This is a genomic window from Salmonella sp. 741265050_HSA, from assembly GCF_046569445.1.
GTDB lineage: Bacteria > Pseudomonadota > Gammaproteobacteria > Enterobacterales > Enterobacteriaceae > Salmonella > Salmonella enterica.
On the sequence record NZ_JBKFSV010000014.1, the window covers coordinates 1 to 95,744 of the forward strand.

Sequence of the window (95,744 nt, forward strand, 5' to 3'; positions counted from 1 at the left end):
GCAAATGTCAGATCGTATGCGCCTGTTAGGGCGCGGCTGGTAAGAGAGCCTTACAGGCGCATCTGAAAAACCTCCGGCTATGCCGGAGGATATTTATTCGGTTTACTGCGGGTAAGGCACCCAGTCGCCGCCATTCAGACGAACGTAGGGCTTACCCTGATACTGAATCACCACCGCATTAGCGTTTTCTGAAACCGGCGCGGTTTGCGGCAGATTGCTGGTCAGCTTGTTCCAGTTCACACTGTCTTCGGTAAAGAGCTTACCGTCCACGGCGCGTACGACCAGTTCGGAAATCGCCAGGTAGCTGCTCGGCTGATTAATATCAATCGGCGCGCCCTCATGCGGGGCTTTCATGCCAAAAAATTTCACGCCCGCCGGGACGTTGGTGATGGAGGGGCTGGGAATATCGCGCAGGCCTGAGATCTGCATTCTGTCGCCCTTCAGCGCGCCGCCGTGCTCCGGTACGACCACCACCATCACCTTACGCCCGGATTTCTCCAGTTCGGTAAAGAAAGCGTCCAGTTCATCGAACAGTTTCTGCGCGCGGATTTTATAATCCGCCGTTTTGCTGACGCCGGGAAAATGGTTGCCATCGTGCAGCGGCAGCAAGTTAAAGAAAGTCGCGGAGCGGGAATTGGCTTCACGTTCTTCCCCTGTCAACCAGCGGTTCAGGACCGCCAGATCGTCATATACCGGCGAGCCGTCGAATGACAGCAGGGCGGTTGGCAGGCCGGACTGGTTCATCAGTTCGCTCTGCATACCGCCGTTTTCGCGAACTTCTTTCAGGAAGCCGCCAAATTCACCGTTATGATCCATCATCAGATGCTGAGTAAAGCCCAGCTTCGCAAGATTATCAAACAGATAACATTCGTTATCGGCTGGTTGATAAAGTCGGGTATGCGATGGTTGACCACAGCTGGCGCGCAGCAGACGAATGGCCGCCGGGCCGCTGTAAGACGTACCGGAATTAAAGTGTTTAAACAAAATGTCAAAGTGCGACCATAGCGGATGTGACATCAAGCCTGCCGCTTCGACATCCGACCAGGAGAGCGAACAAATATTGATGACCAATAGGTCGAACGGCTGCGCATCAGGCGGAAGTTGTGCCGGGAACGTCGTTTTCCGCTTTTCTTCCGCGGCATAGAAGGTGTTCAACCAGGCGTTCAGATTCGCGGTCGTCGGCGGCGCGGTTTGCGCAGGCATATCGCCGATGACCGGCTTATCGCCCGCTGTCGCGACGGTAGCGGCTGCATTACCGCCAGTCGTCGTCACCGTATCGGTTGGCTGACCTGCCGGCCACAGCGTAAAAACCGGGCCGGTTAATGTCAGGACATTCAGCCATACCATGATGGCGACCACAAACACCGTGACCCGAATCCACTGTGATAAAAATAGCCAGGCAACCAGCAGTACGAAGATGGCGCCGATCATTTGCCAGTTAATAAAACGGGCGATCAGATCGAGCAGATAACCGGAGCTGAATTCCGCCACCTGCGTCCCCTGGCTCATAATGCTTTGCGGGCCGGGCAGCCAGGTATCGTGCCAGAACAGCGCGAAGCCGACGGGAATGGCAATCCAGTGGCGCAACCGGTGAAGGCGATATTTTGGTATTGGCATGAGCAGAAACGCCATGAATACCAGATTCAGTAAAGGATGAAAATTCAGATAGCCTGCCCACAGCAGGCCAAACTTGACCAGAAAATAGAAGTTCCAGCCGGAAAGACCGCGCCAGTATTGCCAGAGCGGAGAAGGCATTGAAGGAGTTTGAGTATGCTGAGTCATTTTTTGTCTGCCTTGACTTTCGTAGCGCGGCGCAGAGTTCCGGCTGGTTTTACATAACGAGGTTTGGCAAATAGCAGCCGGGTCGTATCACTGATACGGCGTAGCGAATGACGCGCCAGATACCCCAGCGGAAAGAAAATCAGCGCGCAAAAAAGAATAATTTGCACGATATCGCTGATGGTCATCATGATGCACGCTCCGCGGTGTCGTCGAGCAATCGCAGGGGTTCAGGAATACGACGCCAGATGCGGCCATCGTGTTCGGCATTTATTACCGGGTCGGCGCGTTTTGCCAGCGGTAGCGGCGTTCCCCACAGTTCCGGCGACAATAAGCGCATCTGCACCAGCTCGGCGCTGATTTGTTTATCTTCGAACCAGACCATACGATTAGAGAAAATATCGCCCGTCGGCAAAGGGAAAATATGGTTTAACGCGGTATCCAGATCGTTGACCCGGCAGAATGATAAAAACAGCACCAGGCGGTTGCCGCCGATGGTCATAATATCGCCGGTTCGGTTTGGCCGACATAATGTTAACGCCTGCTCAACCCGAATGCCCGGCACCGGGCGCAGCGCGACCAGAACGCCTTTCCCGTCGGCGGGGAGCAGGGTGTTGCTCATCATCGTATGGATGGCATCGCAGAAGATATCCCACGGCTGAAAACCGCGCAGTTTCAACGGCTGCGTCATTGACAGTAGCGTGGTGATGTCTTCCGGTACGTAACGGCTGAACTGCTGTCCCTGCACGCTTTCAATAAGCGTCAGGCAGCGTGAAAGCGGGGCGTTCCAGGGAATGATCATATTCGCGCCGCAGCCCAGCAGCAGGCGCTCATCGGTGGCGCGCAAACTGGCGATATTTTCGCGCACGACAATTTTCAGCGCGCTTCCCCGCTGGCGCCGCAAAGTATGAATGCGACGAGCAAGCGGCTCGATTTGGTTGTTCTGTGTAAGCGAAAAAATAATTGTCGCGGCCTGCGCCGTGCGCGCGTCGTTGAATAGCGCTTCGTTATTGTCGAAAAGCGTCCAGTGTTCCGAGAGCGGCGGCGCGCCTTCAAGGACGGCGACGTGGCTAAGAATGCGTTTTTCGTCGCTACGCGGCTGAATTGCCGTCTCCTCCTGATGGGATAGCGTCCAGCGTTCGTCCTGCTGACACAGCAATAACTGCTGTCGGGCGCTGACGCCTTTTTCGTTACACCAGAAGGCAATATCGAACAAATGTTGGTCGCCCTGAAAACGTAAACTGGCGAGGCCGAAAAGTGAGCGATACTCGCCCATCAACAACGAGGACTGTTTATCGCTATTATTACAAGGGTTAATAACCAACAATGAACAGTGATGAAAACGAGTCCATTTATTCATTTTTTCCAGCCATTTATGCAGGCTTTCTGACGTTATATTCCGCCACGTGTTATTTGCACAAATAAGAATGAAAAAGTAATGCGTCGGGTTAACAGAACAAAGCAAATCGTGGGGCAAAGAGTATAGCCCTTTTTCTGAATCCGGCATGGTAAATAAGCGGATTTTCTCCGGACCGTGAGATTCATCTAATTTGATTACTTTGCCAGGATCGCCTTCCATGCCGATGACGGCGACATTTGCATTCTCCGTTTGTGACGCAATCGTTTGATTCACCAGGCTGATGGCATCTTGCTGGCGATCGGCGTTAACCCACCAGACGCCGCCGGTTGGCATATGGCGCAGTTCATCCCATAATGATGAGATGCCGAGAGAAAATACGGGGTCCACAGTGTCCCTCATGTCACTATTTTAACTGTTTATCAGTTTACTAGCGAAAGCACAGAAATAAACCTAACATTGAAATTAAAACGCATCAGATTTAGCATGTGAATCAATTTGTCCGGCAGGATGCCCTGTAACTCTGCGCTTTGCATTTTTACACATTATAAATGATGTCACGGAAAGATGAAAAATGCGCGTTCTCCCGTATTGACGACGGGGCGTAATGCTGCCAGTGAGAAATATTTAAAAAGGAGCAACCAGAATGTATAACAATGAACCTGGCGCTCAGTCCGATCCAACGTTGGGCTACACTTTTCAAAATGATTTTCTGGCATTAAGCCAGGCGTTTTCACTACCCGAAATAGATTATACCGATATTTCCCAACGCGAACAGTTGGCGGCGGCGATTAAAAGATGGCCACTCCTGGCTGAATTTGCGCAACCACATTCATTAAGGAAGCCATGAATGGCGATTCTGGGACTGCAGGGCGTGCGCGGCGGGGTGGGAACCACATCTCTCACCGCAGCACTCGCCTGGGCGTTACAAATCTTAGGGGAAAATGTCCTGGTGATTGACGCCAGCCCCGATAACCTGCTGCGCATGTCGTTTAACGTCGACTTTGTCCATCAGGGCGGCTGGGCGCGATCGTTGCTGGACGGCCAGGACTGGCGCGATGCCGGATTACGTTATACCTCACAGCTTGATCTACTGCCGTTTGGACAGCTCACCGCGCAAGAGCGGGAAAATCCGCAGGCCTGGCAGGAGACTCTGGGAGAGATCGGATCGGCTATCCAGGCGCTGAAAGCGAGCGGACGTTATAGCTGGATTTTACTGGACTTGCCCTACGGCGCGTCACCGCTGACACGGCAACTGGTGAGCCTCTGCGACCATACGCTGGCGGTAGCCCGGGTTGACGCTAACTGCCATATTCGCCTTCATCAGCAGGCGTTGCCTGCCGGAGCGCATATTCTGATCAATGACTTACGCATTGGCAGTCAGTTACAGGACGATCTGTACCAGGTCTGGCTGCAAAGCCAGCGCCGGTTGCTGCCCATTGTGATCCATCGCGATGAGGCGATGGCGGAGTGCATGGCGTCGAAACAGCCGTTAGGCGAATATCGCAGCGATTCGTTAGCCGCCGAAGAGGTGTTAACGCTGGCGAACTGGTGCCTGCTGCATGATGCGGGCGACAAAACGTCCGCCGGGAGCCTGCGATGAGCGCCCTTTCCCGGTGGCTGCTTATCCCGCCGGTTAGCGCGCGTTTGAGCGAGCGCTATCAGGGTTACCGCCGCCACGGCGCGTCGCCGTTTAGCGCAGCGCTCGGCTGCCTGTGGACGATTCTGGCGTGGATAGTGTTTCCGCTTGAGCATCCGCGCTGGCAGCGTATTCGCGACGGGCATAAAGCGCTTTATCCGCATATTAACGCCGCCCGCCCGCGCCCGCTGGACCCGGCCCGCTACCTCATTCAGACCCTCTGGCTGGTGATGATCTCGTCGGCTAAAGAACGTCATGAACCGCGCTGGCGGTCATTTGCGCGCCTGAAGGACGTTCGTGGACGTTACCATCAATGGATGGATACCTTACCGGAACGGGTGCGCCAAAAGACAACGCACTTGGAAAAGGAAAAAGAGCTGGGACATCTTAGCAACGGCGCCCGGCGTTTTATTCTGGGCGTTATCGTGACCTTTTCACTGATACTGGCGCTGATCTGTATTACGCAGCCATTTAACCCGCTATCGCAATTTATCTTTCTGCTGTTGCTGTGGGGCGTTGCGCTGTTGGTACGACGTATGCCGGGACGCTTTTCCGCGCTGATGCTCATCGTGCTGTCGCTAACGGTCTCCTGTCGTTATATCTGGTGGCGCTATACCTCGACGCTAAATTGGGACGACCCGGTCAGTCTGGTGTGCGGGCTGATTCTGCTGTTTGCGGAAACCTACGCCTGGATTGTGCTGGTGCTGGGGTACTTCCAGGTGGTGTGGCCGTTAAATCGTCAACCGGTGCCGTTGCCGAAAGAGATGTCGCAGTGGCCGACGGTGGATATTTTTGTACCGACCTATAACGAAGACCTTAATGTGGTCAAAAATACCATTTACGCTTCGCTTGGCATTGACTGGCCGAAGGACAAGCTGAATATCTGGATCCTTGATGACGGCGGGCGCGAATCATTTCGTCAGTTTGCCCGACATGTTGGCGTGCATTACATTGCCCGCGCCACGCACGAACATGCCAAAGCCGGCAACATCAACAATGCGCTAAAACACGCGAAAGGCGAGTTTGTGGCGATCTTCGATTGCGACCATGTGCCGACGCGCTCGTTTCTGCAAATGACAATGGGCTGGTTCCTGAAAGAAAAACAGCTGGCGATGATGCAGACGCCGCATCATTTCTTCTCCCCGGACCCGTTTGAGCGCAACCTGGGACGTTTTCGTAAAACGCCTAACGAAGGCACGCTGTTTTACGGACTGGTACAGGACGGTAACGATATGTGGGACGCCACTTTCTTTTGCGGATCGTGCGCGGTGATTCGCCGTAAGCCGCTGGATGAGATTGGCGGTATCGCCGTTGAGACGGTGACGGAAGATGCGCATACTTCGCTCCGGCTGCACCGGCGAGGTTATACCTCAGCGTATATGCGCATTCCGCAGGCGGCGGGGCTGGCGACGGAAAGCCTGTCGGCGCATATCGGGCAGCGTATTCGTTGGGCGCGGGGCATGGTGCAAATTTTCCGCCTCGATAACCCTCTGTTTGGTAAAGGCTTAAAACTGGCGCAGCGGCTGTGCTACCTCAACGCGATGTTCCATTTCTTGTCCGGCATTCCGCGCCTGATCTTTCTGACCGCGCCGCTGGCTTTTCTGCTGCTGCACGCCTATATCATTTATGCGCCTGCGTTGATGATTGCGCTATTTGTGATACCGCACATGGTCCACGCCAGCCTGACTAACTCGAAGATTCAGGGCAAGTATCGTCACTCTTTCTGGAGTGAAATCTATGAAACGGTACTGGCATGGTATATCGCACCGCCGACTCTGGTCGCGTTGATCAATCCGCACAAAGGGAAATTTAACGTCACGGCGAAAGGCGGGCTGGTGGAAGAGAAGTACGTCGACTGGGTAATCTCGCGTCCGTATATCTTCCTTGTCTTGCTTAACCTGCTCGGCGTGGCGGCGGGCGTATGGCGATACTATTACGGGCCGGAAAATGAAACGCTGACCGTCATCGTTAGCCTGGTGTGGGTCTTCTACAACCTGGTCATTCTCGGCGGCGCGGTTGCGGTTTCGGTAGAGAGTAAACAGGTCAGGCGCGCGCATCGGGTCGAGATTGCCATGCCGGGGGCCATCGCCCGCGAAGATGGACATTTGTTCTCCTGTACCGTACATGACTTCTCCGACGGCGGGTTAGGCATCAAGATCAACGGTCAGGCGCAGGTGCTGGAAGGGCAGAAAGTGAATCTGTTGCTTAAACGCGGGCAGCAGGAATATGTCTTTCCAACGCAGGTGGTGCGCGTAACGGGCAATGAGGTCGGACTACAACTGATGCCGCTCACCACCAAACAACATATTGATTTTGTGCAGTGTACCTTCGCGCGCGCCGATACGTGGGCGCTTTGGCAAGATAGCTTCCCGGAAGATAAACCGCTGGAAAGCTTGCTGGATATTCTGAAGCTGGGCTTCCGCGGATATCGCCACCTCGCGGAGTTCGCGCCGCCTTCAGTAAAAGTAATTTTCCGATCGTTGACGGCGTTAATTGCCTGGATTGTATCGTTTATTCCGCGTCGCCCGGAGCGGCAAGCGGCGATACAGCCGTCGGATCGGGTTATGGCTCAGGCTCAACAATGATGATAATGCGATGAAAAGAAAATTGTCCTGGATGTGTGCGGCGGTAATAGGATTAAGCGCGTTTCCTGCTTTCATGACGGCGGCGGCGCCTGCGATGCCGCCATTGATAAATGCTGAACCCATCGAGCCTGCGCCGTCGCCCGCAACTGAGGCGCCCGTCGTGGCGCAGACCGCGCCTTCGCGCGAGGTCAAGCTGACCTTTGCGCAAATCGCGCCGCCGCCGGGCAGTATGGCGCTGCGTGGCGTTAACCCTAACGGCGGCATTGAATTTGGTATGCGCAGCGATGAAGTGGCGTCGAAAGCGGTGCTGAATCTGGAATATACGCCCTCGCCGTCGCTCCTGCCGGTTCAGTCGCAGCTCAAGGTTTATCTCAATGACGAACTGATGGGCGTACTGCCGGTGACAAAAGAGCAGTTGGGGAAAAAGACGCTGGCGCAGGTACCTATCAATCCGCTATTTATCACCGATTTTAACCGGGTGCGGCTGGAGTTTGTCGGCCACTATCGCGACGTGTGTGAAAACCCGGCCAGCAGTACTCTGTGGTTAGACATCGGGCGAAATAGCGCCCTGGATCTGACCTATAACATGCTGGCGGTGAATAACGATCTGTCCCACTTCCCGGTGCCGTTTTTTGATCCGCGGGATAACCGTCCGGTGACGTTGCCGATAGTGTTTGCTGACATGCCGGATCTGGCGCAGCAGCAGGCGGCTTCTATTGTCGCGTCCTGGTTTGGATCGCGGGCGGGCTGGCGCGGTCAGCGTTTCCCGGTGTTGTATAATCACCTGCCGGATCGCAATGCGATCGTGTTCGCCACCAACGATCGACGCCCCGATTTCCTGCGCGATCATCCTGCGGTTAACGCGCCGGTTATCGAGATGATGAGCCATCCGGATAATCCGTATGTGAAGTTGCTGGTTGTGTTTGGTCGAGATGATAAAGATCTGTTGCAGGCGGCAAAAGGTATCGCGCAAGGGAATATTCTCTTCCGTGGTTCCAGCGTGGTGGTCAACGATGTAAAACCGCTGCTGGCGCGCAAACCGTATGATGCGCCGAACTGGGTGCGTACCGATCGCCCGGTCACTTTTGGCGAGCTGAAAACCTATGAAGAGCAGCTCCAGTCGAGTGGGCTGGAGCCGGCGCCCATCAACGTTTCTTTGAATCTGCCGCCGGACCTCTATTTGCTGCGTAGCAACGGTATTGATATGGATCTCAACTACCGTTATACCTCGCCGCCGACCAAAGACAGTTCACGGCTGGATATCAGTCTGAATAACCAGTTCCTGCAAGCCTTTAGCCTTAACAGCACGCAGGAAACTAATCGACTCCTGTTGCGCCTGCCGGTACTTCAGGGACTGCTGGATGGTAAAACGGATGTGTCTATTCCGGCGCTCAAACTGGGGGCGATGAACCAACTACGTTTTGACTTCCGCTACATGAACCCGATGCCGGGCGGGTCGGTGGACAACTGTATTACCTTCCAGCCGGTACCGAATCATGTGGTGATAGGGGATGACTCCACTATCGATTTTTCGAAATATTACCACTTTATCGCGATGCCGGATTTACGCGCGTTCGCCAATGCGGGTTTCCCGTTCAGCCGGATGGCCGATCTGTCTGACACGCTGGCGGTGATGCCGAAGACCCCAACCGAAGCGCAAATGGAAACGCTGCTGAATACGGTCGGCGCCATTGGCGGGCAGACCGGTTTCCCGGCAATTAATCTGACAATCACCGATGATAGCGCTCAGATAGCCGACAAAGACGCCGATCTGCTGATTATTGGCGCTATTCCGGGCAAGCTAAAAGACGATAAGCGTATCGATCTGTTGGTGCAGGCGACACAAAGCTGGGTAAAAACCCCGATGCGGCAGACCGCTTTTCCGTCGATTATGCCGGATGAGGCCGATCGCGCGGCGGATGCGCAGTCCACCGTCACCGCCAGCGGCCCGATGGCGGCGGTGGTGGGCTTCCAGTCGCCGTTTAATGATCAGCGCAGCGTGATTGCTCTGCTGGCTGACAGCCCGCGCGGTTACCAGCTACTGAACGACGCTGTGAACGACAGCGGTAAACGCGCCGCGATGTTTGGTTCCGTGGCGGTGATCCGCGAGTCCGGCGTTCACAGTCTGCGCGTTGGCGATATCTATTACGTCGGACATCTGCCGTGGTTTGAGCGGCTGTGGTATGCGCTGGCGAATCACCCGGTGCTGCTGGCGGTACTGGCGGCCCTCAGTGTGGTATTACTGGCGTGGGTATTGTGGCGTCTGCTACGTATTCTCAGTCGCCGTCGTCTCGACCCTGACCATGAGTAACGCATGATGACTATGCTGCGCGGATGGATAACGATGATCGTCATGCTGACGGCAATAAATGCGCAGGCGGCCTGTAGCTGGCCTGCGTGGGAACAGTTCAAGAAAGATTACATTAGCCAGCAGGGACGCGTTATCGATCCGGGCGATGCGCGAAAAATTACCACTTCCGAAGGGCAAAGCTACGCCATGTTCTTTGCCCTGGCGGCGAACGATCGACCGGCGTTCGCGCAACTGTTTAACTGGACGCAAAACAATCTGGCGCAGGGATCGCTGCGTGAACATCTGCCCGCCTGGCTGTGGGGGCAAAAAGATCCCGACACCTGGTCGGTGCTGGACAGCAATTCCGCGTCCGACGGCGATATCTGGATGGCATGGTCGCTGCTGGAGGCCGGTCGTCTGTGGAAAGAGACGCGTTATACCGAGGTGGGCACGGCGTTGCTAAAACGCATCGCCCGCGAAGAGGTCGTGAATGTGCCGGGGCTGGGCTCAATGCTGCTACCTGGCAAAATCGGCTTTGCCGAGGCGAATAGCTGGCGTTTTAACCCAAGCTATCTGCCGCCGCAGTTGGCGCAATACTTTAGCCGTTTTGGCGCGCCGTGGTCGACGTTACGGGAAACCAATTTGCGGCTTTTGCTGGAAACCGCGCCGAAAGGTTTCTCGCCGGACTGGGTGCGTTATGAAAGCAAGCAAGGCTGGCAGTTGAAAGCGGAAAAGACGCTGATCAGTAGCTACGATGCGATTCGCGTCTATTTATGGGCGGGAATGATGCATGATGGCGATCCGCAAAAAGCGCGTTTACTGGCGCGATTTAAACCGATGGCGACGTTAACGATGAAAAACGGCGTTCCACCGGAGAAAGTGGATGTCGTCAGCGGGAACGCGCAAGGGACGGGGCCGGTCGGGTTTTCCGCCGCCTTACTGCCTTTCCTGCAAAATCGCGACGCCCAGGCCGTGCAGCGACAGCGGGTCGCAGACCATTTTCCTGGCAGCGATGCCTATTACAACTATGTGCTGACTCTCTTTGGACAAGGCTGGGATCAGCACCGTTTTCGCTTCACCGTCAAAGGTGAATTATTACCTGACTGGGGCCAGGAATGCGTAAGTTCACGTTAAGTCTCATGCACGCTTTTTTGCCGGCTGGAGGTCGAAACGCCTTACCTGGCAAAAGGGGCGTTTCTCGGGCATTGTTGGGTTTATCGCTTGGTATGGCGCTAACACCGCTTGCCGGCGCAGCGACCTCCGCGCAGCAACAGTTGCTGGAGCAGGTTCGGCTGGGCGAGGCCACGCACCGTGAGGACTTAGTCCGTCAGTCGCTCTATCGCCTGGAGCTGATCGACCCCAATGATCCACAGGTTATCGCCGCCCGTTTCCGCTATCTGTTGCGCCAGGGGGATAGCGACGGGGCGCAGAAGCTACTTGACCGGCTGGCGCAACTGGCGCCGGAGTCGACGGCGTATCAATCTTCCCGCACCGCGATGCTGCTCTCCACGCCGCAAGGACGTCAGTCTTTGCAGGAGGCGCGTTTACTGGCGACGACCGGCCATACTGAACAAGCGATCGCCAGCTACGACAAGCTGTTTAAAGGTTATCCGCCGGAGGGCGAACTGGCGGTCGAATACTGGACGACCGTGGCGAAATTGCCCGCCCGCCGTCACGAAGCGATTAACCAGCTACAGAAAATCAATGCCGTCAGTCCGGGTAATAACGCTCTGCAAAATGCGCTGGCGCAACTGTTGTTCGCCAGCGGGCGGCGCGATGAGGGATTTGCGGTGCTAAAACAGATGGCGAAATCCAGTACGGGACGCAGCGCGGCCTCCGCCATCTGGTACCAGCAGATAAAAGATCTCCCGGTGAGCGACGCCAGCGTAAAAGCGTTGCAAGACTATCTGACGCAGTTTAGCGAAGGCGATAGCGTGTCTGCCGCCCGCGCCCAGCTTAGCGAGCAGCAAAAACAGTTAGCCGATCCGGCGTTCCGCGCGCGCTCGCAGGGCATCGCGGCGGTTAATGCCGGAGAAGGCGGTAAGGCCATTGCGCAATTGCAGCAGGCGGTGAGCGCCCGGCAGGACGACAGCGAGGCGGTCGGCGCGCTGGGGCAGGCATACTCACAGCGTGGCGATCGCGCCCGCGCCGTCGCGCAGTTTGAAAAGGCGCTGGCGATGGCGCCGCACAGCAGCAGCCGCGATAAGTGGGAGAGTCTGCTGAAGGTCAATCGCTACTGGCTGTTAATTCAGCAGGGCGACGCGGCCTTAAAAGCGAATAATCTAGCCCAGGCGGAGCGTTTCTATCAGCAGGCGCGAGCAGTGGATAACACCGACAGCTACGCGGTGCTGGGGCTGGGGGATGTGGCGATGGCGCGCAAAGATAATGCCGCCGCCGAACGTTATTATCAGCAGACGCTGCGTATGGATAGCGGTAATACAAATGCTGTACGCGGGCTGGCGAATCTTTATCGCCAGCAGTCGCCGCAAAAAGCCGCCGCGTTTATCGCTTCTCTTTCCGCCAGCCAGCGGCGCAGTATCGACGATATCGAACGCAGTCTGGAAAATGACCGTCTGGCGCAGCAGGCGGAAACGCTGGAAAGCGAGGGCAAATGGGCGCAGGCCGCAGAACTGCACCGTCGTCGGCTGGCATTAGATCCGGGGAGCGTGTGGGTGACGTACCGACTGTCACGCGATCTGTGGCAGGCCGGGCAGCACGCCCAGGCCGATGCGCAAATGCGCTCTCTGGCGCAGCAGAAGCCAAACGATCCGGAACAGGTCTATGCTTATGGGCTTTATCTTTCCGGCAGCGATCGGGACCGGGCGGCGCTGGCGCATCTCAATACCCTGCCGACCAGCCAGTGGAACAGCAATATTCAGGAACTGGCGGGCCGATTGCAAAGTAACCAGGTGCTGGAAAGCGCTAACCGCTTGCGCGATAGCGGCAAAGAACGCGAAGCGGAAGCGTTGTTACGTCAGCAGCCTCCCTCTACGCGCATTGAGTTAACGTTGGCGGACTGGGCGCAGCAGCGTGGCGATAATGAGGCGGCCCGCGCCGCTTATGACGCCGTTCTGGCGCGGGAGCCGGGTAATGTCGATGCCATGCTGGGGCGGGTGGAAATCGACATCGCACAGGGCGATAACGCTGCGGCGCGCGCTCAACTGGCGGCGCTGCCTGCGTCGCAAATCACCTCTCTTAACATGCAGCGCCGCGTCGCGCAGGCGCAGCTCCAGCTTGGCGATATCACGGCGGCGGCGCGGACCTTCAACCGCATTACGCCGCAGGCAAAAGCACAGCCGCCATCAATGGAAAGCGCGATGGTATTGCGTGACGCCGCCGCTTTTCAGGCGCAAACGGGCGAGCCGCAGCGGGCGCTGGAGACCTACAAAGACGCAATGGTCGCCGCGGCGATTACGCCGGTTCGTCCCCAGGATAACGATACCTTTACCCGCCTGACGCGCAATGATGAAAAAGATGACTGGCTAAAACGCGGCGTGCGTAGCGATGCGGCGGAGTTGTACCGTCAGCAGGATCTCAATGTCACGTTGGCGCACGATTATTGGGGGTCGAGCGGGACTGGCGGCTACTCCGATCTGAAGGCGCATACCACGATGCTTCAGGTGGATGCGCCCTGGTCGGACGGGCGGGCGTTCTTTCGTACTGATATGGTGAATATGGATGTTGGCCGTTTCTCTACGGATGCGGACGGAAAATACGATAATAACTGGGGTACCTGTACGCTGGAGAAATGCAGCGGACATCGTAGCCAGGCCGATACGGGCGCGAGCGTGGCGGTCGGCTGGCAGAATGAGACCTGGCGCTGGGATATCGGCACGACGCCGATGGGCTTTAATGTCGTTGATGTGGTCGGCGGCGTCAGCTATAGCGACGATATCGGGCCGTTGGGTTATACCCTGAATGCGCATCGTCGCCCGATCTCCAGTTCGCTGCTGGCGTTTGGCGGGCAAAAGGACGCCAGCAGCAATACCGGCACCAAATGGGGCGGCGTGCGGGCCAACGGCGGCGGCGTCAGTCTCAGCTATGATAAAGGCGAAGCAAACGGTGTCTGGGCGTCGCTCAGCGGCGACCAGTTGAGCGGTAAAAATGTGGAAGATAACTGGCGCGTGCGCTGGATGACCGGTTATTACTATAAGGTGATTAACGAGAATAACCGCCGCGTTACCGTCGGGCTGAATAACATGATCTGGCATTACGACAAGGATTTGAGCGGTTATTCACTGGGTCAGGGCGGTTATTATAGCCCGCAGGAATACCTGTCGTTTGCGGTGCCGGTGATGTGGCGGCAGCGTACGGAAAACTGGTCGTGGGAGCTAGGCGGCTCGGTATCCTGGTCGCACTCCCGCAACCGTACCATGCCGCGTTATCCGCTGATGAATTTGATCCCGGCGGATTATCAGGAGGATGCGCGTGACCAGACCAACGGCGGCGGTAGCAGCCAGGGATTTGGCTATACCGCACGGGCGCTCATTGAACGCCGGGTCACTGCCAACTGGTTTGTGGGTACGGCTGTCGATATTCAGCAGGCGAAAGACTATACCCCCAGTCATCTGCTGCTGTATGTCCGTTATTCCGCGGCGGGCTGGCAGGGGGATATGGATTTACCGCCGCAGCCTCTGGTGCCTTACGCTGACTGGTAATCATTGCGTCAGGCCTACGAATTGACAGGCATCGTAGGCCTGAGAAGCGCAGCGCCATCAGACGCTATCATTAACCGTTATTCAGAAAAGTCCTTTTCAGATACAGCCTCTCTTAATGCCGCAGCAATCGGGTATACTCAGGCGGCAGTCCGGGATATCCAGGGAGAGTCAATTTGCGCGTCAGCCGCTCGTTAACAATTAAACAGATGGCAATGGTTGCGGCCGTTGTCATGGTGTTTGTTTTTGTCTTTTGCACCGTTTTGTTGTTCCATCTGGTACAGCAGAACCGCTACAACACGGCTACGCAACTGGAAAGCATCGCGCGATCTGTTCGGGAACCTCTTTCTTCCGCGATTTTAAAAGCGGATCTCCCCGGCGCGGAAACCATTCTGGAAAGTATTAAACCTGCGGGCGTGGTGAGTCGCGCCGATGTGGTATTGCCGAATCAGTTCCAGGCGTTGCGTAAGCGCTTCATTCCTGAACGCCCCGTCCCGGTTATGGTGACGCGTCTCTTCGAACTGCCGGTACAAATTTCTTTACCGGTTTATTCGCTGGAGCGTCCCGCCAATCCGCAACCGCTGGCCTACCTTGTATTGCAGGCGGATTCGTACCGTATGTACAAGTTCGTCATGAGCGCGCTCTCTACGTTAGTGACCATTTACTTACTTTTATCGCTGATCCTGACGGTGGCCATCGCCTGGTGCGTAAACCGCCTGATTGTGCATCCGCTGCGCAAAATCGCCCGCGAGCTGAACGACATTCCGCAGCAGGAGCTGATCGGACATCAGCTGGCGTTGCCGCGTTTGCATCAGGATGATGAAATTGGAATGCTGGTGCGCAGCTATAACCTCAACCAGCAGCTTATGCAGCGTCAACGCGAGGAGCAAACGGACAACGCGATGCGTTTTCCGGTTTCCGAGCTGCCCAATAAAGCCTTTTTAATGGCATTGCTGGAACAGGTTATCGCCCGCCAACAGACCACCGCGCTTATCATCGTGACGTGCGAAACGTTGCGTGACACGGCAGGCGTGCTGCAAGAAACGCAGCGGGAGATTCTATTACTGACGCTGGTTGAGAAGCTGAAGTCGGTGCTGGCGCCGCGCATGGTGCTTACGCAGGTCAGCGGGTATGACTTTGCCATTATCGCCCACGGCGTTAAAGAGCCGTGGCACGCCATCACATTAGGTCAGCAAATACTCACTATCATTAATGAACGACTGCCCATCCAGGGTATTCAACTGCGCCCAAGCTGCAGTATTGGCATTGCGATGTATTATGGCGATCTGACCGCCGAAGAGCTCTATGGTCGCGCCGTCTCCGCCGCGTTTACCGCGCGCCGAAAAGGTAAAAATCAGATCCAGTTCTTTGACCCGGCACAGATGGAGGCCGCTCAACAGCGCCTTACCGAAGAGAGCGATATCCTTACCGCGCTGGATAACCATCAGTTTGCCATTTGGCTGCAGCCGCAGGTCGAGATGCGCAGCGGCAACGTATTAAGCGCCGAAGCCTTGTTACGTATGCAACAGCCGGACGGTAGCTGGGAATTACCAGATGGGCTGATTGAGCGCATTGAATCCTGCGGCCTGATGGTCACGGTGGGCCATTGGGTGCTGGAAGAGTCCTGTCGCCAGCTTGCCGCCTGGCAGGAGCGCGGCGTGACATTGCCGCTCTCCGTCAATCTTTCCGCGTTACAGCTCATGCACCCTGGCATGGTGTCGGAGCTGCTGGAATTGTTAAACCGCTATCGTATTCAACCAGGTACGCTGATTCTTGAGGTCACTGAAAGCCGCCGTATCGACGATCCGCACGCTGCCGTCGCTATCTTACGTCCGTTACGTAATGCTGGCGTGCGTATCGCACTGGATGATTTTGGCATGGGTTACGCGGGGCTGCGCCAGTTACAGCATATGAAGTCGCTACCGGTCGATATCCTTAAAATTGATAAAATGTTTGTCGATGGGTTACCGGATGATCACAGTATGGTGACGGCGATTATCCTGATGGCCCGCAGTCTTAATTTACAATTGATTGCCGAGGGCGTGGAGAACGAGGCGCAACGCGCGTGGCTGGAACAGGCTGGAGTCAACGTCGCGCAAGGCTTCCTGTTTGCTCGGCCCGTTCCCGCGGATATCTTTGAAGAACGGTATCTGTCGCACGAAAATCCTGATTACAAAAGTTAAAAAAGGTCGCGCTTGTGCGAGCCAGCTCAAACTTTTTAACATTTTTGTTTCAATTATGATCCTGGCGCATTTCTGTCATGTTGTGTGGGTGTTATTTTAAGGCCGCAGGTTACTCATAACCTTACAAGACCTGTGGTTTTTACTTCAAGGACACCCTATGAAAACCTCTCTGTTCAAAAGTCTTTATTTTCAGGTCCTGACAGCAATCGCCATTGGTATTCTCCTTGGCCATTACTATCCTGAACTGGGCGCACAAATGAAACCGCTTGGCGACGCGTTCGTTAAGCTCATTAAGATGATCATCGCTCCTGTCATTTTCTGTACTGTCGTGACGGGCATCGCAGGCATGGAAAGCATGAAGGCGGTGGGCCGTACCGGCGCGGTCGCGCTGCTTTACTTTGAAATTGTCAGTACGATTGCGCTGATTATCGGTCTTATCATCGTCAACGTTGTGCAACCTGGCGCCGGGATGAACGTCGATCCGGCAACGCTGGATGCGCAGGCGGTGGCCGTTTATGCCGCACAAGCCAAGGAGCAGGGCATTATTGCCTTCCTGATGGATGTCATACCGGGCAGCGTGATCGGCGCGTTTGCCAGCGGCAACATTCTGCAGGTCTTACTGTTTGCGGTGTTGTTTGGTTTTGCGCTGCACCGTTTGGGCAGCAAAGGCCAGCTCATTTTCAATGTGATTGAGAGTTTTTCGCAGGTCATTTTCGGCATCATCAATATGATCATGCGCCTGGCGCCGATTGGCGCATTCGGCGCGATGGCCTTCACCATCGGTAAATACGGCGTCGGTTCTCTGGTGCAACTGGGGCAGCTCATTATCTGCTTCTATATCACCTGTATTCTCTTCGTGGTGGTGGTGCTGGGGACGATTGCACGGGTAACGGGCTTTAGCATTTTTAAATTTATTCGCTATATCCGGGAAGAATTACTCATTGTGCTCGGCACCTCCTCTTCCGAGTCAGCGTTGCCGCGTATGCTCGATAAGATGGAAAAACTGGGGTGCCGTAAGTCGGTGGTAGGGCTGGTGATCCCGACGGGGTATTCGTTCAACCTCGATGGCACCTCTATCTACCTGACGATGGCGGCGGTGTTTATCGCCCAGGCGACCAACAGCCATATGGATATCTTCCACCAGATAACGCTGCTGGTCGTGCTGCTGCTCTCGTCAAAAGGCGCCGCGGGCGTGACCGGAAGCGGCTTTATCGTGCTGGCGGCCACTATCTCCGCCGTGGGCCATTTACCGGTTGCGGGACTGGCGTTAATCCTCGGTATCGACCGCTTTATGTCCGAAGCGCGCGCGCTGACTAACCTGGTGGGTAACGGCGTGGCGACGGTGGTGGTTGCCAAATGGGTGAAAGAGTTAGATCACCAAAAGCTGGACGATGTGCTTAATAATCGTGCGCCGGATGGCAAAACGCACGAAATTTCCTCCTAATCTCGCCACTTATGCCCGTAGTCCCTTCCAGGACTGCGGGTGTTTGCGCATAATTGACCCCTGCGCCCAAAGCATACAGCATGATGCTTAGGGATTATTTCACTTCTTCCGTGACATTTTTAGGTTCTCGCGGTCTAACACGAAGTGTTTTTACGTCATATTCAGACATCCCTGCCGGGGCTGTCTTTTTATTACCAGGATTGTTGATCAGGGGTTCACATGCAGGGCACAAAAATTCGACTCTTAGCGGGCAGTCTGTTGATGTTGGCCTCTGCCGGCTATGTGCAGGCAGATGCGCTCCAGCCCGATCCGGCATGGCAACAGGGGACGCTGGCTAATGGGTTACAGTGGCAAGTGTTGGCTACGCCTCAGCGCCCCAGCGATCGTATTGAAGTTCGTCTCCAGGTTAATACCGGTTCGCTCACCGAAAGTACGCAACAGAGCGGGTTCAGCCATGCGATTCCCCGTATCGCGCTGACGCAAAGCGGTGGTCTGGATGCCGCACAGGCACGTTCTTTATGGCAGCAAGGGTTTGATCCGAAACGTCCCATGCCGCCCGTTATTGTTTCTTATGATTCCACGCTCTATAACCTCAGTTTACCCAATAACCGTAACGATCTGCTGAAAGAAGCGCTGACCTATCTGGCTAACGTCTCCGGTAAATTAACCATTACGCCAGAGACGGTGAATCATGCGTTAAGCAGCGAAGATATGGTTGCGACGTGGCCAGCAGATACTAAAGAGGGCTGGTGGCGTTATCGGCTGAAAGGGTCGGCGTTATTGGGGCACGATCCCGCGGAACCGTTAAAGCAACCGGTAGACGCAGCCAAAATTCAGGCTTTCTATGAAAAATGGTACACCCCGGATGCCATGACGCTGATTGTTGTCGGCAACATTGATGCGCGCTCCGTCGCCGAGCAGATCAATAAAACGTTCGGTACGCTGAAAGGTAAACGCGAAACGCCCGCCCCGGTGCCGACGCTTTCGCCGCTGCGGGCGGAATCAGTGAGCATTATGACCGATGCGGTGCGCCAGGATCGTCTCTCCATTATGTGGGATACGCCGTGGCAACCGATTCGCGAGTCGGCGGCGCTGTTGCGCTACTGGCAGGCGGATCTGGCGCGCGAAGCGCTGTTCTGGCATATCCAGCAAGAGCTTACTAAAAATAACGCGAAAGATATTGGTCTGGGGTTTGACTGCCGGGTTCTGTTTCTGCGCGCGCAGTGCGCCATCAACATTGAATCACCTAATGATAAGCTCAATACCAATTTGAGCCTGGTGGCGAATGAACTGGCGAAAGTACGCGATAAAGGTCTGTCGGAAGAGGAGTTTACTGCGCTGGTGGCGCAGAAAAATCTCGAATTGCAAAAGCTGTTCGCGACCTACGCGCGTACCGATACTGACATTTTGACTGGACAGCGAATGCGCTCGCTGCAGAATCAAGTGGTGGATATCGCGCCGGAGCAGTATCAGAAGCTGCGTCAGAATTTCCTCAACAGCCTGACCGTCGATATGCTCAATCAGAATCTACGTCAGCAGCTATCGCAGGAGATGGCATTAATTTTGCTGCAACCGCAAGGCGAGCCGGAATTTAATATGAAGGCGTTAAAGGCGACGTGGGATGAAATCATGGTCCCGACAACTGCCGCCGCTGTTGAAGGAGATGAGGCGCATCCGGAAGTGACGGAGACACCGGCGGCACAGTAAGCTGCCGCCTGCCGGCCCGGTAAGCGCAGCGCCACCGGGCAAGAGCAAATGACTTACTGCGGCATCGCGTCGTGCGGAATAATGGCCCCACGGTACTGAATCACCGTGCTGGCCGTCAGGTGTCCGCGCTTCGCGGCATCCGTCGCGCTGCCGCCCGTCAAACGAACGGCCAGATAACCGGCGCTGAAGGAGTCGCCTGCGGCAGTGGTGTCTATCACTTTCTCTTTCGGCAGTTTCACTGCCGGAACGTCAATGAGCGCCTCGCCCTGAATCGAGACCAGGCAAGAGTCCGCCCCGCGTTTTACCACCACTTCCTGTACGCCTGCCGCATGGGTGCGGGCAATGACCTCTTCCACCGGTTGCTGGCCCCATAGCGCGTCTTCATCGTCCAGTGTCAGGAAGGCGATATCAGTACATTCCAGCATCTTTTGATAGACCTGCTGCGTTTCTTCGCGACTTGTCCATAAACGCGGGCGATAGTTATTATCAAAAATGACTTTCCCGCCGTTGGCCCGACATTCACGCAATAAAGACAGCAGCTTATCACGGCTGGTCGGGCTTAAAATTGCGAGGCTAATGCCGCTCAGGTAGAGATAATCGAAGGTCGCCAGCGCCTCGCAGATAGCCGCTGACTGCTCGCTCTCCAGCCAGAATTTCGCTGCCGCTTCGTTACGCCAGTAGTAGAAGGTACGCTCGCCAGTGTCATCGGTTTCGATGTAATAGAGGCCTGGCAGGCGATTTTCCATCCGCTGCGTTAGCGAGGTATCCACATTTTCATGCTGCCACGCCTCCAGCATCTGTTGGCTGAAACTGTCGGTACCCAGCGCCGTCACATAGTGAACGGCCAGAGCGGCAGAATCGACCTGACGGGCAATATAAACGGAGGTATTCAGCGTGTCGCCGCCGAAGCCGCGCTGAACATCAGCGCCTTTCTGCGACAGCTCAATCATGCATTCGCCAATCACGGCAATCTTTTTAGACATAGTCGTGAACCTGATCTGTAAAAATTAGCGTTAGTGTGCGCTGTGGATGTTTAGTGGTCAATAATATTAAAACATCGGTCCATTATTTTTTTGAGCAAGTGCGTATTTTTGACAAGTTTCGGGGGCTGTTTTTATTTTGCCAGGGACCGAGGGTAAAGTTCTCTGCCTGAACGCCGATAACCTTTGACGAGTCCGGACAGTCACACTCCCATTAACAGGACAACTGAGATGATAAAGCAGGTTATCCAGCAGCTACGCGTTCCTGATGCAGGTATAGAGAATTTGCAGGAACGGCGCTATTGGCTGCAATGCGAGCGTGCCTATACTTACCAGCCGATATACCAGACGGATGGCCGTCTGATGGCGGTTGAACTTCTCACTGTCGTCACCCATCCTGATAACCCTTCCAGACGTATTGCCCCGGATCGTTATTTCGCGGAGTTAGCGGTTCGACACCGCATTGACGTAGTGAAAGAACAACTTCATCAGCTTGAACAAAAAGCGGATTTTTTCACTCGCCATCACTTATTGGCATCAGTCAATGTTGACGGCCCTACGCTGATTGCCATGCGACGACAGCCGGACATTCTGGCAGCGATGGAGCGCTTACCCTGGCTGCGTTTCGAATTGGTGGAACATATTCGTTTGCCGAAAGACTCCTCTTTCGCCTCGATGTGTGAGTTCGGCCCGCTGTGGCTGGATGATTTTGGTACTGGTATGGCCAATTTTTCAGCGCTGAGCGAAGTGCGTTATGACTACATTAAAGTGGCGCGCGAGCTGTTCGTCATGCTGCGTCAGTCTCCGGAGGGACGCAACCTGTTCACTCTGCTGCTGCAACTGATGAACCGCTACTGCCGCGGCGTTATTGTCGAGGGCGTGGAGACGCTGGAAGAGTGGCGTGATGTGCAGCGTTCGCCCGCCTTTGCCGCCCAGGGCTATTTTCTTTCTCGACCCGTGCCGCTGATATCGCTTGAAGAGGTGATTCTGACCCTGTAACGCCAGACTGTTCCCGTAATACATGGTATTACGAGGCGCAGTCATCCTCCTTTTTCGTCTGGCTGAACTATCTTTAGGACAGGCAAGGGAAGAAGTGAGGAAATAACACATGACTAAAGCAGGCAAAATAACCGCCGCCATCACAGGGACTTTCTTGTTGTTGATCGCCATAGTGATTTTGTTGATCGCAACATTTGACTGGAACCGCCTCAAACCGACCATCAACCAGAAAGTCTCTACCGAATTGAACCGGCCTTTCGCTATTCGCGGCGATTTAGGCGTGGTGTGGGAACGCCAAAAACAGGAGACCGGCTGGCGAAGCTGGGTACCGTGGCCGCATGTTCACGCGGAAGACGTCATTCTCGGCAATCCGCCGGATATTCCGGAAGTTACGATGGTACATCTGCCACGCGTTGAGGCGACGCTTGCCCCGCTGGCGCTCCTGACCAAAACCGTCTGGCTGCCGTGGATCAAACTGGTGAAACCCGACGCGCGTCTTATTCGTCTGTCCGAGAAAACCAATAACTGGACCTTTAACCTCGCGCAAGACAAGAATACGGACCCCAATGCTAAACCTTCCGCCTGGTCCTTCCGGCTGGATAATATTCTCTTCGACCAGGGGCGAATCGCGATCGATGATAAGGTCAGTAAAGCTGATATCACTATTCTGGTCGATCCGTTAGGCAAACCGTTGCCGTTCAGCGAAGTGACGGGAACGAAAGGCAAAGCAGACAAATCCACCGTGGGCGACTATGTCTTCGGCCTGAAGGCGCAGGGGCGTTATAACGGGGAACCGTTGACCGGTACGGGGAAAATAGGCGGTATGCTGGCGCTACGCAGCGAAAGTACGCCTTTTCCTGTGCAGGCCGATTTCCGCTCTGGTAATACGCGGGTGGCTTTTAGCGGCGTGGTGAACGAACCGATGAAAATGGGCGGCGTCGATCTGCGGCTTAAATTCTCTGGCGATTCACTGGGTGATTTATATGATTTAACCGGCGTGCTGCTGCCGGATACGCCGCCGTTTGAGACCGATGGGCGATTGGTGGCGAAAATTGACGCCGAAAAGTCATCGGTATTTGATTATCGCGGTTTTAACGGGCGCATTGGCGACAGTGATATCCACGGCTCCCTCACTTATACCACCGGTAAACCGCGCCCTAAACTGGAAGGCGATGTCGAATCGCGCCAGTTACGACTGGCCGATCTTGGGCCGCTGATTGGCGTGGATTCCGGGAAAGACGCTGAGCAGTCGAAACGGTCTGAACAGCGCAAAGGCGAGAAGAATGTTCAGCCGGCGGATAAAGTGTTGCCTTACGATCGCTTTGAAACCGACAAATGGGACGTTATGGACGCCGATGTCCGGTTTAAAGGCCGGCGTATTGAGCATGGCGGCAGTCTACCGATTAGCGATCTTTCGACCCATATCATCCTGAAAAACGCCGACTTACGTCTACAGCCGCTGAAGTTTGGTCTGGCAGGCGGCAGTATTGTCTCCAACATCCATCTGGAAGGGGATAAAAAGCCAATGCAGGGGCGGGCGGATATACAGGCGCGTCGGCTGAAGCTTAAAGAACTGATGCCGGATGTGGAACTGATGCAGAAAACGCTGGGCGAGCTGAACGGCGATGCGGATGTTCGCGGGACGGGCAACTCGGTCGCCGCGCTGCTTGGCAACAGTAACGGCAATCTGAAATTATTGATGAATGATGGATTGATTAGCCGCAACCTGATGGAAATCGTGGGGCTGAACGTCGGCAACTATATTGTCGGGCAGATTTTTGGCGATGACGAAGTGCGGGTTAACTGCGCGGCGGCGAATCTCAATATTGCGAACGGCGTGGCGCGACCGCAAATTTTTGCTTTTGATACAGAAAATGCGTTGATTAACGTGACCGGTACGGCGAGCTTCGCCTCTGAACAGCTCGATTTAACCATTGATCCGGAAAGTAAGGGGATTCGTATTATTACGCTGCGATCGCCGCTGTACGTGCGTGGGACATTTAAAAATCCGCAGGCGGGCGTCAAGCCCGGCCCGCTGATTGCGCGCGGCGCGGTTGCGGCAGCGCTGGCGACGTTGGTAACGCCCGCCGCCGCGCTATTGGCGCTCATTTCGCCCTCTGAAGGCGAAGCCAATCAGTGCCGGACGATTTTAACGCAGATGAAGCAGTAACGTGAAACGTAGCGCCGGATGACGCCATCCGGCGCCCTATTACAACGCCTGATGACGCGTCTCATGGGTTAACAGCAGTGCAATCAGCGTCAGCGCCGCCATTGACGCCAGGTAAACCCCTACCGCCGCCAGCCCGTAGTGGCTTTGCAGCCATGCGGCAATATACGGCGCGACGGAAGCGCCCAGAATCGATGACACATTGTAGGAAAACGATGCGCCGGTATAGCGCACTTCCGTCGGAAATAGCTCCGGCAGCAGCGCCCCCATTGGGCCGAAGGTCAGCCCCATCAGGCTCAGGCCCAACAACAGGAATACGAATACCAGCGCTGGATTGCCTGAACCCAGCAGCGGGGTAAAGGCGAACAACGCGAAGAGAATGATGAGCGTGGTAATGATGACCATGCTTTTCCGACGGCCAAATGCGTCCGCCAGCAGGCCGGCGACGGGCACCATCACGCCGAAACCAATCACCGCCATCATCAGCATCCACAGTATTTCATTGCGCGGCAAGCCAAGCCCCACCGGCGCGGCGGCAGTGCTGTAAGTCATGGAATAGACGGTCATGATATAGAACAGCGTGTAGGTCGCCAGCATGATAAACGTGCCGAGAATGGTTACGCGGACATGCTTCGTCAGCAACGTGCCCAGCGGTATTTTTACCTGCTTTTTCGCTGCGGCGACTTTCGCAAACACCGGCGTTTCATGCAGCGACACGCGCACATACAGGCCGATAATCACCAGCACCGCCGAGAAGATAAACGGCACGCGCCAGCCCCAGCTCATAAACTGCTCGTCGGTCAGCAGCCAGGAGAGCAACAGGAAGGTGCCATTGGCAAAAAAGAAGCCGATCGGCGCGCCCAACTGCGGGAAGGAGCCATACAGCGCGCGTTTGCGCGGCGGCGCATTCTCCGTCGCTAATAACGCCGCGCCGCCCCATTCGCCGCCCAGCCCCAGTCCCTGACCGAAACGCGCCAGCGCCAGCAGCAGCGGCGCGAAAATACCTATCGTCGCGTAGCCCGGTAACAGACCGATAATAACCGTGGAGATCCCCATCGTCAGCAGCGAAGCCACCAGCGTGACTTTGCGGCCTACCCGGTCGCCGAAGTGGCCGAATAGCGCAGAGCCGATCGGACGCGCCACAAACGCGATAGCGAAGGTGGCGAGCGATTGTAGCGTTGCCGCAGTGGGATCGCCCTGGGGGAAGAAGATAAGGGGGAACACGATCACCGCAGCGGTGGCGTAAATATAGAAGTCGAAGAACTCAATCGCGGTGCCGATAAGCGAGGCAATAACGACTTTATTGCGTGAGTTTACCGGAACATGTTCCTGCTCATGGTCGAGTGTTGTGGCGGTTGCTTGCATACTATTTTCTTATTTTTAGCGAACGAATAGCCATATTACGCACAGCAAAAGTTATATTTCAATGTGTAACAAAAGCCAAAAATGGTCAAAAAAAGCGCAAAAAGGGGATAATGTTTAAGCCAGCCATTTTGCGTCTATGAAATGCTTCACATAATTTTAGAATTGGTGGATAAAACTGGTTTCTGGTTAAATAAAAGTTAATTACTGGATTTATATGCTGAAACAATGAGATGAGGCGGAAGGACGTGCCTGATTGTACCGCCGGGTACGCTTTACATACCCGGCCTGGGTCCACACAGCAGTAGGCCGAATGACGACGCCGTGCGTGCCATTCGGCAGCAAGCCGCAGACTAGCGTTGCGTTTTACCCGGCATTCGCGGGTCGTCCTTATATTCGGCGGTGGCTATCCAGGCCGCGCAGAATAACGTCAGGCGGGCAAAAAAGTAGAAGAATGCCATCAGACCGAGTACGGAGCCAAACGCCGCGCCGGAAGGCGATTTCACCAGTGACGGCAGCGTATAGGTCATAATGATTTTAATCACCTCAAAACCGATAGCGGCGATAAATGTCCCGCGAATCAACGCTTTTTTACGGGGACGATGGCGAGGCAGTCGCCAGAAAATCCAGAAAAAAAGCAGATAGTTGGCAAAAATAGAGATGGCCAGACCGATCAAATGCCAGGCCGGTTTTAACCATTCGATGCTGTCGAGGTACAAGGCGGAGATGATCATCTGCTGGGCGGAACCGGCAATGGAAGTAATGGACAGCGTAATGATTAAAGCGATTAATAATCCAATCAGCGAGATAAAATCGCGCAGATATTTGAGCCAGATTTTCTCCTGATCCTGCGGCTTGCGCTCCCAGACGTCCCGTGACTGGGCGCGAATCGCTTCCCGCAGGTTGCCCATCCAGTTAACGCCGGAATAGAGCGCGATACCCAGTCCGACCAGCCCTACCGTGGTACGCTGTTGAACCGCCGTATTAATCGTATTTTTAAGCGTGGACGCCAGCGTAGGATCGCTCACATTCATCAATATCTTGCTGAAAATATCTTCCAGTAGATTAGGGTGCGAGGCGAGGATAAAACCTGCCGCGGCAAAGGACACCATCATTATCGGGATCATCGACAGAAACGAAAAGTAGGTGATAGCCGCGCCAAACTGATTACCCAGTCGATCGTTAAAACGTTCGGTCGCGCGAATGAGGTGGGCCACCATTGGTTGACGCTGTATTTTTTGCATCAGGGTGGTGACGGAATGCAACGCCTGATTTGCCTTTTCGTTTTTTTCCGGGGCGTCATGCGGCTGCGTTTCTATTTTTTGTATCGGGTCGTGCTCCAGTTCCTGAATAGGGCGTTTTACGTCATTTTCCTGCGTCATCAGGTCGGTAGTCCTTCATCATTAATAGAATATGTCAGTATAGCTTCTCCCCGGTGGATGCTGAAAATGCGGCTACTCTGCGGCCTCTTTAATGGTTTCAGTCAGCCATACCATAAACAGGTGTACCCGGCGGGAAAGATTACGGCGATGGGGATAATGCAGCGTCACCGGCAGTGGAGCGGCGCGATATTGCGGTAAAATTTCAATGAGCGTTCCGGCGCGTAACGCCTCCCGTACAGCAATGCGCGGCGTCTGAATGATTCCTAATCCTGCCAGACAGGCTGTATGCCAGGTCTCCGTACTGTTTACCGTTAGCATTCCGCCGGTTTTTACCCACTGCATACCGTGGGGAGTTTCAAAGGCAAAACCCGGTGAAGAAACTCCCGGGGTCAATGAATAATGCACCACCGCATGTGAGGCGAGATCGTCAAGGTTTTCTGGATACCCAAAGCGCGCCAGGTATTGTGGGCTGGCGCAGTTCACTCTTCTCAGTTTGCCAAGCGGGCGCGTCAGTATCCCTGGCGCATGTAGCGGCTCTGTGCGCACCACGCAGTCGAAATCTTCCCGTAGTAAATCGACCTGTCGATCGCTACTACAAAGTTCCAGCGCAATGCCGGGATACTGATGCAAAAAAGTGGGCAGGCGCGGCATGATGAGGCTGTTTGCGAGACATGGCGGTATATCTACCCGTATTTTGCCGCTGATACTGGCGGGATCAGGCTGGAAAAGACCCTCCAGTTCATCCAGGTTACTCAACAAATCTTTTGCCCGTTCGTAGTAAACCATTCCGTCCTGAGTAAGCTGTACCCGCCGGGTGGTGCGGTGGAGCAGGCGGATGCCCAGTTGATGTTCTAACGCTTGTATTTGCCGTGAGACGCTGCCTTTGGGAAGGCCGATATCCTCTGCTGCGCGGGAAAAACTTTCCCGTTCCGCCACGCGTACAAACAATTTCATTGCATATATTTTATCCATCATCAGGCTCTATTATTGTTTTTATTGAAACAGTGACGCTGAAGCGGCTGGTTTTATTGATTTTCTAGCATCTAATAAGCCCTTTCGCAATCATTGCTCGCGTGACGAATACGTCTGATCACGTTGCGCGGCGGATTTATCGCCATCCGGCCAGGCTTTTTAGCGCCAACAAGCCGATAAACGGGACGAGAGCGGTAAAACACGCTGATAGCCGCGGGTGCAGTGGGAGAGAGAAATGCATGTACATACACGGTATTGTCATTGACCCATCGTCGCGGTTTTCAGGCGGATTGGCTATTTTTTAACAAAATGTGCTACTTTATTTTTTGTAACACATCAGGTGAAAAGCAGATATTTCCTTTGTGACGCGCCAGGCGTACTCTTCATTGAATTAATATTCAAATTAGCCTTGGCTGTTCGCGCTAATAAGATATTCCTTACTTTAAAAGGCTAATTTTAGCGAATTCTGTAATCCCGATGTTGAAGCTGTAAATATTCATAACCTTTCCCTTCCTCAACCAATGACTATCGGTAAAATGGCCTATACCAAATGGCGACTTCTTATTTTACCCTACGGGTAATACCCTTCCTCATCTTGAGACTATTATCTTACCCAGGTGGAGAAAAGTAATGCAGGTAATCATGTTTGACAGGCAGTCAATATTTATTCATGGAATGAAAATCAGTTTGCAGCAGCACATTCCAGGAATAAGTATCCAGAGTGTCGGTCAGGCAGAAGAACTCTGGCAAAAAATAGAAAGCGCGCCGGATGCGCTGGTCATGCTGGATAGCGGCCTGGATGCTGAATTTTGCCGCGAGGTGTTACAAAGAATCGCGCAGCAATTTCCGGAGGTGAAGATTATTATCACGGCGATGGATGGCAGTCAAAAGTGGCTGCATGAAGTCATGCAATTTAACGTTCAGGCCGTGGTGCCACGCGATTCTGATGCCGAAACCTTTGTCCTTGCGCTCAATGCTGTCGCTCGCGGGATGATGTTTTTACCGGGGGATTGGTTAAATTCAACGGAGCTGGAGTCCCGTGATATAAAAGCGTTAAGCGCCCGCCAGCGGGAAATTTTACAGATGCTTGCCGCAGGAGAATCAAATAAACAAATTGGGCGGGCGTTAAATATTAGTACCGGGACGGTTAAAGCGCATCTGGAGTCGCTTTACCGGCGGCTGGATGTAAAAAATCGTACCCAGGCCGCCATGATGTTAAATGAATCGAATTAACGACGTTAAATTCGCAGTCCGCTTATTTCTGGCTGTGAAATATCACCCGTATTGATTAATGATAAAAAACGCTGATGTCCGATGCTGAACATCAGCGCAATAAGCGTTTCGCGTTGAAACCGATCATTAAGTTCCGGCAAACAATTCTGTAGCAGCATATCGCAGCTATTGAGGTCATCCAGCAAGAATGCCTCCGCCTGGTCGGGCGTAATGAACGTCAGCGTCTCATCCGGCGTCAACATATGCCCGTAACCAATCACCCAGTTACCCTGCCGATCGCGATACTTTTCCAGCGACAGACCCTGCCACTGTTTAATAAACGCGATGCAGGCGGAGCTAAAGCGAGATGAAATGTGCGGCATGGCATCTTTCTCATAAAAAGCGCGATTATAAAGTGTGCTGCACGCGTGGCTAGCGGTCAGACGGCCAAACGCAGGCAGGGAAAAGGTCTATGCCGTTCAGCATCACGCCGCGTTGACAGAATGAAAAACTGATGTTTTTGGTTAGTAACCGATCTTCTTATAAATTTGCAATCATTAAGATTAAGTCACTGAAATGTGGCTAAATCTGTTATATCTATGAAAAAACATAATTAAAAGAAAACGAAGATCTCGTCGCGGGATCGTCTTTTTAGGGAAGATAATGACGAATAGCGCTTCGCAGGCGACACGCGCGCCTTTTGAACATAGCCTGGGGATTATCCGCCAGGCATCAATAGAAATCCTGCTGCTGCTGGGTATTCATACCACCGAGGGAAAAGAGCCCCGGTGGTTCATGGAACAACTTGAGCAGGCGCGTCTTAACCTGGGCGGTTGGGGCGCGGTGGCGAAAAAATTGCGGATAAATGACGCGCAGTTGAGCCAGTTTATGCTGCAACTGCGTCACCTTCAGCAGCATGTTCCCCAGTATGACAGCGGGCAAGAGGTGAGCGAAAATCAACTCCTTGCCGCGTTGCGTTTTGTCACCTCGCTGGAACATCTACGTCAGCAGCAGCCGCTACTGACGTATCAAACTGAGCTGGAAGACCCCGACCAGGAGGCGCATCTTGAGGCGCAGCGTCAGCTTCGGGCGATAGAACTGACGTTAAAAGCGCTTATTGCGCGCGCATGGCCGGATCGGGCGTCGCTGAATCACTACCTCAAGCAACATTTTGGCCCGGACCGTTTGCGCCAGTGGTTAAAACAGGGAGAAGATCAACATGCGCTGGAGGGCATGTTGTTCAGCGAACTGGCGCTTATGGTGGTCGATAAAAAATTGTTTGCCCGTCATTACGTCAGAATTTTTAATGACGCCTCAGCGTTAACGCTGTTCGCCGAGTCGCGCACCACCCTGCGTATGTTTCTGGATGATTGCCGCCTCGCGCGAAACGAGGTTATCGCCAGGCAGCCGCTCACCTCAGCGCAGCTTATGCTGCTAAACGTTCAGTATCAGCAAATCGTTCGGCCCATCCAGCGCGCCTATGCCGAAAAACGTACCCGCGTGAATCCCGCTTCGTTTCTGCTGGTGGATGAACGTGAATTGCGCCAGTTCTGGGAAACCGCGCGGCTTAAAGATCGGCAGGCCGGGGGAGATAAGCATGAGATTAGCGAGAGTATAGAACCACCGCGTAAGCGACCTCCGCGTACGCCTGAAGAGCGTGAGCAACTTATTTCCGGCGCTTTGTGGGGCGGGGTTGGCGTCATGACGCTGGCGATACTGGCGGGCGCGTTCTGGCTATTTAGTTCGCCGTCGCCAGGCTCCGATAACGGGCAAGCTCCCGCAATGGCGCAGGATGAACCGCCGCGCGAGGCGCCTTCCGCGCGGGAAACGCTCAATCATATGGGGATTACCTGGGATGCGTTTACCATGCGGGCGGCGATAGAGCGCAATGATACGCGGGTGACGGCGCTGTTCCTCCAGGGCGGAATGAACTGGCAGCTCGCGTGGACGGAGCAGGCGTTTGCGGCAGGACATACCGAGGTGCTGCAACTGTTGTTGCGTTATCCCGCGCTGATGGATGAGGTCAAACCCTGCCGACGATTTATCACAACGTTAAGTCATGACATGTCGAGCGGCGCGCCGCTGACCGCGATGCATAAAACCTATTTGCAAACGTTTTGCACCGTTCCGGCTGTTGTGACGCGCCAGCAGCACGATACGGAGCAGGCCCGATTGCGCGCTCAGGCCCGGCCCAGCGCAGACAATAAAAAATGGCTGAAAATTCAGTCAGCCATTTATGATGCGATTCACTGAGGCCGGAGCAGGTTAAGGCTCTCCGTAAAGGCCAATCAGGCGGCGCACCACGCCATTGGTCCAGCCGAACCCGTCCTGTAGCGGATACTCGCCCCCGCCGCCTTCGCGGGGCGTACCGCCGGAAATATGGTATTTCTCGATCAGTTTATGGTGCTCCTGATAAAAATGGTTCACCGTTTTTAACCAGTTATGGGCGATTTCATCGCCCAGCATATCGTCGCCATACAGTTTGAAGCCCTGGATCGCCATCCATTGCAGCGGTGCCCAGCCGTTCGGTTTATCCCACTGTTCGCCGGTTTCGTATTCGGTCGCCATAATCCCGCCGGGCGTTAACAGACGGCTGCGTACCACATTTGCCAGACGGTCGGCCTGCTCATGGTTCGCCATACCGACATACAGCGGTACGATACTGGCAGCGGAAAAGAGCGCCATTTCTTCGCGTCGCCAGTCATAGTCCCGATAACAGCCGTTTTCATCATCCCACAGATAATGGTTCACGGCGGCGCGTCGGTCGCTGGCTTTCTGGCGAAATAGCGCCTCGGTGTCACGTTCGCCTTTCAGTGCTGAAATATTGGCGATAGCGCTCTCCAGTTTATACAGAAAAGCGTTCAAATCGATAGGGATAAACTGGGTCGTACGTATGCTGGCAAGCCGGCCCGCATCGCGTAGCCAGCGTGAAGAATAGTCCCAGCCGGACGCCGCCCCGGCGCGCAAATCCCGGTAGACTTCATTGGGCGGACGACCAGAATGTTTTGCAGTTTCGACATCTTCCAGCCAGGACTCGTCGCGCGGCGTGTCGCGATCGTCCCAGTAGCGGTTCAGCAGGGAACCGTCCGGCATCCGCACAACGTGGCGATAAGCCTGGTTGAGCGCCAGCGATTCGGCGCCGTCCATCCAGAAGGCGTATTCCATTTTGAGATGGTCGAGATAACGCCGCGCGCCGCGTACGCCATCTTCTTCGAACAGTTCAACCATCAGGGCGAAAACCGGCGGCTGCGAGCGGCTCAGATAATAGGTCCGGTTGCCGTTGGGAATATGGCCATAGTTTTCAATCATCCAGGCGAAATTATCCGCCATACATTTAAGTAAGTCTTCGCGCCCGCTTTCCGCCAGACCCAGCATGGTAAAATAAGAGTCCCAATAATAGGTTTCGCTAAAGCGGCCTCCCGGCACGATATAGGATTGCGGTAGCGCCAGCAGCGAAGACCACGGAATATGATCCTGCGGTTCGCGCGTCAGTATCGGCCAAAGCTGGTCAATATGTTCTTTGAGCGAGTTTTCGGGGTTAGAGACATACTCGCTGGATAAGGTTTCCGGTAGCCAGAAATGGTTCTCGACGAAGCGGCGTAAGTCAAAATCACGGTGGCGTCTGACCTTACGGTAGCGGATCAGGATATCAAGCGGGTCCATCTTCGGCGCGCAGTCCGGGAACGTTTTACTGTCTGGAAACAGTTTTGTTGACTGTACATGCTCGAACAGTTCGAGATACCGATCGGCAGGGGTCAGGGCGTCAGAGGCGGGAAGCCCCTCGATCATCTCCGGCTCCGGTTCCGCCTCGATCATTTCATCCAGCTTTAACTCGCACGGGTCTGTTTCATAAAGCAGATCGACATCAATAGTCAGATCTTCAGAAGGCGTGGGGTTTAATTTCTGGTTGAGCATAATGACAAGGACCTCCGGCTTGCGTCGTAAAAGATACGGGTGTTGCCCGGCTGTCTATTAAGCGTAGACATTCGCTTCGATACCTGAGTGGCAAAGTGTGCGATAGATCACATTTTGCAATTTGTCTCTCAAGAAAAAAATTTATAACTTACTGAATAGTATTGCGAAAATCCTATTTTCATGACGCCCGCCCCAGACCTAAAATCAGAACATTCGTTTCATAGCGGTATCACTACGTCACCGCATGGCGTGGATTCACAAGCAAAGGTAACGTAAATAGTTATAATACAAGCTATGGCACCATGATAATACAAATGGATACAAATGATCGAGCAACCCGACAGTAAAAGCGCCAAACCGCTTTATAAGCAGCTTGAAGCCGCCTTAAAAGAGGCCATTGCGCGTGGAGAGTATAAACCAGGCCAGCAGATCCCGACGGAAAATGAACTGAGCGCGCGCTGGCAGGTGAGCAGGGTCACGGTCCGTAAGGCGTTGGATGCGCTGACGCGTGAAAATTTGCTGACCCGTGTCTCCGGCAAAGGCACCTTTGTCTCTGGTGAGAAATTTCAGCGTAGCATGACCGGCATCATGAGTTTCAGCGAGTTATGCCAGTCCCAGGGACGTCGCCCGGGGTCACGCACTATCAAATCCGTTTTTGAATCGGTAGACGATGAGACAAAAGCGTTACTGAATATGAACGATGGCGAAAAAGCGGTCGTCATTGAACGTATCCGCTATGCCGACGATGTGGCGGTATCGCTGGAAACCGTACATCTTCCCCCACATTTTGCGTTTTTGCTGGACGAAGATCTTAATAATCACTCTTTGTATGAATGCTTACGCGAGAAACACCACTTATGGTTTACCCACTCCCGTAAGATGATCGAACTGGTTTATGCCAGCTTTGAAGTCGCCCATTATCTTGGCGTCAACGAGGGTTATCCGCTGATCCTGATAAAAAGTGAAATGATTGATAACAAAGGGGAACTCTCCTGCGTTTCGCAACAGTTGATTGTCGGCGATAAAATACGGTTTACCGTATGATGTCAGCATTACGCTAACGAAGAGCAGGCTGAATCGGGATCCAGATCGCGGATCCCGATTTTTTTGGTTTCCATCTTGATCAAATGTCTTTAAATGTAATATAAAAATAACAATACATTATGAGTCATTTATGGCGAATCCTCGCCTGTATCTTTATGGAAATGCAATGGATACATTCCGCCTGTATTCATAGCGGTGAGTTTTTCCACGGGTCGTTTGAAATTACCGATGCGAATACGCCTTTCTTCTTCCAGTTTTCCGAGGGCAATACGCGGGCGGTGGATGAACGCGCGTTAAACTTCCTGAAAAAATATGGCCAGCGATATTATCCTGAAACTTTCACAGAAGGTGAATGCGTTATTGGCGCGGGATGATGTTGACGGTGTAGTCATTACTCACGGCACTGACACGCTCGATGAAACCGCCTACTTTCTTAATTTGACCGTGAAAAGCGACAAACCGGTGGTGTTTACCGCTGCAATGCGGCCCGTGTCGGCAATCAGCGCCGATGGCGCAAGGGCAGCCAGGGCTGCTGTCTGACTCGCTCAACCCGGCGAAGGCGCGAGTCTTGCTGATGACGGCATTAACTCAGACGCGTAATCCGGAACTGATCCAGAGTTATTTCAGTACGTATTAATCATGCAGGCTTGTGCGCCCACCCTCGAAGATGGGCGCACAAGATATTAACGCATGGTCACAAACTCTTCCGATGCGGTCGGGTGGATGGCGACGGTATTATCGAAGTCTTTCTTGGTAGCGCCCATCTTCAGCGCCACTGCGAAGCCCTGCAACATTTCATCCATGCCGAAGCCGATACCGTGGATACCCACAATTTTTTCTTCCGGCCCGACGCAGACCAGCTTCATACGGCACGGCTGGCGGCGCGTCGTCACCGCGGTATACATAGCGGTAAACGATGATTTATAGACTTTTACCTGCTCGTCGCCGTACTGCTCGCGCGCCTGCGGCTCGCTTAACCCGACGGTGCCGATAGGCGGATGGCTAAAGACCACGGTCGGGATGTTGCTGTAGTCCAGATGCTCATCCGGCTTGTTGTTAAACAGGCGTTCGGAGAGACGGCGACCGGCGGCGACGGCGACTGGCGTTAACTCCACTGCGCCGGTGTTATCGCCAACAGCGTAAATGCCTTCTACGTTCGTGTTCTGCCATTTATCAACGATGATGTAACCTTTTTCATTGGTTTTCACGCCCGCCGCCGCCAGATTAATATTGTCGGTCGACGGTTCGCGACCAATGGCCCAGATCAGGCAATCAACGGTTTCACTGCGGCCATCTTCCAGTTCCAAAGTCAGACTGCCGTCGGCGTTTTTCACCACCGCTTTCGGCACGGCGTGAGTATGCAGTTGCGGGCCTTCGGCGTTCATCACCTCAACCAACGTTTCGCTAATCATTGGGTCAAAACTGCGCAGCGGCGCATGTTTCCGGACAAACAGATGCGTTTTCGCCCCCAGCGCGTTGATAACGCCAGCCAGTTCAACGGCGATATAACCTGCGCCTACCACCGCGACGCGTTCCGGCAAGGCAGACAGCGCAAAGAAACCGTCGGAATCAATGCCGTATTCCACGCCTGGAATGCTCGGATGGCTCGGACGGCCGCCGGTAGCGATCAAAATATGGTCGGCGGTGATGGTTTCGCCGTTCACCTCAATGGTTTTGGCATCGACAAAGCGGGCAAAGCCTTTAATCACATCCACGTTATTTTTGCCCAGCACGTTGTCGTATGAAGTATGGATGCGGTCAATATACGCGGTACGGCTGGCAATCAGCTTGCTCCAGTCGAACTGATTAATCGTGGCGTCAAAACCGTAGTCCGGGCCATACAGATGAATCGCTTCACGAATCTGCGCGGCATGCCACATCACTTTCTTCGGCACGCAGCCCACGTTAACACAGGTGCCGCCCAGCTCTTTGGCTTCGATGAGCGCGCATTTCTGGCCGTACATAGCGGCGCGGTTAATCGAGGCGATACCGCCGCTGCCGCCGCCGATAGCGATGTAATCATAGTGTTTGGTCATGACCGCTCCTTTATGTTCGTTGTCGGACGGATAGATTCTGCGCTACCCGCCAAAATATTCGCGATTGTATACCTGAAGGTGAAAGGTTCCACCGATGGCTGTGATTACTCCGGCACGATCCAGCTTACCGAAGTGTGTCCGTGACCGTTTGGCGCCAACCTGCTGTGCAGCCACGGTAGCACGTTGTTCATCTGCTGCTCCAGTTTCCACGGCGGGTTAACCACGATCATACCGGAGGCCGTCATCCCGCGCTGATCGCTGTCCGGGCGGATCGCCAGCTCAATTTGCAGGATTTTACGGATGCCGGTGGCCTCCAGCTCATGAATCATGCGCTTAATTTGCTGGCGGAGCACCACCGGATACCATAGCGCGTATGTCCCGGTGGCGAAACGTTTATAACCCTCGCTGATGCCGCTGACTACTGCCTGGTAGTCGGTTTTCATTTCATAAGGCGGGTCAATGAGGATCAGACCGCGGCGGGAAACCGGCGGTAATTTGGCTTTCAGTTGCTGATAGCCGTCAGCGCGTTCCACACGGGCGCGGTTGTCTTTTTGAAACTCCGCGCGCAACAGTGGGAAGTCGCTGGGATGCAATTCCGTGAGTTGCAGACTGTCCTGCTCACGCAGCAACTGGCGGGCGATTAACGGGGAGCCCGGATAGTAGCGTAACTGCCCGCTGCGGTTGAAATGTTTTACGACGCTAATATACGGTTCCAGTTCGGCGGGCAGATCGTCCTGCTGCCAGATACGGGCGATGCCTTCCAGATACTCTCCGGTACGTTCAGCATGTTCGCTGCCCAACTGATAACGCCCCGCGCCCGCGTGCGTGTCCAGATAGAGAAACGGTTTTTCTTTCTCTTTTAGCGACTCGATGATCAGGCTCTGAACGGTATGTTTAAGGACGTCGGCGTGGTTGCCAGCGTGAAAGCTGTGACGATAACTGAGCATGGATGCAGATATTCCGGGAAGTAAACAAGTTAGCCGATAGTTTACCGCAGATCCGTAGAGATTACCCCAGTACCGCCATGTTGTTTCGCGAGTTGTGAAAGTATTGCAAGACGTGTTCGTATCATCAAACCGTCAACTGCGCAGGCCAGCATCGCCTGTGGGCAAGGTAGTAGTTTTGACCTGGCGTTATTTTTAATGAAAGGAACCATAATGAAACTACACATTACTGTACTGGCGTCATCTCTGGCGCTGGCGATGCCGGCACTGGCGAAAGATATTCCCCTGTCCCAGGCGGAGTCGATAGCGAAAAGCGTGACGCCCGACTCGGCGAGCGTCGCCTTTAATGACCTTGAGGCTCAATGGCTGACACAGTTGCGTAAGGCATTACAAGGCGATACCGCCGCGTTGACCCGCGACGCCCTGGCTCAGATGCGACAGAATTCCATCCAGGCGGATAATGCCTGGTTACAGGCTAGCGGTTATGATTTTCATACTACTGAGAATCAACAGATGGGGATTACCCTACTTTCCGCCTTCAATACATTGCCGGAAGCAGTATTGAAAGACAATCTGGCGACGGTGACGGCGATTAATCACGATGCCGATGTTAATACCCGTCACCAGGCGCTGGCGGATGCGGAAAGCGTGGAGTATCTCTATTTCCTGAGCGACGCAATGGGGCCGCGGCTGGGGCGGGCATTTCTCGCCGCTTATGATAAAGGTGAGTTGGGCAAAGCGGCGGCGTTGATTAAAGCCTCGGAAGTCAGCACCGGCGCGGCGAAAAAATATTTTCATTACCCGCGTCCTTACCAGGTGCCGGGTAATACTATCCATTTGACGCCGGATGATGTGGTGGTAAAAGATGGTCATCCTTATACCGCAGGTGGCGGTGCTTTCCCCAGCGGACACACGAATACCGGTTATACGGATGCGCTGTTGATGGCGGAAATGATCCCGGAACGCTTTGATGCGCTGGTGATTCGTGGCGCGCGTTATGGCTATTCTCGCCTGGTCCTTGGCGTACACTATCCGCTGGATGTGATGGGCGCGCGGATGGTCGCGCAGCGTAATGTCGCGCATTATCTTAACGATCCGTATTATCGTACGTTATTCAACGAAGCTCGCGCTCAACTGCGCGAGGCGCTGGTGAAAGAGTGCGGTACGACGATTGTCGAATGCGCGGCATCGACTGGAAAAGACGATCCGTACCGCGATCCGGCCATGCATACCTTCTACCGCTTCACCATGACTTATAACCTGCCGCAACAGAAAGGCGAGCATCAGCCGTTGAAAATACCAAAAGGCGCCGATGTTCTGCTACAGACAGCGCTGCCGAACCTGTCGCCAGCGCAGCGTCAGGCGTTAATGGAAGAGACGGCGTTACCGGCAGGATATCCGTTGTCGGGCGAGACCGAGGATCAACAGTTCTGGCAGCGTCTGGATCTGTCCGCTGCTTACGAGATGGCGAGAAAAACGCGCTGACGTTGTCACCCGGCTTATAAAACGTAAGCCGGGATGATGTTAAAGGGGCGGCTTATTGCAGCGATACCCACGTCTGTACGCTGTCCATCATTGAAATTCCCCTTACTATCCCCCATTCTAGATCTCATCGCGAGAGCGCCAAAAGCGCGCTCCACTCACCTTCTTCTACAGGACTGCGCATATGACCAATCCATTACTAACGTCTTTTTCACTGCCGCCTTTTTCTGCAATTAAACCGGAGCATGTGGTGCCTGCGGTCACCAAAGCGTTGGCCGATTGCCGGGCGGCGGTAGAAGGCGTTGTGGCGCATGGCGCGCCGTATAGCTGGGAAAACCTCTGCCAGCCGTTGGCGGAAGCCGACGATGTTCTGGGGCGTATTTTCTCGCCAATTAGCCACTTAAACTCGGTGAAAAATAGTCCGGAGCTGCGTGAAGCCTACGAACAGACGCTGCCGCTGCTGTCGGAATACAGCACCTGGGTTGGCCAGCATGAAGGACTGTACAACGCGTACCGCGACCTGCGCGACGGCGATCATTACGCCACGCTGAATACCGCGCAGAAGAAAGCGGTTGATAACGCGCTGCGTGATTTTGAACTGTCCGGCATCGGTCTGCCGAAAGAGAAACAGCAGCGTTACGGCGAAATCGCCACTCGCCTGTCTGAGCTGGGCAACCAGTACAGCAATAATGTGCTCGATGCCACCATGGGCTGGACGAAGCTCATCACCGACGAAGCCGAGCTGGCGGGAATGCCGGAAAGCGCTCTGGCGGCAGCTAAAGCCCAGGCGGAAGCCAAAGAGCAGGAAGGTTACCTGCTGACCCTGGATATCCCGAGCTATCTGCCGGTCATGACCTACTGCGACAACCAGGCGTTGCGCGAAGAGATGTATCGCGCCTATTCCACTCGCGCCTCCGATCAGGGGCCGAACGCCGGTAAGTGGGATAACAGCCCGGTGATGGAAGAAATTCTTGCGCTGCGCCATGAACTGGCGCAACTGCTGGGCTTCGAAAATTATGCCCATGAATCGCTGGCCACCAAAATGGCGGAAAATCCGCAGCAGGTGCTCGACTTCCTGACCGATTTGGCGAAACGCGCCCGTCCGCAGGGGGAAAAAGAGCTGGCCCAGCTGCGCGCCTTCGCCAAAGCCGAATTTGGCGTTGAGGAGCTGCAACCGTGGGATATCGCGTACTACAGTGAAAAGCAAAAACAGCACCTGTACAGCATCAGCGATGAGCAGCTACGTCCGTACTTCCCGGAAAACAAAGCCGTGAATGGCCTGTTTGAAGTGGTGAAACGTATTTACGGCATCACTGCCAAAGAGCGTACTGACGTTGATGTCTGGCACCCGGAAGTACGTTTCTTTGAACTGTATGACGAAAATAACGAGCTGCGCGGCAGCTTCTACCTTGACCTGTACGCGCGCGAACACAAACGCGGCGGGGCGTGGATGGACGACTGTGTCGGCCAGATGCGTAAGGCGGACGGCACATTGCAAAAGCCGGTCGCTTATCTGACCTGTAATTTCAACCGTCCGGTGAACGGTAAACCCGCTCTGTTTACCCATGACGAAGTGATCACCCTGTTCCACGAGTTTGGTCATGGCCTGCATCATATGCTGACCCGCATTGAGACCGCCGGGGTCTCCGGTATCAGCGGCGTGCCGTGGGACGCGGTCGAACTGCCAAGCCAGTTTATGGAAAACTGGTGCTGGGAGCCGGAAGCGCTGGCGTTTATCTCCGGCCACTATGAGACCGGCGAACCGTTGCCGAAGGAGCTGCTGGATAAAATGCTGGCGGCGAAAAACTATCAGGCGGCGCTGTTTATTCTGCGTCAGCTGGAGTTCGGTCTGTTTGATTTCCGTCTGCATGCGGAATTTAACCCGCAGCAAGGAGCGAAAATTCTTGAGACGCTCTTTGAAATCAAAAAACAGGTCGCCGTGGTGCCGTCACCGACATGGGGCCGCTTCCCACATGCGTTCAGCCATATCTTTGCTGGCGGCTATGCGGCAGGCTACTACAGCTATCTGTGGGCCGACGTACTGGCAGCGGACGCTTATTCCCGCTTTGAGGAGGAAGGCATTTTCAACCGTGAGACCGGTCAGTCGTTCCTTGATAACATCCTGACTCGCGGTGGTTCTGAAGAGCCGATGGAACTCTTTAAACGCTTCCGTGGCCGTGAACCACAACTGGACGCGATGCTGGAGCATTACGGGATTAAAGGCTGATTTTACGTGCAAATCTGCTTAATGGATGAAACGGGCGCCACAAACGGCGCCTTATCTGTTCTGGCTGCCCGCTGGGGACTGGAGCATGACGAAGACAACCCGATGGCGCTGGTGATGACGCCGCAACATCTGGAGCTGCGCAAGCGCGACGAACCGAAACTCGGCGGCATTTTCGTCGATTTTGTCGGCGGGGCGATGGCGCACCGGCGCAAGTTTGGCGGCGGGCGCGGCGAAGCGGTGGCGAAAGCCGTCGGTATCAAAGGCGATTACCTGCCGGACGTGGTTGATGCCACGGCCGGACTGGGGCGCGATGCGTTTGTACTGGCGTCCGTCGGTTGCCGCGTGCGGATGCTGGAGCGTAATCCGGTGGTCGCCGCGTTGCTCGATGACGGTCTGGCGCGCGGCTACGCCGATGCGGATATTGGCGGCTGGCTTCAGGAGCGTTTGCAGTTGATTCATGCTTCCAGCCTGACGGCGTTAACCGATATCACGCCGCGCCCGCAGGTGGTCTACCTCGATCCGATGTTTCCTCACCGGCAGAAAAGCGCGCTGGTGAAGAAAGAGATGCGGGTGTTTCAGTCGTTGGTGGGGCCGGATTTAGACGCCGACGGACTGCTGGAACCGGCGCGTCAGTTGGCGACCAAACGCGTGGTGGTCAAACGTCCCGATTATGCGCCGCCGCTGGCGGATGTCGCGACGCCCAACGCCATCGTCACCAAAGGGCATCGGTTTGATATTTATGCCGGAACCCCTCTGACGGAGTAACGGATTGCCCGATGGCGTTGCGCTTATCGGGCCTACGATTCTCAATTATTTGTAGGCCGGATAAGACGTAAGCCGCATCCGGCACTGAGTATTACTGTTCGGTACCTGGCGTATTAATCATCCGGTTTAACCACGGCACCATAATAGCCATCACCACGGTGACCGCCAGCGTTACCAGACCAATTTTGCTAAAGACGCCGGTATAAATGGGCAGCGTCTGTAACGGATCGGTGATGTTTTCCGGTACGGCAGTGAAGGTCGCCACATAACCGCCGAGCAGGAAGGCGGCGGCCTGGGTCAGGAACCACATTCCCAGAATAAAGCCCATCAGATGCTGCGGCACCAGAGCGGCGACCATCGCCAGCCCCAGCGCGCTAATCAGCAGCTCGCCCAGACTCTGGAACAGATACACCAGCACGATAAACCACGGCGACGTCAATCCTTGCGCATCGGCAAACCACATCCCGGCGGCGGCGGCGGTCAGAAAACCCAGCGCGCAGAGGAACATGCCGAGCGTAAACTTCATCGGCATAGTCAGATCTTTGCCTTTGCTACCCAGTCGGGTGTAAATCGCTGCCAGTACCGGACTGGCCACGACCACCCAGAATGGGTTCAGCGCCTGAAAACTCACCGGGTTAATGGCGAATCCAAGAATTTCATGATGCACGTTATTAATCGCAAAGAAGTTCAGCGAGGTAGGCATCTGCGCATACAGAATGTAAAACAGCACGGCTTCAATCATCAGAATAAACGCCACGAACATTTTATTGCGGCCGGTTTTATCCAGACGAAACGCTTCGCGAAAGAAGAAAATAGTGACGACGATAGAAAGGATGATGAGCACCAGATTGGCAATCTTAACGTTGTGCATCAGCCAGGCGCAGAGGAAAATCATGACGACGGTGCCGAGTAGTACCAGCAGCAAATTGCGAAAACGTAGCGGTTTATGATCCGGTTCAGAACCGATATTTTTCACCATGCCACGGCAGGCGAAGTACACCAGAAGCGCAACAATTAAACCAGCGCCGCACAGATTATAGGTCACCGCATAGCCAAATTTATCGGCAATCACCGGCGCCAGCGATAGCGATAACAAAGAACCGATGTTAATCGACATATAAAACAGGGTGAAAGCGCCATCCAGCCGGGGATCTTTAGGCTGATAGCATTTAGAGAGCAGGCTGGCGGGATTGGCTTTAAATAACCCGTTGCCCACGGCAATCGTACCCAGTGCGATAAAAATCAGATCGGGATTTAATAGCGACATGCCGGTCATAAAATAGCCAATCGCCAGCACAATTGCGCCCAGGACCAGGGTGCGTTTAGTCCCTAACAGATGGTCGCCAACATAGCCGCCGATGGAGATCAGGCCATAAACCAGCGCCGCAAAAGCGCCAAAGGTAATAAAGGCCTGTTCCTGAGAAAACCCCAATTGTTTAACGAAAAAGACCGCCAGGATGCCCTGGACGCCGTAATAGCCAAATCGTTCCCATAATTCTACAAAAAAGATCATGAAAAATGGACGAGGTTGCTGCAGCAAGCCCGTAGGTGCAGTTGTATTCATATTCCTTCGCCTTTTAATGCCATCCCGAAACGTATGAGCGCGTATATCAAAACGCGCCGAAAAGACTTACCCTGATATAGACTGCGGTTATTAGCCTGATCAATAGGTTATTATACAAATGATACGCAAACTAATTAGTGGATCACACTAATTATGTTTGGTGTGCTGGAATGATGTACTGAGTACTGCGAAGAAGGGGGGATAAACAAAACGCCCACATAAGCGGGCGTTGTTGTTGATAGCCGGAATTTGCCTGATGGTTCAGGCCAACCTGATTGACTATAGACCAGATGCGGTCTTAGCCGCCAGCCGGCACGGCAAGTATTACTCTTCTTCGTCGCGCAGCGGAACAATCAGCATGTCAACGTGAACGGTGTTGATCAGCTGGCGCGCAGAAGACATCAGTTTGCTCCAGAAGTCCTGGTGATGACCGCAAACGACCAGATCCATATCGTATTTCTTGATGGCGTCAACCAGCACCTGGCCCAAGTCGCCGCTACCGCTCAGGGTTTCAGTGATAGGGTAGCCAGCGTTGGTAGACAGCTCGGTCAGCGCGTGGTGGGTTTCTTCGGAGATACGTTTCTGCATATCGCCCAGATTGACGTCAATCAGACCGGTGTACAGGTCAGAATAGTTCACATCAACGTGGATGAGGGAGATTTTCGCGTTGTAGGGGCGCGCCATAGAGACCGCTTTTTCAACCAGAACTTTACTTTCCGGGGAGAGATCAACTGCGATAAGAATGTGTTTATAAGCCATAGTGTTACTCCTTCCATAAGTTGTCGATGACCATTGAGCTACTGGCGTTTCTTATGCCGCCGCGTCACCCGCGTCCTGCGAACTCTATGCGCGGGGCTAGCTCAGCCGTTTACCATAACTATCCTTACATTATAGCGACCAGGATAATCCGTCAATCTGCCTTGCTTGCCAGTTAGTTAAACAAAATTTTCAGGGAATTGCATTGATAGTGATTAACCTTCTGGTAAAAAAATTAACTGATCTCCTACAATGTGTATAAGAGCCGTTCGAATGCGGAGCGCTAATATGGACGGCTTTCGTAGTACTCTTTCACTGATTGTCTGGCAGGGTATCGGGGAGCGGTAGTCCCGGAGAGGAACTCCGTGGGCGGGTCGCCGGGGAGGAGATATGATAAGCACCGTCTCACTATTCTGGGCTTTATGTGTCGTTTGCATTGTTAATATGGCGCGCTATTTCTCATCGCTACGCGCACTGTTAGTGGTACTTCGTGGTTGCGATCCTTTGCTCTATCAATATGTCGATGGCGGCGGCTTCTTTACCACGCATGGTCAGCCCAACAAACAGGTGCGCCTGGTATGGTATATCTACGCTCAGCGCTATCGCGATCATCATGATGAAGAATTTATTCGCCGTTGTGAACGCGTGCGCCGCCAGTTTCTGCTGACCAGCGCGTTATGCGGTTTAGTGGTGGTGAGCTTGATTGCGCTCATGATTTGGCACTGAATAAAAAAAGCGGGCCAGTTTCCTGACCCGCTCGTGTTAGATAAGCCTCCCGGATGACGCCGCTTGCAGCGGCCTGTCAGGCCTGTGTCGTTTCATCCTGACAGGCCGGATTAGCGACAGCGCTATCCGGCCCATTTGGCTTAAATAATCTTCAGGGAAAGCCAGTACAGCACGCCGGAAAGAATAATCGCCGCCGGTAACGTAAATACCCAGGCCATCAGAATGCTGGTCACGGTTTTACGCTGCAACCCGCCGCCATCAACGACCATGGTTCCCGCCACTGAAGAGGAGAGTACGTGAGTGGTAGAAACTGGCATACCGGTGTAGCTGGCAAGACCGATAGAGACTGCCGCCGTCATCTGCGCTGACATTCCCTGCGCATACGTCATGCCTTTTTTACCAATTTTCTCGCCGATAGTGGTCGCCACGCGACGCCAGCCGATCATCGTACCAATACCCAGCGCCAACGCCACTGCCATAATGATCCACACCGGCGCATACTCAATGGTGCTTAACATATCGGTCTTCAGCTTTTTCAGCAGGCGCTGGTCATCGCTGCTTACGCCAGGCAATTTCACGACTTTATCGGTCGTGTCGGAAATGCACAGCATAATGCGACGCAACTGACTACGCTGTTCAACGCTTAACTTGTCGTAGCTTTCCACGTTTGCCAGCATCCCTTTCGCACGGTTAAGCGCGTTAATGGTGTTAGCCGGATGGCAGTGGAATTCAGTCGGTTCAGTCGCGCCCGGTTCCGGAGACGGAATCAGTTGGTCAACGCCGGTGACGGCTTTCAGCAGGTCAGGACGCTGCTCAAAGTACGTTTCGACATTGTTGATAGCATCGCGCGTACGGGTGATTTCGTAGCTGGAGGCATTCATATTGACCACGAAACCCGCAGGCGCGACGCCAATCAGCACCAGCATGACCAGGCCAATGCCTTTCTGACCATCGTTCGCGCCATGCGAAAACGCCACGCCGATAGCTGAGAGGATCAGCGCGATACGCGTCCAGAACGGCGGCTTTTTCTTGCCGTCTTTCTTTTCACGTTCGGCTGGCGTCAGGTGGATACGGGCGCGTTTCTTAGTACCGCTCCAGTAGCGGCGCAGCAAGAAAATCAGACCGCCGGCGAATACCAGACCGACAATAGGGGAGATAATGAGTGAACCGAAAATATTGATAACTTTCGGGATGTTAAGCGCATCCACCACTGACGTGCCGGTCATCATCGCATTGGTTAAACCGATGCCGATAATGGCGCCAATCAGCGTGTGGGAACTGGACGCCGGCAACCCGAAATACCAGGTGCCGAGGTTCCAGATAATCGCCGCCAGCAACATGGAAAAGACCATAGCGAGGCCGTGCGCGGAACCCATGTTGAGCAGGAGATCTGTCGGTAGCATATGCACAATGGCATACGCCACGCTGAGACCCCCCAGCAAAACGCCAAAAAAGTTAAACACCGCCGCCATGACAACCGCCAGCTGCGAACGCATCGCACGGGTGTAAATCACGGTTGCGACTGCATTGGCTGTGTCATGGAAGCCGTTAATCGCTTCGTAGAACAACACAAAAGCCAGAGCAAGCAATAATAAAAGCCCGGTATGTAAATCCAGGCCAGCAAACAAATGTAGCATAGGACGTTACGCCATTTTGAGGACATGAACGCGGCGCATTATCAGTGACTTTGGCGGCGCGGGCAAAGTGAAATATAGACTTTTTTTGATGTACTTCGTGCTTTGTTTGATATCACTAAAGAATTATCTTATATATTTCAGATAAATACCATTTTCAGGCGCTTTTCGCGCTGGTGCGACCACTGAGGAAACTTTACAATTCCCGCCCGAATTTGAGAGAGGAAGGCGACGTGGAAAGGTTTGATGCCGTTATTATAGGCGCTGGCGCAGCGGGCATGTTTTGCGCCGCGCAGGCAGGACAGGCGGGTAGCCGCGTGCTGCTCATCGATAATGGCAAGAAGCCAGGACGTAAAATCCTCATGTCCGGCGGTGGGCGCTGCAACTTTACTAATCTTTATGTTGAGCCTGCTGCGTATTTGAGCCAGAACCCCCATTTTTGCAAATCAGCATTAGCCCGCTATACCCAGTGGGACTTTATCGATCTGGTCGGCAGGTATGGGATAGCCTGGCATGAGAAAACGCTGGGACAGCTTTTTTGCGATGATTCCGCCCAACGCATTGTCGATATGCTGGTTGCCGAGTGCGACAAAGGCGGCGTAACGATGCGCCTGCGTAGCGAGGTATTGAGCGTCGAGCGTGATGAGTCGGGTTTCGTACTGGCGTTGAACGGCGAGACGGTGACTACGCAAAAGCTGGTGATTGCCAGCGGCGGCCTGTCGATGCCGGGGCTTGGCGCATCACCGTTTGGCTATAAAATCGCCGAACAGTTTGGTCTCAAGGTGTTGCCGACGCGCGCCGGGCTGGTGCCCTTTACGCTACATAAGCCGCTGTTAGAACAGCTCCAGACGCTGTCTGGCGTCTCTGTGCCCTGCGTAATTACCGCCCGCAATGGCACGGTATTTCGGGAAAACCTACTTTTTACCCATCGTGGGCTGTCCGGCCCCGCTGTTTTACAGATTTCCAGCTACTGGCAACCGGGCGAGTTAGTGAGCATTAACTTATTGCCGGACCTCTCGCTGGAAGACGTTCTCAATGAACAGCGTAACGCGCACCCGAACCAGAGTCTGAAGAACACGCTGGCGATGCATCTGCCGAAACGGTTGGTGGAGTGTTTACAACAGTTGGGGCACATCCCGGATGTATCGCTCAGGCAGTTGAACGTTCGTGACCAGCAGGCGTTGGTTGACACGCTTACGGCCTGGCAAGTGCAGCCTAACGGCACCGAAGGCTATCGGACAGCGGAAGTGACGCTGGGCGGCGTGGATACAAACGAACTATCATCGCGGACTATGGAAGCGCGCCGCGTGCCGGGTCTCTATTTTATCGGCGAAGTGATGGATGTCACCGGCTGGTTGGGCGGCTATAACTTCCAGTGGGCGTGGTCGAGCGCCTGGGCCTGCGCGCAGGATTTGGCGGCAAAACGCTAAGTACCATTACAAACAATAAGCGAATAGACATCCCGGACAGAGGTGTTAGTATCGATTTATAGCAGTTATGAGTATGCGTGTTTCATTTACGGCCAGGAACGCTGATGATGACAACATTACTCCCTCTTTTCCGGGTACCTACATCATTCACTCCCTTTGACGGCGAGCGCTTCATCGGCGTCTGTTCGTCGTCTGGCCCCTTTTCTTTTTTCATTCTTATCCCGAATGGAAACCCCCGCTGAGCGCACGCCCGGCGGATTTTGTGACACGCATGGTTAGACAACAGGGATTACGGCGGGTCGATTATGGACAAAATGAAGCGTCATCTGGTGTGGTGGGGAGCGGGGATTCTTGTGGCGATGGCCGCGATAGCCTGGTGGATGCTGCGCCCTGCGGGAATACCGGAGGGATTTGCCGCCAGCAACGGCAGAATTGAAGCCACCGAAGTGGATATTGCCACTAAGATTGCCGGGCGTATTGATACCATCCTCGTTTCGGAAGGGCAGTTCGTTCGTCAGGGCGAGGTGCTGGCGAAAATGGATACCCGCGTATTGCAGGAGCAGCGGCTGGAGGCGATTGCGCAGATTAAAGAGGCCGAGAGCGCGGTTGCCGCCGCCCGTGCCTTGCTGGAGCAACGCCAGAGTGAAATGCGCGCCGCGCAGTCGGTCGTCAAACAGCGGGAAGCTGAGCTGGACTCCGTCTCTAAACGTCACGTGCGTTCCCGTTCGCTGTCGCAGCGTGGCGCGGTATCTGTACAACAGTTAGATGACGATCGCGCGGCGGCGGAAAGCGCGCGCGCCGCCCTGGAGACCGCCAAAGCGCAGGTATCTGCGGCAAAAGCGGCGATTGAGGCGGCGCGTACCAGTATTATCCAGGCGCAAACGCGCGTGGAAGCGGCGCAGGCGACCGAGCGGCGTATTGTCGCCGACATCGACGACAGCGAATTAAAAGCGCCGCGCGATGGACGCGTGCAGTACCGCGTTGCGGAGCCGGGCGAAGTGTTATCGGCTGGCGGCCGGGTGTTGAACATGGTCGATCTCAGCGATGTTTATATGACATTTTTCCTGCCGACCGAACAGGCGGGGTTGTTGAAGATCGGCGGCGAAGCGCGACTGGTGCTGGACGCCGCGCCGGATCTGCGTATTCCGGCGACGATCAGTTTTGTCGCCAGCGTGGCGCAGTTCACGCCCAAAACCGTGGAAACCCACGATGAACGGCTGAAGCTGATGTTCCGCGTCAAAGCGCGTATTCCGCCAGAGCTGCTGCGACAGCATCTGGAATATGTCAAAACCGGTTTGCCGGGAATGGCCTGGGTTCGTCTGGATGAGCGCGTGCCCTGGCCTGACGATCTGAACGTGAGGCTGTCGCAATGACGTCGCTGACGCTGGTGCCTGTTCCTCCCGTGGCGCAGCTTGAGGGGGTGAGCCAGCATTACGGAAAAACGGTCGCGCTGAACAATATCACGCTGGACATTCCCGCCCGTAGTATGGTCGGGCTGATTGGTCCGGACGGGGTGGGTAAGTCGAGCCTGCTGTCGCTGATTTCTGGCGCGCGGGTGATTGAGCAAGGGAACGTTATCGTCCTGGGCGGCGATATGCGCGATGCGAAACATCGCCGCGACGTCTGTCCGCGCATCGCCTGGATGCCGCAGGGGCTGGGGAAAAACCTTTATCACACGTTATCGGTTTATGAGAACGTCGATTTTTTCGCTCGTCTCTTTGGTCATGACAAAGCTGAACGCGAAGCGCGTATTACCGAGCTGCTGAACAGCACCGGCCTGGCGCCGTTTCGTGACCGTCCTGCCGGGAAGCTGTCCGGTGGGATGAAACAAAAGCTGGGGCTGTGCTGTGCGCTGATTCATGACCCGGAATTGCTGATTCTTGATGAGCCTACCACCGGCGTGGACCCGCTCTCCCGCGCTCAGTTCTGGGACCTAATCGACAGTATCCGCCAACGGCAGACCAATATGAGCGTGTTGGTCGCAACGGCCTATATGGAAGAGGCGGAGCGTTTTGACTGGCTGGTGGCGATGAATGCGGGCGAGATACTGGCAACCGGCAGCGCGCAGCAACTGCGGACAAAAAACCATAGCGCGACGCTGGAACAGGCGTTTATCGCCCTGTTGCCAGAAGCGCAGCGCCAGGCGCATAAGCCAGTGGTGATCCCGCCGTATCACGCTGAGCAGGAAGAGATTGCCATTGAGGCGAAAGATCTGACCATGCGCTTCGGTAAGTTCGTCGCGGTTGACCATGTTAATTTCCGCATTCCGCGCGGCGAGATTTTTGGCTTCCTCGGTTCAAACGGTTGCGGCAAATCGACCACCATGAAAATGCTGACCGGTCTGCTTCCCGCCAGCGAAGGCCAGGCCTGGCTATTTGGCCAGCCGGTAGACCCGAACGACATCGATACCCGTCGCCGGGTCGGGTATATGTCGCAGGCTTTTTCGCTCTATAACGAACTCACCGTGCGGCAGAATCTGGAACTTCATGCCCGCCTGTTTCATATTCCGCCAGCGGAGATCCCGGCGCGCGTCGCGCAGATGATCGAACGCTTTATGCTAACGGAGGTGGAAGATACGCTCCCCGCTTCGTTGCCGCTCGGTATCCGCCAGCGTTTATCGCTGGCGGTAGCGGTGATCCATCGCCCGGAAATGCTGATTCTTGATGAGCCAACGTCCGGCGTTGATCCGGTCGCCAGGGATATGTTCTGGCAGCTTATGGTCGATCTTTCGCGTCAGGATAAGGTGACGATTTTTATCTCGACCCATTTTATGAACGAAGCGGAACGTTGCGACCGAATGTCATTGATGCACGCCGGTAAAGTGCTCGCCAGCGGTACGCCGCAGGAATTGGTGCAACAGCGGGGCGCGGCCAATCTGGAGGCGGCGTTTATTTCCTGGCTACAGGAAGCTGCGGGAGCGGCGCCTGAAACCCCAATACCGCCATCCCAGACGCCCGCCGCGTCAGGTAAACCGTCGCGGCAGGGATTGAGCTTCCGGCGTTTGTTCAGCTACAGTCGCCGCGAAGCGCTGGAGCTACGCCGCGATCCGGTACGTTCCACGCTGGCGCTGCTGGGAACGGTAATTCTGATGCTGATTATGGGCTATGGCATCAGTATGGACGTGGAGAACCTGCGTTTTGCCGTACTCGACCGCGATCAAACCGTCAGCAGCCAGGCATGGTCGCTCAATCTGGCGGGATCGCGCTATTTTATCGAACAGCCGCCGCTTGCCAGCTATGACGAGCTTGACCGGCGGATGCGTTCGGGAGAGTTGGCGGTTGCCATTGAGATCCCGCCTAATTTTGGCCGCGATATTGCTCGCGGTACGCCAGCGCAGATTGGCGTCTGGGTGGATGGCGCCATGCCCAGCCGCGCCGAGACGGTGAAGGGGTACGTTCAGGCGATGCACCAAAGCTGGCTGCAGGAGGCGGCAAGTCGTCAGCCGAACCCGGTTAAACAGGCCGGGCTGCTCAACATTGAAACGCGCTATCGCTATAACCCGGATGTGAAAAGTCTGCCCGCTATCGTTCCGGCGGTCATTCCGCTGCTGCTCATGATGATCCCGTCAATGCTTAGCGCCCTGAGCGTGGTGCGGGAGAAAGAGCTGGGGTCGATGATTAATCTGTACGTAACGCCGACGACGCGCAGCGAATTTTTGCTGGGTAAACAACTGCCGTATATCGCGCTGGGTATGCTGAACTTCTTGCTACTGTGCGCGCTGTCGGTCTTTGTGTTCGGCGTGCCGCTGAAAGGCAGCTTTCTCACGCTTACCCTCGCGGCGCTACTTTACGTCATCATCGCCACCGGTCTGGGGCTGCTGATCTCCACGTTTATGAAGAGCCAAATCGCCGCTATTTTTGGGACGTCGATTATTACCCTCATTCCGGCAACACAATTTTCCGGCATGATCGATCCGGTGGCTTCGCTGGAAGGGCCGGGAAGATGGATCGGCGAGATCTACCCGACCAGCCATTTTCTGACGATCGCGCGCGGGACGTTTTCCAAAGCGTTGGATCTGTCCGATCTCTGGCCGTTATTTATGCCGTTACTGATTGCCGTCCCGGTGGTGATGGGTCTGAGCATTCTGCTGCTGAAAAAACAGGAGGGGTAATGCGCGGATTACGTAATATTTATAATCTCGGCGTTAAAGAACTGCGCAGTCTGCTGGGCGACAAAGCGATGCTGTCGCTGATCGTCTTCGCCTTTACGATTTCGGTTTACTCCTCCGCTACCGTTCTGCCCGGTTCGTTGCATCTTGCCCCTATCGCCATCGCCGATATGGATCAGTCACAGTTGTCGAACCGTATTGTGAATAGTTTTTACCGCCCGTGGTTTCTGCCGCCGGAGATGATTACGGCAACGGAAATGGATGCCGGACTGGATGCCGGACGCTATACCTTTGCGGTCAATATTCCGCCGAATTTCCAGCGTGATGTGCTGGCCGGACGTCAGCCTGATATTCAGGTTAACGTCGATGCGACGCGCATGAGCCAGGCGTTTACCGGCAACAGTTATATCCAGAATATTATTAGCGGCGAGGTCAACAGCTTTGTGGCGCGCGCGCGGGGAGATAACGTTCAGCCGGTGTCGCTGGAGATTCGGATGCGCTTTAACCCGAATCTGGACCCGGCGTGGTTTGGCGGCGTGATGGCGATTATCAACAACATTACCATGCTGGCGATAGTGCTGACCGGGTCGGCGCTGATCCGCGAGCGAGAACACGGCACGGTAGAGCATCTGTTAGTGATGCCGGTCACGCCCTTTGAGATCATGATGGCGAAAGTGTGGTCGATGGGGCTGGTCGTGCTGGTGGTTTCCGGTTTGTCTTTGATGCTGATGGTGAAAGGCGTACTTGGCGTACCGATTGAAGGATCGATCCCATTGTTTATGTTGGGCGTGGCGCTGAGCCTGTTCGCCACCACTTCAATTGGGATTTTTATGGGCACCATCGCCCGTTCGATGCCGCAGCTGGGGTTATTAATGATTCTGGTGCTGTTGCCGCTACAAATGCTCTCCGGCGGTTCCACGCCGCGCGAAAGTATGCCGCAGGCGGTGCAGGATATTATGCTGACCATGCCGACGACGCATTTTGTCAGCCTTGCCCAGGCTATTCTTTATCGCGGCGCAGGTTTGAGTATCGTCTGGCCGCAGTTCCTGACCCTGCTGGCGATAGGCGGCGTGTTCTTCCTGATAGCGCTGTTACGCTTCAGAAAAACGATTGGCACAATGGCGTAAACATTATTGCCGGATGGCGGCTGCGCCTCATCCGGCCTACAAACGACAGACGTGCGAGCGTAGGCCGGGCAAGCGAAGCGCCCCCGGCGTTAGTCTTCTTTCGGCAAACACTGCAAGTGGCCGTGGCGCACGCCGCGCTGGGCGATAACATCATCGGCAAAATGCTGTACGTCGCCCATATCGCCCTTCAGAACGGCGATCTCCAGACAGTCATCGTGGTTGATATGGACGTGCAGCGTGGCGACGGATAAATCATGATGATGATGCTGGGTGGAGACGATGCGGCTGGCTAAATCCCGTTTCTCATGTTCATAAACATATGAAAGTACCGCGAAACCCTGTGTACCGTGTTCCTGGGTGGCCTCCTGCGCCAGAGCGCCGCGCAAAATATCACGGATCGCTTCGGAGCGATTGTTATAGCCGCGTCGCTGGCTCAGGCTGTCCAGCGTTTCCAGTAAATCGTCATCGAGGGTGATGGTGACACGTTGCATCTGACTTAAACCTTTTGGTATGGCGCGTCGGCGCATGGGAAGCTCCGCATTTTGTAACACACGTCCGCCGCCAGAGGGAAAAATTAATGTGTCATAACGCTTTTGTTATCGTCTGCGGCGTCAGCGTAAACGGTGTGGGGGTACAGACTGCCAGACTGAGCGTATCGAGCTGACACTGGCTGACCGACAAGGCAGAGGGCAACGTGCTGTCCACGCTGACGATTTGCCAGGCGCTGCCGCCGCGTTGTTTTACGATGGCTTCTTTACGCGTCCAGATACGCCAGAAGGCCGTCAGTTGTCGCTCCGGACGTTCCGCTTCCATTTCAGCATGTTCGCCGAGGCTGAATACCGCATTCGCCAGCGAACGCCAGTTATCGCGCGGGCGGATCACTTCAATATCGCAGCCGACTTCACCTTCGTCGCTAAGCAACAGAGCAATAGTGTCGCCGCTATGGCTGAGGTTAAACCACAGCGGCGTTCCGGCGGAAAAAGCCGGTTTACCCTGTTCGCCATACACCATCTCCGGTAGCGGCGAGAGCGCACGGGAAAGCAGCACGCGCCCAGCCAGCCAGCTTGCCCGGCGAACGCCCTGCGGCGCCTGAGCGATTAACGCGTCGGGCAATTGACCTGCGCTTAATGTTGACACTTTTCCCAGAACGACCTGGTACATATCAGGACCAACGTTGCCTATGAAGAAGAGGAGATTGTAGCATCTGTCGCCTCATCCCGGTAAACGGCTTTTCGGTCGGCCTGGCCCCAGTAAGATCGCCAGTTTGCTGCCGCCTTTAGTGGTTTCCATCCAGATTTTGCAGACGCTGGTCAAAGGAACGGACAAGAGCATCCCGACCGGGCCTAATAGCCATCCCCAGACCAATAACGAAAGAAATACCACCAGCGTGGACATTCCCAGACGATGGCCCATCATGCGTGGCTCCATAATGTTGCCAATCACCATATGGACCACCAAAAAGAGCGCGCCGACCAGTACGCACTCGTAAAAACCGTTAAATAACAGCGCCTGAATCATGGGGGGAACGGCGGAAATCACCGAGCCGATATTAGGAACGTAATTGAGCAAAAAGGCCAGTACGCCCCACATTAGCGCAAACTGAATACCCATTAACGCCAGTCCCAGCCAGATAATCGCGCCCGTCCATAAACTGAGCAGTGTTTTCAGCGCCAGATAATGCGAGACGCCTTTCAGGGCGCGGTGCAGGCCGGCAATATGAATTTGTGGATTGTTTAGCGCGAAACGTAATTTATAAGGCACGTGACGCACCTCAAACAGCATAAAAACCACGGTCATCACCAGTAGCACAATGCTTGCCATCGCGCCCGATACGCCGGTCATTAATGTTGTGGTGAAGAGCATGATTTTATCGGAGTCCATCCCGCGGAGCATACGTTCCGGCGACATATGTAAATTCAGGAAGGGCATTAACTCCTGAAGGTGTAAGACCTTACGCGTCAGCTCCTTGCTGTATTTAGGCAGCATAGCGATAAATTCATTAAGCGATGCGGCAAGCACACCCACCAGCGCGGTAAGCACGATCAGCATGACAACCACTACGATAGTAATCGCCAGCGGTCGCTTCACGCCCCGGCGAATAAACCAGGTCACTAATGGATTAAGAACGATGGCGAAAAAGAGCGCCAGCAAGAGTTGTACAATAATATCCGCCGCGGCATGAATCCCGGCGAGAATAATAACCAGGGAGGCCAGTTTCAGCAGAATATGCATACCCGTTTTGTCGGGTTGAGCGGTTGCCATGAAGTTTTCCTTGTTGTGTTTTTTTCTAAGTGTAGCGGCTGCCCTGATACCGATAATCTGAATCTCACTACTGATTTTCACCGCGCGCCATGATAGAAAAGAAAACATGTTGTAAAAATGCGGTGATACTCATGCCCGAACCCGTCGCTGAACCGGCGCTAAACGGATTGCGCCTCAATCTGCGTATTGTCTCCATTGTGATGTTTAACTTTGCCAGCTACCTGACCATCGGCCTGCCGCTCGCCGTCTTGCCCGGCTATGTGCATGATGCGATGGGATTCAGCGCGTTCTGGGCGGGGCTTATTATCAGCCTGCAATACTTCGCCACTCTGTTAAGCCGTCCCCATGCCGGGCGGTATGCGGATGTATTAGGGCCGAAAAAAATCGTTGTCTTTGGCTTATGCGGCTGTTTTTTAAGCGGACTCGGCTACCTGCTGGCGGATATCGCCAGCGCCTGGCCGATGATCAGTTTGTTGCTACTGGGGCTGGGTCGCGTGATTTTGGGGATTGGGCAAAGTTTTGCCGGCACCGGTTCGACACTGTGGGGCGTCGGCGTCGTCGGGTCGTTGCATATTGGTCGGGTCATCTCCTGGAACGGTATCGTCACCTACGGCGCAATGGCGATGGGCGCGCCGCTGGGCGTGCTGTGTTATGCCTGGGGCGGGTTACAGGGACTGGCGCTAACGGTGATGGGCGTGGCGCTGTTGGCGGTACTGTTAGCCCTTCCACGTCCGTCGGTGAAGGCGAACAAAGGCAAGCCGCTGCCGTTTCGCGCGGTGCTGGGGCGTGTCTGGCTGTATGGTATGGCGTTGGCGCTGGCCTCGGCAGGGTTTGGCGTCATCGCGACGTTTATTACCTTATTTTATGATGCTAAAGGCTGGGATGGCGCCGCCTTTGCGCTCACGTTATTTAGCGTCGCGTTTGTCGGCACGCGTTTGCTGTTCCCTAACGGCATCAATCGTCTAGGCGGGTTGAATGTCGCCATGATCTGCTTTGGCGTGGAGATTATTGGTCTGTTACTGGTGGGGACGGCAGCCATGCCGTGGATGGCAAAAATCGGCGTTTTACTCACGGGGATGGGGTTTTCGCTGGTCTTTCCGGCGCTGGGCGTGGTGGCCGTCAAAGCCGTGCCGCCGCAGAACCAGGGCGCGGCGCTGGCGACCTATACCGTCTTTATGGATATGTCTTTGGGGGTTACCGGGCCGCTGGCGGGGCTGGTGATGACCTGGGCGGGCGTGCCGGTGATTTATCTGGCGGCAGCCGGGCTGGTAACGATGGCGCTATTGCTGACCTGGCGCTTAAAAAAACGGCCTCCGTCTGCACTGCCGGAGGCCGCATCATCATCGTAAAGGTTACTTAATAACTAACGTATTGATGATGTTTTCAGCCGTGGTTTGCGCTTTTTGCTGATTGTCCGCAGGCAGCGTGACCTGAATCGTCAGCAATTGGTTATCCACTTTGCCCAGCACGATGGAAGAGTACGCCGTCTGGCCCTTCGCAGAGATAATGCTGTCCAGTTGTTGCAACGTATGGCCTTTGAGCTCAATAGACTTATTGGTGACCACCTGAAGCTGCGGGTCGCGGCTACGCTGTTGCTCAAGCAGGCGGTTCGCCAGCACCGGCAACGCTTCATCGGTATTATCGCCGACGATAACAATCACCGCTTTCTGGCCCGTCGGGTCAGAATAAACGTGCATATTATTCGCCTGGGTGCCCAGCTTACCGCTTTGATCGGTCATATCCGCCGGCAGTGAGAAACTGAGTTTGCCATCCATCAGGCTGATGGGCTGACCGGAGGCCTGGCTTTCCGCGGCGGCGCTTTCTGCCGACGCTTTTGTATCGTTGTTATCACAGGCCGCAAGCCCCATAACCAGCAGGCCAATACCGGCATATTTAACCAAATTGCGCATTGACTTCTTCCTTTCGATAAACGGCCATAACGGCTCATTCGCTCATCTTATCACAACTCGGAAAACGAACCTTTAACTTGCCGGTAATGGGGAAATTTCAGATTTATCTGCCAGCTTTTTCAGCAACATATTCAGTAGAACGCCGTACATCGGCAGGAAGAAAATAATGCTGATGAGCACCTTAAAGCAATAATCCACCAGCGCAATTTCCATCCAGTGCCCGGCCATAAAGGCATCGGGGCTTCGCCAGAACGCAATGAAGAAAAAGGCAAGGGTATCGCTGATATTGCCAAACAGCGTTGAAGCGGTCGGCGCCAGCCACCAGCGACGATTTTGGCGCAGGCGGTTAAACACATGGACATCAAGGATCTGTCCCAGCGCGTAGGCCATAAAGCTGGCGGCGGCGATACGGGCGACAAACAGATTAAAGCTCGCCAACGCGGCGAAACCTTGCCAGGCCCCCATATAGAACAGCGATGACACCACATACGACACCAGCAGCGCGGGGATCATGACGGCGAAGATAATGCGGCGCGCCAGCGGTGCGCCAAAAATACGCACGGTAAGATCGGTGGCGAGAAAAATAAAAGGAAAACTAAACGCGCCCCAGGTCGTGTGGAAACCAAAAATAGTGATGGGGAGCTGCACCAGATAGTTACTGGAAATGATCACCAGTAAATGGAATAGCGATAGCCAGAACAACGCTTTTACGCGCTGTGATTGTGTAAACGGAGTCATATTGTGACCTTTTTGTTGGATGGGGTGAGGGAACCCAATAAAGAACCGCCGCATAATACTGTTTTGCGCTGGCATTGCAATGGCTAATTTTCACGCAATCGTTAACCTGCCTGGCTTACTGACGAAGATAGGCGTAAAATATCGCCGTTTTTCTACCATTGAGACGAAGATGAGCGATCTGTTTTCCTCCCCTGACCATACGCTTGACGCCCTGGGGCTGCGTTGCCCTGAACCGGTAATGATGGTGCGCAAAACGGTGCGCAACATGCAAACTGGCGAAACATTGCTGATTATCGCCGACGATCCGGCGACGACGCGTGATATTCCGGGGTTCTGTACCTTTATGGAACACGATTTGCTGGCGCAAGAGACGGAGGGTCTGCCGTACCGCTATTTATTGCGTAAAGCGCATTAACCGCACGGCAGATAACATTCTGATTAGAAGCTTTCCCAGTTCGCCTGTTCTGCGGCGGGCTGTGGCGTTAAGCCTTTGCTTAACGGCGTCGGCGACGCCTCCCGACGAGGCTGTTTCTGGATGCGGAACGCGGCGACCGCCTGACGAAGTTCGTTAGCCTGATCTTCCAGCGCCGCCGCCGCTGCTGCGGATTCCTCTACCAGCGAGGCGTTTTGTTGCGTCACGCTGTCCATTTCCGATACCGCCTGCGCCACCTGCTCAATGCCTTTGCTTTGCTCATCGGAGGCAGAGGCGATTTCGCCCATAATATCGGTTACGCGGGTCACGGCGTTGACGATCTCTTTCATGGTTTCTCCCGCTTCGCGTACCTGCGTAGAGCCGGTATCAATGCGCGACACGGAGTTTTCAATCAGCACTTTGATCTCTTTGGCGGCCTGCGCGCTACGGCTGGCCAACGTGCGTACCTCTCCGGCCACAACCGCGAATCCTCGCCCCTGTTCGCCGGCGCGGGCGGCTTCTACCGCAGCGTTCAGCGCCAGGATATTAGTCTGGAAGGCGATACCGTCAATCACGCTGGTGATGTCCACGATTTTTTCCGAACTTTCGGCGATATCGTTCATGGTGCTCACTACGTTATCCACCACGCGTCCTCCTTTACGCGCGGTTTCTGATGCGGTTTTCGCCAGACCCGTCGCCTGGCGTGCGTTATCGGTGTTTTGCCGTACCGTGGCGGTTAACTGTTCCATGCTGGCGGCGGTCTCCTCCAGCGCCGAGGCCTGCTGTTCGGTACGGGAAGAGAGGTCGCTGCTACCGGCGGAAATTTCGCCTGCGCCAGTATAGATAGAGTCTGCGTTATCGCGCACCGCGCTGACGGTACGGATTAACGACTGCTGCATCGTTTTAAGACCGGCGGCCAGTTGGCCCATTTCACTGCGTCCTTCAGCCTCTATCTCATGGGTAAGATCGCCGTCGGCGATCGTTTGAATGTGCGCCATAATCCGTTGCAGCGGGCGGAGTAGAACGCGTTGCAGCCCCAGCCAGATAAACGCCAGCACGATGAGCACGATAAGTAGAATTATCCCCAGCGTCCATTGCATCTGGGTAAAACTGCTCTGATTCTGATCGCTGGCTAATTTTATTAATTGCGCATTTTGAGAGAGCCACTGGTCATATACCTGCTCCATGTCATCCTGCGCTTTTTGCGCGTCAAGGTTGCCATAGGCGGCGTAATTATCGGCTTTAAGATAGTGGATAGACTGCTGCAAAACGTCATACATCTGCTTAAAGCTGGCTTCGGCCTGGGCATCCAACGCCGGATCTTTGCCCGCGATCGCTTCGGAGTTCACGTAGTTGTTGAAATGTTTTTCCGCTTCGTTGAGCGACGCGCCAGCGTTGGTTAACAGCGTGTTCATGGCGTCCAGCGAGGCGGGATCGCGCTGATTTTTTAACATGCGTATCGCCACGCGGTTAATAGTGACGCGGGTTTCAATCAATGTCTGAAAACTGCCGCCCAGTTCCTGTTGTTGGTAACTCAGCGCGCTCGCATTCTGGAAATTCAGCCGATCGCTGCTGACGGCGGAATAAAACAGTATTCCTGTCACCAACAATAAGGCGCTAAATATGCCCAGCGTCGCGATAACGCCGGTGATGACTTTGATATTTTTCATAGTGCCTAACATTCCTTATTTTGTAGACGGTATGATCAATATCGGTTGGATAAAAATTAACCTTACATCAAATCACGCTATTTCTGATTAATGGTTTGATAAGTAATAGAAAATAAATAATTTTCGCGTGAATAATATGAACAAAGAAAGGAATATCGCGGGATAAACCGGCGACACGACGCCGCCGGGCGGGAGAAGATTAGTTTTTACGCAGCAAACGTAGCGCGTTGGCGGTCACCAATACCGTGGCTCCCGTATCCGCCAGGATTGCCAGCCATAGCCCGGTAAAACCCAGTAGCGTCGTCACCAGGAAAATAGCTTTCAGCCCCAGCGCAATGGTGATGTTCTGCCGGATATTCGCGTGGGTAGCGCGCGCCAGCGTAATCATCTGCGCTAACCCGCGCAGACGGTTATGAGTAAGGGCGGCGTCAGCCGTTTCCAGCGCGACGTCAGTACCGCTGCCCATCGCAATTCCGATACTGGCGGCTTTCATCGCGGGCGCATCATTAATGCCGTCGCCCACCATCGCCAGCGGCGCTTGTTGGTTAAGGGCGGTGACTGCCCGCACCTTGTCTTCCGGCAGTAGTCCGGCTTTAAACGCCAGATCCAGCTCGCCGGCAATCGCTGCCGCCGCCCGTGGGTTATCGCCGGTCAGAATCACGCCGTTAACGCCTAACTGATGCAGTTCGCGGATGGCGTCGCGCGCATCGTCACGCAACGTATCCTGGAGGGCGAGGACGCCAACAACGGTCTCGTTACGCAGCACCAGAACCACCGTCTGCCCGGCGTTTTCCAGTTCGCTAATTTGCCCGGCAAACGCTGCCGTAGGCTGTTTTCCCGCCGCGCAAATCAGAATACGTTCGCCGTTAACCTGCGCTTCAATTCCGGTGCCGGCCAGCGTTCGCTGCGATTCCGCCGTCGGGATCGCCAGATCGCGAGTCTGCGCTTCGCGGACAATAGCCTGCGCCAGCGGGTGCGTAGCGCCTTGTTCTACGGCTGCCGCCAGCGCCAACAGTTCAGCCTCGCTGATACCGCTTGCCGGATGAATCGCCGTCACCCGTGGTTTACCAATGGTCAACGTACCGGTTTTATCAAAGGCGACCTGCGTGATACGGCCCAGTTGCTCCAGCGCTGCGCCGCCTTTAATCAATGCGCCGCGCCGTGCCGCCGCCGCCAGCCCGGAGGTAATGGCCGCGGGCGTGGAGATCACCAGCGCGCACGGGCAACCGATGAGCAGCAGCGTCAGCCCTTTATAAATCCACTCCTGCCAGCCGCCATCGAACATCAGCGGCGGAATAAGCGTCACCAGCAGCGCGATGACCATAATGACTGGCGTATAGATGCGGCTGAAACGGTCAATAAACCGCTCAATGGGCGCACGGCGCTCTTCCGCCTCTTCAATCAGCGTCAGGATACGGTCAATCGCGCTGGCGCCAGGTTCAGATAGCACCTCCAGGGTGACGAGACGGTCAACGCTGGTCGCGCCTGCCGGGACTTTGTCGCCCGTTGCGCGCTCCACCGGGATAGACTCGCCGGTGAGCGCGCTTTCATCAAAGCTGGCGAAACCGGAAACCAGTTTACCGTCGGCGGGTAAACGCCCCCCGGCGGCGACTTCGATAATATCGCCCGGTCGCAGGGTATTAATAGCGACCTCTTCCCGTACGCCGTCGCGCAGACGGGTCGCCGTTTCCGGTTTAAGCGCCATTAACGCGCTGACGCCTTTACGGGCGCGGCTGGCGGCCCATCCTTCCAGGCGCTCGCCGATGAGGAACAGCAGCAATACCATTGCCGCCTCCGCCGTCGCGCCAATAAACAGCGCGCCAATGGCGGCGACGCTCATCAGCGTTTCAATAGCGAACCAACTGCCGCTTTTCATCAGCCGCAGCGCCTGGCGGGCAATAGGATACAGACCGACCAGGGTGGTGGCGATAAAGGCCAGTTGGCCGAACGGGTGGTTAAATTGCTCCAGCCCCCAGCTTATCGCCATCATAATGATCAGCGTAATAAGCGGCAGGTTCTCTTTAAGACGAGATTCAGGCGCGGCGTCGCGCGAATCTTCGCTACGCAAGGTATAACCCGCCTTCTGTACGGCGCGTTCAATTTGCGCGCGGAGGTCGGCGTCGGCATCGACCACTAACTTTTCGGTGGCGAACAGCACTTGCGCCTGGTTGACGCCGCGAATTTGGCGGACCGCATTCTCCACTTTTCGGGCGCAGGCGGCGCAGTCCATGCCGGAGATTTTCCAGGTATAGCGCGTGCCTGCCACGGCAGTAGAAACAGGCGCGCTGGACGCGCAATGTTCTTCGCAGCAGCAGCTATCGGCCTTCTGTATCGCCGGGGCTAATCTGAAGGAGGTAAAGGGCGGGACTTTTTTGCCATCGGTATCAGGGGTCGACATAACGTCCTCCGGTTGATGATAATTTTCTCATTAACCGGAGGATACACTCTGGAGTCGACTCCAGAGTCAAGCGCTATTATTTACAGGTACAGCGAGCGAACAATCAGGAAGTGTCCGGCAAAGTAGCAGGCGGCGGCAATCGCGTTATCCGCCCGGAAACGGCGGCGGTAATGGCTACCCAGCCAGACGATATTGCCGATAAACAGCAGCGTCGCGCCGGTAAAGGCCGAAAGGGCTGGCGCCGTTGGGCGGAAGAACCACAGTTCGCCCGCCAGCCAGACCATGACCAGAGTCATGGCGATAAAAGTACATACCGGCCAGCGTAGCTCCTCCAGTCGCGTCCAGATAACGGCGATAAGCAACGCGCCGACTATCAGTAACGCCAGCGGCAGCGGCCAGAAGAACGACAACGTCATTTGGCTGGCAAAATAAATGGTGTAGAGCAGATGCGATAAGAAAAATGCCCCGACGGCGTACAGCAGGCGTTGACGCGGCAAGAGCGTTAACGCATCGCCGACCAGCGAGGCGCACAGTCCGGCCAACACAAGATAACTGATGGCGTCAAACATCGGCGCTTGCCAGGCCAGTAACAGCAATAGTAATAACGTGACGGGCTTAAAAAACCAGCGTTGCCAGGCTGGCCCGCGATAGGAGGCGTCCACATACAGCCATGCGGACAGGCAGACAGCGATAAACGACCAAAGCATCTTAATTCCTTGAATTCGTTATTTTTTCGCAAACGGTATGCTTGCGGCTCTATTATTCAGTGTAGAGGCCGTGACGGTCAGATGACAACACTATAACGGGCAGGGTATGCTTATTTCCGCATTTTCTGACAGGTTAACAGTATGAGTAAGCCACCGCTTTTCTTCATTATAATCATCGCATTAATCGTAGTTGCCGCGTCGTTTCGCTTCGTTCAGCAACGGCGGGAAAAAGCCGCTAATGAGGCGGCGCCGTTACAGCAAAAGCTGGTCGTGGTTAGCAATAAACGGGAGAAGCCGGTTAACGACCGACGCTCTCGCCAGCAGGAAGTGAGCCCGGCGGGAACCAGTATGCGCTATGAGGTCAGTTTTAAGCCGCTCAATGGCGGTCTGGAAAAAACGTTCCGTTTACAAGCGCAGCAGTACCACGCTTTGACGGTGGGCGATCAAGGTACGCTGAGCTATAAGGGAACGCGGTTCGTCGGGTTTGTTAGCCGTACCCCGGATAACGAATAAACCGTCATCCGGCAGCAAACGTTATTTTTTGTTCTTAAACTTCTTCTGCCAGACCAGCAGCTCAAACACGCCGAACAGGAAAATGCGGATTTTTTCTCCCGTCGTCATCTGCGGACCCGCTTTCGGTATCGTTGATTTCAGCAGCGCCAGTTGCATACCGTGCATCAGCGCCATGAACACCAACGCCACGTTGACGAAAATATTGAGCGGGCGCGGGAAGGGATGCACCAGATTAAGAATCAAAAATGCCCACACGAAGAGCATTAATAAGCGGCCCAGATTAATCAACATCATTTTCTCCTTGCGCGTCGCGCTGATACAGACGATAAGCGACCTGTCCGGCCACCTTTTCTCGATACAATGTCCAGTTCGCCGGAACGGGCGGCAGACCGTTTTCCACCTCGCTTTCTACGTAGATTAGCGCGTCGTCGGCCAGCCATCCCTGGGTTTCCAGCAATTGTAACGTCTCTTCCAGCAGCCCTTTACGAAACGGCGGGTCGACAAAGACGACGTGATGCGGCGTCCCCGGCTGGCTGAGGAAGGCCAGAGTATTGGTATTGACGACGCGAGCATTGTTGGCTTTCAGCGTCGCCAGATTTTTTTGCAACTGCTGCGATACGGCGCGATCCATTTCCAGTAACGTTGCCTGGGCCGCATAACGCGATAGCGCTTCCAGACCCAGCGCGCCGCTGCCGGCAAAGCAATCCAGACAATGGGCGTCTACCATTACCGGAGCCAGCCAGTTAAATAACGTTTCGCGCACGCGATCGGTGGTGGGACGCAGACCCGGGCTGTCCGGAACCGGTAATTTACGGCCACGCCATTGCCCGCCAATAATGCGGATTTGGCCGCTGCCAGAGTGAGTCGGTTTTTTCATTTCTCTTGCTCGAACCGCCTGTTGCAAGTTATTCCAGGCGGTGATGTGAATTAAGTTAAGTGATAGACTATTTCATCATTTTTTTAGCTTCCATGTATATAGCGCCGCGAGGGGTGTAGTCGCAGATGGCAAAACAGAAAAAACGTGGCTTCTTTTCCTGGTTGGGCTTCGGTGATAAAGAGCAGAAGCAGGAACAGACCGAAGAACAGCAGATTGTTGAGGAACAACGACCGGTTGAGCCCCCTGTTGAAACGGCGGCAGACGTAGACGCGCAAACGCCCGCGCACAGCAAAGCAGAAACAGAAGCCTTTGCGGAAGAGGTGGTGGACGTTACTGAGAAAGTTCAGGAGAGCGAAAAACCGCAGCCGGTAGAGCCGGAGCCCGCGGCGGTCATTGAGACGGCAGCGCCGCAGATCGCAGTGGAACGCGAGGAATTGCCGCTGCCGGAAGAGGTCAAAGACGAGGCTATCTCGCCGGAAGAGTGGCAGGCCGAAGCGGAAACCGTAGAGGTCATTGCCGCGGTAGAAGAAGAGGGCGAAAACGCGGCGAAATTCACCGACGAAGAGCTGGAAGCGCAGGCGCTGGCCGCTCAGGCGGCGGAAGAGGCGGTGATGGTTGTTCCGCCGGCGGAAGAAGACGCGCCGGTGGAAGCGATCGTTCAGGAACAGGAAAAACCGACTAAAGAAGGTTTCTTTGCCCGCCTGAAACGCAGCCTGCTGAAAACCAAAGAAAATCTCGGTTCCGGATTTATCAGTCTGTTCCGCGGCAAGAAAATCGACGATGATTTGTTCGAGGAGCTGGAAGAGCAGTTGCTCATCGCTGATGTCGGGGTGGAAACCACGCGTAAGATTATCGCTAATCTGACGGAAGGCGCCAGCCGCAAACAGCTTAAAGATGCCGAGGCGCTGTATGGTCTGTTGAAAGACGAGATGGGCGAGATTCTGGCGAAGGTAGACGAACCGCTTAATATTGAAGGTAAAACGCCTTTTGTTATTCTGATGGTTGGCGTGAACGGCGTGGGTAAAACCACCACTATCGGTAAACTGGCGCGCCAGTTTGAGCAGCAGGGTAAATCAGTGATGCTGGCGGCGGGGGATACTTTCCGCGCGGCGGCGGTCGAACAGCTACAGGTCTGGGGACAGCGTAACAACATTCCGGTTATCGCCCAGCATACCGGCGCGGACTCCGCCTCGGTGATTTTTGACGCTATCCAGGCCGCGAAGGCGCGTAATGTGGATGTGTTAATTGCCGATACGGCAGGGCGTCTGCAGAACAAGTCGCACCTGATGGAAGAGCTGAAAAAAATCGTTCGCGTCATGAAAAAGCTGGACGAAGCAGCGCCACATGAAGTTATGCTGACCATTGACGCCAGCACCGGACAGAACGCGGTAAGCCAGGCCAAACTGTTCCATGAAGCGGTAGGCTTAACCGGTATTACCCTGACCAAGCTGGACGGTACGGCGAAAGGCGGGGTGATTTTCTCGGTAGCTGACCAGTTTGGCATTCCTATCCGTTACATTGGCGTGGGCGAACGTATCGAGGATTTGCGTCCGTTTAAGGCGGACGATTTTATTGAGGCACTTTTTGCCCGAGAGGATTAACAATGATTCGCTTTGAACATGTCAGCAAGGCCTATCTCGGCGGGAGACAAGCGCTGCAGGGAGTGACATTCCATATGCGGCCAGGCGAGATGGCGTTTCTGACCGGCCACTCCGGCGCGGGGAAAAGTACCCTGCTGAAGCTAATCTGTGGGATTGAGCGGCCCAGCGCCGGCAAAATCTTCTTCAGCGGGCATGATATTACGCGCCTGAAAAACCGCGAAGTGCCGTTTTTGCGCCGCCAGATTGGGATGATTTTCCAGGATCACCATCTGCTGATGGATCGCACGGTCTATGACAATGTGGCGATACCGTTAATCATTGCCGGCGCCAGCGGCGATGATATCCGTCGTCGTGTGTCGGCGGCGCTGGATAAGGTTGGACTACTGGACAAAGCGAGAAACTTCCCGATTCAACTCTCCGGAGGCGAACAACAGCGCGTGGGCATCGCCCGCGCGGTGGTCAATAAGCCAGCGGTATTGCTGGCGGATGAACCGACCGGGAACCTGGACGACGCGTTGTCGGAAGGGATTTTACGTCTGTTTGAAGAGTTTAACCGCGTAGGGGTGACGGTACTGATGGCGACGCACGATATTGGACTTATCTCCCGTCGTTCCTATAGGCAGCTCGTCCTGAGCGATGGACACCTGCATGGAGGCCTGGCCAATGAATAGGCGCGACGCGATTAACCAAATCAGGCAGTTCGGCGGACGGCTGGATCGACTACGTAAGTCTCGCGGCGGAACAGGCGGCGGGCGCAACGCGCCAGGACGCCAGAAGCCGACACCGAAACCGAACTCACGTAAAACGAATGTCTTTAATGAACAGGTGCGCTATGCCTGGCACGGCGCGCTGCAAGATCTGAAAAGCAAACCGCTGGCGACGTTTCTGACGGTGATGGTGATCGCCATCTCCCTGACGCTGCCCAGCGTCTGTTACATGGTCTATAAGAACGTCAACCAGGCGGCGACTCAGTATTACCCGTCGCCGCAGATCACCGTTTATCTGCAAAAAACGCTGGATGATGACGCGGCGGCGCGGGTCGTTGGGCAGCTTCAGGCCGAGCAGGGCGTTGAGAAGGTCAACTACCTGTCCCGTGAGGACGCGCTGGGAGAATTCCGCAACTGGTCGGGTTTTGGCGGCGCGCTGGATATGCTGGAAGAGAACCCGCTACCGGCGGTGGCGGTGGTGATCCCCAAGCTGGACTTTCAAAGTACCGCCTCGCTTAATACGCTGCGCGACCGTATCTCGCAGATTAACGGCATTGACGAAGTCCGCATGGATGATAGCTGGTTTGCGCGCCTGGCGGCGCTCACCGGGCTGGTGGGCCGTGTGTCGGCGATGATCGGCGTGCTGATGGTCGCGGCGGTCTTCCTCGTTATCGGCAACAGCGTGCGCCTGAGCATTTTTGCCCGTCGCGATACCATTAACGTGCAAAAGCTGATTGGCGCGACCGATGGCTTTATCCTGCGTCCGTTCCTCTATGGCGGCGCGTTGCTCGGTTTTTCCGGCGCGTTTCTTTCACTGATATTGTCTGAAATTTTGGTGATGCGTTTATCATCGGCGGTGACTGAAGTGGCGCAGGTCTTCGGCACGAAGTTTGATCTCAATGGCTTATCGTTCGATGAGTGCCTGTTGCTGCTGCTGGTCTGTTCCATGATTGGCTGGATCGCCGCCTGGCTGGCCACGGTGCAACATTTACGTCACTTTACTCCCGATTGATAAAATCGTGGTATAATCTTTCCCTGCAATGGGCTTCCGTTCGCAGGGAAAGAGTCCCTGTTGTCTCTTCCCCGCGCGTCATCTTTATGTCACAAGATTTGTGCAAATTATGCACAGTGTTACATTGAACTTGTGGATAAAATCACTGTCTGATAAAAGAGTGGGTGATATTCTCGTTGCTCATCGGCTTTGGCACGGTTGTTGCTCGCTGACGGTGCCAGGCAATACTGATTGAGAGGATTTGAATGACCAAAGAAATGCAAAATTTAGCTTTAGCCCCTGTTGGCAACCTGGAATCTTATATCCGGGCGGCGAACGCGTGGCCGATGTTATCGGCTGACGAGGAGCGGGCATTGGCTGAAAGGCTGCATTACCAGGGCGATCTGGAAGCAGCTAAAACGCTGATCCTGTCTCACCTGCGCTTTGTTGTTCATATTGCTCGTAACTATGCGGGCTATGGTCTGCCGCAGGCGGATTTAATCCAGGAAGGCAACATCGGCCTGATGAAAGCCGTACGTCGTTTTAACCCGGAAGTAGGCGTGCGCCTGGTTTCCTTCGCCGTACACTGGATTAAAGCAGAAATTCACGAATACGTGCTGCGTAACTGGCGTATCGTTAAAGTCGCAACCACGAAAGCGCAGCGTAAGCTGTTCTTTAATCTGCGTAAAACCAAGCAGCGTCTGGGCTGGTTTAATCAGGATGAGGTTGAAATGGTGGCGCGCGAACTGGGTGTTTCCAGTAAAGACGTGCGTGAGATGGAGTCGCGTATGGCGGCGCAGGACATGACGTTTGACATGTCTTCGGACGATGAGTCCGACAGCCAGCCAATGGCGCCGGTGCTGTATCTGCAGGATAAATCGTCTAACTTTGCCGACGGCATTGAAGACGATAACTGGGAAGAGCAGGCCGCCAACCGACTGACCGATGCGATGCAGGGGCTCGACGAGCGTAGCCAGGATATTATCCGCGCTCGCTGGCTGGACGAAGACAATAAGTCTACGTTGCAGGAGCTGGCCGATCGTTACGGCGTCTCCGCTGAGCGTGTGCGCCAGCTTGAAAAGAACGCCATGAAAAAGCTTCGCGCTGCGATCGAAGCGTAATCTTCGCGAATTGCCAATGAACCCTCGAATGTGAATTCGGGGGTTTTGTTTTTTGTAGGCCGGATAAGGCGTTTACCCTGCCATCCGGCAACACGTAGGCCCGATGGCGCTTCGCTTATCGGGCCTACGGGCCCTTCCTCTCCCCCACCGACACAAATCTGTTATCTGGATGTAAATTTAGCTATTCCAAAATAATAAAAATCGGGTATGTTTTAGCAGAGTATGCTGCTAAAGCACGGGTAGCTAGCCAATAATCGAAATAAAGTGCTGAACAATAACACCACAACACACGTAACAACCAGAATAATGGGGATTATCAGGATGAATATGAAGGGTAAAACGTTATTGGCAGGATGTATCGCCCTGTCATTAAGCCATATGGCATTCGCAGAGGACATTAAAGTCGCGGTTGTCGGCGCGATGTCCGGTCCGGTGGCGCAGTATGGCGACCAGGAATTTACCGGTGCGGAGCAGGCAATTGCCGATATCAATGCGAAAGGCGGTATTAAAGGCGATAAGCTCGTCGCGGTGAAATATGACGACGCCTGTGACCCGAAACAGGCGGTAGCTGTCGCTAACAAAGTGGTGAACGACGGCATCAGGTATGTTATCGGTCACTTATGCTCCTCTTCCACACAGCCAGCCTCTGATATCTACGAAGACGAAGGTATCCTGATGATAACCCCGGCGGCGACCGCGCCGGAGCTGACCGCACGCGGCTATAACCTGATTTTGCGCACGACCGGCCTGGACTCTGACCAGGGGCCAACGGCGGCAAAGTATATTCTGGAGAAGGTAAAACCGCAGCGCATCGCGATTATCCACGATAAGCAGCAGTACGGCGAAGGGCTGGCGCGCGCGGTGCAGGACGGTCTGAAGAAAGGCGGCGTTAACGTCGTATTCTTTGACGGCATCACCGCCGGCGAAAAAGATTTCTCCACTCTGGTAGCGCGCCTGAAGAAAGAGAATATCGACTTTGTCTACTACGGTGGTTATCACCCGGAAATGGGGCAGATTTTGCGCCAGTCCCGCGCCGCAGGGCTGAAAACCCAGTTTATGGGGCCGGAAGGGGTGGCGAACGTGTCGCTGTCTAACATCGCCGGAGAGTCGGCGGAAGGCTTATTGGTCACCAAACCGAAGAACTACGATCAGGTGCCGGCGAACAAACCGATTGTGGATGCCATCAAAGCCAAGAAACAAGATCCTAGCGGCGCATTCGTGTGGACCACCTACGCCGCGCTGCAATCCTTACAGGCGGGTCTGAACCAGTCTGACGATCCGGCGGAAATTGCCAAATACCTGAAAGGCGCCACGGTCGACACCGTAATGGAACCGCTGTCGTGGGATGAGAAGGGCGATCTGAAAGGATTTGAGTTCGGCGTGTTTGACTGGCATGCGAATGGTACGGCGACAGACGCTAAGTAATTTTCCTGGCGCCTTTCGCGCTGCAGGTGCGTTGGCTACGTTCTTCAACCCCGGTCACTTACTTATGTAAGCTCCCGGGGATTTCATAACTTGCCGCCTGCCTGCAACGCGAAATTCTTGGAAAATTGCGAGGTGGTTTTTATCTTTTCTCCCGGCATGTAGGCCGGATAAGCGTCAGCGCCATCCGGCTTTCTTTTAGCGCTTCTCCCAGCCGTCATGCTGTGCGGTAAAGCCTAACGCCTGCATAAACGCGGCCATCACGCTGCGGTCTTCAACACCGACATCTGCCATCCACCACGACGAGACGTTGGGATTATCGCGGATGACTTCTTCTACCAGGTATTGTCCGACGCCGCGACGACGGGTGATTTCACGCACGCGTAAGGAATCCAGCGCGCCCTGCGTTCCGCTCAGCGTCACTCTTACGGCACCCAACAAACGCTCGTTAAACCGCGCGGCATAAATCCGGTGCGTTTCATCTACGCTTAATGAGGAGGCGGAATATTCCGGCCAGATTTTGCCCAGATCGATCTGATCCTGAGCGCTAAAGTGTTCTAAACGAAGAATGGTCAGCTTCATCGACGGCTTGTCCCGATTTCAAAAGATGCGATCAGTGTACCGAAACAGGCAGGCCAGATGCTTTCTCTTTTTTGTGTCATTTACCAGGTTATTAATTTTTTAACAACGATAATTACAGTTTGAAGCATTAGAGAATGGAAAACAGGCAGCATAATTCCCTGAATACTAGTGAATTATTCCGCTTAATATGCCGTTATTTTATGCTGACAAGCGTGCTTTTTTTTGTTTATCTATAGCGAAAAGCAGAATATTATCTTTTCTTAATAGACTGAAAAATAGAGATTTTAATCTTATTATGCTTTAAATGCTGCGCTAACTCATTAATGAGTCAGTAAAAAGCGCACCATTTATAAAAAGTACAGTCTGCTTTTTAACCAGCAAAAAACAAAACATATAACATCACGAATGGGGATACAGGCACATGAAACGGAAAGCGAAAACAATAATCGCAGGGATTGTTGCATTAGCAGCCTCGCAGGGGGCAATGGCAGATGATATTAAAGTCGCCATAGTCGGGGCGATGTCCGGCCCGGTAGCGCAATGGGGCGATATGGAATTTAACGGCGCGCGCCAGGCCATTAAAGACATCAACGCTAAAGGCGGGATTAAAGGCGATAAGCTGGTCGGCGTAGAGTACGATGATGCCTGCGATCCAAAACAGGCGGTGGCGGTGGCCAACAAAATCGTTAACGACGGTATTCAGTACGTTATTGGTCACTTGTGTTCTTCTTCTACTCAGCCAGCATCCGATATCTATGAAGATGAAGGTATTCTGATGATCTCCCCGGGGGCGACTAACCCGGAGCTGACCCAGCGCGGCTATCAGTACATTATGCGTACCGCCGGCCTGGACTCCTCCCAGGGGCCAACGGCCGCGAAATACATCCTGGAAACGGTGAAACCACAGCGCATCGCTATCATTCACGATAAACAGCAATACGGCGAAGGACTGGCGCGCTCTGTGCAGGATGGTCTGAAGCAGGGCAATGCCAATATTGTCTTTTTTGATGGTATTACCGCCGGCGAAAAAGATTTCTCCGCCCTGATTGCTCGCTTGCAAAAAGAGAATATCGACTTTGTGTATTACGGCGGCTACTACCCGGAAATGGGGCAGATGCTGCGCCAGGCACGGGCTAATGGCCTGAAAACGCAATTTATGGGGCCGGAAGGCGTGGGTAACGCGTCGCTGTCCAATATTGCGGGTGGTGCGGCGGAAGGCATGTTGGTGACGATGCCAAAACGTTATGACCAGGACCCGGCGAATAAAGCGATTGTCGAGGCGCTGAAAGCCGACAAGAAAGATCCCAGCGGTCCGTATGTCTGGATCACCTACGCCGCCGTCCAGTCGCTGGCGACCGCAATGACGCGTAGCGCCAGCCATGCGCCACTGGATCTGGTGAAAGATCTTAAAGCTAACGGGGCTGATACCGTTATTGGGCCGCTGAAATGGGATGAAAAAGGCGATCTTAAGGGATTTGAATTTGGCGTCTTCCAGTGGCACGCCGACGGCTCGTCAACCGTCGCGAAGTAATGCCAGAAGATAAGTTATCCCACCGCCCGCACGCCGGGCGGGTTTAAAAAGGTTACCTTATGTCCGAGCAGTTTCTCTATTTCTTGCAGCAGATGTTTAACGGCGTCACGCTGGGGAGCACCTACGCGCTGATTGCTATCGGTTATACGATGGTGTACGGCATTATCGGCATGATCAACTTCGCTCATGGCGAGGTGTATATGATCGGCAGCTACGTCTCTTTTATGATCATCGCCGCGCTAATGATGATGGGAATAGACACCAGTTGGCTCCTGGTGGCCGCCGGATTTATCGGCGCGATTATTATTGCCAGCGCCTACGGCTGGAGTATCGAGCGAGTCGCTTACCGGCCCGTGCGCAACTCCAAGCGCCTGATCGCCCTGATTTCCGCCATCGGGATGTCCATCTTTCTGCAAAACTACGTCAGCCTGACGGAAGGTTCGCGCGACGTGGCGTTACCCAGCCTGTTTAACGGCCAGTGGATTGTGGGCAGCAGCGAAAACTTTTCCGCATCCATCACCACCATGCAGGCGGTTATCTGGATAGTCACCTTTCTGGCTATGCTGGCGCTCACCATTTTCATTCGCTACTCCCGGATGGGCCGCGCCTGCCGCGCCTGCGCGGAGGATCTGAAAATGGCCAGCCTGCTCGGCATTAATACCGACCGCGTCATTGCGCTAACGTTTGTTATCGGCGCGGCAATGGCGGCGGTGGCGGGCGTGCTGCTCGGTCAGTTCTATGGCGTGATTAACCCCTACATCGGTTTTATGGCCGGGATGAAAGCGTTCACCGCGGCGGTGCTGGGCGGTATTGGCAGCATTCCGGGCGCGATGATCGGCGGTCTGATTTTGGGCGTTGCCGAAGCGCTCTCGTCTGCATATTTAAGTACCGAATATAAAGATGTCGTGTCGTTCGCTCTGCTGATTCTGGTACTGCTGGTGATGCCGACCGGTATCCTGGGGCGGCCGGAGGTAGAGAAAGTATGAAACCGATGCATATTGCGATGGCGCTATTCTCTGCGGCGATGTTCTTCGTTCTGGCTAGCGTCTTCATGGGCGTACAACTGGAGCTGGACGGCACCAAACTGGTGGTGGATACCGCCGCCGACATCCGCTGGCAGTGGATCTTTATCGGTACGGCAGTGGTTTTTTTCTTTCAGTTGCTGCGTCCGATGTTCCAGAAAGCGGTGAAGCACGTCTCCGGACCGAAGTTTATTCTGCCGGCGATCGATGGCTCTACCGTTAAGCAAAAGCTGTTTCTGATGGCGCTGCTGGTTATCGCCGTGGCGTGGCCGTTTATGGTGTCGCGCGGTAGCGTCGATATCGCCACTATGACCATGATTTATATCATCCTCGGTCTGGGGCTGAACGTGGTGGTGGGGCTGTCCGGCCTGCTGGTATTGGGCTACGGCGGCTTTTACGCCATCGGCGCTTATACCTTTGCGCTGCTCAACCACTATTACGGTTTGGGTTTCTGGACCTGCCTGCCGCTGGCGGGACTGGTCTCCGCCGCCGCTGGTTTCCTGCTCGGCTTCCCGGTACTGCGTCTGCGCGGCGACTATCTGGCGATTGTGACGCTCGGCTTCGGCGAAATCGTCCGTATCCTGCTGCTCAACAACACTGAAATTACCGGCGGCCCGAACGGCATCAGTCAGATCCCCAAACCGACGCTGTTTGGTCTGGAGTTTAGCCGCAACACCCGCGAAGGCGGCTGGGATACCTTCAGCAATTTCTTTGGCGTGAAGTACGACCCATCCGACCGGGTCATTTTCCTCTATCTGGTGGCCCTGTTGCTGGTGGTCCTGTCGCTGTTTGTCATTAACCGCCTGCTGCGTATGCCGCTGGGCCGGGCGTGGGAAGCGTTGCGTGAGGATGAGATCGCCTGTCGCTCATTAGGTTTAAGCCCGACGCGCATCAAGCTGACCGCTTTTACTATCAGCGCCGCGTTTGCCGGTTTCGCCGGGACGTTGTTTGCCGCCCGCCAGGGCTTTGTCAGCCCGGAATCCTTCACCTTCGCCGAATCCGCCTTCGTGCTGGCGATTGTGGTGCTGGGCGGAATGGGCTCGCAGTTTGCGGTGATCCTGGCGGCGGTTCTGTTGGTGGTGTCGCGCGAGTTGATGCGCGATTTCAACGAATACAGCATGTTGATGCTCGGCGGTTTAATGGTGTTGATGATGATCTGGCGCCCGCAGGGATTGCTGCCGATGACGCGTCCGCAGTTGAAGCTGAAAAGTGGTCAGGCGAAAGGAGAGCAGGCATGAGTCAGCCATTATTAGCGGTTAACGGCCTGATGATGCGCTTTGGCGGTTTGCTGGCGGTCAACAATGTATCGCTGGAATTGCGTGAGCGGGAAATTGTGTCGCTGATTGGCCCTAACGGCGCGGGTAAAACGACGGTGTTTAACTGCCTGACCGGTTTTTATAAGCCGACAGGCGGTACGATCACGTTGCGCGAGCGGCATCTGGAAGGATTGCCGGGCCAGCAGATCGCCCGCATGGGCGTGGTACGTACTTTCCAGCATGTGCGCCTGTTTCGCGAAATGACGGTGATTGAAAACCTGCTGGTGGCGCAGCACCAGCAACTGAAAACGGGCCTCTTTTCCGGCCTGTTGAAAACGCCCGCTTTCCGCCGCGCGCAAAGCGAAGCGCTGGACCGCGCGGCGACCTGGCTTGAGCGTATTGGCCTGCTGGAACATGCCAACCGCCAGGCCAGTAATCTGGCCTACGGCGACCAGCGCCGGCTGGAGATTGCCCGCTGCATGGTGACGCAGCCAGAAATTCTGATGCTCGACGAACCGGCGGCCGGCCTTAACCCGAAAGAGACCAAAGAGCTGGATGAGCTGATTGCCGAACTACGTAACCATCACAACACCACTATCTTGCTGATTGAACACGATATGAAGCTGGTGATGGGCATTTCCGATCGCATTTACGTGGTGAACCAGGGCACGCCGCTGGCGAACGGCACGCCGGAAGAGATCCGCAACAACCCGGACGTCATCCGCGCTTATCTGGGTGAGGCATAAGATGGAAAAAACGATGTTAACGTTTGAAAAAGTCAGCGCCCACTACGGCAAGATTCAGGCGCTGCACGACGTCAGTCTGCACATCAACCAGGGGGAAATCGTTACCCTGATTGGCGCTAACGGCGCGGGGAAAACGACGCTGCTTGGCACCTTGTGCGGCGATCCGCGCGCCTCCAGCGGACGGGTGGTGTTTGACGGTAAAGACATCACCGACTGGCAGACGGCGAAAATCATGCGTGAAGCGGTGGCGATAGTGCCGGAAGGGCGGCGCGTCTTCTCGCGGATGACGGTGGAAGAGAATCTGGCGATGGGCGGTTTTTTTGCCGAGCGCGATCGGTTTCAGGAGCGTATCAAATGGGTGTACGAGCTGTTTCCGCGCCTGCATGAACGCCGTATCCAGCGAGCGGGCACCATGTCCGGCGGTGAACAGCAGATGCTGGCGATTGGCCGCGCGCTGATGAGCCAGCCGAGGCTATTGCTGCTGGATGAACCGTCGCTGGGGCTGGCGCCGATCATCATCCAGCAGATCTTCGACACCATTGAGCAGTTGCGCGAGCAGGGTATGACCATCTTCCTTGTCGAGCAGAACGCCAACCAGGCGCTGAAGCTCGCCGACCGCGGTTATGTGCTGGAAAACGGCCACGTGGTGCTATCCGATACCGGTGATGCACTGCTGGCGAACGAAGCGGTGCGCAGCGCCTATCTGGGCGGTTAGACTGTGCCAGGGGGGAAGCGCGTGCGCCGCCCCCGGTAACGGCAAGCGGTAAAATTTTTCAAAAGAGCCTGATGGCTCTTTTTTTGTACATGTTTGTTGTACAATAAACATGTACAACTGGGGAGGTGTTTATGCGTACGGTTAACTATAGCGAAGCGCGGCAAAATCTGGCCGAAGTCCTGGAAAGTGCGGTGACGGGGGGCCCTGTCACCATCACGCGTCGTGGGCATAAGTCCGCAGTGATCATCAGCGCCGAGGAGTTTGAGCGTTATCAGACGGCGCGAATGGATGATGAGTTTGCTGCCATTATGGCGGTTCATGGCAATGAGCTCAGGGAGCTGGCGGATAAATGACCCTACAACTTATCTCAGCGGAAGAGATAATTCAGTTTCACGACAGGCTTCTCCGCGTTACGCCTGGTGTAACAGGCATGCCTGATCCTGGGCGCGCGGAAGCGCTAATGTACCGGGTACTCAATCAAATCGAATATGAAGGGGTGACCGACGTGTGGCTGCTGGCGGCAATGCATTTGCTCGCTATATCCCGTGGGCATATCTTCAATGATGGTAACAAACGTACCGCCTTATTTATTACGCTGCTGTTTTTAAAGCGTAACGGGATCTCACTCGCTGCGAATCCGGATTTTGTCGATATGACAGTCGATGCGGCGGCAGGGCGGCTTACGCTGGAGCAAATTGCCGTTCGCTTACGCGCCTGAGACGTTAATCCCGGCGACGCTCCGCCTGGTTGAGTTACGGCATGTGCGCCGCCCCCGGGAATAATGTCGTACCTATCCGTGCCGTAGCTCCCACTTTTCTTTTCCGGCGCTTTCACTGCCTTGCCATCTCTCTGTCGCCTTACTATCTTTTTTTTGTAATAAAAAAGTTATTTTTCTGTCATTCGAGCATGTCATGTTACCCCCGCGAACATAAAACGCGTGATATCGCGCATCCCGGCACAAAAAGAGAGATAACCGATGATATCGTTACGACATACAGCTTTAGGACTGGCGCTAAGTCTGGCATTTACGGGTCAGGCGTTGGCCGTCACCACTATTCCATTCTGGCATTCAATGGAAGGGGAGTTAGGCAAAGAAGTTGATTCACTGGCGCAACATTTCAACCAGGCCAATCCGGATTACAAAATCGTTCCGGTCTATAAGGGGAACTATGAACAGAACCTGAGCGCCGGGATCGCGGCATTCCGTACCGGCAACGCGCCGGCAATATTGCAGGTTTATGAGGTTGGGACAGCGACCATGATGGCCTCGAAAGCCATTAAGCCGGTTTATGAAGTGTTTAAAGACGCCGGTATTAACTTTGACGAGTCCCAGTTTGTACCAACCGTTGCAGGCTACTACACCGATGCTACAAGCGGGCATCTGCTCTCCCAGCCCTTTAACAGCTCCACGCCGGTACTGTACTACAACAAAGACGCCTTTAAGAAAGCCGGTTTAGATCCGGAACAGCCGCCGAAAACCTGGCAGGAGCTGGCTGACTATACCGCGAAACTGAGAGCGGCAGGCATGAAATGCGGTTACGCCAGCGGCTGGCAAGGCTGGATCCAACTGGAAAACTTCAGCGCCTGGAACGGTCTCCCCTTCGCCAGTAAAAACAATGGTTTTGACGGTACAGATGCGGTGCTGGAATTTAATAAGCCAGAGCAGGTGAAACATATCGCGCTGCTGGAAGAGATGAATAAGAAAGGCGATTTTAGCTATGTTGGGCGTAAGGACGAGTCTACCGAGAAGTTTTATAACGGTGACTGCGCGATGACAACCGCGTCCTCCGGTTCGCTCGCCAATATCCGCCAGTATGCCAAATTTAACTATGGCGTGGGTATGATGCCGTACGACGCTGATATCAAGGGCGCGCCGCAAAACGCCATTATCGGCGGAGCCAGCCTATGGGTCATGCAGGGTAAAGATAAAGAAACCTATACCGGCGTCGCCAAATTCCTCGACTTCCTGGCAAAACCGGAAAACGCTGCTGAATGGCATCAAAAAACTGGCTACCTGCCGATTACCACCGCCGCCTACGAGCTGACCCGCGAGCAGGGTTATTACGATAAAAACCCCGGTGCGGATATCGCCACTCGCCAGATGTTGAATAAGCCGCCGTTACCCTTCACCAAAGGTTTGCGTCTGGGCAATATGCCGCAGATTCGTACCATCGTGGACGAAGAGCTGGAAAGCGTCTGGACCGGGAAGAAAACCCCACAACAGGCGTTGGATACCGCAGTGGATCGCGGGAATCAGTTACTGCGTCGTTTTGAGAAAGCGAGCAAATCTTAAGTGTATAAGTGCCTGGTGGCGCTGCGCTTATCAGGCCTACAGCGTTTGTAGGCCGGATAAGGTGCTTGCACCGCCATCCGGCACCTTCCAGGAAAAGAACCTTCATGTCATCATCCCGTCCGGTGTTCCGCTCGCGCTGGCTGCCGTATTTACTGGTTGCCCCGCAGTTGGTTATCACCGTTATTTTCTTTATCTGGCCTGCGGGCGAAGCGCTGTGGTATTCGCTGCAAAGCGTCGATCCGTTTGGTTTTTCCAGCCAATTTGTCGGGCTGGAGAATTTCGTCGCGCTTTTTCACGACAGTTATTATCTCGACGCCTTCTGGACGACGATTAAATTCAGCGCGCTGGTCACGTTTAGCGGCTTGCTGGTCTCGTTGTTTTTCGCCGCCCTGGTGGATTACGTGGTGCGCGGCAGCCGTTTTTATCAGACGCTGATGCTGCTGCCTTATGCCGTCGCGCCCGCCGTCGCCGCCGTATTGTGGATTTTCCTGTTTAACCCGGGGCGGGGATTAATCACCCATTTCCTTGGCGAATTCGGCTATGACTGGAACCACGCGCAAAACAGCGGTCAGGCGATGTTCCTGGTGGTATTTGCGTCAGTCTGGAAGCAGATTAGTTACAACTTTTTATTCTTCTTTGCCGCGCTGCAATCCATTCCCCGCTCGCTGGTGGAAGCGGCGGCCATTGACGGCGCCGGGCCGATTCGTCGTTTCTTCCGGCTTTCTTTGCCGCTTATTGCGCCGGTCAGTTTCTTCCTGCTGGTGGTCAACCTGGTGTATGCCTTTTTCGACACCTTCCCGGTGATCGACGCCGCGACCGCCGGCGGGCCGGTACAAGCTACCACGACGCTGATTTATAAGATCTATCGCGAAGGGTTTACCGGCCTGGATCTCTCGGCGTCCGCCGCGCAGTCGGTGGTGTTGATGTTCCTCGTCATCATTCTGACGGTGGTGCAGTTCCGCTATGTGGAAAGTAAGGTGCGTTACCAATGATAGAGAATCGTCGCGGGCTGACAATATTCAGCCATACCATGCTGATTCTGGGGATCGCGGTCATTTTGTTTCCGCTGTATGTCGCGTTTGTCGCGGCGACGCTGGACGACCGTGCGGTGTTTGAGACGCCGATGACGCTGCTTCCCGGCACGCAGTTACTGGAGAATATCAAAACTATTTGGGTCAACGGCGTCGGTGTTAATAGCGCGCCATTCTGGCTGATGATGCTTAACAGTTTCATTATGGCGTTCAGCATTACGGTAGGCAAAATCACGGTATCTATGCTTTCCGCATTCGCCATCGTCTGGTTTCGTTTTCCCCTGCGTAACCTGTTCTTCTGGATGATTTTTATCACTCTGATGCTGCCGGTTGAAGTGCGTATCTTCCCGACGGTGGAAGTGATCGCCAACCTGAAAATGCTCGACAGCTATGCTGGTCTGACGCTACCGCTGATGGCGTCCGCTACCGCCACTTTCCTGTTTCGTCAGTTCTTCATGACGCTTCCGGATGAACTGGTGGAGGCGGCCCGTATTGACGGCGCGTCGCCGATGCGCTTTTTCCGCGACATCGTGTTGCCGCTGTCAAAAACCAACCTGGCGGCGTTATTCGTCATCACCTTTATCTACGGCTGGAACCAGTATCTGTGGCCGCTGTTGATTATCACCGACGTGAATCTTGGCACTGCCGTAGCGGGTATCAAAGGGATGATCGCCACTGGCGAAGGTACCACGCAATGGAACCAGGTGATGGCGGCGATGCTGCTCACCCTTATCCCTCCGGTCGTAATTGTGTTAGCCATGCAACGGGCGTTTGTGCGTGGTTTAGTGGACAGTGAGAAATAAAAATGGCTGGTTTAAAACTACAGGCAGTAACCAAAAGCTGGGACGGCAAAACCCAGGTCATTCAACCGCTGACGCTGGACGTGGCGGATGGCGAATTTATTGTGATGGTCGGGCCGTCCGGCTGCGGCAAATCAACGTTGTTGCGGATGGTGGCCGGTCTGGAACGCGTGACCAGCGGCGATATCTGGATTGATCGCAAACGGGTCACCGAGATGGAGCCCAAAGATCGCGGCATCGCGATGGTATTTCAGAACTATGCTCTCTATCCCCATATGAGCGTAGAGGAGAACATGGCGTGGGGGCTGAAAATTCGCGGTATGAGCAAAGCGCATATTGAAGAACGCGTGCGGGAGGCGGCGCGCATTCTGGAGCTGGACGGCCTGCTTAAACGCCGTCCACGCGAGCTTTCCGGCGGTCAACGGCAGCGCGTGGCAATGGGGCGCGCGATCGTCCGCGAACCGGCAGTCTTTTTATTCGACGAACCGCTCTCTAACCTCGACGCCAAGCTGCGCGTGCAGATGCGTCTGGAGTTACAACATCTGCATCGTCGTCTTCGTACCACCTCGCTCTATGTTACTCACGATCAGGTAGAGGCGATGACGCTGGCCCAGCGGGTGATGGTGATGAATAAAGGCGTCGCAGAACAGATTGGCACGCCGGTAGAGGTGTATGAAAAACCGGCCAGTCGCTTCGTGGCGAGCTTTATCGGCAGCCCGGCGATGAACCTGTTGGATGGCGTTATCAGCGCTTCCGGCGACCGTTTCGAATTGCCTGGCGGTCTGGCGTTACCGATAGGTGCGGGCTATCGGGGTCATGCCGGACGTAACATGACGCTGGGTATCCGCCCGGAGCATATTGCGTTAAGCTCGCAGGCGGAAGGCGGCGTGCCGTTAACGGTAGACACGCTGGAGATTCTGGGCGCGGATAATCTGGCGCATGGGCGCTGGGGCGATCAGAAACTGGTGGTGCGGTTGGCGCATCAGCAGCGCCCGGCGGCGGGCAGTACGCTATGGCTGCATCTGCCGGAACATCAGCGGCATCTTTTTGATGGCGAAACAGGACAACGTGTATGAGTAACTGGCCTTATCCCCACATTGTCGCCCATCGCGGCGGCGGTAAACTGGCGCCGGAAAACACTCTGGCGGCGATTGACGTGGGCGCGCGATACGGGCACACCATGATTGAGTTTGATGCCAAGCTGTCGAAAGACGGCGAAATTTTCCTGCTGCATGACGATAACCTGGAGCGCACCAGCAACGGTTGGGGCGTGGCGGGCGAGTTGAACTGGCAGGATTTATTGCGTGTGGACGCTGGCGGTTGGTTTAGCGGCGAATTTAAAGGCGAGCCGCTGCCGTTGCTCTCGCAGGTGGCGGAGCGCTGCCGTAAACACGGCATGATGGCGAATATTGAGATCAAACCGACAACGGGGAGCGAAAGGCTAACAGGACGCGTCGTGGCGTTGGCCGCCCGCGAACTGTGGGTCGGGATGACGCCGCCGCTGCTTTCTTCCTTTGAGATAGAGGCGCTGGAAGCGGCGCAGGCGGCAGCACCTGAACTGCCGCGCGGGTTACTACTGGATAAATGGCGTGAAGACTGGCGTGAACTGACGACCCGTCTGGGCTGTGTTTCCCTCCATCTCAACCATAAATTACTCAATGAGACGCGAGTGCAAGAGATTAAGGCCGCGGGTCTGCGGATTCTGGTGTATACCGTCAATCAGCCCCAGCGGGCGGCAGAGCTGCTGCGCTGGGGCGTGGATTGTATCTGCACCGATCGTATTGATGACATCGGCCCTCACTTTCAGTTTTAAGGGCTGTCAGTTTTAAGGGCTGATGGTTTTCAGCGGGATGTCAGGCTGCGGCGTCCCGCTGTCCTGCTGCAACATTGGCTGGGAATGGTTTAGCATCCGGTCCGGATTTCCGCTGCCGCTGAGCATTCCGCCCTGCGTATTGGGCAGCGTTTGCTGACCGAGCATACCGTTGCCCGGCTGTCCCTGCTGAACCCGCTGCGTATTGGCATTCAACTGCGACTGTAGATTTTGCTGCTGGCTGCGCGCCTGCGTTTGCATCTGTTGTTTCAACATACCCTGCTGCTGAATCTGCTGCGTTTGCATCTGCGTCTGCATACGCTGCTGGCTGGGGATCTGATAACCTGGCTGATTAGGATTATTCATAGTGTTAATTGGCTGGGCCAATACAGCAAAGGGTAACAAAGCCGTAATAAGTAGTAAGCGTTTCATTGTCGTCTCCTCCCGATGAGGTCTCTTTTTAAGTGTACCTCTATTTCGCCATGATGATGATTTTTTAAGCGTTGTGGACCAGGATTAAACGGGACATACACCCATTTATCTGGAGAAAAACAACGATGAAACCAACGTTTATGCGCTGGGTGGCGATCGCCGCTCTGCTGGCCGGGGGGACGTTTAGCGCGGTGGCCAATCCTCCCGTCGCGCCGCCAGTCTCCTATGGTGTTGAAGAAGATGTCTTTCATCCTGTGCGGGCGACGCAAGGGATGGTGGCGTCCGTGGATGCAATGGCGACGCAGGTTGGCGTGGATATCTTAAAGCAGGGCGGTAATGCCGTGGATGCCGCCGTCGCCGTGGGCTATGCGCTGGCTGTCACGCATCCGCAAGCCGGGAATCTGGGCGGCGGGGGATTTATGCTGTTGCGCACTAAAGATGGCGCTACCACGGCGATTGATTTTCGTGAAATGGCGCCGGCCGGCGCTACGCGCGATATGTTCCTCGACGATCAGGGTAACGCCGATGCGAAAAAGTCGCTGACGTCGCATCTGGCATCCGGTACGCCGGGTACCGTGGCGGGGTTCTCGCTGGCGCTGGAGAAATACGGCACGATGCCGCTGAATAAAGTGGTGCGTCCGGCGATGAAGCTGGCGGAAGAGGGTTTTGTGGTTAACGATGCGCTGGCCGACGACTTAAAAACTTACGGCAGCGAAGTGATCCCTAATCATGAGAACAGCAAAGTCATTTTCTGGAAAGACGGCGAGCCGCTGAAAAAAGGCGATAAACTGGTCCAGAAGAATCTGGCGAAAAGCCTGGAAATGATTGCCGAAAACGGCCCGGATGCGTTTTATAAAGGGGTGATTGCCGACCAGATTGCCGGGGAAATGCAGAAGAACGGCGGTCTGATGACCAAAGAGGATTTAGCCAGCTATAAAGCCGTTGAGCGTACGCCAATCAGCGGTGACTATCGCGGATATCAGGTCTTCTCCATGCCGCCGCCATCCTCGGGCGGTATTCACATCGTGCAGATCCTCAATATTCTTGAAAACTTCGACATGAAGAAGTACGGTTTTGGCAGCGCCGATGCCATGCAAATCATGGCGGAAGCGGAAAAATACGCCTATGCCGACCGCTCAGAGTATCTGGGCGATCCGGACTTTGTGAAAGTGCCGTGGCAGGCGCTGACCCACAAAGCCTATGCAAAAACGTTGGCCGATCAAATTGATATTAATAAGGCAAAACCTTCCAGTCAGATCAAACCGGGCAAGCTCGCCCCGTATGAAAGCAACCAGACCACCCACTTCTCGGTGGTGGATAAAGACGGCAATGCTGTGGCGGTGACCTATACCCTGAACACCACCTTCGGCACAGGAATTGTGGCGGGAAATACCGGTATTCTGCTGAATAATCAAATGGATGATTTTTCTGCTAAACCCGGTGTACCTAATGTTTATGGCCTGGTGGGCGGCGATGCTAACGCGGTCGGTCCGAAGAAGCGTCCGCTGTCGTCGATGTCGCCCACTATCGTCGTTAAAGAGGGCAAAACCTGGCTGGTGACCGGCAGTCCTGGCGGGAGTCGAATCATCACTACTGTGCTGCAAATGGTAGTGAACAGCATTGATTTTGGCATGAACGTCGCGGAAGCGACCAACGCGCCGCGCTTCCATCATCAATGGTTGCCGGACGAACTGCGGGTAGAAAAGGGCTTCAGTCCCGATACGCTGAAGTTGCTGGAACAGAAAGGGCAGAAAGTGGCGCTGAAAGAAGCGATGGGCAGTACCCAAAGTATTATGGTTGGACCGGATGGCGAACTGTACGGTGCGTCTGACCCGCGTTCGGTGGATGATTTAACGGCGGGATACTGATTTTTAATTCCAGGCCCGGTGTCAGACACCGGGCTATTTGCAGATTATGCCGTGAGTAATCGGGCTGGATTACCAATACAAAGCTTGCGCAGAGTATCGTTGTCTACTCCGCGAGCAGCCAGATAGGCGAGGAAGACATTCGGGACAAACCCCCAGCCATTTCCGCCATTTTTCGCCCACATCTGTTTGAGAAAAACATCATGGCTTAAAACGATTTGGTCGGCGTAACCCAGTGCAATCAGATTCGCTACTGCATCTGCGGTCTCCTGAACGCCCGGCGCGACACCTTCTTTTGGAAAGGTGATGTCCAGACCAATCATGTCAAATTCAAGCCATACGCCGCGGTCGAGCATTTTACGTTGATAGACGACATCTTTTCCTGAAGGGTCCGAATGCGCCAGCGAGACTTTTGCCGGAGAGACGTTCATTTCTTCCAGCACGATATCCAGCACCTCATCACCCAGTCGCAGCCACCCTGGCATATGGATATTCATCGCCGTGTGGGGGTTGTTACATTGTGCCAGAGACGCTGCCCGCAGGCTGTTACGCTCCGCTTGGGTAAACGCGGGAGATACGCCGATTTCACCGATCATGCCAGCGCGAATATCCGTCTCGCCAATACCCTGATTCAGTTCTTTATCAATGAGTGAGGCTAACAGCTCAACAGGTTTATGGATCCGGGTGCTTTCAAATTTCTCCAGATAAGGCCCGGATGACGCGACGATATTCAAACCCGTTTTTAAGGCAACTTCTCGCAGCGCTGAGGCATCCCGCCCAATGGATTCAGAACCGGTGGCGTCGACAATCGTCCTGCCGCCTAAAGCCATAAAGTTATTGATTTCGAAGATAACATCATCAATCTCTTTGCGGTCCATGTTATCGGCGCAGCAGTATGGGTCGTGTTTCAGCCCCCACTGCAGGTCAGCACTGACTTTCTTTCCCACCAGTTGCTGTGAAAAAGCATAATGTGGCTCGTCTACGACCGAAGACAGATCGTTAAACAGATGTTCATGCGGTAGCGTCAGCCCCATATCCGTATGCGCCACCGGGCCTGTTACGGTTTGCAGGAAACCTTTCATTCTGACACCTCCATTCTTTGCGCCATTTTGGATGCTCTGTATTCAGGGATGGTGGTCACAATCGCACCGACTAACGCGAACAGCGTACCGATGATGGTGACCAGGTAGACCGTATTGCCTAATGAAGGGATCAATTCATCAATTAGCACTGAGCCAAGCAGTTGGCCTGCTGTTGACGCTACGCCCAGCATCAATAGTCCTAAGCCTCTCACCAGAATCGCCATTAGCCCGATGGACAGCAGACCCAGCGGACCACCGAGATACATCCACCATGTATCGGGTAACTGGATGGTGACATGGCCTAATGCGATACGTATCGCCAGCGCTGCGCCCAGGACACAAAAGCCGACGATGAAGTTCCATGTAATGGACACCAGCATGGAGCCCGTTGCCTCGGCGACTTTAGCATTCCCCGCAGGCTGCCAGCCAGCGAGTAACCCTGCCAAAAAGGGGAGGATAGCGAGCAGGATAAACGAGGTTGAGTGCCACTGTGGCGACACGACAAAAATGGTGGCGATAACGGCGAACAATGCGCCAGTAATGCGCCATGGCGTAAAATATTTCTTCTCCTCCACACCGATGCCAAAACGGTCGCACAGCAGGCCGGAAAGGAGCAGGGCGGAAATTAATGCCGTTTGAAAGGTGGCAACGCCCAGCGCGCTGGCGGATGCGCCTTCAGAAAATACGACCATCGCCCCGCATAATCCTGCAAACCAATTCCATAGCGGGATTTTTCTCTTTTTAATCAGAGTAGGGATTGAGGCGAATTGCTGGCGTGTTTCTTTGCGCGCAATAATAATAAAAAACATGACGACCAGACCGCTGGCAAACGAGATTACTGCGCAAGCATTACCGTCTTGTAACCAATGTCCTAACTGCCCATTAACGGCAGACTGCATCGGGGAAAGCATACCGGCTAAGATGGTGGCAAGCATCAGTAAGGGGGTTGAGTACTTATTCTTGTTCATACATCAATCCTTATATTTTATAAAAGGAGTAACTTTCGTTACTCCATTGTTTTTTATTTTCTGGCGATGAATTGAAGCGTGTTGACCCACAGGTCGGTATAAAATGGCCATGACATAAACTGCTGGGTTCCCCAGTGTGGGGAGCAGTCACTCATAAAGCAGGCGGTTTTACCCTGTTGGTATTCACCGAACACTAACAATGGGTCATTATTTATTGTTAATACGACATCGGCATCGTCTCTGGCGACGGCCTGGTTATATCCAAGAAATACCGGATAATCTGAGAACCCGTTAACAACAGGATGTTCAGGTGAGACAGCCTCAGCACAGATACCCTCGGGCTTTTCTACCCGGTCATCGCCATCAAGCATAATAACTGGCAGAACCTCAGCAAGAACGGTGTTCTTATAATTGGCTTTTGCCTCAATACCCATAAATGACAGATAACCGCCAATCATGAGTAGTCCACCGCCATTTTTGACGTACTCTTTAATGGACTCCAGAGCGTTTGGTTTTATTTTTAGCTGATAAAATGTCTCGTTTTGCAACAGGAAGGTATTACTACCAATGTCGCTAATAACAATCACATCGTAACGGTTTAATTCGTCAATACTCTCTGGAAAGGCAATTTGTACCGTGTGGGCAGGCATGTAATCAATATCAACGCCGCCTTTCCTCAAGCATTCCAGTAACCATGTAGCGCCTTCTTCATATTTACTGGAGGTGAAACTGTCATAACCTTTTGAATGAATCATATGAATATGCCAGGATTCTCCAATAAAGAGCACCTTTAGTTTTTTCTGCGTATTGTTCATAGTCTGCTCCTTGATTTAGTGAGTAGAGATAGTTTGTTTGTAATGTGAACCCTGAATACGATGAAGAACGGAGTCGTTTTCCGGCATATCAGAGGCATTAGGCGTTTCAACTGCAAGTGAGGCAAATGCGCTGGCGTAGCACAATGCGGATGCCAGTGACTTTCCTTTTGCAAGACCAGATGCGAGGGCGCCATTGAAAGCGTCACCCGCTCCCGCCGTATTTTTTACAACTGCCGGAAATGCCGGGGAATAGATGAATTGTGTGCCATCATAAGCAAGCGAACCTTTGCTACCTAACGTAATAATGGTATTTTTGACGCCTTTCTGATGAATAATTTTGGCCGCGCATTTGGCTGATTCGATATCATTAACCGCCATATTGGCCAGCAGGCCTGCTTCCGTTTCATTCGGCGTAATATAGTCAATGTTATCAATGATAGTGTTAACCATGTCATTGTATGGCGCTGGATTGATGATGACCGGTATGTCATTTTTTTGTGCGAGGCGAATTGTTTGCTGCAGCGCTTCGTAATTCGTCTCCAGTTGGACAAGAACAATATCTGAATGAACAATGGCTTCTTTTTGAATGGTGATTTCATCAGGGGAAATTGTCATGTTGGCGCCAGGGTAAATAGCGATGACGTTATCTCCGGTATCTCCATTCACCATGATGGTTGCTGTACCTGTTTGTGTTTCTTTGGTCTGGTAGATAACACTTTTATGGATTTTTGATGAGTTTATAAAATTAATGGCGTAATCGCTAAAATGATCTGAGCCGACTTTAGTAATAAAATGCACATCAGAATCGGCATAGCTTGCTGCTAATGCCTGATTACATCCCTTACCGCCGGGTGAAAAAATAAATTTATCGGCCAGCAATGATTCTCCCGTTGAGGGTAATCTCGGTAGATAACTGATAATATCAACATTGAACGAGCCAATAACACATACATTATTTTTCATGGCAGAGAGACCTTTTTTTATTTTCTGCGCTGATTCATATTTTTCCAGCACATAAGCGATTTCATTTTTTGCAACGTTATCAAGAGAATCAAGGGTAATAAATGCACCACCATGACAGCGAGTGAGATATCCCTGTCCGGCAAGTTCATTGAGATCTGAACGAATAGTTTCTTTTGTTACCTTGAGACTTTTCGCCAGATTTGAAACTTTTACAACTCCCGAAATACTGAGTTCCTTCAATATTCTATGATGGCGTTCGAATTTCATTTTTTACCTCACCGTGGTTAAATTAGTCCCGGGAGGAGTATATTGTTGTGATTGTCACCATAAAGTGATGGCAGAAACCAAAAAAAAACAAAAATGTAATATTAATATTGCTAAAATTACGGAAAAAACGGTGATAAAGCTTAAAGTGGCAATAACCATGAAATTCAGATGGTTATTGTTTTGATATAGGGGAAGTAGGTTGCAATAACTGGAATGTTGTGAAGGTTTGTGACGTTTCGCCCCACAGGGTGGGGCGGGGAAGCGCTATTTCACGCGCGCCATAAAGTACGCATCAACGTACTCACCGTTGCGCAGGCCGTATTTCTTACCGGTGCCTTCGATTTCAAAGCCGTACTTCTTATACACCGCCACCGCGGGCTCGTTATCAACAAACACCGTTAACTCAATACGCTCGACGCGCAGCCAGTTGTCACACATGTCGATCATGGTGCGGATCAGCGCGCTGGCGACGCCGCGGTTTTGCCAATGAGCGTCAACGCAAATACCGAAATCAGCGACGTGACTGCGGCGCGGGCGTTGGGCAACAGCAATGCAAAGATGCCCCACGACGATATCATCGATGCAGGCCACCAGCTGTTTGATCCCCGGCTGATCGGCGAGTCGCGTTTGCCACATCTCCATGGAAGGATGAGGAACCTGTAGCGTGTTGTGATACACCTCCGGCTGGGCGTGGATCTGACGAATGGCGTCGTAATCTTTCGGTTCAGCGTGGCGTATCACTATTTCACTCATTCCTTATCTCCTGCAGGGGTAATTGTGTATTTACACTCGCTGAGAAAGAAAATTCCGTCAACCGCATTTTTTTGCAAAAAGAAGTAGACAAGTGCGAATGAGAATGATTATTATTGCCTTGCGTTCAGGGAAACCCCTACGGAGAACCTGAAAGCACGACATTGCTCACATTGCTTCCAGTATTATTTTAGCCAGCTTTTGCTGGCTTTTTTTTGGGTTTTGTTTCAGCCTGGCTTACTTGTCATTTTGTCCCCGGGAAGTGCTCGTGCTCCCCACGTACATTTAGTACGCTCCGGGCCCTGCGCGCTTGCCGTGAACAAACTGACCGCGACGCCGACGGCCGATCTTGAGGCATCTGCTTTTGTAGGCCCAAAAAGGCAACGCCGCATCCGGCAAAGAATCCAACATTCAGTCTCTTCACGCTTTGCGCTATGGTGTAGACAATCATCTTCAAAAGGATCGTCTCATGACCTTACACTGCGCATTTATTGGATTCGGCAAAAGTACCACCCGTTACCATCTCCCCTACGTTCTGAATCGGAAAGATACCTGGCATGTCGCGCATATTTTCCGTCGTCACGCTAAACCGGAAGAGCAGGCGCCGCAGTATTCGCATATTCACTTCACCAGCGATCTGGATGAGGTGTTGGGCGATCCGCAGGTAAAACTGGTGATCGTCTGTACGCATGCTGACAGCCATTTCGAATACGCCAAACGCGCGCTGGAAGCGGGTAAAAATGTGCTGGTTGAGAAACCTTTCACGCCGACGCTGGCGGAGGCAAAAGTGTTGTTCGAACTGGCGCGAAGCAAAGGACTGACCGTCACGCCGTATCAGAATCGGCGTTTTGATTCCTGTTTTCTTACTGCTAAAAAAGCGATTGAGAGCGGGAAACTGGGCAAGATTGTCGAAGTTGAAAGCCATTTCGATTATTACCGCCCGGTAGCAGAAACCAAACCGGGCCTGCCGCAGGACGGCGCATTCTATGGACTTGGCGTCCACACCATGGATCAAATTATTTCGCTATTTGGCCGCCCGGATCATGTCGCGTATGACATTCGTAGCCTGCGTAATAAAGCGAATCCGGATGACACCTTTGAAGCGCAACTGTTTTATGGCGATTTGAAGGCTATCGTTAAAACCAGCCATCTGGTGAAAATCGACTATCCGAAGTTTATTGTTCACGGCACCAAAGGTTCGTTTGTGAAATACGGTATCGATCAACAAGAAACCAGCCTGAAAGCGAACATTATGCCTGGTGAACCCGGTTTCGCCGCTGACGAATCCGTCGGCGTGCTGGAATATGTTAACGATGACGGCGTGACCGTGAAAGAAGAGGTGAAACCGGAAACGGGTGACTATGGTCGCGTCTATGATGCGCTGTACCAGACGTTGACCGTCGGTACGCCTAATTACGTCAAGGAATCTGAAGTTCTTACCAACCTGGAAATCCTCGAACGTGCCTTCGAACAGGCAACGCCTGCGACGATAACCCTGGCTAAATAGCCCTTACAGACTCCTCTGCGCTTATTCATATTTTTTGAACAGAGGAGTCAATTTTCACCCTCTATGATCCCGGACGGAATGAGTCCACACTTATTCCATCGAAAACATCTGGGGGTGAACACAATGATCTACTTACGCAAAGCAAACGACCGCGGTCATGCGAATCATGGCTGGCTTGACTCCTGGCATACCTTTTCTTTTGCCGATTATTACGATCCGAACTTTATGGGGTTCTCGGCGCTGCGTGTGATTAACGACGATGTGATCGACGCAGGCCAGGGTTTCGGCACGCATCCGCATAAAGACATGGAAATTTTGACCTATGTACTGGAAGGCGCTGTAGAACACCAGGACAGTATGGGCAATAAAGAACAGGTTCCGGCAGGTGAATTCCAGATTATGAGCGCCGGGACCGGCGTTCGCCACTCCGAGTACAACCCGAGCAAAACGGATCGTCTGCGGCTGTATCAGATCTGGATCATTCCGCAAGAAACCGGCATCACGCCGCGCTACGAACAGCGCCGCTTCGACGCCGCGCAGGGCAAGCAACTGGTGCTTTCGCCAGATGCTCGCGATGGTTCGCTGAAGGTCCACCAGGATATGGAGCTGTACCGCTGGGCGCTGCTCAAAGATGAGCAGTCGGTGCATCAGATTGCCGCTGAACGCCGCGTCTGGATCCAGGTGGTAAAAGGTAACGTGACCATTAACGGTACTAAAGCCACCACCAGCGACGGCCTGGCGATTTGGGATGAGCAGGCAATCTCGATTCATGCCGACAGCGACAGCGAAGTGTTGCTGTTTGACTTGCCGCCAGTCTAAAAATACACGTCATCCTTCAAGCCGCATCTGTGTTGGCTTTATTACTCGGCCCATCCATAGGCCTCGCCCCTTCGGGGCCGCTGCGAGCAGCGTTCAAATCTGCTCCCGGCAGATTTGTCGCTCACCCCGGTCGCGTACTTAATGTACGCTCCCGGGGATTTACTGAGGGACATCCTTGTCCCTCACCAGAGGCAACCTTCGGTTGTTCAAATTCGTTCCTGACGAATTTGTCACTGCGTCGCCGCCTTGATGCAACTCGAATGATTTTGTGTATTTCTCACAATAAAAAAACGACTTTTTTTCTCTGCGAAGGTTCACGCACGTCCGTGGTAAACTGGGCAAATCTATCCCTTTTATACCTTTCAGGACGATGAAAAAGAAAAGACCCGTACTTCAGGATGTGGCCGACCGTGTGGGCGTGACCAAAATGACGGTCAGCCGTTTTTTGCGTAATCCGGAGCAGGTCTCCGTCGCGCTGCGGGGTAAAATTGCGGCTGCGCTTGATGAGCTCGGGTACATTCCTAATCGCGCGCCTGACATTCTTTCCAACGCCACCAGCCGCGCCATTGGCGTTCTGCTGCCGTCTTTAACCAACCAGGTCTTTGCGGAAGTGTTACGCGGCATTGAGGCCGTCACCGATGCCCACGGGTATCAAACCATGCTGGCGCACTACGGCTATAAACCGGAGATGGAGCAGGAGCGCCTGGAATCGATGCTCTCCTGGAATATCGACGGCCTGATCCTCACTGAGCGTACCCATACGCCGCGCACCTTAAAAATGATCGAAGTCGCCGGGATTCCGGTGGTGGAACTGATGGACAGCCAGTCGCCGTGTCTCGATATTGCCGTTGGTTTTGACAACTTCGAGGCCGCCCGTCAGATGACCGCCGCGATTATCGCGCGCGGTCATCGTCATATCGCCTATCTGGGGGCGCGCCTCGACGAACGTACTATCATCAAGCAGAAGGGCTATGAACAGGCGATGCGGGACGCCGGCCTGGTTCCTTACAGTGTGATGATGGAGCAATCTTCATCCTACTCTTCCGGTATCGAACTCATGCGCCAGGCGCGACGCGAATACCCACAGCTTGACGGTATTTTTTGCACCAACGATGACCTGGCGGTGGGGGCGACCTTCGAATGCCAGCGCCTGGGACTAAAAATCCCGGACGACATGGCGATTGCCGGGTTCCACGGTCATGACATCGGCCAGGTGATGGAACCGCGTCTGGCAAGCGTCCTGACGCCTCGCGAGCGAATGGGCAGCATTGGCGCGGAACGTCTGTTGGCCCGCATTCGCGGCGAAACGGTCACGCCAAAAATGTTAGATTTAGGTTTCACCTTGTCACCGGGCGGATCTATTTAGTCTGACAACTTTGAAGTAGCTCACACTTATTCACTTTTGGCACGAATGGTCATTGCGTCGTGAATGGTGCGGTTGGACAATGTTACCGATAACAGTTACCCGTAACAAATTTTGCAACTTGTAGAGTGGGGGCCCGCTTTGAGCACGACTAATCATGATCACCACGTTTACGTTCTGATGGGCGTATCAGGCAGCGGTAAATCCGCTGTCGCAAGCGCCGTGGCGCATCAGCTTCATGCCGCGTTTCTGGACGGCGATTTTCTGCATCCGCGCTGCAATATTGAAAAAATGGCTTCCGGCGAGCCGTTGAATGATGATGACCGCAAACCGTGGTTGCAGGCGCTGAACGACGCCGCTTTCGCGATGCAGCGTACCAATAAAATCTCGCTGATTGTCTGTTCCGCACTGAAAAAACACTATCGCGACCTGCTGCGCGAGGGAAACCCGAATCTCTCCTTTATCTATCTGAAAGGTGATTTCGACGTCATTGAAAGCCGTCTGAAAGCGCGCAAAGGTCATTTCTTCAAAACCCAGATGCTGGTGACGCAGTTTGAAACGCTGCAAGAGCCGGGTGCCGACGAACGCGATGTTCTGGTGGTGGATATCGACCAGCCGCTGGAAGGCGTTGTGGCGAGCACCATTGAGGTCATCAATAAAGGCAGTACGCTGTGAGTACATTAACACTGGTTTTAACCGCCGTCGGTTCCGTCTTACTGCTGCTGTTTCTCGTGATGAAGGCGCGTATGCACGCCTTCGTCGCGTTAATGGTCGTCTCAATGGGCGCGGGACTTTTTTCAGGGATGCCGCTTGATAAAATCGCCGCGACCATGGAAAAAGGGATGGGCGGCACGCTGGGCTTCCTGGCGATTGTGGTCGCGCTGGGGGCGATGTTCGGTAAAATTCTGCATGAAACCGGCGCGGTCGATCAGATAGCCGTGAAAATGCTTAAATCCTTTGGCCATAACCGCGCGCACTATGCGATTGGCCTTGCCGGGCTGATTTGCGCGCTCCCGCTATTCTTTGAAGTGGCGATTGTGCTGCTGATAAGTGTGGCGTTCTCTATGGCGCGTCATACCGGCACAAACCTGGTGAAGCTGGTCATTCCGCTGTTTGCGGGCGTGGCGGCAGCCGCGGCGTTTTTGTTGCCTGGGCCTGCGCCGATGCTGCTGGCTTCCCAGATGCATGCTGATTTCGGCTGGATGATCCTGATTGGGCTGTGCGCCGCCATTCCTGGCATGATTATCGCCGGGCCGCTGTGGGGGAATTTTATCAGCCGCTACGTTGAGCTGCGTATTCCTGACGACATTACCGAGCCGCATCTGGGTGAAGGTAAAATGCCTTCTTTCGGCTTCAGCCTGTCGCTGATCCTGCTGCCGTTGGTGCTGGTAGGACTGAAAACGATCGCCGCGCGTTTTGTGCCGGAAGGTTCCACCGCTTACGAATGGTTTGAGTTTATCGGCCACCCCTTCACTGCGATTCTGGTCGCTTGTCTGGTAGCGATTTACGGCCTGGCGATGCGTCAGGGGATGCCGAAAGACAAAGTGATGGAAATCTGCGGCCACGCGCTGCAACCGGCGGGCATTATTCTGCTGGTGATTGGCGCAGGCGGGGTGTTCAAACAGGTACTGGTTGACTCAGGCGTCGGCCCGGCGCTGGGCGAAGCGTTAACCGGCATGGGGCTGCCGATTGCCATTACCTGCTTTGTGCTGGCGGCGGCGGTGCGCATCATTCAGGGTTCCGCGACCGTGGCGTGTTTAACCGCGGTCGGTCTGGTGATGCCGGTCATTGAGCAACTGAATTTCTCCGGCGCGCAGATGGCGGCGCTCTCTATCTGTATCGCCGGCGGTTCAATTGTGGTTTCTCATGTTAACGACGCCGGCTTCTGGCTGTTCGGTAAATTTACCGGCGCGACCGAAGCGCAGACGCTGAAGACCTGGACGATGATGGAAACTATCCTCGGCACGGTCGGCGCGATTGTCGGAATGATTGCTTTCCAACTGCTGAGCTGAGTCTTGTTGCCCGGTGGCGCTGTGCTTACCGGGCCTGGAAACGGGCACATATCGACACCGTAAGCCGGGTAAGGCGTAATCGCTACCCGGTTTTTTTATTGAGGTGTGCATGGCAATCGCCCAACGACATTTTGCCTCGCCATGTTTCAGTACGCGCATAAAAGCAGGCAAATTTCTACGCTGATCCATAATTAGGATCAATAAAACAGCGACGGAAATGATTCCCTTCCTAACGCAAATTCCCTGATAATCGCCACTGGACTTTCTGCTTGCGCGGTAAGGCAGGATAAGTCGCATTACTGATGGCTTCGCTATCATTGATTAATTTCACTTGCGACTTTGGCTGCTTTTTGTATGGTGAAGGATGCGCCACAGGATACTGGCGCGCATACACAGCACATCTCTTTGCAGGAAAAAAACGCTATGAAAAATGTTGGTTTTATCGGCTGGCGCGGAATGGTCGGCTCTGTTCTCATGCAACGCATGGTAGAGGAGCGCGATTTCGACGCTATTCGCCCTGTTTTCTTTTCTACCTCCCAGTTTGGACAGGCGGCGCCCACCTTCGGCGACACCTCCACCGGCACGCTACAGGACGCTTTTGATCTGGATGCGCTAAAAGCGCTCGATATCATCGTGACCTGCCAGGGCGGCGATTATACCAACGAAATTTATCCAAAGCTGCGCGAAAGCGGATGGCAGGGTTACTGGATTGATGCGGCTTCTACGCTGCGCATGAAAGATGATGCCATTATTATTCTCGACCCGGTCAACCAGGACGTGATTACCGACGGCCTGAACAATGGCGTGAAGACCTTTGTGGGCGGTAACTGTACCGTTAGCCTGATGTTGATGTCGCTGGGCGGTCTCTTTGCCCATAATCTCGTTGACTGGGTATCCGTCGCGACCTATCAGGCCGCCTCCGGCGGCGGCGCGCGCCATATGCGCGAGCTGTTAACCCAGATGGGTCAGTTGTATGGCCATGTCGCCGATGAACTGGCGACGCCGTCTTCCGCAATTCTTGATATTGAACGCAAAGTTACGGCATTGACCCGCAGCGGCGAGCTGCCGGTGGATAACTTTGGCGTACCGCTGGCGGGAAGCCTGATCCCCTGGATCGACAAACAGCTTGATAACGGCCAGAGCCGTGAAGAGTGGAAAGGCCAGGCGGAAACCAACAAGATTCTCAATACTGCCTCTGTGATTCCGGTTGATGGTTTGTGCGTGCGCGTCGGCGCGCTGCGCTGTCACAGCCAGGCGTTCACCATCAAGCTGAAAAAAGAGGTATCCATTCCGACGGTGGAAGAACTGCTGGCGG

The 95,744-nt window shown here is 54.3% G+C and carries 81 protein-coding genes and 3 pseudogenes; 51 read left to right on the forward strand and 33 right to left on the reverse strand.

All coding sequences use genetic code 11. The annotated features are described in order from the left end of the window. Positions 1–102 precede the first annotated feature (102 nt). The 3 genes from bcsG to bcsE are packed head-to-tail and all read right to left on the reverse strand — an operon-like array spanning position 103 to position 3,538. Positions 103–1,782 (reverse strand): cellulose biosynthesis protein BcsG, encoded by a 1,680-nt coding sequence (gene bcsG, locus ACLD4F_RS18200; protein WP_000192022.1) that lies wholly within the window; start codon positions 1,780–1,782, stop codon positions 103–105. Next, the gene (gene bcsF, locus ACLD4F_RS18205) at positions 1,779–1,970 is read right to left on the reverse strand and encodes a cellulose biosynthesis protein BcsF (protein ID WP_000988321.1); all 192 of its coding nucleotides are present in this window, start codon (positions 1,968–1,970) and stop codon (positions 1,779–1,781) included. The genes bcsG and bcsF overlap by 4 nt, the downstream gene beginning before the upstream one ends. Beyond that, positions 1,967–3,538 (reverse strand): cellulose biosynthesis c-di-GMP-binding protein BcsE, encoded by a 1,572-nt coding sequence (gene bcsE, locus ACLD4F_RS18210; RefSeq protein WP_001205767.1) that lies wholly within the window; start codon positions 3,536–3,538, stop codon positions 1,967–1,969. The genes bcsF and bcsE overlap by 4 nt, the downstream gene beginning before the upstream one ends. A gap of 244 nt (positions 3,539–3,782) precedes the next feature. Here bcsE and bcsR point away from each other — a divergent pair, with 244 nt between their 5' ends. The 9 genes from bcsR (at position 3,783) to ACLD4F_RS18255 (ending at position 19,639) form a co-directional block, all read left to right on the forward strand. After that, the gene (gene bcsR, locus ACLD4F_RS18215; protein ID WP_000282616.1) at positions 3,783–3,986 is read left to right on the forward strand and encodes a cellulose biosynthesis protein BcsR; all 204 of its coding nucleotides are present in this window, start codon (positions 3,783–3,785) and stop codon (positions 3,984–3,986) included. Beyond that, complete coding sequence (gene bcsQ, locus ACLD4F_RS18220) at positions 3,987–4,739, forward strand: cellulose biosynthesis protein BcsQ (RefSeq protein WP_000996123.1); 753 nt, start codon at positions 3,987–3,989, stop codon at positions 4,737–4,739. Beyond that, positions 4,736–7,360, forward strand: a complete 2,625-nt coding sequence (bcsA, locus tag ACLD4F_RS18225; RefSeq protein WP_001728751.1) for a UDP-forming cellulose synthase catalytic subunit — start codon at positions 4,736–4,738, stop codon at positions 7,358–7,360. Before bcsQ ends, bcsA begins: the two co-directional genes overlap by 4 nt. Before the next feature lie 10 nt (positions 7,361–7,370). Next, positions 7,371–9,671: a cellulose biosynthesis cyclic di-GMP-binding regulatory protein BcsB gene (bcsB, locus tag ACLD4F_RS18230; RefSeq protein WP_079944541.1), complete on the forward strand. Its 2,301-nt coding sequence runs from the start codon at positions 7,371–7,373 to the stop codon at positions 9,669–9,671. A 3-nt stretch (positions 9,672–9,674) separates the two neighbouring features. Then, a complete protein-coding gene (bcsZ, locus tag ACLD4F_RS18235; RefSeq protein ID WP_000988802.1) occupies positions 9,675–10,784 on the forward strand; it encodes a cellulose synthase complex periplasmic endoglucanase BcsZ in 1,110 nt (369 codons plus the stop codon). Beyond that, on the forward strand, positions 10,766–14,308 hold the full coding sequence (gene bcsC, locus ACLD4F_RS18240) for a cellulose synthase complex outer membrane protein BcsC (protein WP_031567364.1): 3,543 nt from the start codon (positions 10,766–10,768) through the stop codon (positions 14,306–14,308). The genes bcsZ and bcsC overlap by 19 nt, the downstream gene beginning before the upstream one ends. Before the next feature lie 173 nt (positions 14,309–14,481). Then, entirely contained in the window at positions 14,482–16,488 is a 2,007-nt protein-coding gene (hmsP, locus tag ACLD4F_RS18245) for a biofilm formation regulator HmsP (RefSeq protein WP_001266348.1), read from the forward strand. Between the two features lie 157 nt (positions 16,489–16,645). Beyond that, on the forward strand, positions 16,646–17,932 hold the full coding sequence (dctA, locus tag ACLD4F_RS18250; protein ID WP_000858228.1) for a C4-dicarboxylate transporter DctC: 1,287 nt from the start codon (positions 16,646–16,648) through the stop codon (positions 17,930–17,932). A gap of 219 nt (positions 17,933–18,151) precedes the next feature. Beyond that, entirely contained in the window at positions 18,152–19,639 is a 1,488-nt protein-coding gene (locus ACLD4F_RS18255; RefSeq protein ID WP_411010972.1) for a M16 family metallopeptidase, read from the forward strand. A 53-nt stretch (positions 19,640–19,692) separates the two neighbouring features. Here the strand turns inward: ACLD4F_RS18255 and ACLD4F_RS18260 are convergent, their stop codons facing one another. Next, the gene (locus ACLD4F_RS18260; protein ID WP_000037575.1) at positions 19,693–20,622 is read right to left on the reverse strand and encodes a sugar kinase; all 930 of its coding nucleotides are present in this window, start codon (positions 20,620–20,622) and stop codon (positions 19,693–19,695) included. A gap of 228 nt (positions 20,623–20,850) precedes the next feature. Here ACLD4F_RS18260 and pdeH point away from each other — a divergent pair, with 228 nt between their 5' ends. Further along, the gene (gene pdeH / locus ACLD4F_RS18265; protein ID WP_000595626.1) at positions 20,851–21,618 is read left to right on the forward strand and encodes a cyclic-guanylate-specific phosphodiesterase; all 768 of its coding nucleotides are present in this window, start codon (positions 20,851–20,853) and stop codon (positions 21,616–21,618) included. Between the two features lie 109 nt (positions 21,619–21,727). Continuing rightward, positions 21,728–23,788 (forward strand): AsmA family protein, encoded by a 2,061-nt coding sequence (locus tag ACLD4F_RS18270; RefSeq protein ID WP_350399895.1) that lies wholly within the window; start codon positions 21,728–21,730, stop codon positions 23,786–23,788. A gap of 39 nt (positions 23,789–23,827) precedes the next feature. On the opposite strand, the gene ACLD4F_RS18275 is transcribed toward ACLD4F_RS18270, so the two are convergent. From ACLD4F_RS18275 to ACLD4F_RS18285, 3 genes are all read right to left on the reverse strand, one after another. Continuing rightward, the gene (locus ACLD4F_RS18275; RefSeq protein ID WP_001148981.1) at positions 23,828–25,150 is read right to left on the reverse strand and encodes an MFS transporter; all 1,323 of its coding nucleotides are present in this window, start codon (positions 25,148–25,150) and stop codon (positions 23,828–23,830) included. Positions 25,151–25,500: 350 nt separating this feature from the next. After that, a complete protein-coding gene (gene yhjD / locus ACLD4F_RS18280) occupies positions 25,501–26,529 on the reverse strand; it encodes an inner membrane protein YhjD (RefSeq protein ID WP_000191231.1) in 1,029 nt (342 codons plus the stop codon). A 72-nt stretch (positions 26,530–26,601) separates the two neighbouring features. After that, on the reverse strand, positions 26,602–27,501 hold the full coding sequence (locus tag ACLD4F_RS18285) for a LysR family transcriptional regulator (protein WP_000358046.1): 900 nt from the start codon (positions 27,499–27,501) through the stop codon (positions 26,602–26,604). Positions 27,502–28,131: 630 nt separating this feature from the next. Between ACLD4F_RS18285 and ACLD4F_RS18290 the strand changes: the two genes are divergently transcribed. Continuing rightward, positions 28,132–28,734, forward strand: a complete 603-nt coding sequence (locus ACLD4F_RS18290; RefSeq protein ID WP_001196081.1) for a response regulator transcription factor — start codon at positions 28,132–28,134, stop codon at positions 28,732–28,734. Positions 28,735–28,739: 5 nt separating this feature from the next. On the opposite strand, the gene ACLD4F_RS18295 is transcribed toward ACLD4F_RS18290, so the two are convergent. Beyond that, positions 28,740–29,096: a glycoside hydrolase family protein gene (locus tag ACLD4F_RS18295; RefSeq protein WP_001120251.1), complete on the reverse strand. Its 357-nt coding sequence runs from the start codon at positions 29,094–29,096 to the stop codon at positions 28,740–28,742. A 280-nt stretch (positions 29,097–29,376) separates the two neighbouring features. On the opposite strand from ACLD4F_RS18295, the gene ACLD4F_RS18300 reads away from it, so the two are divergent. Continuing rightward, positions 29,377–30,966, forward strand: a complete 1,590-nt coding sequence (locus tag ACLD4F_RS18300; RefSeq protein ID WP_000185012.1) for an STY4199 family HEPN domain-containing protein — start codon at positions 29,377–29,379, stop codon at positions 30,964–30,966. 12 nt (positions 30,967–30,978) lie between these two features. Here ACLD4F_RS18300 and ACLD4F_RS18305 read toward each other — a convergent pair whose 3' ends face one another. After that, on the reverse strand, positions 30,979–32,628 hold the full coding sequence (locus ACLD4F_RS18305; RefSeq protein ID WP_000934254.1) for an alpha,alpha-trehalase: 1,650 nt from the start codon (positions 32,626–32,628) through the stop codon (positions 30,979–30,981). Positions 32,629–32,952: 324 nt separating this feature from the next. Between ACLD4F_RS18305 and ACLD4F_RS18310 the strand changes: the two genes are divergently transcribed. The 3 genes and pseudogenes from ACLD4F_RS18310 to ACLD4F_RS18320 form a co-directional block, all read left to right on the forward strand. Then, complete coding sequence (locus tag ACLD4F_RS18310; RefSeq protein WP_079944545.1) at positions 32,953–33,672, forward strand: GntR family transcriptional regulator; 720 nt, start codon at positions 32,953–32,955, stop codon at positions 33,670–33,672. Between the two features lie 146 nt (positions 33,673–33,818). Continuing rightward, positions 33,819–34,046, forward strand: a pseudogene (locus tag ACLD4F_RS18315) (phosphohistidinoprotein-hexose phosphotransferase); the annotation flags it as partial. Beyond that, positions 33,979–34,309 (forward strand): annotated as a pseudogene (locus tag ACLD4F_RS18320) (asparaginase domain-containing protein); the annotation flags it as partial. The pseudogenes ACLD4F_RS18315 and ACLD4F_RS18320, both read left to right, overlap by 68 nt. A 46-nt stretch (positions 34,310–34,355) precedes the next feature. Here ACLD4F_RS18320 and gorA read toward each other — a convergent pair. Together gorA and ACLD4F_RS18330 are read right to left on the reverse strand one after the other, a co-directional pair. Beyond that, positions 34,356–35,708, reverse strand: coding sequence for a glutathione-disulfide reductase (gene gorA, locus ACLD4F_RS18325; RefSeq protein ID WP_079944546.1), 1,353 nt, complete (start codon positions 35,706–35,708; stop codon positions 34,356–34,358). A 104-nt stretch (positions 35,709–35,812) separates the two neighbouring features. Then, positions 35,813–36,655, reverse strand: coding sequence for a 23S rRNA (adenine(2030)-N(6))-methyltransferase RlmJ (locus ACLD4F_RS18330; RefSeq protein WP_000954235.1), 843 nt, complete (start codon positions 36,653–36,655; stop codon positions 35,813–35,815). Between the two features lie 210 nt (positions 36,656–36,865). On the opposite strand from ACLD4F_RS18330, the gene ACLD4F_RS18335 reads away from it, so the two are divergent. The 3 genes from ACLD4F_RS18335 (at position 36,866) to rsmJ (ending at position 41,126) form a co-directional block, all read left to right on the forward strand. Beyond that, positions 36,866–38,137, forward strand: a complete 1,272-nt coding sequence (locus tag ACLD4F_RS18335; RefSeq protein WP_000766151.1) for an acid phosphatase — start codon at positions 36,866–36,868, stop codon at positions 38,135–38,137. Positions 38,138–38,318: 181 nt separating this feature from the next. Beyond that, positions 38,319–40,361 (forward strand): oligopeptidase A, encoded by a 2,043-nt coding sequence (gene prlC, locus ACLD4F_RS18340; protein WP_000184178.1) that lies wholly within the window; start codon positions 38,319–38,321, stop codon positions 40,359–40,361. A 6-nt stretch (positions 40,362–40,367) separates the two neighbouring features. Next, entirely contained in the window at positions 40,368–41,126 is a 759-nt protein-coding gene (gene rsmJ / locus ACLD4F_RS18345; RefSeq protein ID WP_023205380.1) for a 16S rRNA (guanine(1516)-N(2))-methyltransferase RsmJ, read from the forward strand. Positions 41,127–41,217: 91 nt separating this feature from the next. On the opposite strand, the gene dtpB is transcribed toward rsmJ, so the two are convergent. After that, positions 41,218–42,690 carry a dipeptide/tripeptide permease DtpB gene (gene dtpB / locus ACLD4F_RS18350; RefSeq protein ID WP_001098270.1) on the reverse strand — a complete coding sequence of 491 codons (1,473 nt, stop codon included), beginning with the start codon at positions 42,688–42,690 and terminating at the stop codon, positions 41,218–41,220. Positions 42,691–43,014: 324 nt separating this feature from the next. Next, a complete protein-coding gene (gene uspA / locus ACLD4F_RS18355) occupies positions 43,015–43,449 on the reverse strand; it encodes a universal stress protein UspA (protein ID WP_000323565.1) in 435 nt (144 codons plus the stop codon). A 387-nt stretch (positions 43,450–43,836) separates the two neighbouring features. Here uspA and uspB point away from each other — a divergent pair, with 387 nt between their 5' ends. Continuing rightward, the gene (gene uspB, locus ACLD4F_RS18360; protein ID WP_000626193.1) at positions 43,837–44,172 is read left to right on the forward strand and encodes a universal stress protein UspB; all 336 of its coding nucleotides are present in this window, start codon (positions 43,837–43,839) and stop codon (positions 44,170–44,172) included. A gap of 140 nt (positions 44,173–44,312) precedes the next feature. Here the strand turns inward: uspB and pitA are convergent, their stop codons facing one another. Further along, entirely contained in the window at positions 44,313–45,809 is a 1,497-nt protein-coding gene (pitA, locus tag ACLD4F_RS18365) for an inorganic phosphate transporter PitA (protein ID WP_000902764.1), read from the reverse strand. Between the two features lie 230 nt (positions 45,810–46,039). Between pitA and ACLD4F_RS18370 the strand changes: the two genes are divergently transcribed. The 4 genes from ACLD4F_RS18370 to ACLD4F_RS18385 all read left to right on the forward strand — a co-directional run bounded on the left by ACLD4F_RS18370 (position 46,040) and on the right by ACLD4F_RS18385 (position 52,471). Then, positions 46,040–47,236: an NAD(P)/FAD-dependent oxidoreductase gene (locus ACLD4F_RS18370; protein ID WP_000439230.1), complete on the forward strand. Its 1,197-nt coding sequence runs from the start codon at positions 46,040–46,042 to the stop codon at positions 47,234–47,236. A 305-nt stretch (positions 47,237–47,541) separates the two neighbouring features. Next, positions 47,542–48,609 carry an HlyD family secretion protein gene (locus tag ACLD4F_RS18375; RefSeq protein WP_000359828.1) on the forward strand — a complete coding sequence of 356 codons (1,068 nt, stop codon included), beginning with the start codon at positions 47,542–47,544 and terminating at the stop codon, positions 48,607–48,609. Next, complete coding sequence (gene rbbA / locus ACLD4F_RS18380; RefSeq protein WP_079944861.1) at positions 48,606–51,347, forward strand: ribosome-associated ATPase/putative transporter RbbA; 2,742 nt, start codon at positions 48,606–48,608, stop codon at positions 51,345–51,347. The genes ACLD4F_RS18375 and rbbA overlap by 4 nt, the downstream gene beginning before the upstream one ends. Then, a complete protein-coding gene (locus ACLD4F_RS18385) occupies positions 51,347–52,471 on the forward strand; it encodes an ABC transporter permease (RefSeq protein WP_001214764.1) in 1,125 nt (374 codons plus the stop codon). The genes rbbA and ACLD4F_RS18385 overlap by 1 nt, the downstream gene beginning before the upstream one ends. 89 nt (positions 52,472–52,560) lie before the next feature. Here ACLD4F_RS18385 and nikR read toward each other — a convergent pair whose 3' ends face one another. The 3 genes from nikR to ACLD4F_RS18400 all read right to left on the reverse strand — a co-directional run bounded on the left by nikR (position 52,561) and on the right by ACLD4F_RS18400 (position 54,733). After that, the gene (nikR, locus tag ACLD4F_RS18390) at positions 52,561–52,962 is read right to left on the reverse strand and encodes a nickel-responsive transcriptional regulator NikR (RefSeq protein WP_001190057.1); all 402 of its coding nucleotides are present in this window, start codon (positions 52,960–52,962) and stop codon (positions 52,561–52,563) included. A 91-nt stretch (positions 52,963–53,053) separates the two neighbouring features. Further along, positions 53,054–53,632 (reverse strand): 4'-phosphopantetheinyl transferase AcpT, encoded by a 579-nt coding sequence (gene acpT / locus ACLD4F_RS18395; protein WP_020899344.1) that lies wholly within the window; start codon positions 53,630–53,632, stop codon positions 53,054–53,056. A 51-nt stretch (positions 53,633–53,683) separates the two neighbouring features. Continuing rightward, positions 53,684–54,733 (reverse strand): AI-2E family transporter, encoded by a 1,050-nt coding sequence (locus ACLD4F_RS18400; RefSeq protein ID WP_000179589.1) that lies wholly within the window; start codon positions 54,731–54,733, stop codon positions 53,684–53,686. 89 nt (positions 54,734–54,822) lie between these two features. Between ACLD4F_RS18400 and ACLD4F_RS18405 the strand changes: the two genes are divergently transcribed. After that, positions 54,823–56,082, forward strand: a complete 1,260-nt coding sequence (locus ACLD4F_RS18405) for an MFS transporter (protein ID WP_077677850.1) — start codon at positions 54,823–54,825, stop codon at positions 56,080–56,082. A 3-nt stretch (positions 56,083–56,085) separates the two neighbouring features. On the opposite strand, the gene ACLD4F_RS18410 is transcribed toward ACLD4F_RS18405, so the two are convergent. Together ACLD4F_RS18410 and ACLD4F_RS18415 are read right to left on the reverse strand one after the other, a co-directional pair. Continuing rightward, positions 56,086–56,643, reverse strand: a complete 558-nt coding sequence (locus ACLD4F_RS18410; protein WP_001245277.1) for a DcrB family lipoprotein — start codon at positions 56,641–56,643, stop codon at positions 56,086–56,088. A 72-nt stretch (positions 56,644–56,715) separates the two neighbouring features. After that, positions 56,716–57,381, reverse strand: coding sequence for a 7-cyano-7-deazaguanine/7-aminomethyl-7-deazaguanine transporter (locus ACLD4F_RS18415; protein ID WP_079944869.1), 666 nt, complete (start codon positions 57,379–57,381; stop codon positions 56,716–56,718). A gap of 169 nt (positions 57,382–57,550) precedes the next feature. Between ACLD4F_RS18415 and tusA the strand changes: the two genes are divergently transcribed. Then, positions 57,551–57,796: a sulfurtransferase TusA gene (gene tusA / locus ACLD4F_RS18420; RefSeq protein ID WP_001541054.1), complete on the forward strand. Its 246-nt coding sequence runs from the start codon at positions 57,551–57,553 to the stop codon at positions 57,794–57,796. 23 nt (positions 57,797–57,819) lie between these two features. Here tusA and tcp read toward each other — a convergent pair whose 3' ends face one another. The 3 genes from tcp to ACLD4F_RS18435 form a co-directional block, all read right to left on the reverse strand. Next, positions 57,820–59,463 (reverse strand): methyl-accepting chemotaxis citrate transducer, encoded by a 1,644-nt coding sequence (gene tcp, locus ACLD4F_RS18425; protein WP_000789682.1) that lies wholly within the window; start codon positions 59,461–59,463, stop codon positions 57,820–57,822. Positions 59,464–59,662: 199 nt separating this feature from the next. After that, the gene (gene zntA, locus ACLD4F_RS18430) at positions 59,663–61,861 is read right to left on the reverse strand and encodes a Zn(II)/Cd(II)/Pb(II) translocating P-type ATPase ZntA (protein ID WP_000106648.1); all 2,199 of its coding nucleotides are present in this window, start codon (positions 61,859–61,861) and stop codon (positions 59,663–59,665) included. 80 nt (positions 61,862–61,941) lie between these two features. Then, positions 61,942–62,568, reverse strand: a complete 627-nt coding sequence (locus ACLD4F_RS18435) for a lysoplasmalogenase (protein ID WP_079944862.1) — start codon at positions 62,566–62,568, stop codon at positions 61,942–61,944. Between the two features lie 141 nt (positions 62,569–62,709). Here ACLD4F_RS18435 and ACLD4F_RS18440 point away from each other — a divergent pair, with 141 nt between their 5' ends. After that, entirely contained in the window at positions 62,710–63,081 is a 372-nt protein-coding gene (locus tag ACLD4F_RS18440; protein ID WP_000042851.1) for a DUF2500 domain-containing protein, read from the forward strand. A 21-nt stretch (positions 63,082–63,102) separates the two neighbouring features. Here the strand turns inward: ACLD4F_RS18440 and ACLD4F_RS18445 are convergent, their stop codons facing one another. Beyond that, the gene (locus ACLD4F_RS18445; RefSeq protein ID WP_000906757.1) at positions 63,103–63,372 is read right to left on the reverse strand and encodes a DUF1145 family protein; all 270 of its coding nucleotides are present in this window, start codon (positions 63,370–63,372) and stop codon (positions 63,103–63,105) included. Next, positions 63,362–63,958, reverse strand: coding sequence for a 16S rRNA (guanine(966)-N(2))-methyltransferase (gene rsmD / locus ACLD4F_RS18450; RefSeq protein WP_000743276.1), 597 nt, complete (start codon positions 63,956–63,958; stop codon positions 63,362–63,364). The genes ACLD4F_RS18445 and rsmD overlap by 11 nt, the downstream gene beginning before the upstream one ends. A 125-nt stretch (positions 63,959–64,083) precedes the next feature. On the opposite strand from rsmD, the gene ftsY reads away from it, so the two are divergent. The 5 genes from ftsY (at position 64,084) to livJ (ending at position 69,803) form a co-directional block, all read left to right on the forward strand. Then, on the forward strand, positions 64,084–65,559 hold the full coding sequence (ftsY, locus tag ACLD4F_RS18455; RefSeq protein ID WP_079944555.1) for a signal recognition particle-docking protein FtsY: 1,476 nt from the start codon (positions 64,084–64,086) through the stop codon (positions 65,557–65,559). A gap of 2 nt (positions 65,560–65,561) precedes the next feature. After that, entirely contained in the window at positions 65,562–66,230 is a 669-nt protein-coding gene (ftsE, locus tag ACLD4F_RS18460; RefSeq protein WP_000617729.1) for a cell division ATP-binding protein FtsE, read from the forward strand. Then, positions 66,223–67,278 carry a permease-like cell division protein FtsX gene (gene ftsX, locus ACLD4F_RS18465; RefSeq protein WP_001081707.1) on the forward strand — a complete coding sequence of 352 codons (1,056 nt, stop codon included), beginning with the start codon at positions 66,223–66,225 and terminating at the stop codon, positions 67,276–67,278. The genes ftsE and ftsX overlap by 8 nt, the downstream gene beginning before the upstream one ends. 245 nt (positions 67,279–67,523) lie before the next feature. Continuing rightward, positions 67,524–68,378 (forward strand): RNA polymerase sigma factor RpoH, encoded by an 855-nt coding sequence (gene rpoH / locus ACLD4F_RS18470; RefSeq protein ID WP_000159621.1) that lies wholly within the window; start codon positions 67,524–67,526, stop codon positions 68,376–68,378. A 321-nt stretch (positions 68,379–68,699) separates the two neighbouring features. Then, positions 68,700–69,803 (forward strand): branched chain amino acid ABC transporter substrate-binding protein LivJ, encoded by a 1,104-nt coding sequence (gene livJ, locus ACLD4F_RS18475; protein WP_141024464.1) that lies wholly within the window; start codon positions 68,700–68,702, stop codon positions 69,801–69,803. 83 nt (positions 69,804–69,886) lie between these two features. Here livJ and ACLD4F_RS18480 read toward each other — a convergent pair whose 3' ends face one another. Both ACLD4F_RS18480 and panM read right to left on the reverse strand, forming a co-directional pair. Then, positions 69,887–70,021: a hypothetical protein gene (locus ACLD4F_RS18480; RefSeq protein ID WP_001517957.1), complete on the reverse strand. Its 135-nt coding sequence runs from the start codon at positions 70,019–70,021 to the stop codon at positions 69,887–69,889. Beyond that, entirely contained in the window at positions 69,999–70,382 is a 384-nt protein-coding gene (panM, locus tag ACLD4F_RS18485) for an aspartate 1-decarboxylase autocleavage activator PanM (protein WP_000778873.1), read from the reverse strand. Before panM ends, ACLD4F_RS18480 begins: the two co-directional genes overlap by 23 nt. Before the next feature lie 421 nt (positions 70,383–70,803). Here panM and livK point away from each other — a divergent pair, with 421 nt between their 5' ends. The 12 genes from livK (at position 70,804) to ugpQ (ending at position 81,589) form a co-directional block, all read left to right on the forward strand. After that, entirely contained in the window at positions 70,804–71,913 is a 1,110-nt protein-coding gene (gene livK, locus ACLD4F_RS18490; protein ID WP_000822968.1) for a high-affinity branched-chain amino acid ABC transporter substrate-binding protein LivK, read from the forward strand. A gap of 59 nt (positions 71,914–71,972) precedes the next feature. Further along, positions 71,973–72,899, forward strand: a complete 927-nt coding sequence (gene livH / locus ACLD4F_RS18495; RefSeq protein WP_000003007.1) for a high-affinity branched-chain amino acid ABC transporter permease LivH — start codon at positions 71,973–71,975, stop codon at positions 72,897–72,899. Next, on the forward strand, positions 72,896–74,173 hold the full coding sequence (livM, locus tag ACLD4F_RS18500; RefSeq protein ID WP_064163186.1) for a branched chain amino acid ABC transporter permease LivM: 1,278 nt from the start codon (positions 72,896–72,898) through the stop codon (positions 74,171–74,173). The genes livH and livM overlap by 4 nt, the downstream gene beginning before the upstream one ends. Continuing rightward, the gene (livG, locus tag ACLD4F_RS18505) at positions 74,170–74,937 is read left to right on the forward strand and encodes a high-affinity branched-chain amino acid ABC transporter ATP-binding protein LivG (protein ID WP_000082083.1); all 768 of its coding nucleotides are present in this window, start codon (positions 74,170–74,172) and stop codon (positions 74,935–74,937) included. The genes livM and livG overlap by 4 nt, the downstream gene beginning before the upstream one ends. A gap of 1 nt (position 74,938) precedes the next feature. Further along, entirely contained in the window at positions 74,939–75,652 is a 714-nt protein-coding gene (livF, locus tag ACLD4F_RS18510; protein WP_000416114.1) for a high-affinity branched-chain amino acid ABC transporter ATP-binding protein LivF, read from the forward strand. A 131-nt stretch (positions 75,653–75,783) separates the two neighbouring features. Beyond that, positions 75,784–76,005: a type II toxin-antitoxin system Phd/YefM family antitoxin gene (locus ACLD4F_RS18515; protein WP_001520924.1), complete on the forward strand. Its 222-nt coding sequence runs from the start codon at positions 75,784–75,786 to the stop codon at positions 76,003–76,005. After that, entirely contained in the window at positions 76,002–76,370 is a 369-nt protein-coding gene (locus ACLD4F_RS18520; RefSeq protein ID WP_000174963.1) for a type II toxin-antitoxin system death-on-curing family toxin, read from the forward strand. The genes ACLD4F_RS18515 and ACLD4F_RS18520 overlap by 4 nt, the downstream gene beginning before the upstream one ends. A 258-nt stretch (positions 76,371–76,628) precedes the next feature. Next, positions 76,629–77,945, forward strand: a complete 1,317-nt coding sequence (gene ugpB, locus ACLD4F_RS18525) for a sn-glycerol-3-phosphate ABC transporter substrate-binding protein UgpB (RefSeq protein ID WP_411010973.1) — start codon at positions 76,629–76,631, stop codon at positions 77,943–77,945. Between the two features lie 104 nt (positions 77,946–78,049). Then, a complete protein-coding gene (ugpA, locus tag ACLD4F_RS18530) occupies positions 78,050–78,937 on the forward strand; it encodes a sn-glycerol-3-phosphate ABC transporter permease UgpA (RefSeq protein ID WP_000099303.1) in 888 nt (295 codons plus the stop codon). Then, positions 78,934–79,779: a sn-glycerol-3-phosphate ABC transporter permease UgpE gene (gene ugpE, locus ACLD4F_RS18535; RefSeq protein ID WP_000572196.1), complete on the forward strand. Its 846-nt coding sequence runs from the start codon at positions 78,934–78,936 to the stop codon at positions 79,777–79,779. Before ugpA ends, ugpE begins: the two co-directional genes overlap by 4 nt. A 2-nt stretch (positions 79,780–79,781) precedes the next feature. Further along, complete coding sequence (locus ACLD4F_RS18540) at positions 79,782–80,852, forward strand: sn-glycerol-3-phosphate import ATP-binding protein UgpC (protein ID WP_001646570.1); 1,071 nt, start codon at positions 79,782–79,784, stop codon at positions 80,850–80,852. Beyond that, the gene (ugpQ, locus tag ACLD4F_RS18545; RefSeq protein ID WP_411010974.1) at positions 80,849–81,589 is read left to right on the forward strand and encodes a glycerophosphodiester phosphodiesterase; all 741 of its coding nucleotides are present in this window, start codon (positions 80,849–80,851) and stop codon (positions 81,587–81,589) included. Before ACLD4F_RS18540 ends, ugpQ begins: the two co-directional genes overlap by 4 nt. 12 nt (positions 81,590–81,601) lie before the next feature. On the opposite strand, the gene ACLD4F_RS18550 is transcribed toward ugpQ, so the two are convergent. Then, the gene (locus tag ACLD4F_RS18550; protein ID WP_000826041.1) at positions 81,602–82,018 is read right to left on the reverse strand and encodes a DUF2756 family protein; all 417 of its coding nucleotides are present in this window, start codon (positions 82,016–82,018) and stop codon (positions 81,602–81,604) included. Between the two features lie 125 nt (positions 82,019–82,143). Here ACLD4F_RS18550 and ggt point away from each other — a divergent pair, with 125 nt between their 5' ends. Continuing rightward, positions 82,144–83,886 carry a gamma-glutamyltransferase gene (ggt, locus tag ACLD4F_RS18555; RefSeq protein ID WP_076727317.1) on the forward strand — a complete coding sequence of 581 codons (1,743 nt, stop codon included), beginning with the start codon at positions 82,144–82,146 and terminating at the stop codon, positions 83,884–83,886. Between the two features lie 44 nt (positions 83,887–83,930). On the opposite strand, the gene ACLD4F_RS18560 is transcribed toward ggt, so the two are convergent. The 5 genes from ACLD4F_RS18560 to yhhY form a co-directional block, all read right to left on the reverse strand. After that, a complete protein-coding gene (locus tag ACLD4F_RS18560; protein WP_411010975.1) occupies positions 83,931–84,965 on the reverse strand; it encodes a phosphotriesterase in 1,035 nt (344 codons plus the stop codon). Beyond that, positions 84,962–85,933, reverse strand: a complete 972-nt coding sequence (locus ACLD4F_RS18565) for a DMT family transporter (RefSeq protein ID WP_001038949.1) — start codon at positions 85,931–85,933, stop codon at positions 84,962–84,964. Before ACLD4F_RS18565 ends, ACLD4F_RS18560 begins: the two co-directional genes overlap by 4 nt. A gap of 53 nt (positions 85,934–85,986) precedes the next feature. After that, positions 85,987–86,748: a glutamine amidotransferase gene (locus ACLD4F_RS18570; RefSeq protein WP_001066509.1), complete on the reverse strand. Its 762-nt coding sequence runs from the start codon at positions 86,746–86,748 to the stop codon at positions 85,987–85,989. A gap of 15 nt (positions 86,749–86,763) precedes the next feature. Further along, positions 86,764–87,978: a PfkB family carbohydrate kinase gene (locus ACLD4F_RS18575; protein ID WP_000667440.1), complete on the reverse strand. Its 1,215-nt coding sequence runs from the start codon at positions 87,976–87,978 to the stop codon at positions 86,764–86,766. 264 nt (positions 87,979–88,242) lie between these two features. Beyond that, complete coding sequence (gene yhhY, locus ACLD4F_RS18580) at positions 88,243–88,731, reverse strand: N-acetyltransferase (RefSeq protein ID WP_076727313.1); 489 nt, start codon at positions 88,729–88,731, stop codon at positions 88,243–88,245. 466 nt (positions 88,732–89,197) lie between these two features. Between yhhY and ACLD4F_RS18585 the strand changes: the two genes are divergently transcribed. The 5 genes from ACLD4F_RS18585 to gntU all read left to right on the forward strand — a co-directional run bounded on the left by ACLD4F_RS18585 (position 89,198) and on the right by gntU (position 94,429). After that, positions 89,198–90,235, forward strand: coding sequence for an oxidoreductase (locus tag ACLD4F_RS18585; protein ID WP_076727311.1), 1,038 nt, complete (start codon positions 89,198–89,200; stop codon positions 90,233–90,235). A gap of 123 nt (positions 90,236–90,358) precedes the next feature. Further along, positions 90,359–91,054, forward strand: a complete 696-nt coding sequence (locus tag ACLD4F_RS18590) for a pirin family protein (RefSeq protein WP_000639789.1) — start codon at positions 90,359–90,361, stop codon at positions 91,052–91,054. Between the two features lie 370 nt (positions 91,055–91,424). Next, a complete protein-coding gene (gene gntR / locus ACLD4F_RS18595; protein WP_023212580.1) occupies positions 91,425–92,420 on the forward strand; it encodes a gluconate operon transcriptional repressor GntR in 996 nt (331 codons plus the stop codon). A gap of 138 nt (positions 92,421–92,558) precedes the next feature. Continuing rightward, complete coding sequence (gntK, locus tag ACLD4F_RS18600; protein WP_000108342.1) at positions 92,559–93,092, forward strand: gluconokinase; 534 nt, start codon at positions 92,559–92,561, stop codon at positions 93,090–93,092. Beyond that, a complete protein-coding gene (gene gntU / locus ACLD4F_RS18605; protein ID WP_000105950.1) occupies positions 93,089–94,429 on the forward strand; it encodes a gluconate transporter in 1,341 nt (446 codons plus the stop codon). Before gntK ends, gntU begins: the two co-directional genes overlap by 4 nt. On the opposite strand, the pseudogene ACLD4F_RS18610 reads toward gntU, so the two are convergent. Continuing rightward, positions 94,352–94,726: pseudogene (locus tag ACLD4F_RS18610) on the reverse strand (MarC family protein); the annotation flags it as partial. The gene gntU and the pseudogene ACLD4F_RS18610 overlap by 78 nt on opposite strands. A 126-nt stretch (positions 94,727–94,852) precedes the next feature. Here ACLD4F_RS18610 and asd point away from each other — a divergent pair. Continuing rightward, positions 94,853–95,744: aspartate-semialdehyde dehydrogenase (asd, locus tag ACLD4F_RS18615; protein WP_411010976.1), on the forward strand; the 892-nt coding region annotated here is incomplete at its 3' end.

Excerpts from the sequence above, each read along its gene's own strand:
- ACLD4F_RS18385 (WP_001214764.1), top strand. The coding sequence starts at position 51,347 with ATGCGCGGATTACGTAATATTTATAATCTCGGCGTTAAAGAACTGCGC.
- bcsC (WP_031567364.1), top strand. The coding sequence starts at position 10,766 with ATGCGTAAGTTCACGTTAAGTCTCATGCACGCTTTTTTGCCGGCTGGA.
- ACLD4F_RS18305 (WP_000934254.1), bottom strand. The coding sequence starts at position 32,628 with ATGCTCAACCAGAAATTAAACCCCACGCCTTCTGAAGATCTGACTATT.
- bcsR (WP_000282616.1), top strand. The coding sequence starts at position 3,783 with ATGTATAACAATGAACCTGGCGCTCAGTCCGATCCAACGTTGGGCTAC.
- bcsG (WP_000192022.1), bottom strand. The coding sequence starts at position 1,782 with ATGACTCAGCATACTCAAACTCCTTCAATGCCTTCTCCGCTCTGGCAA.
- gntR (WP_023212580.1), top strand. The coding sequence starts at position 91,425 with ATGAAAAAGAAAAGACCCGTACTTCAGGATGTGGCCGACCGTGTGGGC.
- ACLD4F_RS18275 (WP_001148981.1), bottom strand. The coding sequence starts at position 25,150 with ATGCAAGCAACCGCCACAACACTCGACCATGAGCAGGAACATGTTCCG.
- uspA (WP_000323565.1), bottom strand. The coding sequence starts at position 43,449 with ATGGCTTATAAACACATTCTTATCGCAGTTGATCTCTCCCCGGAAAGT.
- panM (WP_000778873.1), bottom strand. The coding sequence starts at position 70,382 with ATGAAGCTGACCATTCTTCGTTTAGAACACTTTAGCGCTCAGGATCAG.
- ACLD4F_RS18590 (WP_000639789.1), top strand. The coding sequence starts at position 90,359 with ATGATCTACTTACGCAAAGCAAACGACCGCGGTCATGCGAATCATGGC.
- ACLD4F_RS18270 (WP_350399895.1), top strand. The coding sequence starts at position 21,728 with ATGACTAAAGCAGGCAAAATAACCGCCGCCATCACAGGGACTTTCTTG.
- livF (WP_000416114.1), top strand. The coding sequence starts at position 74,939 with ATGGAAAAAACGATGTTAACGTTTGAAAAAGTCAGCGCCCACTACGGC.
- ugpQ (WP_411010974.1), top strand. The coding sequence starts at position 80,849 with ATGAGTAACTGGCCTTATCCCCACATTGTCGCCCATCGCGGCGGCGGT.
- dtpB (WP_001098270.1), bottom strand. The coding sequence starts at position 42,690 with ATGAATACAACTGCACCTACGGGCTTGCTGCAGCAACCTCGTCCATTT.
- livK (WP_000822968.1), top strand. The coding sequence starts at position 70,804 with ATGAAACGGAAAGCGAAAACAATAATCGCAGGGATTGTTGCATTAGCA.
- bcsB (WP_079944541.1), top strand. The coding sequence starts at position 7,371 with ATGAAAAGAAAATTGTCCTGGATGTGTGCGGCGGTAATAGGATTAAGC.
- ACLD4F_RS18435 (WP_079944862.1), bottom strand. The coding sequence starts at position 62,568 with ATGCTTTGGTCGTTTATCGCTGTCTGCCTGTCCGCATGGCTGTATGTG.
- livH (WP_000003007.1), top strand. The coding sequence starts at position 71,973 with ATGTCCGAGCAGTTTCTCTATTTCTTGCAGCAGATGTTTAACGGCGTC.
- ACLD4F_RS18550 (WP_000826041.1), bottom strand. The coding sequence starts at position 82,018 with ATGAAACGCTTACTACTTATTACGGCTTTGTTACCCTTTGCTGTATTG.
- ftsY (WP_079944555.1), top strand. The coding sequence starts at position 64,084 with ATGGCAAAACAGAAAAAACGTGGCTTCTTTTCCTGGTTGGGCTTCGGT.
- nikR (WP_001190057.1), bottom strand. The coding sequence starts at position 52,962 with ATGCAACGTGTCACCATCACCCTCGATGACGATTTACTGGAAACGCTG.
- ACLD4F_RS18440 (WP_000042851.1), top strand. The coding sequence starts at position 62,710 with ATGAGTAAGCCACCGCTTTTCTTCATTATAATCATCGCATTAATCGTA.
- uspB (WP_000626193.1), top strand. The coding sequence starts at position 43,837 with ATGATAAGCACCGTCTCACTATTCTGGGCTTTATGTGTCGTTTGCATT.
- ggt (WP_076727317.1), top strand. The coding sequence starts at position 82,144 with ATGAAACCAACGTTTATGCGCTGGGTGGCGATCGCCGCTCTGCTGGCC.
- ACLD4F_RS18575 (WP_000667440.1), bottom strand. The coding sequence starts at position 87,978 with ATGAAATTCGAACGCCATCATAGAATATTGAAGGAACTCAGTATTTCG.
- ACLD4F_RS18330 (WP_000954235.1), bottom strand. The coding sequence starts at position 36,655 with ATGCTCAGTTATCGTCACAGCTTTCACGCTGGCAACCACGCCGACGTC.
- ACLD4F_RS18570 (WP_001066509.1), bottom strand. The coding sequence starts at position 86,748 with ATGAACAATACGCAGAAAAAACTAAAGGTGCTCTTTATTGGAGAATCC.
- dctA (WP_000858228.1), top strand. The coding sequence starts at position 16,646 with ATGAAAACCTCTCTGTTCAAAAGTCTTTATTTTCAGGTCCTGACAGCA.
- ACLD4F_RS18400 (WP_000179589.1), bottom strand. The coding sequence starts at position 54,733 with ATGGCAACCGCTCAACCCGACAAAACGGGTATGCATATTCTGCTGAAA.
- ACLD4F_RS18560 (WP_411010975.1), bottom strand. The coding sequence starts at position 84,965 with ATGAAAGGTTTCCTGCAAACCGTAACAGGCCCGGTGGCGCATACGGAT.
- ACLD4F_RS18415 (WP_079944869.1), bottom strand. The coding sequence starts at position 57,381 with ATGACTCCGTTTACACAATCACAGCGCGTAAAAGCGTTGTTCTGGCTA.
- ACLD4F_RS18515 (WP_001520924.1), top strand. The coding sequence starts at position 75,784 with ATGCGTACGGTTAACTATAGCGAAGCGCGGCAAAATCTGGCCGAAGTC.
- ACLD4F_RS18300 (WP_000185012.1), top strand. The coding sequence starts at position 29,377 with ATGACGAATAGCGCTTCGCAGGCGACACGCGCGCCTTTTGAACATAGC.
- bcsF (WP_000988321.1), bottom strand. The coding sequence starts at position 1,970 with ATGATGACCATCAGCGATATCGTGCAAATTATTCTTTTTTGCGCGCTG.
- ugpB (WP_411010973.1), top strand. The coding sequence starts at position 76,629 with ATGATATCGTTACGACATACAGCTTTAGGACTGGCGCTAAGTCTGGCA.
- ACLD4F_RS18335 (WP_000766151.1), top strand. The coding sequence starts at position 36,866 with ATGAAACTACACATTACTGTACTGGCGTCATCTCTGGCGCTGGCGATG.
- bcsQ (WP_000996123.1), top strand. The coding sequence starts at position 3,987 with ATGGCGATTCTGGGACTGCAGGGCGTGCGCGGCGGGGTGGGAACCACA.
- ftsX (WP_001081707.1), top strand. The coding sequence starts at position 66,223 with ATGAATAGGCGCGACGCGATTAACCAAATCAGGCAGTTCGGCGGACGG.
- ACLD4F_RS18290 (WP_001196081.1), top strand. The coding sequence starts at position 28,132 with ATGCAGGTAATCATGTTTGACAGGCAGTCAATATTTATTCATGGAATG.
- ACLD4F_RS18410 (WP_001245277.1), bottom strand. The coding sequence starts at position 56,643 with ATGCGCAATTTGGTTAAATATGCCGGTATTGGCCTGCTGGTTATGGGG.
- pdeH (WP_000595626.1), top strand. The coding sequence starts at position 20,851 with ATGATAAAGCAGGTTATCCAGCAGCTACGCGTTCCTGATGCAGGTATA.
- ugpE (WP_000572196.1), top strand. The coding sequence starts at position 78,934 with ATGATAGAGAATCGTCGCGGGCTGACAATATTCAGCCATACCATGCTG.
- bcsZ (WP_000988802.1), top strand. The coding sequence starts at position 9,675 with ATGATGACTATGCTGCGCGGATGGATAACGATGATCGTCATGCTGACG.
- ACLD4F_RS18585 (WP_076727311.1), top strand. The coding sequence starts at position 89,198 with ATGACCTTACACTGCGCATTTATTGGATTCGGCAAAAGTACCACCCGT.
- ftsE (WP_000617729.1), top strand. The coding sequence starts at position 65,562 with ATGATTCGCTTTGAACATGTCAGCAAGGCCTATCTCGGCGGGAGACAA.
- ACLD4F_RS18260 (WP_000037575.1), bottom strand. The coding sequence starts at position 20,622 with ATGTCTAAAAAGATTGCCGTGATTGGCGAATGCATGATTGAGCTGTCG.
- livG (WP_000082083.1), top strand. The coding sequence starts at position 74,170 with ATGAGTCAGCCATTATTAGCGGTTAACGGCCTGATGATGCGCTTTGGC.
- gorA (WP_079944546.1), bottom strand. The coding sequence starts at position 35,708 with ATGACCAAACACTATGATTACATCGCTATCGGCGGCGGCAGCGGCGGT.
- ACLD4F_RS18310 (WP_079944545.1), top strand. The coding sequence starts at position 32,953 with ATGATCGAGCAACCCGACAGTAAAAGCGCCAAACCGCTTTATAAGCAG.
- ACLD4F_RS18405 (WP_077677850.1), top strand. The coding sequence starts at position 54,823 with ATGATAGAAAAGAAAACATGTTGTAAAAATGCGGTGATACTCATGCCC.
- ACLD4F_RS18445 (WP_000906757.1), bottom strand. The coding sequence starts at position 63,372 with ATGTTGATTAATCTGGGCCGCTTATTAATGCTCTTCGTGTGGGCATTT.
- ACLD4F_RS18540 (WP_001646570.1), top strand. The coding sequence starts at position 79,782 with ATGGCTGGTTTAAAACTACAGGCAGTAACCAAAAGCTGGGACGGCAAA.
- tcp (WP_000789682.1), bottom strand. The coding sequence starts at position 59,463 with ATGAAAAATATCAAAGTCATCACCGGCGTTATCGCGACGCTGGGCATA.
- yhjD (WP_000191231.1), bottom strand. The coding sequence starts at position 26,529 with ATGACGCAGGAAAATGACGTAAAACGCCCTATTCAGGAACTGGAGCAC.
- ACLD4F_RS18520 (WP_000174963.1), top strand. The coding sequence starts at position 76,002 with ATGACCCTACAACTTATCTCAGCGGAAGAGATAATTCAGTTTCACGAC.
- ugpA (WP_000099303.1), top strand. The coding sequence starts at position 78,050 with ATGTCATCATCCCGTCCGGTGTTCCGCTCGCGCTGGCTGCCGTATTTA.
- pitA (WP_000902764.1), bottom strand. The coding sequence starts at position 45,809 with ATGCTACATTTGTTTGCTGGCCTGGATTTACATACCGGGCTTTTATTA.
- ACLD4F_RS18480 (WP_001517957.1), bottom strand. The coding sequence starts at position 70,021 with ATGACGGCTGGGAGAAGCGCTAAAAGAAAGCCGGATGGCGCTGACGCT.
- zntA (WP_000106648.1), bottom strand. The coding sequence starts at position 61,861 with ATGTCGACCCCTGATACCGATGGCAAAAAAGTCCCGCCCTTTACCTCC.
- rbbA (WP_079944861.1), top strand. The coding sequence starts at position 48,606 with ATGACGTCGCTGACGCTGGTGCCTGTTCCTCCCGTGGCGCAGCTTGAG.
- tusA (WP_001541054.1), top strand. The coding sequence starts at position 57,551 with ATGAGCGATCTGTTTTCCTCCCCTGACCATACGCTTGACGCCCTGGGG.
- ACLD4F_RS18285 (WP_000358046.1), bottom strand. The coding sequence starts at position 27,501 with ATGGATAAAATATATGCAATGAAATTGTTTGTACGCGTGGCGGAACGG.
- ACLD4F_RS18255 (WP_411010972.1), top strand. The coding sequence starts at position 18,152 with ATGCAGGGCACAAAAATTCGACTCTTAGCGGGCAGTCTGTTGATGTTG.
- ACLD4F_RS18565 (WP_001038949.1), bottom strand. The coding sequence starts at position 85,933 with ATGAACAAGAATAAGTACTCAACCCCCTTACTGATGCTTGCCACCATC.
- bcsA (WP_001728751.1), top strand. The coding sequence starts at position 4,736 with ATGAGCGCCCTTTCCCGGTGGCTGCTTATCCCGCCGGTTAGCGCGCGT.
- bcsE (WP_001205767.1), bottom strand. The coding sequence starts at position 3,538 with ATGAGGGACACTGTGGACCCCGTATTTTCTCTCGGCATCTCATCATTA.
- ACLD4F_RS18295 (WP_001120251.1), bottom strand. The coding sequence starts at position 29,096 with ATGCCGCACATTTCATCTCGCTTTAGCTCCGCCTGCATCGCGTTTATT.
- prlC (WP_000184178.1), top strand. The coding sequence starts at position 38,319 with ATGACCAATCCATTACTAACGTCTTTTTCACTGCCGCCTTTTTCTGCA.
- yhhY (WP_076727313.1), bottom strand. The coding sequence starts at position 88,731 with ATGAGTGAAATAGTGATACGCCACGCTGAACCGAAAGATTACGACGCC.
- acpT (WP_020899344.1), bottom strand. The coding sequence starts at position 53,632 with ATGTACCAGGTCGTTCTGGGAAAAGTGTCAACATTAAGCGCAGGTCAA.
- livM (WP_064163186.1), top strand. The coding sequence starts at position 72,896 with ATGAAACCGATGCATATTGCGATGGCGCTATTCTCTGCGGCGATGTTC.
- rsmD (WP_000743276.1), bottom strand. The coding sequence starts at position 63,958 with ATGAAAAAACCGACTCACTCTGGCAGCGGCCAAATCCGCATTATTGGC.
- rpoH (WP_000159621.1), top strand. The coding sequence starts at position 67,524 with ATGACCAAAGAAATGCAAAATTTAGCTTTAGCCCCTGTTGGCAACCTG.
- livJ (WP_141024464.1), top strand. The coding sequence starts at position 68,700 with ATGAATATGAAGGGTAAAACGTTATTGGCAGGATGTATCGCCCTGTCA.
- ACLD4F_RS18375 (WP_000359828.1), top strand. The coding sequence starts at position 47,542 with ATGGACAAAATGAAGCGTCATCTGGTGTGGTGGGGAGCGGGGATTCTT.